100 protein-coding genes and 2 tRNA genes (1 of these 102 only partly in view) are annotated in these 113,647 nt (G+C 70.9%); 54 read left to right on the top strand and 48 right to left on the bottom strand.

Going from position 1 to position 113,647, the window contains the following annotated elements; genetic code table 11:
- The 7 genes from ACFQ7C_RS03420 to ACFQ7C_RS03390 all read left to right on the top strand — a co-directional run.
- Positions 1-917: the 3' portion of an ROK family transcriptional regulator gene (locus tag ACFQ7C_RS03420; RefSeq protein WP_378897926.1), read on the top strand. 286 nt of this gene lie to the left of the window's left edge; only the last 917 of its 1,203 coding nucleotides appear in the window; the start codon falls outside the window, past its left edge; the stop codon is at positions 915-917.
- Between the two features lie 9 nt (positions 918-926).
- On the top strand, positions 927-2,024 hold the full coding sequence (locus tag ACFQ7C_RS03415; RefSeq protein ID WP_378897923.1) for a sugar ABC transporter substrate-binding protein: 1,098 nt from the start codon (positions 927-929) through the stop codon (positions 2,022-2,024).
- 50 nt (positions 2,025-2,074) lie between these two features.
- Complete coding sequence (locus tag ACFQ7C_RS03410; protein WP_378897921.1) at positions 2,075-3,010, top strand: ATP-binding cassette domain-containing protein; 936 nt, start codon at positions 2,075-2,077, stop codon at positions 3,008-3,010.
- On the top strand, positions 3,007-4,254 hold the full coding sequence (locus ACFQ7C_RS03405) for a sugar ABC transporter permease (RefSeq protein ID WP_378897919.1): 1,248 nt from the start codon (positions 3,007-3,009) through the stop codon (positions 4,252-4,254). Before ACFQ7C_RS03410 ends, ACFQ7C_RS03405 begins: the two co-directional genes overlap by 4 nt.
- Positions 4,255-4,550: 296 nt before the next feature.
- Positions 4,551-5,666: a sugar ABC transporter substrate-binding protein gene (locus ACFQ7C_RS03400; protein WP_378897916.1), complete on the top strand. Its 1,116-nt coding sequence runs from the start codon at positions 4,551-4,553 to the stop codon at positions 5,664-5,666.
- An 82-nt stretch (positions 5,667-5,748) separates the two neighbouring features.
- A complete protein-coding gene (locus tag ACFQ7C_RS03395) occupies positions 5,749-6,558 on the top strand; it encodes an ATP-binding cassette domain-containing protein (protein WP_378897913.1) in 810 nt (269 codons plus the stop codon).
- Positions 6,555-7,826: a sugar ABC transporter permease gene (locus ACFQ7C_RS03390; RefSeq protein WP_378897910.1), complete on the top strand. Its 1,272-nt coding sequence runs from the start codon at positions 6,555-6,557 to the stop codon at positions 7,824-7,826. The genes ACFQ7C_RS03395 and ACFQ7C_RS03390 overlap by 4 nt, the downstream gene beginning before the upstream one ends.
- A gap of 57 nt (positions 7,827-7,883) precedes the next feature.
- On the opposite strand, the gene ACFQ7C_RS03385 is transcribed toward ACFQ7C_RS03390, so the two are convergent.
- From ACFQ7C_RS03385 to ACFQ7C_RS03375, 3 genes are all read right to left on the bottom strand, one after another.
- Positions 7,884-8,591 (bottom strand): NAD-dependent deacylase, encoded by a 708-nt coding sequence (locus tag ACFQ7C_RS03385; protein ID WP_378897908.1) that lies wholly within the window; start codon positions 8,589-8,591, stop codon positions 7,884-7,886.
- Positions 8,588-9,208 carry a hypothetical protein gene (locus ACFQ7C_RS03380; RefSeq protein WP_378897906.1) on the bottom strand — a complete coding sequence of 207 codons (621 nt, stop codon included), beginning with the start codon at positions 9,206-9,208 and terminating at the stop codon, positions 8,588-8,590. The genes ACFQ7C_RS03385 and ACFQ7C_RS03380 overlap by 4 nt, the downstream gene beginning before the upstream one ends.
- A gap of 122 nt (positions 9,209-9,330) precedes the next feature.
- On the bottom strand, positions 9,331-10,863 hold the full coding sequence (locus ACFQ7C_RS03375) for a CitMHS family transporter (protein WP_378897903.1): 1,533 nt from the start codon (positions 10,861-10,863) through the stop codon (positions 9,331-9,333).
- A 180-nt stretch (positions 10,864-11,043) separates the two neighbouring features.
- Between ACFQ7C_RS03375 and ACFQ7C_RS03370 the strand changes: the two genes are divergently transcribed.
- Positions 11,044-12,690 carry an ATP-binding protein gene (locus tag ACFQ7C_RS03370; protein ID WP_378897901.1) on the top strand — a complete coding sequence of 549 codons (1,647 nt, stop codon included), beginning with the start codon at positions 11,044-11,046 and terminating at the stop codon, positions 12,688-12,690.
- The gene (locus ACFQ7C_RS03365) at positions 12,687-13,343 is read left to right on the top strand and encodes a response regulator (protein ID WP_378897898.1); all 657 of its coding nucleotides are present in this window, start codon (positions 12,687-12,689) and stop codon (positions 13,341-13,343) included. The genes ACFQ7C_RS03370 and ACFQ7C_RS03365 overlap by 4 nt, the downstream gene beginning before the upstream one ends.
- Before the next feature lie 68 nt (positions 13,344-13,411).
- Here the strand turns inward: ACFQ7C_RS03365 and ACFQ7C_RS03360 are convergent, their stop codons facing one another.
- The 4 genes from ACFQ7C_RS03360 to ACFQ7C_RS03345 are packed head-to-tail and all read right to left on the bottom strand — an operon-like array spanning position 13,412 to position 17,702.
- Positions 13,412-14,944 carry an ATP-dependent DNA ligase gene (locus ACFQ7C_RS03360; protein WP_378897896.1) on the bottom strand — a complete coding sequence of 511 codons (1,533 nt, stop codon included), beginning with the start codon at positions 14,942-14,944 and terminating at the stop codon, positions 13,412-13,414.
- Positions 14,945-15,001: 57 nt separating this feature from the next.
- Positions 15,002-16,006: an epimerase gene (locus ACFQ7C_RS03355; protein WP_378897893.1), complete on the bottom strand. Its 1,005-nt coding sequence runs from the start codon at positions 16,004-16,006 to the stop codon at positions 15,002-15,004.
- Between the two features lie 53 nt (positions 16,007-16,059).
- Entirely contained in the window at positions 16,060-16,830 is a 771-nt protein-coding gene (locus ACFQ7C_RS03350) for an LLM class flavin-dependent oxidoreductase (protein ID WP_378897890.1), read from the bottom strand.
- Entirely contained in the window at positions 16,830-17,702 is an 873-nt protein-coding gene (locus ACFQ7C_RS03345) for an LLM class flavin-dependent oxidoreductase (RefSeq protein ID WP_378897887.1), read from the bottom strand. Before ACFQ7C_RS03345 ends, ACFQ7C_RS03350 begins: the two co-directional genes overlap by 1 nt.
- 113 nt (positions 17,703-17,815) lie before the next feature.
- Between ACFQ7C_RS03345 and ACFQ7C_RS03340 the strand changes: the two genes are divergently transcribed.
- Positions 17,816-18,535, top strand: a complete 720-nt coding sequence (locus ACFQ7C_RS03340; RefSeq protein ID WP_378897884.1) for a DUF72 domain-containing protein — start codon at positions 17,816-17,818, stop codon at positions 18,533-18,535.
- Positions 18,536-18,734: 199 nt separating this feature from the next.
- Here ACFQ7C_RS03340 and ACFQ7C_RS03335 read toward each other — a convergent pair whose 3' ends face one another.
- Positions 18,735-21,293, bottom strand: a complete 2,559-nt coding sequence (locus ACFQ7C_RS03335) for an ATP-dependent Clp protease ATP-binding subunit (protein ID WP_378897881.1) — start codon at positions 21,291-21,293, stop codon at positions 18,735-18,737.
- Between the two features lie 168 nt (positions 21,294-21,461).
- Here ACFQ7C_RS03335 and ACFQ7C_RS03330 point away from each other — a divergent pair, with 168 nt between their 5' ends.
- Positions 21,462-21,833, top strand: a complete 372-nt coding sequence (locus tag ACFQ7C_RS03330; RefSeq protein WP_378897879.1) for a GNAT family N-acetyltransferase — start codon at positions 21,462-21,464, stop codon at positions 21,831-21,833.
- Positions 21,834-21,916: 83 nt separating this feature from the next.
- Here ACFQ7C_RS03330 and ACFQ7C_RS03325 read toward each other — a convergent pair whose 3' ends face one another.
- Together ACFQ7C_RS03325 and ACFQ7C_RS03320 are read right to left on the bottom strand one after the other, a co-directional pair.
- Positions 21,917-22,381 (bottom strand): DUF3817 domain-containing protein, encoded by a 465-nt coding sequence (locus ACFQ7C_RS03325; RefSeq protein WP_378897876.1) that lies wholly within the window; start codon positions 22,379-22,381, stop codon positions 21,917-21,919.
- Positions 22,382-22,440: 59 nt separating this feature from the next.
- On the bottom strand, positions 22,441-22,860 hold the full coding sequence (locus tag ACFQ7C_RS03320; RefSeq protein WP_378897873.1) for a MarR family winged helix-turn-helix transcriptional regulator: 420 nt from the start codon (positions 22,858-22,860) through the stop codon (positions 22,441-22,443).
- Positions 22,861-22,949: 89 nt separating this feature from the next.
- On the opposite strand from ACFQ7C_RS03320, the gene ACFQ7C_RS03315 reads away from it, so the two are divergent.
- Positions 22,950-24,056 (top strand): class I SAM-dependent methyltransferase, encoded by a 1,107-nt coding sequence (locus ACFQ7C_RS03315; RefSeq protein WP_378897870.1) that lies wholly within the window; start codon positions 22,950-22,952, stop codon positions 24,054-24,056.
- A 3-nt stretch (positions 24,057-24,059) separates the two neighbouring features.
- On the opposite strand, the gene ACFQ7C_RS03310 is transcribed toward ACFQ7C_RS03315, so the two are convergent.
- The 6 genes from ACFQ7C_RS03310 to nrdH form a co-directional block, all read right to left on the bottom strand.
- Positions 24,060-24,740: a hypothetical protein gene (locus ACFQ7C_RS03310; RefSeq protein WP_378897867.1), complete on the bottom strand. Its 681-nt coding sequence runs from the start codon at positions 24,738-24,740 to the stop codon at positions 24,060-24,062.
- Between the two features lie 168 nt (positions 24,741-24,908).
- The gene (locus tag ACFQ7C_RS03305; protein ID WP_378897865.1) at positions 24,909-26,972 is read right to left on the bottom strand and encodes an elongation factor G; all 2,064 of its coding nucleotides are present in this window, start codon (positions 26,970-26,972) and stop codon (positions 24,909-24,911) included.
- 393 nt (positions 26,973-27,365) lie between these two features.
- Entirely contained in the window at positions 27,366-28,340 is a 975-nt protein-coding gene (gene nrdF, locus ACFQ7C_RS03300) for a class 1b ribonucleoside-diphosphate reductase subunit beta (protein ID WP_045299980.1), read from the bottom strand.
- Positions 28,341-28,375: 35 nt separating this feature from the next.
- Positions 28,376-30,529 carry a class 1b ribonucleoside-diphosphate reductase subunit alpha gene (nrdE, locus tag ACFQ7C_RS03295; RefSeq protein ID WP_378897862.1) on the bottom strand — a complete coding sequence of 718 codons (2,154 nt, stop codon included), beginning with the start codon at positions 30,527-30,529 and terminating at the stop codon, positions 28,376-28,378.
- Positions 30,514-30,960 carry a class Ib ribonucleoside-diphosphate reductase assembly flavoprotein NrdI gene (nrdI, locus tag ACFQ7C_RS03290; RefSeq protein WP_378897859.1) on the bottom strand — a complete coding sequence of 149 codons (447 nt, stop codon included), beginning with the start codon at positions 30,958-30,960 and terminating at the stop codon, positions 30,514-30,516. The genes nrdE and nrdI overlap by 16 nt, the downstream gene beginning before the upstream one ends.
- Positions 30,961-30,962: 2 nt before the next feature.
- Entirely contained in the window at positions 30,963-31,196 is a 234-nt protein-coding gene (gene nrdH / locus ACFQ7C_RS03285) for a glutaredoxin-like protein NrdH (RefSeq protein ID WP_045299982.1), read from the bottom strand.
- A 402-nt stretch (positions 31,197-31,598) separates the two neighbouring features.
- Between nrdH and ACFQ7C_RS03280 the strand changes: the two genes are divergently transcribed.
- Together ACFQ7C_RS03280 and ACFQ7C_RS03275 are read left to right on the top strand one after the other, a co-directional pair.
- Positions 31,599-32,807 (top strand): MFS transporter, encoded by a 1,209-nt coding sequence (locus ACFQ7C_RS03280; protein WP_378897855.1) that lies wholly within the window; start codon positions 31,599-31,601, stop codon positions 32,805-32,807.
- A 66-nt stretch (positions 32,808-32,873) separates the two neighbouring features.
- Positions 32,874-33,782 (top strand): intradiol ring-cleavage dioxygenase, encoded by a 909-nt coding sequence (locus ACFQ7C_RS03275; protein WP_378897853.1) that lies wholly within the window; start codon positions 32,874-32,876, stop codon positions 33,780-33,782.
- Between the two features lie 6 nt (positions 33,783-33,788).
- Here ACFQ7C_RS03275 and ACFQ7C_RS03270 read toward each other — a convergent pair whose 3' ends face one another.
- Positions 33,789-34,193 carry a pilus assembly protein CpaE gene (locus tag ACFQ7C_RS03270; RefSeq protein ID WP_378897850.1) on the bottom strand — a complete coding sequence of 135 codons (405 nt, stop codon included), beginning with the start codon at positions 34,191-34,193 and terminating at the stop codon, positions 33,789-33,791.
- Positions 34,194-34,219: 26 nt separating this feature from the next.
- Positions 34,220-34,570: a hypothetical protein gene (locus ACFQ7C_RS03265; RefSeq protein WP_378897847.1), complete on the bottom strand. Its 351-nt coding sequence runs from the start codon at positions 34,568-34,570 to the stop codon at positions 34,220-34,222.
- A gap of 121 nt (positions 34,571-34,691) precedes the next feature.
- Between ACFQ7C_RS03265 and ACFQ7C_RS03260 the strand changes: the two genes are divergently transcribed.
- The 8 genes from ACFQ7C_RS03260 to ACFQ7C_RS03225 all read left to right on the top strand — a co-directional run bounded on the left by ACFQ7C_RS03260 (position 34,692) and on the right by ACFQ7C_RS03225 (position 42,987).
- A complete protein-coding gene (locus tag ACFQ7C_RS03260; RefSeq protein WP_378897845.1) occupies positions 34,692-35,189 on the top strand; it encodes a MarR family winged helix-turn-helix transcriptional regulator in 498 nt (165 codons plus the stop codon).
- A gap of 105 nt (positions 35,190-35,294) precedes the next feature.
- On the top strand, positions 35,295-36,050 hold the full coding sequence (locus tag ACFQ7C_RS03255) for an alpha/beta fold hydrolase (RefSeq protein ID WP_378897842.1): 756 nt from the start codon (positions 35,295-35,297) through the stop codon (positions 36,048-36,050).
- Positions 36,051-36,093: 43 nt separating this feature from the next.
- Complete coding sequence (locus tag ACFQ7C_RS03250; RefSeq protein ID WP_378897839.1) at positions 36,094-37,266, top strand: acyl-CoA dehydrogenase family protein; 1,173 nt, start codon at positions 36,094-36,096, stop codon at positions 37,264-37,266.
- Between the two features lie 4 nt (positions 37,267-37,270).
- A complete protein-coding gene (locus ACFQ7C_RS03245; RefSeq protein WP_378897837.1) occupies positions 37,271-38,542 on the top strand; it encodes a DUF445 domain-containing protein in 1,272 nt (423 codons plus the stop codon).
- Between the two features lie 158 nt (positions 38,543-38,700).
- On the top strand, positions 38,701-39,051 hold the full coding sequence (locus ACFQ7C_RS03240) for a gamma-glutamylcyclotransferase family protein (RefSeq protein WP_378897835.1): 351 nt from the start codon (positions 38,701-38,703) through the stop codon (positions 39,049-39,051).
- Positions 39,052-39,071: 20 nt separating this feature from the next.
- The gene (locus tag ACFQ7C_RS03235) at positions 39,072-39,968 is read left to right on the top strand and encodes an agmatinase family protein (protein ID WP_378897833.1); all 897 of its coding nucleotides are present in this window, start codon (positions 39,072-39,074) and stop codon (positions 39,966-39,968) included.
- Positions 39,965-40,435: a SixA phosphatase family protein gene (locus tag ACFQ7C_RS03230; RefSeq protein ID WP_378897831.1), complete on the top strand. Its 471-nt coding sequence runs from the start codon at positions 39,965-39,967 to the stop codon at positions 40,433-40,435. Before ACFQ7C_RS03235 ends, ACFQ7C_RS03230 begins: the two co-directional genes overlap by 4 nt.
- Before the next feature lie 173 nt (positions 40,436-40,608).
- On the top strand, positions 40,609-42,987 hold the full coding sequence (locus tag ACFQ7C_RS03225) for a LamG-like jellyroll fold domain-containing protein (protein WP_378897828.1): 2,379 nt from the start codon (positions 40,609-40,611) through the stop codon (positions 42,985-42,987).
- A 47-nt stretch (positions 42,988-43,034) separates the two neighbouring features.
- On the opposite strand, the gene hutI is transcribed toward ACFQ7C_RS03225, so the two are convergent.
- Genes hutI through hutH form a run of 3 tightly spaced genes read right to left on the bottom strand, consistent with a single transcriptional unit; the run spans position 43,035 to position 47,635 of the window.
- A complete protein-coding gene (gene hutI / locus ACFQ7C_RS03220; RefSeq protein WP_378897825.1) occupies positions 43,035-44,330 on the bottom strand; it encodes an imidazolonepropionase in 1,296 nt (431 codons plus the stop codon).
- Positions 44,331-44,342: 12 nt separating this feature from the next.
- Positions 44,343-46,055 (bottom strand): urocanate hydratase, encoded by a 1,713-nt coding sequence (gene hutU, locus ACFQ7C_RS03215; RefSeq protein WP_378897823.1) that lies wholly within the window; start codon positions 46,053-46,055, stop codon positions 44,343-44,345.
- An 8-nt stretch (positions 46,056-46,063) separates the two neighbouring features.
- Positions 46,064-47,635: a histidine ammonia-lyase gene (gene hutH, locus ACFQ7C_RS03210; protein WP_378897820.1), complete on the bottom strand. Its 1,572-nt coding sequence runs from the start codon at positions 47,633-47,635 to the stop codon at positions 46,064-46,066.
- Between the two features lie 22 nt (positions 47,636-47,657).
- Between hutH and ACFQ7C_RS03205 the strand changes: the two genes are divergently transcribed.
- The gene (locus ACFQ7C_RS03205) at positions 47,658-48,482 is read left to right on the top strand and encodes an IclR family transcriptional regulator (RefSeq protein WP_378898273.1); all 825 of its coding nucleotides are present in this window, start codon (positions 47,658-47,660) and stop codon (positions 48,480-48,482) included.
- 131 nt (positions 48,483-48,613) lie between these two features.
- On the opposite strand, the gene ACFQ7C_RS03200 is transcribed toward ACFQ7C_RS03205, so the two are convergent.
- Positions 48,614-49,633, bottom strand: coding sequence for a LacI family DNA-binding transcriptional regulator (locus tag ACFQ7C_RS03200; RefSeq protein ID WP_378897817.1), 1,020 nt, complete (start codon positions 49,631-49,633; stop codon positions 48,614-48,616).
- Positions 49,634-49,813: 180 nt separating this feature from the next.
- Between ACFQ7C_RS03200 and ACFQ7C_RS03195 the strand changes: the two genes are divergently transcribed.
- The 4 genes from ACFQ7C_RS03195 to ACFQ7C_RS03180 all read left to right on the top strand — a co-directional run bounded on the left by ACFQ7C_RS03195 (position 49,814) and on the right by ACFQ7C_RS03180 (position 55,075).
- The gene (locus tag ACFQ7C_RS03195) at positions 49,814-51,067 is read left to right on the top strand and encodes an extracellular solute-binding protein (RefSeq protein WP_378897814.1); all 1,254 of its coding nucleotides are present in this window, start codon (positions 49,814-49,816) and stop codon (positions 51,065-51,067) included.
- A gap of 11 nt (positions 51,068-51,078) precedes the next feature.
- Positions 51,079-52,284 (top strand): carbohydrate ABC transporter permease, encoded by a 1,206-nt coding sequence (locus tag ACFQ7C_RS03190; RefSeq protein ID WP_378897812.1) that lies wholly within the window; start codon positions 51,079-51,081, stop codon positions 52,282-52,284.
- A gap of 89 nt (positions 52,285-52,373) precedes the next feature.
- Positions 52,374-53,192 carry a carbohydrate ABC transporter permease gene (locus tag ACFQ7C_RS03185; protein WP_378898272.1) on the top strand — a complete coding sequence of 273 codons (819 nt, stop codon included), beginning with the start codon at positions 52,374-52,376 and terminating at the stop codon, positions 53,190-53,192.
- The gene (locus ACFQ7C_RS03180; RefSeq protein ID WP_378897809.1) at positions 53,189-55,075 is read left to right on the top strand and encodes a glycogen debranching N-terminal domain-containing protein; all 1,887 of its coding nucleotides are present in this window, start codon (positions 53,189-53,191) and stop codon (positions 55,073-55,075) included. The genes ACFQ7C_RS03185 and ACFQ7C_RS03180 overlap by 4 nt, the downstream gene beginning before the upstream one ends.
- Positions 55,076-55,139: 64 nt before the next feature.
- Here the strand turns inward: ACFQ7C_RS03180 and ACFQ7C_RS03175 are convergent, their stop codons facing one another.
- The 3 genes from ACFQ7C_RS03175 to ACFQ7C_RS03165 all read right to left on the bottom strand — a co-directional run bounded on the left by ACFQ7C_RS03175 (position 55,140) and on the right by ACFQ7C_RS03165 (position 59,771).
- On the bottom strand, positions 55,140-58,292 hold the full coding sequence (locus ACFQ7C_RS03175; RefSeq protein WP_378897806.1) for a M14 family zinc carboxypeptidase: 3,153 nt from the start codon (positions 58,290-58,292) through the stop codon (positions 55,140-55,142).
- Positions 58,293-58,483: 191 nt separating this feature from the next.
- Positions 58,484-58,960, bottom strand: coding sequence for a YbaK/EbsC family protein (locus tag ACFQ7C_RS03170; RefSeq protein WP_378898271.1), 477 nt, complete (start codon positions 58,958-58,960; stop codon positions 58,484-58,486).
- Between the two features lie 10 nt (positions 58,961-58,970).
- The gene (locus ACFQ7C_RS03165; RefSeq protein ID WP_378897804.1) at positions 58,971-59,771 is read right to left on the bottom strand and encodes a methyltransferase domain-containing protein; all 801 of its coding nucleotides are present in this window, start codon (positions 59,769-59,771) and stop codon (positions 58,971-58,973) included.
- A 192-nt stretch (positions 59,772-59,963) separates the two neighbouring features.
- Between ACFQ7C_RS03165 and ACFQ7C_RS03160 the strand changes: the two genes are divergently transcribed.
- The 3 genes from ACFQ7C_RS03160 (at position 59,964) to ACFQ7C_RS03150 (ending at position 63,709) form a co-directional block, all read left to right on the top strand.
- Positions 59,964-61,040, top strand: a complete 1,077-nt coding sequence (locus ACFQ7C_RS03160) for a Glu/Leu/Phe/Val dehydrogenase dimerization domain-containing protein (RefSeq protein ID WP_378897802.1) — start codon at positions 59,964-59,966, stop codon at positions 61,038-61,040.
- A gap of 178 nt (positions 61,041-61,218) precedes the next feature.
- On the top strand, positions 61,219-62,811 hold the full coding sequence (locus ACFQ7C_RS03155; protein ID WP_378897799.1) for an AMP-binding protein: 1,593 nt from the start codon (positions 61,219-61,221) through the stop codon (positions 62,809-62,811).
- 85 nt (positions 62,812-62,896) lie between these two features.
- Positions 62,897-63,709 (top strand): ZIP family metal transporter, encoded by an 813-nt coding sequence (locus tag ACFQ7C_RS03150; RefSeq protein WP_378897796.1) that lies wholly within the window; start codon positions 62,897-62,899, stop codon positions 63,707-63,709.
- Between the two features lie 24 nt (positions 63,710-63,733).
- Here the strand turns inward: ACFQ7C_RS03150 and ACFQ7C_RS03145 are convergent, their stop codons facing one another.
- Positions 63,734-64,981 (bottom strand): glutamyl-tRNA reductase, encoded by a 1,248-nt coding sequence (locus ACFQ7C_RS03145; protein WP_378897793.1) that lies wholly within the window; start codon positions 64,979-64,981, stop codon positions 63,734-63,736.
- Between the two features lie 17 nt (positions 64,982-64,998).
- Here ACFQ7C_RS03145 and hemE point away from each other — a divergent pair, with 17 nt between their 5' ends.
- Genes hemE through hemL form a run of 6 tightly spaced genes read left to right on the top strand, consistent with a single transcriptional unit; the run spans position 64,999 to position 71,200 of the window.
- On the top strand, positions 64,999-66,057 hold the full coding sequence (gene hemE, locus ACFQ7C_RS03140) for a uroporphyrinogen decarboxylase (RefSeq protein WP_378897790.1): 1,059 nt from the start codon (positions 64,999-65,001) through the stop codon (positions 66,055-66,057).
- Positions 66,050-67,255, top strand: a complete 1,206-nt coding sequence (locus ACFQ7C_RS03135) for a protoporphyrinogen/coproporphyrinogen oxidase (protein WP_378897787.1) — start codon at positions 66,050-66,052, stop codon at positions 67,253-67,255. Before hemE ends, ACFQ7C_RS03135 begins: the two co-directional genes overlap by 8 nt.
- 60 nt (positions 67,256-67,315) lie before the next feature.
- Positions 67,316-67,999 (top strand): hydrogen peroxide-dependent heme synthase, encoded by a 684-nt coding sequence (gene hemQ / locus ACFQ7C_RS03130; protein ID WP_378897785.1) that lies wholly within the window; start codon positions 67,316-67,318, stop codon positions 67,997-67,999.
- A complete protein-coding gene (gene hemC / locus ACFQ7C_RS03125; RefSeq protein WP_378897782.1) occupies positions 67,996-68,913 on the top strand; it encodes a hydroxymethylbilane synthase in 918 nt (305 codons plus the stop codon). The genes hemQ and hemC overlap by 4 nt, the downstream gene beginning before the upstream one ends.
- Positions 68,910-69,890, top strand: a complete 981-nt coding sequence (hemB, locus tag ACFQ7C_RS03120; protein WP_378897779.1) for a porphobilinogen synthase — start codon at positions 68,910-68,912, stop codon at positions 69,888-69,890. Before hemC ends, hemB begins: the two co-directional genes overlap by 4 nt.
- Entirely contained in the window at positions 69,887-71,200 is a 1,314-nt protein-coding gene (gene hemL, locus ACFQ7C_RS03115) for a glutamate-1-semialdehyde 2,1-aminomutase (protein WP_378897776.1), read from the top strand. The genes hemB and hemL overlap by 4 nt, the downstream gene beginning before the upstream one ends.
- Positions 71,201-71,205: 5 nt before the next feature.
- Here the strand turns inward: hemL and ACFQ7C_RS03110 are convergent, their stop codons facing one another.
- Entirely contained in the window at positions 71,206-72,462 is a 1,257-nt protein-coding gene (locus ACFQ7C_RS03110) for a serine hydrolase domain-containing protein (RefSeq protein ID WP_378897773.1), read from the bottom strand.
- A gap of 131 nt (positions 72,463-72,593) precedes the next feature.
- On the opposite strand from ACFQ7C_RS03110, the gene ACFQ7C_RS03105 reads away from it, so the two are divergent.
- The gene (locus ACFQ7C_RS03105; protein WP_378897770.1) at positions 72,594-73,508 is read left to right on the top strand and encodes an O-acetyl-ADP-ribose deacetylase; all 915 of its coding nucleotides are present in this window, start codon (positions 72,594-72,596) and stop codon (positions 73,506-73,508) included.
- Positions 73,509-73,555: 47 nt separating this feature from the next.
- On the opposite strand, the gene ACFQ7C_RS03100 is transcribed toward ACFQ7C_RS03105, so the two are convergent.
- The 4 genes from ACFQ7C_RS03100 to galU all read right to left on the bottom strand — a co-directional run bounded on the left by ACFQ7C_RS03100 (position 73,556) and on the right by galU (position 76,398).
- Positions 73,556-73,628, bottom strand: a tRNA-Ala gene (locus tag ACFQ7C_RS03100).
- A gap of 66 nt (positions 73,629-73,694) precedes the next feature.
- Positions 73,695-74,720 (bottom strand): large exoprotein, encoded by a 1,026-nt coding sequence (locus ACFQ7C_RS03095; protein ID WP_378897767.1) that lies wholly within the window; start codon positions 74,718-74,720, stop codon positions 73,695-73,697.
- Positions 74,721-74,857: 137 nt separating this feature from the next.
- Positions 74,858-75,487 (bottom strand): GNAT family N-acetyltransferase, encoded by a 630-nt coding sequence (locus tag ACFQ7C_RS03090; protein ID WP_378897765.1) that lies wholly within the window; start codon positions 75,485-75,487, stop codon positions 74,858-74,860.
- A 23-nt stretch (positions 75,488-75,510) separates the two neighbouring features.
- The gene (gene galU / locus ACFQ7C_RS03085) at positions 75,511-76,398 is read right to left on the bottom strand and encodes a UTP--glucose-1-phosphate uridylyltransferase GalU (protein ID WP_378897762.1); all 888 of its coding nucleotides are present in this window, start codon (positions 76,396-76,398) and stop codon (positions 75,511-75,513) included.
- A gap of 93 nt (positions 76,399-76,491) precedes the next feature.
- Between galU and ACFQ7C_RS03080 the strand changes: the two genes are divergently transcribed.
- The 3 genes from ACFQ7C_RS03080 to mscL are packed head-to-tail and all read left to right on the top strand — an operon-like array spanning position 76,492 to position 77,894.
- Positions 76,492-77,088, top strand: coding sequence for a 5-formyltetrahydrofolate cyclo-ligase (locus ACFQ7C_RS03080; protein WP_378897759.1), 597 nt, complete (start codon positions 76,492-76,494; stop codon positions 77,086-77,088).
- A 22-nt stretch (positions 77,089-77,110) separates the two neighbouring features.
- Positions 77,111-77,413, top strand: coding sequence for an FmdB family zinc ribbon protein (locus ACFQ7C_RS03075; RefSeq protein WP_378897757.1), 303 nt, complete (start codon positions 77,111-77,113; stop codon positions 77,411-77,413).
- A 43-nt stretch (positions 77,414-77,456) separates the two neighbouring features.
- Entirely contained in the window at positions 77,457-77,894 is a 438-nt protein-coding gene (gene mscL, locus ACFQ7C_RS03070; RefSeq protein ID WP_378897754.1) for a large conductance mechanosensitive channel protein MscL, read from the top strand.
- A 6-nt stretch (positions 77,895-77,900) separates the two neighbouring features.
- Here mscL and ACFQ7C_RS03065 read toward each other — a convergent pair whose 3' ends face one another.
- Positions 77,901-78,119: a hypothetical protein gene (locus tag ACFQ7C_RS03065; RefSeq protein WP_378897752.1), complete on the bottom strand. Its 219-nt coding sequence runs from the start codon at positions 78,117-78,119 to the stop codon at positions 77,901-77,903.
- Positions 78,106-81,855 carry an AAA family ATPase gene (locus tag ACFQ7C_RS03060; RefSeq protein WP_378898270.1) on the bottom strand — a complete coding sequence of 1,250 codons (3,750 nt, stop codon included), beginning with the start codon at positions 81,853-81,855 and terminating at the stop codon, positions 78,106-78,108. Before ACFQ7C_RS03060 ends, ACFQ7C_RS03065 begins: the two co-directional genes overlap by 14 nt.
- 210 nt (positions 81,856-82,065) lie before the next feature.
- Between ACFQ7C_RS03060 and ACFQ7C_RS03055 the strand changes: the two genes are divergently transcribed.
- From ACFQ7C_RS03055 to ACFQ7C_RS03045, 3 genes are all read left to right on the top strand, one after another.
- Positions 82,066-82,644 carry a methylated-DNA--[protein]-cysteine S-methyltransferase gene (locus tag ACFQ7C_RS03055; protein ID WP_378897749.1) on the top strand — a complete coding sequence of 193 codons (579 nt, stop codon included), beginning with the start codon at positions 82,066-82,068 and terminating at the stop codon, positions 82,642-82,644.
- Between the two features lie 259 nt (positions 82,645-82,903).
- Complete coding sequence (locus ACFQ7C_RS03050) at positions 82,904-83,761, top strand: LuxR C-terminal-related transcriptional regulator (protein WP_378898269.1); 858 nt, start codon at positions 82,904-82,906, stop codon at positions 83,759-83,761.
- 163 nt (positions 83,762-83,924) lie between these two features.
- Positions 83,925-84,278: an Lsr2 family protein gene (locus ACFQ7C_RS03045; protein ID WP_378897746.1), complete on the top strand. Its 354-nt coding sequence runs from the start codon at positions 83,925-83,927 to the stop codon at positions 84,276-84,278.
- Between the two features lie 45 nt (positions 84,279-84,323).
- On the opposite strand, the gene pntB is transcribed toward ACFQ7C_RS03045, so the two are convergent.
- Together pntB and ACFQ7C_RS03035 are read right to left on the bottom strand one after the other, a co-directional pair.
- A complete protein-coding gene (pntB, locus tag ACFQ7C_RS03040; RefSeq protein WP_378897745.1) occupies positions 84,324-85,739 on the bottom strand; it encodes a Re/Si-specific NAD(P)(+) transhydrogenase subunit beta in 1,416 nt (471 codons plus the stop codon).
- A complete protein-coding gene (locus ACFQ7C_RS03035; RefSeq protein WP_378897742.1) occupies positions 85,736-87,286 on the bottom strand; it encodes a Re/Si-specific NAD(P)(+) transhydrogenase subunit alpha in 1,551 nt (516 codons plus the stop codon). Before ACFQ7C_RS03035 ends, pntB begins: the two co-directional genes overlap by 4 nt.
- A 290-nt stretch (positions 87,287-87,576) precedes the next feature.
- Here ACFQ7C_RS03035 and ACFQ7C_RS03030 point away from each other — a divergent pair, with 290 nt between their 5' ends.
- The 6 genes from ACFQ7C_RS03030 (at position 87,577) to ACFQ7C_RS03005 (ending at position 93,366) form a co-directional block, all read left to right on the top strand.
- Complete coding sequence (locus tag ACFQ7C_RS03030) at positions 87,577-88,569, top strand: phosphodiester glycosidase family protein (protein WP_378897739.1); 993 nt, start codon at positions 87,577-87,579, stop codon at positions 88,567-88,569.
- 4 nt (positions 88,570-88,573) lie between these two features.
- Positions 88,574-89,728 (top strand): glycosyltransferase, encoded by a 1,155-nt coding sequence (locus tag ACFQ7C_RS03025; protein WP_378897736.1) that lies wholly within the window; start codon positions 88,574-88,576, stop codon positions 89,726-89,728.
- Positions 89,725-90,360 (top strand): DUF4956 domain-containing protein, encoded by a 636-nt coding sequence (locus ACFQ7C_RS03020; RefSeq protein WP_378897733.1) that lies wholly within the window; start codon positions 89,725-89,727, stop codon positions 90,358-90,360. Before ACFQ7C_RS03025 ends, ACFQ7C_RS03020 begins: the two co-directional genes overlap by 4 nt.
- On the top strand, positions 90,357-91,199 hold the full coding sequence (locus ACFQ7C_RS03015) for a polyphosphate polymerase domain-containing protein (RefSeq protein WP_378897730.1): 843 nt from the start codon (positions 90,357-90,359) through the stop codon (positions 91,197-91,199). The genes ACFQ7C_RS03020 and ACFQ7C_RS03015 overlap by 4 nt, the downstream gene beginning before the upstream one ends.
- A complete protein-coding gene (locus tag ACFQ7C_RS03010; RefSeq protein WP_378897727.1) occupies positions 91,166-92,929 on the top strand; it encodes a carbohydrate-binding domain-containing protein in 1,764 nt (587 codons plus the stop codon). Before ACFQ7C_RS03015 ends, ACFQ7C_RS03010 begins: the two co-directional genes overlap by 34 nt.
- A 155-nt stretch (positions 92,930-93,084) precedes the next feature.
- A complete protein-coding gene (locus ACFQ7C_RS03005) occupies positions 93,085-93,366 on the top strand; it encodes a Fe-S cluster assembly protein HesB (RefSeq protein WP_378897724.1) in 282 nt (93 codons plus the stop codon).
- A gap of 67 nt (positions 93,367-93,433) precedes the next feature.
- Here the strand turns inward: ACFQ7C_RS03005 and ACFQ7C_RS03000 are convergent, their stop codons facing one another.
- From ACFQ7C_RS03000 to ACFQ7C_RS02990, 3 genes are all read right to left on the bottom strand, one after another.
- A complete protein-coding gene (locus ACFQ7C_RS03000; RefSeq protein WP_378897721.1) occupies positions 93,434-94,477 on the bottom strand; it encodes a glutathione synthetase in 1,044 nt (347 codons plus the stop codon).
- Positions 94,478-94,561: 84 nt separating this feature from the next.
- The gene (locus ACFQ7C_RS02995) at positions 94,562-95,776 is read right to left on the bottom strand and encodes a flavohemoglobin expression-modulating QEGLA motif protein (protein ID WP_378897718.1); all 1,215 of its coding nucleotides are present in this window, start codon (positions 95,774-95,776) and stop codon (positions 94,562-94,564) included.
- Positions 95,773-96,576: an N-formylglutamate amidohydrolase gene (locus ACFQ7C_RS02990; protein WP_378897715.1), complete on the bottom strand. Its 804-nt coding sequence runs from the start codon at positions 96,574-96,576 to the stop codon at positions 95,773-95,775. Before ACFQ7C_RS02990 ends, ACFQ7C_RS02995 begins: the two co-directional genes overlap by 4 nt.
- Before the next feature lie 127 nt (positions 96,577-96,703).
- Here ACFQ7C_RS02990 and ACFQ7C_RS02985 point away from each other — a divergent pair.
- Positions 96,704-96,778: transfer RNA gene (locus ACFQ7C_RS02985), tRNA-Arg, on the top strand.
- 26 nt (positions 96,779-96,804) lie between these two features.
- Here the strand turns inward: ACFQ7C_RS02985 and ACFQ7C_RS02980 are convergent.
- On the bottom strand, positions 96,805-97,269 hold the full coding sequence (locus ACFQ7C_RS02980; RefSeq protein ID WP_378897712.1) for a DUF4916 domain-containing protein: 465 nt from the start codon (positions 97,267-97,269) through the stop codon (positions 96,805-96,807).
- Positions 97,270-97,605: 336 nt separating this feature from the next.
- On the opposite strand from ACFQ7C_RS02980, the gene ACFQ7C_RS02975 reads away from it, so the two are divergent.
- Complete coding sequence (locus tag ACFQ7C_RS02975; protein WP_378897709.1) at positions 97,606-98,181, top strand: hypothetical protein; 576 nt, start codon at positions 97,606-97,608, stop codon at positions 98,179-98,181.
- Between the two features lie 74 nt (positions 98,182-98,255).
- Here the strand turns inward: ACFQ7C_RS02975 and ACFQ7C_RS02970 are convergent, their stop codons facing one another.
- Complete coding sequence (locus ACFQ7C_RS02970; RefSeq protein ID WP_378897706.1) at positions 98,256-99,185, bottom strand: LysR family transcriptional regulator; 930 nt, start codon at positions 99,183-99,185, stop codon at positions 98,256-98,258.
- Positions 99,186-99,256: 71 nt separating this feature from the next.
- On the opposite strand from ACFQ7C_RS02970, the gene ACFQ7C_RS02965 reads away from it, so the two are divergent.
- Both ACFQ7C_RS02965 and ACFQ7C_RS02960 read left to right on the top strand, forming a co-directional pair.
- Positions 99,257-100,990, top strand: coding sequence for an L-aspartate oxidase (locus ACFQ7C_RS02965; protein WP_378897703.1), 1,734 nt, complete (start codon positions 99,257-99,259; stop codon positions 100,988-100,990).
- An 84-nt stretch (positions 100,991-101,074) separates the two neighbouring features.
- Positions 101,075-101,404, top strand: a complete 330-nt coding sequence (locus ACFQ7C_RS02960; RefSeq protein ID WP_378897700.1) for a hypothetical protein — start codon at positions 101,075-101,077, stop codon at positions 101,402-101,404.
- A gap of 10 nt (positions 101,405-101,414) precedes the next feature.
- Here ACFQ7C_RS02960 and ACFQ7C_RS02955 read toward each other — a convergent pair whose 3' ends face one another.
- The 4 genes from ACFQ7C_RS02955 to ACFQ7C_RS02940 all read right to left on the bottom strand — a co-directional run bounded on the left by ACFQ7C_RS02955 (position 101,415) and on the right by ACFQ7C_RS02940 (position 108,420).
- Positions 101,415-104,831 (bottom strand): error-prone DNA polymerase, encoded by a 3,417-nt coding sequence (locus ACFQ7C_RS02955; RefSeq protein ID WP_378897697.1) that lies wholly within the window; start codon positions 104,829-104,831, stop codon positions 101,415-101,417.
- A gap of 83 nt (positions 104,832-104,914) precedes the next feature.
- Positions 104,915-106,642, bottom strand: coding sequence for a DNA polymerase Y family protein (locus ACFQ7C_RS02950; RefSeq protein WP_378897694.1), 1,728 nt, complete (start codon positions 106,640-106,642; stop codon positions 104,915-104,917).
- Position 106,643: 1 nt separating this feature from the next.
- Positions 106,644-107,447 (bottom strand): hypothetical protein, encoded by an 804-nt coding sequence (locus ACFQ7C_RS02945; RefSeq protein WP_378897691.1) that lies wholly within the window; start codon positions 107,445-107,447, stop codon positions 106,644-106,646.
- Between the two features lie 70 nt (positions 107,448-107,517).
- Entirely contained in the window at positions 107,518-108,420 is a 903-nt protein-coding gene (locus ACFQ7C_RS02940; RefSeq protein ID WP_378897688.1) for an EamA family transporter, read from the bottom strand.
- A gap of 40 nt (positions 108,421-108,460) precedes the next feature.
- On the opposite strand from ACFQ7C_RS02940, the gene ACFQ7C_RS02935 reads away from it, so the two are divergent.
- The gene (locus tag ACFQ7C_RS02935) at positions 108,461-108,985 is read left to right on the top strand and encodes a MarR family winged helix-turn-helix transcriptional regulator (protein WP_378897685.1); all 525 of its coding nucleotides are present in this window, start codon (positions 108,461-108,463) and stop codon (positions 108,983-108,985) included.
- A 30-nt stretch (positions 108,986-109,015) separates the two neighbouring features.
- On the opposite strand, the gene ACFQ7C_RS02930 is transcribed toward ACFQ7C_RS02935, so the two are convergent.
- From ACFQ7C_RS02930 to ACFQ7C_RS02915, 4 genes are all read right to left on the bottom strand, one after another.
- A complete protein-coding gene (locus ACFQ7C_RS02930) occupies positions 109,016-109,513 on the bottom strand; it encodes an HNH endonuclease (RefSeq protein ID WP_378897682.1) in 498 nt (165 codons plus the stop codon).
- A gap of 369 nt (positions 109,514-109,882) precedes the next feature.
- On the bottom strand, positions 109,883-110,815 hold the full coding sequence (locus ACFQ7C_RS02925; protein WP_378897679.1) for a M23 family metallopeptidase: 933 nt from the start codon (positions 110,813-110,815) through the stop codon (positions 109,883-109,885).
- Positions 110,816-111,127: 312 nt separating this feature from the next.
- Positions 111,128-111,829, bottom strand: coding sequence for a metal-dependent transcriptional regulator (locus tag ACFQ7C_RS02920; RefSeq protein ID WP_378897676.1), 702 nt, complete (start codon positions 111,827-111,829; stop codon positions 111,128-111,130).
- A gap of 408 nt (positions 111,830-112,237) precedes the next feature.
- The gene (locus ACFQ7C_RS02915; protein WP_378897673.1) at positions 112,238-113,059 is read right to left on the bottom strand and encodes an endonuclease domain-containing protein; all 822 of its coding nucleotides are present in this window, start codon (positions 113,057-113,059) and stop codon (positions 112,238-112,240) included.
- Positions 113,060-113,647: the final 588 nt, after the last annotated feature.

The following is a 113,647-nucleotide window of genomic DNA, read 5'->3' as shown; positions in this document are numbered from 1 at the left end:
ACATCGCGATCGCCGACACCGCGCGCACGATCGTGACGCAGTCGTCGCTGCCGCTCCCCCTCGACCACCGCCACGACTCCGAGCTCGATCGTCTCGCGCTGCTCCTCGGCGACATGATGGAGTCGCTCGGCGGATCCATCGCCGACCTCCTCGGCGTCGGGCTCGCGCTCCCGGCGCCGATCGACCCCCGCACCGGCATGGTGTCGACCCCCGGGCTGCTGCGCGGCTGGGAGAACGTCGACGTCGCCGAGAGCCTCGCGATCCGCATCGGGCGCCCGGTGCACGTCGACAGCGAGGCGAACCTCGGCGGACTCGCCGAAGCGCGCGAGGGCAACGGCCGCTCGGCCGCGTCGTCGGTGTTCATCCGCGTCGGGCACACCATCAGCGCGGGGCTCGTCGTGAACGGCGACCTGTTCCGCGGCGTCAACGGCAAGGCGGGCCAGATCGGCCACGTCACGCTCGACGAGAACGGCCCCATCTGCCGCTGCAGCAACCGCGGATGCCTCGAGACCTACGCCGGCGGACCCGCCCTGCTGTCCCTCTTCCCGCCGAGCGAGGGCATGCACCGCCTCGGCGACCTGCTGCACGCGGCCGAGGCCGGCGACGGCGCAGCCCGACGGGTGATCGCCGACGCCGGACGCCACATCGGCATCGCCGCCGCAAGCCTGTGCAACCTCTTCGACCCCGAGCTCATCGTCGTCGGGGGCGAGCTCGGCCAGGCCGGCGAGATCCTCATGGCTCCGATGCGGCATTCCCTCGAGCGCACCGCGCTCGCGTCGGCCGACGGCCTGCCCGAGATCGTGGGCGCCTCGTTCGGCGAGTGGGCCGAGACGCGCGGCGCCATCGCGATCGCCCTCGACCATGTCACGGTCGACGCCCAGCTTCCGACGGCTCCTTCGCTGCCCATCACCGCATAGGCTCGTCCGATGCCCCGTACGCGCCCCGATCGGCCGCGACGGCGCCCGAGTCGGCGTCGCGCGGTGGCGGCGGCATCGGTTCTCCTCGCCGCCGGTGCGCTGCTGTCGGCCTGCTCCGGCACAGCCGGCCCGGGCGGCACCCCGTCCGACGACACGATCGCCCTGCTGCTGCCCGATGCGAAGACCGCGCGCTACGAGACGTTCGACCGGCCGATGTTCGAGGCGCGGGTCGACGAGCTCGGCGACTACCGGGTGCTCTACGCCAACGCCGATCAGGACGCCGCCAAGCAGCAGCAGCAGGCCGAGTCGGCGCTCGCCGCCGGCGCCGGCGTGCTCGTGCTCGACCCCGTGGACGCGAACGCCGCCGTCAGCATCGTGACCTCGGCGAACGCGAAGGGCGTGCCGGTCATCTCGTACGACCGGCTCATCGCCGGCGGCGACCTGGCGTACTACATCTCCTTCGACAACGAGAAGGTCGGCATGCTGCAGGCCACGGCGTTCGTAGAGGGTGTGCAGGCGGCGGACGAGGGCAGCGGCATCCTGCTGGTGAACGGCTCCCCCACCGACAGCAACGCCGCCCTGTTCAAGCGGGGCGCCCACAGCATCATCGACGACAGCGGCCTGCGCGTGCTCGCCGAATACGACACCCCCGGCTGGAACCCGGAGAAGGCGCAGGAATGGGTGTCGGGCCAGATCGCGCAGCACGGCGACGCGATCGCGGGCGTCTACGCCGCCAACGACGCGACGGCGGGCGGCGCGATCGCGGCGCTGCGCGTGGCGAACGTGGATCCGCTCCCGATCGTGACGGGACAGGATGCCGAGCTCTCGGCGATCCAGCGGATCCTCACCGGTGACCAGTACATGACCGTCTACAAGGCGATCAAGCCGCAAGCAGAGCTCGCGGCGGAGGTCGCGGTCACGCTCCTGCGCGGCGAGGAGGTCACCGCTCCCCTCGAGATCGAGGGGACGCCGGCTACGCTCCTCGATCCGGTGGCCGTGACGATCGACGACATCATGGACACCGTCGTCGCCGACGGGTTCTGGACTGTCGAAGACATCTGCACCCCCGCGTACGCGGATGCGTGCGACGCGGCGGGCATCAGGTAGGGTCCTGACTCTGACAGGGGTCGGCGGGGATCGATGAAGACGAGGCGAGGATGTCGATGACGCACCCGCGGGCGGGACGCCCGCGCGAACGCGTGCTGACGATGCGCGGCATCGGCAAGCGCTTCGGCGCCGTCAAGGCGCTGACAGACGTCGACTTCTGGGTCAACGAGGGCGAGGTCGTCGCCCTCGTCGGCGACAACGGCGCCGGCAAGTCGACCCTCGTCAAGGTGCTCGCCGGCGTGCATCCGCCCGACAGCGGATCCATCGAGTTCGACGGCGAGCCGGTGGGGATCGACTCCCCCGCCGACGCGCAGGAGCTCGGGATCGAGACGATCTTCCAGGACCTCGCCCTGTGCGACAACCTCGACGTGGTGGCGAACCTCTGGCTCGGGCGGGAGCTCCGCGACGGCGCAACGCTCGACGAGGTCGACATGGAGCAGCGCACATGGACCCTGCTGCGCGAGCTGTCGGCGAAGATCCCGTCGGTGCGCGTTCCGGTCGCCTCGCTCTCGGGCGGACAGCGCCAGACCGTGGCGATCGCCCGCTCCCTCATCGGCGAGCCGCGGGTCGTGATCCTCGACGAGCCGACCGCGGCGCTGGGCGTGGCGCAGACCGCCGAGGTGCTCAACCTCATCGAGCGCCTGCGCGAGCGCGGTCACGGCGTCATCCTCATCAGCCACAACATGGCCGACGTGATGGCAGTCGCCGACCGCGTCGTCGTGCTGCGACTGGGCCGCAACAACGGCATCTACAACGTCGCCGACGTGACCAGCGAGACGCTCATCGCCGCCATCACCGGTGCGGTCGACCACTCGCCTGCGCGACGCGCACCGGAGCGGGCGGATGCTGCGCCCCCGCCGTCGCCGGTCGGCCCACCGCTCGACGAGCCGCCGCTCGACGAACACACCGCAGGCGGAACGGTCATCCGCATGCCCCGCGCCGGCTCTCGCCGCACGCCCCGTCCCCGCGGGGACGGGACCCGATGAGCCTCCCCGGGGACGAGCGGCTCGCCGACACCGCCGCGGAGGAGCGGCTCCTGAGCGGCAGCGGCATCCGTCACGCGCTCGAGGCGTTCGTGACGCGCGTGCGCGGGGGCGATCTGGGGGCACTCCCCGTCGTGCTGGGCATCGCGGTCATCTGGACGGTGTTCCAGCTGCTGAACCCTGTGTTCCTGTCGAGTGAGAACCTCGTCAACCTCACGATGCAGTGTGCGGCCATCGGCACCATCGCGCTCGGCGTCGTGCTTGTGCTCCTGGTGGGCGAGATCGACCTCTCCGTCGGCTCGGTGTCGGGCCTCGCGGCGGCCGTGCTGGCCGTGACCTTCGTGCAGCTGCAGTGGAACGTCGTGCTGTCGCTGATCGCGGCCATCACGATCGGCTGCCTCGTCGGACTGCTCTACGGCTTCCTCTACACGAGGTTCGGGCTGCCGAGCTTCGTCATCACACTCGCGGGTCTGCTCGGCTTCCTCGGGCTGCAGCTGTGGGTGCTCGGTGAGACCGGGTCGATCGCGATCCCGTTCGACTCGTGGCTCGTGCAGTTCGCGCAGCAGATGTTCCTCCCCGCGTGGGCTTCCTACGTGGTGGCGGTGCTCGCCGTGGGCGCGTTCGCGTGGTCGCTCGTCCGACGGGCGCGACGGCGCGCGGCGGCGAACCTGGTGAGTCAGGGCTACGCCGAGATCGCGGTCCGGAGCTCGGTGCTGCTCGTATTCCTGCTCGTCGCGACGTGGTACCTGAATCTGTACCGGGGCGTCGGCGTGATGTTCCTGTTCTTCCTCGCCCTCGTGGTCGCGATGAACTTCGCCCTCACGCGCACCCGGTGGGGCCGCTCGGTCTACGCGGTCGGCGGGTCCGTCGAGGCGGCCCGGCGCGCGGGCATCCGGGTGGATCGCATCTACCTCTCCGTCTTCGCGATGTGCTCCACGCTCGCCGCGGTGGGCGGCATCCTCGCTGCCGCCCGGCTGGCATCCGCGAACCAGAGCTCGGGAACCGGGGACGTGAATCTCAACGCGATCGCCGCCGCCGTGATCGGCGGGACGAGCCTGTTCGGCGGGCGCGGATCGGCCTTCTCGGCCCTGATCGGCATCGTGGTCATCCAGTCGATCTCGTCGGGTCTGACGCTTCTCGCCCTCGACTCGTATGTGCAGTTCATGGTCACCGGCGTCGTGCTCGTGCTCGCGGTGATCGTCGACTCGCTGTCGCGCCGCACGCGCGCGGCGACCGGTCGCGCCTGACGCCGCCGATCCCCGCCTGGCTTCACTTGGCGAACACTCACAGCGAGCGCCCAGGCTGACAGTATGCGAGGCCTTGGCGAATTGCCCGTTCTTGCCCTGCCGGACCGGCACTCTGCACGGTAAGCGCTGTCTCGAACCGCGAAGCGACAGCATCCGTCGCCAGCAGTCCCCGGCGTTGCCAAAGCGTTACGTTCAAGACTTGACGATAAGAATCTGTGTCGTCGATGATCGCTTCAGCGCGATGAACGCCAGGGACGATCCTGGGACTCGCTCGCTTCAACGACGAAAGGCGAATGATGAAGAAGTCTTCGATCCTTGCCGCGGTCGCCCTCTCGGGCGCCGCCGCGGTGATGCTGGCCGGCTGTGCCGGCGGCGGGGGCGACAACGGTGGCTCCACCGAAGGCGGCGGCGACGCAGCCAGCCGCGCCTGCGTGATCCTGCCCGACGCGGCCTCGTCGCCGCGCTGGGAGAACCTGGACCGCCCGTTCCTGCAGGAGGGTCTGGAGGCCGCCGGCTTCGAGGCCGACATCCAGAACGCTCAGAACGACAAAGAGAAGTACGCGACGATCGCCGACCAGCAGCTCACCCAGGGCTGCGGTGTGATGCTGCTCGTCGATCTGCAGGGTGCTGCGGTCGCAGTCGGCGAGAAGGCCAAGGCTGAGGGGATCCCGGTCATCGCGTACGACCGTCCGTTCGACGGCGCCGACTACTACGTCTCGTTCGACAACGAGGAGGTCGGTCGCCTGCAGGGGCAGACCGTGCTCGACGGGCTCGAGGCAGCGGGCGTCGCGCCCGCTGACGCGACGGTCGTCTACATCGGCGGCGACCCGGCAGACGGCAACGCCAAGATGTTCCATGACGGCGCCGATGAGGTGTTGTCGGAGGCGGGAGTCACCCCGGCGGCCGAGCCCGACGGCGCGTGGGACCAGGACATCTCGCAGACCAACTTCGAGAACGCTCTGACCAGCCTCAGCGGCCAGGTCGACGGTGTGTGGGCGGCCAACGACACCAACGCGGCCGGCGTCATCACGGTCCTGCAGGACAACAGTCTGACGGGCGTGGCCGTCTCCGGCCAGGACGCCAACGTGGCGGGTCTGCAGAACATCCTCGGCGGTTGGCAGACCGCGACGGTGTGGAAGCCGGTGAAGGACGAGGCGGACGCCGCGGTCGAGCTCGCCGTCGCCCTCCTCAACGGTGAGACCCCGTCGGCCGACGCGGAGCTGGAGGACGGAACCCCGTACATCCAGGTCACGCCGCAGCTGGTCGGACCCGACAAGGTCAAGGACGTCGTCGCCGCCGGCGGCTACGCGACGTTCGACGAGCTGTGCACCGGCACCATCCCGAGCATCACGGACCCGTCGACCGAGGTGAACCTCGCCGACCTGTGCGCGGAATACGGCGTCACGGAGTAAACCATCTGATGAGGGGCGCCACGTTCACGTGACGTGGCGCCCCGATTCATCCCGTGTGCGGACCAATCGCAAGGAAGCGAAGATGCCAGAAATGACCACCGCCGCCGAGCCGATCATCGAGCTCGTCGGCGTCAAGAAGTCCTTCGGCCCCGTGAGCGTGCTCAAGGGCGTCGACCTCAAGGTGCGGCCCGGCAAGGTCACCGCGCTGGTCGGCGACAACGGCGCCGGCAAGTCCACCCTCATCAAGGGGCTGGCCGGAGTGCAGCCCTACGACGAGGGCGAAGTCCTCATCGACGGCACCCACCGCGACCTGCACGCCCCGCGCGACGCGTCGGGGCTGGGCATCGAGGTCGTCTACCAGGACCTCGCCCTGTGCGACAACCTCGACATCGTCCAGAACATGTTCCTCGGCCGCGAGGAACTGTCGTTCGGCACGTTCGACGAGGGCCTGATGGAGAGGGAGGCCTCCGACACCCTCCGCTCCCTGTCGGTGCGCACCGTGAAGTCGGTGCGCCAGAAGGTCTCCTCCCTGTCCGGTGGCCAGCGGCAGACCGTCGCCATCGCGCGCGCAGTGCTGAAGAAGGCCCGAGTGGTCATCCTCGACGAGCCGACTGCGGCGCTGGGCGTCGCCCAGACCGAGCAGGTGCTCAATCTCGTGCGCCGCCTCGCCGACCAGGGCGTCGCCGTGATCCTCATCAGCCACAACCTCGCCGACGTCTTCGCCGTCGCGGACGACATCGCCGTCCTCTACCTCGGCCAGATGGTCGCGCAGATCGACGCGAAGGACACGACCCGCGACGACGTCGTGGGCTACATCACGGGCACGAAGACGCTCGGCGGAGTGGAGATCATCGGCACGAACACCATCGCCATCGAGGGAGACCTGTCATGACCATCAACGCCCCTCGCACCGAGGCCTCACCGGACCCGGTTGCCAGCGACCTCATCGGCAGTGGCGTCGAGGGCGGGCTCGGCGACCAGATCACCGCGTGGTGGCAGCGCATCCGGGGCGGCGACATGGGCGCACTCCCCGCAGTCGGCGGCCTCGTCGTGCTGGTGGTGCTGTTCAGCATCCTCAGCCCGTTCTTCCTCACCGAGCGCAACTTCGCGAACCTGCTGAACCAGGCCGCCTCGCTCGTCGTGCTGGGCATGGCGCTCGTCTTCGTACTGCTGCTCGGCGAGATCGACCTGTCCGCGGGCGTGACCGGCGGTGTCGGCATGGCGCTGTTCGTCGTGCTCAACGCGGTGTGGGGGCTTCCCTGGCCTCTCGCTCTGCTGATCGGATTCGGCTTCGGCTTCCTCACCGGCGCGACCATCGGCTTCTTCGTCGCGAGGGTCGGAATCCCATCGTTCGTCGTGACGTTGGGCTTGTTCCTCGGATTCCAGGGCCTCGCCCTGGTCATCATCGGGCCCGGCGGCCTCTACCGCCTTCAGATCCCCGAGCTGCGGGCGATCCAGAGCGAGAACCTGCCCGTGTGGGGCGGCTGGGCGATGCTCGCGATCATGCTGCTGATCTCGGCCGGCACGTCGTTCTGGGATCGGCGGCGTCGCTCGCGGGCCGGCGTCCCCAACCGCGCGATCTCGCTGGTGTTCATCAAGCTGGCGGTCATCGCGGTCCTCGGCGGTGGCGCGGTGTACGTCCTCAACCAGAACCGCGGCCAGTCCGTGGTCGAGGTGAGCGGCGTGCCCATCGTGGTCCCGCTGGTCCTCCTCATCCTGTGGATCGGCACTTTCGTTCTCGACCGCTCGCGGTTCGGCCGCTACATCTACGCGATCGGCGGCAATGCCGAGGCCGCTCGCCGTTCGGGCGTCAAGGTGCGCTGGATCAAGTGGTGGGCGTTCGTCGTCTGTTCGAGTCTCGCCGTGCTCGCCGCCCTGCTGAGCGTCTCGCGGGTCGGCTCGGTGGACGCGACCGTCGGCCGTGACATCGTCCTGAGTGGAGTAGCCGCAGCCGTCGTCGGCGGCGTCAGCCTCTTCGGCGGACGAGGCCGGCTCATGCACGCCGCCATCGGTGCGCTGGTCATCGCGGTGATCACGAACGGACTCGGTCTGCTCAAGCTCCCCGCGGGATTCAACCTGCTCATCACAGGTGGTGTGCTGATCCTCGCTGCGACCGTGGACGCCCTCTCGCGACTGCGCTCCGGCGGAGGCAGGGTCTAGCGGCATCCAGCAGCGCGAAGGCGCCGGGCGGCAGCATCCGTCCGGCGCCTTCGTCTGTCATCCCCGTGGCGCACGCAGCGCGATCGTCTCCTCCACCCACGCCGGCACGAGCTCGCCCGCGCGGCCGGCGCGTGCGTCGTCGAACGGAACGGGCGGGTCGCTGGGCTCGAGGTTGAGCTCCACGGTGCGGGCGCCGAAGGCGGCGGCGAGCGCGACGTAGCCCGCGGCCGGGTGCACCTCCCCCGACGTGCCGATCGAGACGAACACGTCGCACGCGACGACCGCCTGCTCGATGCGGTCGAGCTCGTACGGCATCTCGCCGAACCAGACCACGTCGGGGCGCAGCATCCGTTCTCCGCATTCCGGGCATGCGGGGCGGTCGATGAGGTCGGCGTCCCAATCCGGCCGGGATCCGCACGCGAGGCAGAGCGCGCGCCGCAGCTCGCCGTGCATGTGCACGAGGTTGCGGCTGCCGGCACGCTCGTGCAGGTCGTCGACGTTCTGCGTGACGACGAGCAGGTCGTCGCCGATCGCGCCCTCGAGGCGGGCGAGCGCGCGGTGGGCAGCGTTCGGAGACACGGATGCCACGGCCCGGCGTCGCGCGTCATAGAACGCCTGAACGAGGTCGGGGTCGCGCTCGAATCCCTCCGGCGTCGCGACGTCGTCGATGTCGTGCCCCTCCCAGAGACCGTCGGCGCCGCGGAACGTGGGCACACCGCTCTCGGCCGAGATGCCGGCCCCGGTGAGCACGACGATGCGGTTCATCGCACGGTGCCGGGCGCGACGTGCGACAGCACGCGCTCCCACACGTCCGCGAGGATCAGCCGCGCCTCGAGGGCGTCCGTCTTCGGCACCATCTCGACCCGGGCCGACGCCAGGTGATCCTTGAACCAGCGGGCGGCGCCGGAGGCGGCCATCGGGTCTGCCTGGCCGTTCATGAGGAGCGTCTTCGCAGCGATGCGGTCGAGGACCTCGGCGACCTCGCTCGCGCCGAGCTCGGACTCCGGCCGGGGAACGGCGACGAGCGCCAGCCGGTCGACGCCCTCGCCGAGGTGCGCCGCGATCATGATCGCGAGCTCCCCGGCCTCGCCCACTCCCACGAGGCCCACCGGGCGCCCGTGTGCTTCCTCGGCGATGAATCGTGCGATGACGGTCGCGGTCGCCTCCGCCGGGGTCGCGCCCCGGTACGCCGCGGGATCGTCGATGTCGTCGACCGTGAGCCCCACCGCGACGATCCTCGCGTCGCGCCGCGCGGTGACGTCGGGCCGCGGATCCGAGAGCGTCGAGACCCCCGAGCGGAGCAGGACGACGGTGCGGTCCGCGCCGGGCGCCCCGAAGCTGCGGTTCTCGTAGGAGGCGTCGGGCGCCGGTCCCTTGGTCATGGCGAAATCCTACGTTCGGCCCCGAACGACCGCGAGACGTCATCGGAGCGCCGAGACTGCAGGCGCTGCCTGCAGTCTCGGCGCTCCGTTGGAGTCTCGCGGAGAGGGAGTGTGGGCTCAGGTCACGCCATGAGCGGGATCGCGCCGACCAGCACTCCCACCGCGAGCATCGCGAGCGACACGATGGTGGCCCGCCACAGCACCTTCTTGTGGTGGTCGCCCAGATTGACGCTTGCGAGCGACACCAGCAGCAGGATCGCGGGCACGAGCGGGCTCTGCAGGTGCACCGGCTGGCCGGTGATCGAGGCGCGCGCCATCTCTACCGGGGCGATGCCGAAGTGCTCGGCGCTCTGCGCGAGCACCGGGAGGATGCCGTAGTAGAACGCGTCGTTCGACATGAAGAAGGTGAACGGGATCGACAGGATGCCCGTGATGACGGCGAGGAACGGGCCGAGCGAGGCGGGGATCACCGTCGTGATCCAGGTGGCCATGGCATCGACCATGCCGGTGCCGTTCAGCACGCCGACGAGCACACCGGCCGCGAGGACCATCGACACGACGCCGACGATGCTCGGGGCGTGGGCGACGATCTCGTCGGCCTGGCTCTTGAGCTTCGGGAAATTGACCACCAGCGCGATCGCGGCGCCCACCATGAAGACGTACGCGAGCGGGAAGATGTCGAGCACGAGCAGCACCATGACCGCGAGCGTGAGCACCAGGTTGAACCAGATCAGCTTCGGCCGCAGCGTCGCACGGTTCGGGTCGAGCATGGTGTCGGCCATCGCCGTGTCCTCGCGGTCGACGACCGCCGTCGCCGCGGGCACGCCGCCGTGTCCGCCGGCGAGCGTCACGATGTTGCCGGTGCGCAGCGTCGCACGGGCGCCGGGCTTCGAGTCGGAGCCGCGGAAGATGCGGGGACCGGCGAGCGAGCCGTCGTCGCCGAGCCGCGAAGTGTCGACGTTGCCGATGCGCTTGCGCTCGGAGAGGCCGAGGAACCAGGCGAAGGTCAGCGCGATGACGATGCCGGCCGCGAGGGACGGGAGCATCGGCACGAAGATGTCGGTGGGCTGCAGGCCGAGCGCGGTGGCGGCGCGCACGGTCGGGCCGCCCCACGGCACGATGTTGAGCGTGCCGTTCATGAGGCCCGCGACGCACGTGAGCACGACGGGGCTCATGCCCAGGCGAAGGTAGATCGGGAGCATGGCGGACGTCGTGATGATGAACGTCGTCGACCCGTCGCCGTCGAGCGAGACCGCTCCGGCGAGGATCGCGGTGCCGAGCACGACCTTCGCGGGGTCGTCGCCGAGCAGTCGCGTGATCGCGCGGATGAGCGGGTCGAACAGGCCGACGTCGATCATGATGCCGAAGTACATGATCGCGAACATGAGCAGCGCGGCCGTCGGCGCCATGCTGCCGATGGCGTCGATGATCATGTCGCCGAGGCCGAGCCCCGCGCCGGCGAAGAGCCCGAAGACGGTGGGCACGATGATGAGCGCGACCATCGGTGTGAGCCTTCGCGTCATGATGAGCGCCATGAAGACGAGGACCATCGTGAAGCCGAGGGCCACCAGCACCCATTCGGGCGGGACGAAGGCCGTCGCGTAGCCGTCGTCGGCCTCGGCGGCCTGGAGGAGGAACGGTGCTGCCGCGTTCATGTCGACTCCTTCGTCGTAAGGTGCGTCAGGTCTCGCGCACCGATCGCGGTGCGTTCGAGAGAGGCTAGGGCGCGGCGGGGCCCCGGCGCGCGGTAAGTCGCATTCCCTCACGTTGTGCGCGTAGCGTGTGTTCTGCGCATTATGCTCACGCGCACCCGCTCACACGCCCCGGGAGGTGGCATGCGCTTCGCGACACGGCTGCTGCTGGTGCAGCTCGCGACGGTCACCGCCGTCGTGGCCGTGTGCGCGCTGGTGTTCGGGTGGCTGGGTGTGCGCCAGCTGCGGGCCGAATCCGAGGCTGCCGCGCTCAACATCGCCCGCACCGTCGCCGAGGACCCCGACGTGAAGTCGCTCGTCGCGGAATTCTCGGCGGATCCCGGAACGCCGGACGCCGCGGACCTCCGCGACGGTCCCCTGCAGCAGATCGCGACGGATGTCGCCGACCGGACCGACGCACTGTTCGTCGTGGTCACCGATGATCACGGCATCCGTCTCGCCCACCCGAATCAGGACCTCCTCGGGCAGGTGGTCTCGACACCCTTCGCCGAGGTCCTCGAGGGCAACGAGGTCGTCGACTGGGAGGTCGGCACGCTCGGCGAGTCGGCGCGGGCGAAGGTGCCGATCTATGCCGAGGCCGGGGGCGAGCCGGTCGGCGAGGTCAGCGTCGGCTTCGAGCGCGCGAGCGTGTTCGACGACCTCCCCGCTCTCCTCACGACGATCGCAGTCGCCGCGCTCGGCGGGGTCGCCCTGGCCACGCTCGCGACCCTGCTGCTGCGACGGCGCTTCGAGCGGCTGACGCTGGGACTTCAGCCCGAGGAGCTCGTGGCGCTCGTGCAGAACCAGGCCGCGGTGCTCGAGGGCGTCGGCGACGGCGTCGTCGCGCTGGATCCCGACGGCGTCGTCCGTGTGTGCAACGAGGCGGCGGAACGGATGCTGCGGCTCGTAGATCCCGTCGGTCGCCGGTTCGACGATGTGGGGCTGCCGGACGAGGTGATCCGCGCGGTGCGAGAGGGCGCGACGGCCGCGGAGGCGGTGGTCGGGGACCGCGTGCTGTACCTCGACACCCGGCCGGTCCGCCGCGACGACCGTGCGCTGGGTGAGATCGTTGTCGTGCGCGATCGCACCGACGTCGAGGCCCTCGCCGGGCGCCTCGAGACGGTGCGCGCCATGACCGAGGCGCTGCGCGTGCAGCGGCACGAGTTCGCCAATCGCCTGCACGTCGCGTCAGGGCTGATCGACGCCGACCGCGTCGAGGAGGCACGTGCGTTCCTCGGCGATCTGACGGAGCGCGGCGCAATCGACTTCGCGGTCGCGGGCCTCGAGCGGGTGCCCGACACGTTCCTCCAGTCGATCCTCGGCGCGACGGGTGCGGCGGCCCGCGAGCGCGGGGTGACGCTGCGCATCTCGGACGACACGCTGCTGCTGAGCGAGGTGGCGCTCCCGGAGGATGTCGCCGCGATCCTCGGCAACCTCGTCGGCAACGCGGTCACCGCGGCCGTCTCCGGCGACGAACCCCGATGGGTCGAGATCGCGCTGCTCGGCGACGGCGGCGAGCTCGTGGTCACGGTCGCCGACTCCGGCCCCGGCGTGCGCCCCGCCGGAGCCGACCCGTTCGGTCGCGGCACCCGCGGAGCCGACGCGAGCGACCGGGACGACGTCCACGGCCACGGCTTCGGCCTGCCGCTGTCGCGCGACCTCGCACGCCGGCATGGCGGTGACGTCTGGCTGATCGATGCCGGCGGTGACGGCTCCGGCGCCGTGTTCGGCGCGCGACTGCCAGGCGCCCTGCGCCGCGACGCGGCGCACTCTGGGGAGGAGACCCCATGACCCAGCCCATCCGCGTGCTCGTCGTCGACGACGACTTCCGCGTCGCCGGTCTGCACCGCGACGTCGTCGCCTCCCGCCCGGGTTTCACCGCGCTCGACGCCGTGCACTCGCTCGGCGTCGCCCGGCAGGCCGTGCGCACCCAGGCTCCCGACCTGCTGCTCGTCGACGCGTTCCTCCCCGACGGCGACGGGGTCGAGTTCGTCGCGGGGACCGACGTCGACGCGTTCCTGCTGTCGGCCGCGACGGATGCGGCGACCGTGCGTCGCGCGCTGCGCGCCGGCGCGCTCGCCTACCTGACCAAGCCGTTCGACGCCCGCGTGCTCGCCGAGCGCCTCGATCGCTATGCCCGCATGCGCAACCTGCTCACGACCGATCGTCCGCTCGAGCAGGAGCAGATCGACCGAGCGCTGACAATCCTGCACGGTGCCGCCGAGCCCGCGACCGTGGCCCGCTCGGCGACGGAGCAGCTGATCCTCGAGGGCCTCGGCGACGACGAGGCCTCCGCGGCCGAGGTCGCCGACCGCGTGGGCATCTCGCGGGCGACGGCGCAGCGTCATCTCGCGACACTCGCCGCCCGGGGCCAGGTCGAGGTGCGTCTTCGTTACGGCACGACGGGCAGACCCGAGCACCGGTACGTCGCCGCCCGCCGCTGAGCTGCGCGGCCGGGCGCCCACACCCCTGCGCGCTCCACGTCACGTGCAGGCTCGGGTCGCAGCATCCGTCACCCGCGCAGCAGCGTGCGCAGCGACTCGATCGTGTCGGCCTCGCCGGGGCGCTTGTCGGGCCGGTAGCCCTTCACCCGCGCGAAGCGCAACGCGACGCCGCCGGGATACCGCGTCGAGCGCTGCACGCCGTCGATCGCGATCTCGACGACCGTCTCGGGTCGCACGTGCACCGCATACGCGGAGCGATGCGTCTCGATGGTCGGGAAGAACTCGGTCTGCCAGCGCAGCGTCGCATCGGTGAGACCTTTGAAGGTCTTGCCGACCATCACGAAGCCGCCAGGCTCGCCGAAGGCGCCCTCGGGATCGCGTGCGCCCAGGTGCAGGTTCGAGAGCTGCCCCGCGCGCCGGCCCGATCCCCACTCGACGGCGAGCACGACGAGGTCGTAGGTGAGCACCGGCTTCACCTTGAGCCAGCTCTTGCCGCGCCGCCCCGCGGCGTAGGGCGCGTCGAGCGCCTTCACCATGACTCCCTCGTGACCCGCCGCCAGCGCCTGGCGCGAGAAGTCCTCGGCCGCCGCGGGGTCGTCGGTGACGATGCCGGGCATGCGGGCATCGCCGACGGCCCGGTCGAGCAGCTCGAGGCGGGTGGCCAGCGGCTCGTCGATGAGGTCGCGGCCGTCGAGATGCAGGATGTCGAAGAACCACGGCCGCAGCACGGCGTCCGCCCCCTCGTCGCCCATCGACCCGAATCGCGACATCGTGTCTTGGAACGGTCGCGGACCGCCGTCCTCGTCGAGCGACAGCGTCTCGCCGTCGAGGATGACGCGCTCGGCCGGAAGCCCACGCACCGCCTCCACCAGCTCGGGCACCCGGTGCGTGATGTCGGCGAGGCTGCGCGTGAAGACGCGCACGTCCTCGCCGTCGCGATGCACCTGGATTCGGGCGCCGTCGAGCTTGTATTCGACGGATGCTGCGCCCCCGAGGGTCTCGAGGGCCTCTGTCGTCGACCCCGCCGTCGCCGCGAGCATGGGCAGCACACCGCGCCCGACTTCGAGCCCGACCGCCGCGAGCTCGTCGGCAGTGCCGGTGAGCGCGATCAGGGCCGTCGCGCCGAGGTCGCCCGACAGCATCGCGGCGCGCCGCACGACCGGCGCCTCCCGCGCGGAGCCCTTCGCGAGGGCGTCGAGGAGGACGCCCTCCAGAGCTCCCGTCCGCAGTTCGCCCATCATGACGCGCGCCAGGAAGTCCCACTCGTCCGCCGTCGCGGCACCGGCGAGTGCGTCGAGCTCGGCGCGTCGTGCCAGCACCGAGCCCGCGCCATCGGCGGCCGCCAGACGGCTGAGCGACGCATCGACCTCGAGCACTGTCAGCGTCGAGTCGTCGGCATGGGCGACGTCGAGGCCGGCCAGGCTCCGCCAGCCGACTCCGAGTCGACCCTGTCGCGGGTTCGCGGTGAGGAATCCGATCGCGGGGGCGATCTCGTCGGCGTCGAGCTCGCGCAGCAGCGCGGCGAGCACGGCGACCTTGGCCAGTCGCGACGACGTCGCCGCGACCTCGCCCGTCGCGGTCACCAGCTCGTTCAGCAGCACATCGGCATTCTGGCACCCGCCTCCGACACCTGTCCCCTGCTCGACCTGCGCCCGACCTCAGCGCGCGACCGTGCGCAGCGCGGCTTCCAAGTCGGGGTACGCGAAGTCGTATCCCGCCGACAGCAGCACCTCCGGCGAGACCCACCGGCTCTTGAGCACGAGCTCGGGCTCGGTGCGCAGCACCGCCATCGCCGGCTCGAGCATGAACCGGTAGGCGGGAAGGCCGATCGGCTGCCCGACCACCCTGCGCAGCGTCGCCATCAGGGTCCGGTTGTCGCTCGCGCGGGGCGCGACGAGGTTCACCGGCCCTTCGATCTCCGGCCGGTCGCGCACGACGCGCACCGCGCCGACGACGTCGTCGATGTGGATCCAGCTGAAGCGCTGGCGCCCGCCCGACCGATGCCGGCTCGGGCGTCCGTTCCCCGTCGGGTGCGGCCCGATCCCCCGGTAGCGGCGGTGCGCCCACCACCAGCCGTCGTGCTGCGGGCCGCCCAGGCCCAGTCGCGCAAGACGCAGCAGCATGTGCGAGGCAGGCCCGTCGCCGATGACGATCGCCATGCGCAGCGCGACTCGGCGTGTCGCCGGCAGGTCGCCGGCGAAGAACTCGTCCTCCCAGTTCCGCGCGACGTCGACGGAGAACCCGTCGCCCAGCTCACCGTCGGCTTCGGTCTGCGGGCGGTCCATCGCGTAGCGGTAGATCGTGGCGGTGCTGGCGTTGAGCCATACGCGGGGCGGGGTCGCAGCATCCGTCACCGCCTGGCGCAGGGTCCTCGTCGTCTCGACCCGCGATCGCAGGATCTCGTCGCGATTCGCATCGGTGTACCGGCAGTTCACGGACTTGCCCGCGAGGTTCACGAGTACGGAAGCGCCGTCGACGAGCGCACGGATGCCGCCGCCGTCGTCCCACGTCGCGTCGGCGTGCGACCGGCCGATGGTGCGGACCTCGTACCCGTCCTCGGCGAAGGCCTGGACGAGCGCCGCGCCGACGAAACCGGACGCACCGGCGATCACCGCGACCGGGCGGGAGGACGTCGGGTGGGACGGAGAGGGCTGTGAGGTCATCGATCCCAGTCTGCCGTGGAGCCGCCACGTAACAGGTCGATGAGGCGACACGGTCAGCCGGCGACCGCCTCCGCGACGGTGTCGATGAAGCGGAGATGCTCGTCGACGGTTCCCGAAGCCGTGATCGCCCGCAGCACGACCTCGTCCACGCTGTCGCGATACGCCGCGATCCGGTCGGGCAGCTCGCCACCCGGCCGGATCACCGTGTCCGCGGCGTCGATGTCGAGCCGGGCGAAGTTCGCGGCGTACGCCGGGTAGCCGGCATAGCGGGCCGTCTCCTGCTCGAGCACCGCGACCGCGGCGGGGTCGACGGCGGTGCGCACGTAGAGCGCCACGTGCGTCTCGGGTGTGATCCCGCGCGCCCGCGCCGCCTGCTCGGCGGCGACACCGGGCGTGAGCCAGCTGAGCAGCAGTCCGTCGGATGCCTCTGCACCCGCGCGCCGCATCCGCGGTCCGAGTGCGCCGACCACCACGCGGGCGCCGGTGCGATCGCGGAGGGCGGTGGCGGCATCCGTCACGCCCCCGACGGCCCCCGTGCGCAGCTGCCCCGAGCCGATGCCGAGCACCAGCCGGTCGGCGGGCAGTCCCGCGGATGCTGACACGATGTCGTCGGGGGTGCGACGGTCGATCGGCAGCACGCCGGTGGCGAGCACGAGCCGCTCCGTCGCGCGGGCGGCGGCGCCGAGGACCTCCAGCGCGTCATGCCCCGGGGTGTCGTTGACCCACAGGGCGTGCAGCCCCGCGGCCTCCGCCGCCGCCGCGACGCGTGCGCCGAGCTCGGGGCCGGCCGCCGCCGCGATCCCGATCGAGAGCGCCGCGGTCATCAGGCGCTCGCGTCGACGATCCGTGCGACCTCGGCGGCCGCCCGGTAGAACTCGGCGATGTCGCCGCGCGACGAGGGCAGCAGCACGACGTCGTCGACGCCCGTGTCGAAGAAGCGCTGCGCACCCGCCGCGACCTGCGTCGGGTCGCCCCACAGCGCGCGCTCCGCCGGGTCGGGCTTGTCGCCGACATCGGCGATGGCGCGGGCCTCCGCGTCCGGACCGAACGCGGTGATGACGTAGGCGACCACGTCGTGACCGTCGCCGCGGCCCGCGGCGGCACGCGCCTCACGGATGGCGGCCGTCGCGGTCGCGTACTCGGCTGCGGTGTGCCCGCTGTCGAGCACCGTGCCGTCGGCGACCTCGCCGCTCAGCCGCAGCGTCTTCGGCCCCTCGGCCGCCGCGTACACGAGGGGCGGCGTCGTCGGCGGGTAGTCCAGGCGCACGTCACGGAGCGTGACGTATCGGCCGTCGACGGTCACCTCGTCACCCGCGAGCAGGCCCCGCAATGCGGGAACGTACTCGCGCATCAGGGTCAGCGGAGAGGCGACGCGCGCGCCGACCTGCCCCATCCAGTCGAGCACGCCGTGACCGACGCCCGTAAGCAGGCGCCCTGGGAAGAGCCGCTCGACGGTGGCGATCTCCATCGCGGTCGCCGCCACGTTGCGCAGCGGCATGGGTGCGATCCCGATGCCGATGCGCAGCGCCTCCGTCCATGCGAGGGCCGCGCCCACGGTCGCGAACGAGGACTGCCGGAAGCAGTCCTCCCAGATCCACAGTTCGGGCAGTCCCGCCGATTCGGCGGCGAGAACGGCGTCGCGGAACTCGTCGGGGCTGTGCGTGTACGGGTTGAAGATCGCGCCGATGCGGGTCATGCACCCACTCTGTCAGCGCCCGGCGACACGCGCACGCCGCCATCCGCTAACGCGCGCGTCGCGCAGGCGCAACCCCGTGGCCGCGGCCGATGCGGGTCGATCACGCTGGAGGCATGGCGCGCATCGGCACCTCCGGCTGGGTCTACCCGCACTGGCGAGGCGTGCTGTACCACGGCCCGCAGAGCCGCTGGCTGGATGAGTACATCGCCGAGTTCGACGTCGTCGAGCTCAATGGCAGCTTCTACCGCTGGCCGGCGGACGCGCGCTTCGCCGCCTGGCGCGACCGCCTGCCGGAGGGCTTCGAGATGGCGGTGAAGGCCCCGCGCGGGCTCACGCACGCGCGGCGGCTGCTCGAGCCGGAGGTCTGGATCGAGCGCGTGACCCGCGGGCTCCACGAGCTCCGCGGCCGCCGTGGACCTCTCATCGTGCAGCTGCATCCGGGCATGGAGCGCGACGACGCACGCCTCGACCACTTCCTCACGGCGCTGCCGCGGTGGACGCGGCCGGCCGTGGAGTTCCGGCATCCGTCCTGGACCGCCGAGGCGGTCTTCGCGATCCTCGAACGCCACGGCGCCGCGTACTGCGTCATGAGCGGCGCCCGTCTGCCCTGCATCCTGCGCGCCACCGCCGACCTCGTCTACGTGCGGTTGCACGGTCCCGACCCCGAGAATCTGTACGGAGGCTCGTACTCCGACGACGATCTCGCATGGTGGGCCGAGCGCATCCGCGAGTGGGAGCGCGCCGGCCACGAGGTCCACGCGTACTTCAACAACGATGGCGGCGGCAACGCCGTGCACAACGCGCGGACCCTGAAACGGATGCTGCAGCCATGACGCGCGTGAAGGGCGCCGTGCCCGGAGCACGTCGCCCTTCCGCTCACCTGTCACGAAGCGCCGGCGTGACCGGCACATCATGACAGGTGAGCAGGGGTCGATGGCGCTGTGCCCGGAGCACGTCGCCCTTCCGCTCACCTGTCACGAAGCGCCGGCGTGACCGGCAGATCGTGACAGGTGAGCAGGGGTCGAGACTCGATCAGGCGGCCGCGGCGAACGGCGAACCGGCGACGACCGAGAGCGCCGGGCCGGCAGCATCCACCGTCACCGTCCCGCCGTCGACGAGCGCACCCGTCACGAACAGGTCGGCGATGCGGTCGTCCACCTCGCGCTGGATGAGGCGGCGCAGCGGCCGGGCGCCGTACTCGGGCTCGTACCCGTTGTCGGCGAGCCACGCGACCGCGGAGTCCGTCACCACCAGCGACACCTCGCGCTTCGCGAGCCGCGCGTCGGATGCACCCAGCAGCAGGCGCACGATGCTCTGCAGCTGCGGCTTCTCGAGCTTGCGGAACAGCACGATCTCGTCGATGCGATTGAGGAACTCGGGCCGCATCGCCTCGCGCAGCTTGCCGAAGACGCGGTCGCGCAGATCCTTCTCCGAGCCGAAGCCGGTGGCCCCTCCCCCGTCGGCGAGGAACCCGATGGCACCGCCACGCGACGCGAGGAACTCGGAGCCGAGGTTCGACGTCATCACGACCACCGTGTTGCGGAAGTCGACCGTGCGGCCCTGGCCGTCGGTGAGGCGACCGTCGTCGAGCACCTGCAGCAGCAGGTTGAACACGTCGGGGTGCGCCTTCTCGATCTCGTCGAACAGCACGATCGAGTACGGGTTTCGCCGCACGCGCTCGGTGAGCTGGCCCGCCTCGTCGTACCCGACGTATCCGGGAGGGGCGCCGACGAGGCGCGACACGGTGTGCCGCTCGCCGAACTCGCTCATGTCGAAGCGGATCACCGCCGTGTCGTCGTCGAAGAGCGACCCGGCGAGCGCCTTGGCCAGCTCCGTCTTGCCGACACCCGTCGGGCCGAGGAAGAGGAACGATCCCACCGGGCGCCGGGCATCGCCCATGCCGGTGCGGTTGCGGCGCACGGCCTTGGCGACCGCGGTCACCGCGTCGTCCTGCCCGATCACGCGGTCGTGCAGCTCGTCCTCGAGGGCGGCCAGGCGCTCGCGCTCGGTCTCGGTGAGGCGGTTCACCGGGATGCCGGTGGCCCGGCTGATCACCGCGGCGATCTCGGGCTCGTCCACGATCGCCTCGGTGCGCACCGCGGCGCCGGCAGCCGTGGCCCGCTCGAGGCGGTCCTGCACCTCGGCGATCTGGTCGCGGATCTGCGACGCCTCTTCGTAGTGCTCGGCCGACACCGCGGCGTTCTTGTCGGCCTCGAGGGTCGCGAGGCGCTCGATGAGCCCGCTCACGTCGACCTTCGAGCCGAGCCGCAGCCGCAGCCGAGCACCTGCCTGGTCGATCAGGTCGATCGCCTTGTCGGGCAGCACGCGCTCGGTGAGGTACCGGTCGCTGAGCTCGACGGCGGCACGCAGGGCCTCGTCGGTGTAGACGATGCCGTGGTGCTCCTCGTACGCGGACTTGAGGCCGCGGAGGATGAGCACGGCGTCCTCGATCGAGGGCTCGCCGACGCGTACCGGCTGGAACCGGCGCTCGAGCGCCGGGTCCTTCTCGATGACGCGGTACTCCTTGAGCGTCGTCGCGCCCACGAGGTGGAGCTCGCCGCGCGCGAGGCGGGGCTTGAGGATGTTGCCCGCGTCCATGCCGCCGTCACCGGCGCCGCCCGCGCCGACGACGGTGTGCACCTCGTCGATGAACACGATGAGCTCGCCCTTGTGCTCGGCGATCTCGTCCATCGTCTTGGTGAGGCGCTCCTCGAAGTCGCCGCGGTAGCGGGTGCCCGCGAGCATCGCCGGCAGGTCGAGCGCGACGACGCGCTTGCCCAGGAGCTGCTCGGGCACGGAGCCGTCGACGATCGCCTGAGCGAGTCCCTCGACGATCGCGGTCTTGCCGACGCCGGCCTCGCCGACGAGCACCGGGTTGTTCTTGGTGCGACGGCTGAGGATCTCGATCGTCTGCTCGATCTCGTCGGCGCGCCCGACGACCGGGTCGAGTTCACCGGCGACGGCGCGCGCCGTCAGGTCGGTGCCGTAGGTGTCGAGCATGGGGGTGACGGATGCTGCGCCCTCCGCGCTCGCGGCGCCCTGGGCGGTCTCGCCCGGTGTCACGGTCTCACGGGCACCCTGCATGAGCGCCTCGGCGGTCACACCGGCGCGCGCCAGGACCTGGCCCGCGGGGGTGTCCTGCGCGAGCACGAGCGCGAAGAAGAGGTGCTCCGGGTCGACGTACGTCGAACCCGAGGATCGGGCGACCTGGAAGGCGTGGAACAGCGCCCGCTGCACCGACGAGGTCACGACCGCCCCGTCCACGTCGGCGGCTGCCGTGGCGGCGGGAAGGCGCTCCTCGGTGGCGCGTGCGATCGCGTCGGCGTCCGCGCCGATGCGCCGGACGGCATCGCGCGCCGGTGCCTCGGCGACGAGGATCCGCAGCACGTGCAGGGCGTCGAGCTCCTGCTGGCCGCGGTCCAGCGCATACTTGCCGGCACGCTGCAGCAGCTCCTGGGTGCGGGCACCGAGGTAGCGGCTCAGGTCGATCGAGCGCTCGGCACGCGCGCGCTCGCCCGCGAGGTAGCGCGCCAGGAACTCGTCGAACGAGCTCGCGTCGTCGCCGGCCTGGGGGGTGAAGTCTTCGGGCATTCCATCTCTCCTGAAACTTGAGTGGAGGAGTGTCAAGTCTTGAACTTGACACAAGCATTGTCAAGTTCAACCCTTCTCACCCGCAGGTATTCCCCCGCGGCGGATGTCGCATCCCCGGCGTAACGTCGTCAGCCAGGGGGACCCGCTTCAACGACGAGAGGGAACACGATGGACTGGAAGATCGAGCTCATCTACGTGCCGGTGACGGACGTCGATCGCGCGAAGGAGTTCTACGAGAGGATCGGCTTCAACGCCGACCACGATCAGACGCCTTTCGACGGACTCCGGTTCGTGCAGATGACCCCACCTGGGTCCGCGTGCTCCATCGCCTTCGGCACCGGCCTCGGCAACGACCTCGAGCCCGGCCGTCAGGACACCATCCAGGTGGTGGTACCGGACGCCGACGAGGCGCTGGCGCACCTGCGCGCCAACGGCGTCGAGGGACGCGGCGTCGACGAGCAGGACTGGGGTCGATTCGTGCAGTTCGACGACCCCGACGGCAACACCTGGACGCTTCAGCAGCTGCCCGCCTGGCGCTGAGACCGCATCCGTCATCGACGGCACCGGCACGCGACTCGGCCGCTCCGCTCGCGAACGAGTGGGGCGGCCGAAAGCGGAGGTCGTCAGTCGCGTCCGCCGGGCGGGCCCAGGATGAGGAGCACGACGAACAGCAGCACGACGGCGAACGCGATCAGGGCGCCGAGCACCCAGGGGCGTCGCAGGAACCAGCGCATGAGCCGGTCGTACCAGGTGCCGTCGCGCGGGTCGTCGGTGGCCTCGAGCCGCCACTCTCCGGCGAGGCGACCGCTGCGCTGGAGCCACAGCTCGGCGGGGATCGTGGCGTAGGGGATGACGGCGCTCACGAGCGCGAGCACCGTGGGGCCGGCGTGCCACCGGTTGTTGAGAGCGACGAGGATGACGGTCGCGCCGTACGACAGGAAGATGAAGCCGTGGATGCCGCCGCCGATCGTGACGCCGAGCGCCCAGTCGGTGGTGGCGCGGATGATGAGGCCGGCGATGAGCAGCGTCCATGAGATCGCCTCGAGGATAGCGAGCGCGCGGAACAGGGTGTGGGGGTTGCGGAACACACCTTCAGCCTAACTGAAAGTGTTTCAGGCTTTCTGAAGGTTTTCTGGGCAGCCTCGGCCTACTCGGGCGCCAGCCCGAACGGCTGCTCGTGCAGGCCTTCCAGCGCTGTCGCGAGCCCCGGAGCCCCCGCGGCGAGTCCGGCGTCGAGCGCCGCCAGCCGTTGCTCGGCCGCGTGCAGCACCTCGCTCCCCCGCTCCGTCACGCGCAGATCAGACGCTGCGCCCGCATGCTTGGTCGCGTCTGCCACGAGCCCGTCGGCGACCAGGGTCTGAACCGCGGTGTGCGCGGACTGCACGGTGATCTGCGACCGCCGCGCGAGCTCGCTGAAAGAGATGCCCGGCGTCGCCTCGATGTGGGCGAGCAGTCCGTATTTGCGCGTCGTGAGCCCGAGATCGCGCAGCTGCGCGCCGAGGTGCGCGTCCCACACGGCCGCCACGGTCAGCAGCGAGATGACGGGACTGAACGCACGGTCTGGCACCGTTGAATGCTAGTCCCGCTGCCGCGGGACGGCACGCATTCCCCCGCAGTTCCCGGAACCGGACCCGCCCGCCCGGCTACCGTGGGACGGTGACCTTCTCGCTCGACGCCCTGCGCCGATGGCCCGACGTCGAGGCTCCCGACCTCGTGGCGACGGATGGTGCGGACCGGCTGCTCCTCGACGAGTCCGCCGCCGCGCGCGCCGGCGCCGGCGACAGCGGGCTCGTGGTCATCGGCGACGCCTACGGCGGGCTGACGCTGAGCGCCGCCGCGGACGGCGGTCGCAGCATCCGTGTCCATCAGGATCCCCTCACGGGCGAGCGCGCCCTCGCCGCCAACGCCGAGCGGTTCGGCCTCGTCGACACCTTCTCGTCGCTGCCGCTGTCGACAGACCTGGTGCGGGGCGCGCGCGTCGTGCTGCTGCGGCTGCCGCGCTCGCTCGACGCGCTGCGCGACATCGCGGGGCTGATCGCCGCGCACGCGGCTCCCGACGTCGTCGTGTTCGCCGGCGGTCGCGTCAAGCACATGACCCTCGCGATGAACGACGTGCTGCGCGAGAGGTTCGCGCAGCTCGACGTCACCCACGCGCGCCAGAAGTCCCGCGTGCTCGTCGCCCGTGAGCCCCACGACGGGGCGGATCCTGTGCCGACCCGCGCGACGCACGACGGGATCGTCGTGTGCGCATACGGCGGGGCGTTCGCGGGCGCGACGATCGACATCGGCACGCGGTTCCTGCTCGAGCACCTGCCTCCGCTCGCCTGCGACACCGTGCCCATCGACTTCGCAAGCGGGACCGGCGTGGTGGCGACGGCGCTGGCGCTGCGGCATCCCGATCTCCGCGTGCTCGCGTGCGACCAGTCGGCAGCCGCCGTCGCGTCCGCGCGCGCGACGGCGGAGGCCAACGGCGTCGGCGAACGCGTCGACGTCATCCGCGACGACATGCTGAGGGCCCAGCCCGACGGGACCGCGACGTTCATCGCGCTGAACCCGCCCTTCCACTCCGGCTCCGCGGTGCACGAGGGCATCGCGCCACGCATGTTCGCGGACGCGGCGCGGGTCCTCCGACCGGGCGGCGAGCTGTGGACGGTGTGGAACTCGGGGCTGCGCTACCGGCCCGCGCTGGAGCGGGCGGTCGGGCCGACGCGGCAGATCGCGCGCAACGCCAAGTTCACCGTGACGGCGTCGACCCGCCGCTGACGCCTACTCGCTCGCGTCGGGGGTCGGCTCCGGCGTGGGCCCGAACAGCACCCAGGCGCCGTCCTGGCACTCATAGAACTCCACGGCCGCCGTGTCGATGAAGACATCGCCGTCTGCGGTGCAGGTGTCGTTCTGGGGTGCCGACGTTCCGAGCATCACCTGCGTGCCGGGGGCTCCCGGCGCACCGCTCGGGCCTTGAGCGCCTTCGGCGCCCTGCTCACCCTGCTCACCCTGCTCACCCTGGGGCCCCTGCGCGCCGGCCGGGCCCTGCTCCCCCGTGAGGTTCTCGGCCGCGGCAGCCCGGATGTTCCCCACGATGGTCCACTCCCCGTCCTGGAAGAGGTACACGTCGGAGGTTTCGATGTCGATGTAGACGTCGCCCTCGTATCCCTTGCCGGCCTCGGGCACCCCGGTACCCGCTCGCACGGCGGAGCCTGCGGGGAGGATCTCGGCGAGGACGTCCTCGTACTCCGGCGATGCCGTCGCGGACGCCGACGGCTGGGGCGCGGGCTCGGCCGTGTCGACGGACCGCGCGAGCCACGAGCCCATGAACGCGGCGAAGAACGACAGCAGCACGAAACCGAGGCCGAACCACACCAGCGTCCCGCGCGTCACCGGCGGAGCGGGCTGCGCGCCTCCACTGGCGGGGGCGGCAGCCCCTGCCGAACCCGCCTCTTCGTCCACGGCCAGATCCCCTTCCCAGCACGTCCCCGCAGCACCCGGCTCCCACAGCCGGGTGTCGTTGTGACCACTGTAGGAACGCGGGCGCGCCGTGTCACGTGTTCCGCGGAATTCGGCGCCGCGACGGGCACAGATCGCGCGACGACGACGGGGCGTCACCCGGCGGCGGGGTCACCGGGCGCTGCCCGTCGGCTCGTATCGCTCGGGGACGATCTCGAGCTCGCCGTGACCCGCGGTGAGCGAGCGCAGGTCGAGCACATAGCGCGTGAGCTCCGCATCCGGCACCGTCGCCCTGATCCGCGCACGGCCGTCGTCGCTGCGCTCCGTCGACCCGACCCGGGCGCGGCGGCTGGCGAGGTCGGTGAGCACCGGGCCCTGCAGGTCGGAGGGGACGGTCACCGTCACGCTCGACACCGGCTCGAGCAGGACCGTTCCCGCCTCGGCGAGCGCGGCCTTCACCCCCAGCGAGGCGGCCGTGCGGAACGCCATCTCCGACGAGTCGACCGAGTGCGCCTTTCCGTCATAGAGCTCCACGCGGACGTCGACCACGGGATGCCCCTGCGGCCCGCCCGTCGCCAGCGCGTCGCGGGCACCCTTCTCGACCGCGGGGATGTACGAGCGCGGCACCGCACCGCCCACGACGGAGTCCTGGAACTCGAATCCGCCGCCGGGGGCCAGTGGCGAGACCCGCAGCTGCACGACGGCGAACTGCCCGTGGCCGCCCGATTGCTTCTTGAGCTTCCCCTCGGCACTCGCGGTGCCCGCGATCGTCTCGCGATACGCGACAGGCGCCGGCGACGTCACGACGTGGACGCCGAGCACCCGAGCCAGGCGGTCGACGGCGACCGCGACGTGCGTGTCGCCGAGGCCGCGGAGGATCGTCGCGCCACCGGTGCGGTCGACGATCAAGGTCGGGTCGTCCGAGACGAGCCGCGTGAGCGCGGTCGAAAGCTTGGCGTCATCGGACTGCGACACGGGTTCCAGGCTCACCGCATACACGGCAGGCCGATCGGGCAGGCGTGCGGGCCGCGCACCGGTGCGCGGCCTCGTCCAGAGCAGCGAGCCGGAGGGCGTCCCGGCGAGCTTGGCGACCGCGCCCACCTCGCCGGCGCGCAGCGCGTCGACGGAGAGGTGCTCCGCACCGCGCAGCCGGAAGAGCGCCGGCATCCGCTCATCGACGCCGGTCGTCGCGTTGTGCAGGCGGTCGCTCGGGCGCAGGACGCCGGAGAGGACCTTCAGCATCGCGACCTGACCGACGAAAGGATCCGCGAGGGTGCGGAACACGTGCACGAGCGTCTCCCCGGATGCGTCGATCGCCACCGGCTGCAGTGTGCCGCCTTCGCCCGCCTCGTCGACGCCGATGCGGATGACGCCGTCGCGCGATCCGGGCGGCGGCGCGAGCTCGCACACCAGATCGGCGACCCGGTCGATGCCCGTCCCCGTGACGGCGGAGCACAGCAGCACCGGGACAGCCTCGCCTGCCGCCACTTCCTTGGCCAGCGTGCGGCCGAGTTCGCGCGGTGACGGCTCGTCCCCCTCGAGGTAGGCCTCGAGCTGCGCGTCGTCGTGCGACACGATCTCCTCGGTCGCATCCTGGTGGAGCCGGTGCTCCTCGTCGGCGATCTCGCTCGGGATCGGCTCCGCGTGATGGCGGCCCTTCTCGTCGTACACGAGCATGTGCTCACCGAGCACGTCGGCGATCGCGTGGAATCCCTGCTCCTCGGCGATGGGAAGCTCCAACGGCACGAGTCGCGGGCCGAATGCGGCGCGCAGGTCGGCGAGCACGCGCCGGAAGTCGGCTCGTGCGCGGTCCTCCTGCGTCACCACCACGAGGCGCGGCACGCCGGCGGCATCGGCGGCGGCCCACACGACCCGCGTTCCCGCCGTCACGCCGTCCACGGCGCTCACGACGAGGATCGCCACGTCGCACACCGCCAGAGCCGCGTCGACCGCCCCGATGAAGTCCGGGTGCCCCGGGGTGTCGGCGAGCGTCAAAGCGGTGCTCGTGCCGTCCTCGCCCGACCAGACCAGGTACGCGAGCGAGAGACCGAGTGACACTCCTCTCGCGGCTTCCTCGGGCTCGAAGTCGCACACGGTGGTGCCGTGCTCGACGCTCCCCATCCGCGGGATCGCCCCGGCACGGTGCAGCAGCGCTTCGGCGAGCGTCGTCTTGCCGGAGCCGCCGCCTCCGACGAGCGCGACCGTTCGATGTGTGGGTGAGGACGCGGCTTCCACGAAGACCTCCCGCGACGATGCGGACTCAGGATCGTACGTCCATCGTGGCGGTGATGCCGCGGCGGCACCAGGGCAACGTCGTGCGAGACGGCGGGGATTGACCGGGGGGCCGACGCGAGAATGCCGGCGCCCCCGGTAGCCGCGAGCTCGGGACCCACGGCCGGGGTGCCGGACCGGGGCTCCGGCGCTATCCCCCACTCAAGAGACACACTCCCTAGGGATCTATTACGCGAGTTCTCCGGGCTTTCTCGTGCGAGGGCACGAGGTGGGGATCACGACGACGGCGATCGTCACGCGAAGGCCTGATCCGGGCCGGTTTCGGCGCACGAAGAGGAGGACGGATGCTGCGGCCCGCAGCATCCGTCCTCCATCTCACTCCGTGTCGAGCGGGCGTCAGAAGTCCCAGTCCTCGTCTTCCGTCGCCTCGGCCTTGCCGATGACGTACGACGAGCCGGACCCCGAGAAGAAGTCGTGGTTCTCGTCGGCGTTCGGCGACAGAGCCGACAGGATCGCCGGGTTCACGTTCGTGACCGTCGAGGGGAACATCGCCTCGTAGCCCAGGTTCATGAGGGCCTTGTTGGCGTTGTAGTGCAGGAACTTCTTGACGTCCTCGGTGAGGCCGACGCCGTCGTAGAGGTCCTGCGTGTACTGCACCTCGTTGTCGTAGAGCTCGTAGAGCAGCGAGAACGTGTAGTCCTTGATCTCGTCGCGCTTGGCCTGGTCGACGGTCTCGAGTCCGCGCTGGAACTTGTAGCCGATGTAGTACCCGTGCACGGCCTCGTCGCGGATGATGAGGCGGATCAGGTCGGCCGTGTTGGTGAGCTTGGCGCGGCTCGACCAGTGCATCGGCAGGTAGAAGCCCGAGTAGAAGAGGAACGACTCGAGCAGGGTCGAGGCGACCTTGCGCTTGAGGGGCTCGTCGCCGCGGTAGTACTCCATGACGATCTGAGCCTTCTTCTGAAGGTTCTCGTTCTCGACCGACCAGCGGAACGCCTCGTCGATCTCCTTCGTCGAGCACAGCGTCGAGAAGATCGACGAGTACGACTTCGCGTGCACGGACTCCATGAACGCGATGTTCGTGTAGACCGCCTCTTCGTGCGGCGTGATCGCATCGGGGATGAGCGATACCGCGCCCACCGTGCCCTGGATCGTGTCGAGGAGCGTCAGCCCCGTGAACACGCGCATCGTGAGGGTCTGCTCCTCGGGGGTCAGCGTGTTCCACGACTGGATGTCGTTCGACAGCGGCACCTTCTCGGGCAGCCAGAAGTTGTTCACGAGGCGGTTCCACACCTCGAGGTCCTTGTCGTCCTGGATGCGGTTCCAGTTGATGGCCTGGACGTGGTCCAGGAGCTGGAGCTTCTCGCTCATCTTTCCTTCTTCTCCGAAAATCCCAGATCAGACCGTCACAGGGTGCAGCTGACGCACTCGCTCATGTCGGTGCCCTCCAGCGCCATCTGGCGGAGGCGGATGTAGTAGATCGTCTTGATGCCCTTGCGCCAGGCGTAGATCTGGGCCTTGTTGATGTCGCGCGTGGTCGCGGTGTCCTTGAAGAACAGCGTGAGCGACAGGCCCTGGTCGACGTGCTGCGTCGCGGCGGCGTACGTGTCGATGACCTTCTCGTAGCCGATCTCGTACGCGTCCTGGTAGTACTCCAGGTTGTCGTTCGTCATGAACGCCGCCGGGTAGTAGACGCGACCGAGCTTGCCTTCCTTGCGGATCTCGATCTTCGCCGCGATCGGGTGGATCGACGACGTCGAGTTGTTGATGTACGAGATCGAGCCGGTCGGCGGCACCGCCTGCAGGTTCTGGTTGTAGATGCCGTGCTGCTGGATCGACGCCTTCAGCGCGCGCCAGTCGTCCTGCGTGGGGATGTGGTGGCCGGCGAACATCTCGGCGACCTTGGCCGTCGCGGGCACCCACTCCTGGTCGATGTACTTGTCGAAGAACTCGCCCGATGCGTAGGTCGAGTCCGCGAACCCGTCGAAGGTCTCGCCGCGCTCGATGGCGATCTTGTTCGACGCGGTGAGGGCGTGGAACAGCACCGAGTAGAAGTAGATGTTCGTGAAGTCGACACCCTCTTCCGACCCGTAGTAGACGTGCTCGCGGGCGAGGTAGCCGTGCAGGTTCATCTGGCCCAGACCGATCGCGTGCGAGCGGTCGTTGCCGTCCTCGATGGAGCGGACCGAGCGGATGTGGCTCTGGTCGCTCACCGCGGTGAGGGCGCGGATGCTGGTGTCCACCGTCTTCGCCAGGTCGCCGCCGTCCATCGCCAGGGCGATGTTGAGCGAGCCGAGGTTGCACGAGATGTCCTTGCCGATCTGGTCGTACGACAGGTCCTCGTTGAACGTGGTGGGCGTGTTGACCTGCAGGATCTCGGAGCACAGGTTGGACATGTTGATCCGGCCCTTGATCGGGTTGGCCTTGTTCACCGTGTCCTCGAACATGATGTACGGGTAGCCCGACTCGAACTGGATCTCGGCGAGGGTCTGGAAGAACTCGCGCGCGTTGATCTTCGTCTTCTTGATGCGCGGGTCGTCGACCATCTCGCGGTACTTCTCGGTGACCGAGACGTCGCCGAACGGCACCCCGTACACGCGCTCGACATCGTACGGCGAGAAGAGGTACATGTCCTCGCCGTTCTTGGCGAGCTCGAACGTGATGTCGGGGACGACGACGCCCAGCGACAGCGTCTTGATGCGGATCTTCTCGTCGGCGTTCTCACGCTTGGTGTCGAGGAACCGCATGATGTCGGGGTGGTGCGCGTTGAGGTACACCGCACCGGCGCCCTGGCGCGCGCCGAGCTGGTTGGCGTACGAGAAGGAGTCTTCGAGGAGCTTCATCACGGGGATGATGCCGCTGGACTGGTTCTCGATCTGCTTGATCGGCGCACCCGACTCGCGGATGTTCGACAGCAGCAGCGCGACGCCGCCGCCGCGCTTGGACAGCTGCAGCGCCGAGTTGATGCCGCGGGCGATCGACTCCATGTTGTCTTCGATGCGCAGCAGGAAGCACGAGACGAGCTCGCCGCGCTGCGCCTTGCCGGCGTTGAGGAACGTGGGGGTCGCGGGCTGGAACCGGCCCGAGATGATCTCTTCCACGAGCGCGGTCGCGAGCTTCTCGTCGCCGTCGGCGAGCGCGAGCGCGGTCATCACGACGCGGTCCTCGAAGCGCTCGAGGTAGCGCTTGCCGTCGAAGGTCTTCAGCGTGTAGCTCGTGTAGTACTTGAACGCGCCGAGGAACGTCTCGAAACGGAACTTCTTCGAGTAGGCGAGGTCGTTGAGCTTCTGGATGTACTCGAACGAGTACTTCTCGAGCACGGCGCCCTCGTAGTACTCCTTCTCGACCAGGTAGTCGAGGCGCTCCTTGAGGGAGTGGAAGAACACCGTGTTCTGGTTCACGTGCTGCAGGAAGTACTCCCGCGCCGCGCGCTTGTCGGCGTCGAACTGGATCTTGCCGTCGGCGTCGTACAGGTTGAGCATCGCGTTGAGGGCGTGGTAATCCATGCCCTCGAAGCGTGCCTGTGTCTTGAAGTCGGTCTGCGTCAGAGTTCCCACCATCGTTCCAATCCCGCGTTCACGCGTTCCACATCTTCAGGCGTGCCGAATACCTCTAGCCGGTACAAGTGCGGCACGTGACACTTACGGCTGATGATGTCGCCGGCGAGGCAGAAGTGCTCGCCGAAGTTGGTGTTCCCCGCGGAGATGACTCCGCGGATGAGGCTGCGGTTGCGCTCGTCGTTGAGGAACCGGATGACCTGCTTCGGAACGGCGCCCTTCTCGACTCCCCTGCCCTGGCCTCCGCCATAGGTGGGTGTCACGAGGACGTACGGCTCGTCGACCACGAGCGCCGGATCCGTGGAATGCAGTGGGATCCGGACCGCTCGCGCTCCGAGCTTCTCGATGAAACGTGCGGTGTTGCCCGACACGCTCGAGAAGTAGACCAGCAGTGGCGCGTCCGTCGCGACGCGCTGCGTCACGACCGCCGACATGCTCAGGCCAGACGCGAGGCGAGCTCGTCGATCTTGTCGGGACGGAAGCCCGACCAGTGGTCCTCATCGGTGATGACGACCGGCGCCTGGAGGTAGCCCAGGGCCTTCACCTGCTCGAGGGCCGTGGGGTCCTCCGAGAGGTCGTGGATCTCGTACTCGATCCCCTTGGAGTCGAGTGCTCGATACGTCGCCGTGCACTGCACGCACGCGGGCTTCGTGTAAACCGTGATCGCCATGTCGATTCCGTCTCCTCAGTGCTTCCCCCGGTGGCATCCGGTGCTCGTTCCCGGTAGTCCCCCCACCGGGAGTCCAATACTACATATGGGTACCGACATTCGATAGCACCACAAGGGCTAGTAGTTACATCGGTGTGATTTTCCACCGTTCTCCCCATGTACAACACAGGTTGTCCACGGATTCATCCACAGCCGCGAGGGTCTCGAAAAGGCCAGGATCACGGGGCTTTCGGACGCCACGGCCGCATCCGTCCACAGGCGAGAAGCTAGTCGCGGGGTGCGACATCCGACTCGCCTGTGGACAACACGCTCGGCGTGTCGCGGGCGTGTCGCCCACGGTCGGGCGCCGGCGTGCGCGCCGGGGCCGTGCCGGGACATCCCCGCGTACCGTAACGTTGTCGGGTGGCCGGCTACCGGGAACTTCTGCGCACCCCCGGGGTGGCCCGCATCATCGCGGCGCAGCTGACCGCGCGCTTCCCCAACGGCATGATCAGCCTCGTGATCCTCCTGCACATCGAGGGGATCACCGGCTCCTACGGCGCCGCCGGCGTCGTGCTCGCGGCGGTGTCCATCGGCCAGGCGCTCGCGGGCCCGGTCACCAGCCGCTGGATGGGCCGCTGGGGCATGCGCAGGGTGCTGACCCTCACGACGGTCGTGGCCGCAGCATCCCTCACCGCCATCGCCCTGCTCGTCGCCCCCGTGCCCGTGTACATCGTCCTCGGGTTCATCGCAGGCGCCGCCACCCCGCCGATCGTCGCCGCGGTGCGCACGATCTACGCGAAGATGGTCAACTCCACGCAGCTGACCGCGCTCTATTCACTGGATGCCTCGCTGCAGGAGTTCATCTGGATCCTCGCACCCGTGCTCATCACCTTCGTCGCGACGCAGGCGGGCACCATCGTCGGCCTCATGCTGGTCGTGGCGATCCTGGTGGCCGGCGGCGCCTGGTTCATCCTCTCCCCCGAGGTCGGCCGCGTGCGCATCCCGCGCAGCAAGCGCTCCTTCGGCACCGTGCTGACGCGTCCGCCGATCCTGCTGGCGACGGTGATCGGATTCCTCCTCATCGGGTCGTTCGCGGCCGTCGAGGCGAGCGTCGTGGCGACGTTCGACCACGGCGGACTCGAGGCGGGACTCGTGCTCGCCGTGTTCTCGATCGGCAGCCTCGCGGGCGGACTCACCTTCGGGCATCTGCCGATGGGCCGGTGGGCCATGGCTCGACGACTGACCGTGGTAGCCATCGGGCTCGCCCTCACCGCGCTGTGGGTCAACGTGTGGTGGATCGGCGCCATGCTGTTCCTCGCCGGCATCGGCATCGCGCCGGCGCTGGCCGTGCTGTCGGCGGTCACGACCGCGAGCGTGAAGTTCAGCGACACCGCCGAGGCGTTCGGGTGGGTCGGCACGGGTCAGCTCATCGGCGCCGCGGCCGGCTCGGCCGTCGCCGGCATCCTCATCGACGGCCCGGGCGGCGTCACGGCCGCGTACACCGCCGCCGCCGCGTTCTGTGCGCTGGGACTCCTCGTCGCCATCGTGTTCGCACGAGGCCTGCCCGACCTGCGCGTGCGCGGCGCGAGCCCGATCCCCGACACCGAGCCGGTGACGACCATCGGCTGAGCCGCCGATCTCGTACGCATAGCCGCGTCATAGACGGGGCATAGCCGCGCGCGCTCTACTCGAGGCATGAACCTCGACGACTCCACCCGCCGACGCGATCGCGACTGGCTCGACGCCGACGGCGACCCGATCGACGAGGACCACCGCGGCCTCGTCTACGACATCCGCACGCTGGTCGACCGGCGCCGCGCGCTCGGCATCTTCGGCGGCGTCGCGCTGACCAGCCTGCTCGCCGCCTGCGGCGTCACGGACGACACGGATGCTGCCGCCACGCCCTCGTCGACGGCCTCCGCGACGCCGGGCGCGACGCCGTCGGCATCCGCGACCACCGAGGCTGCGGCATCCGTCCCCCTGGAGGAGGTGCCCGACGAGACGGGCGGTCCCTACCCGGCCGACGGGTCGAACGGGGTCAACGTGCTCGACGAATCGGGGATCGTGCGCGGCGACATCCGCTCGAGCTTCGGCTCGTCCTCGACCGTCGCCGAGGGCGTGCCGCTGACGATCGCACTGACGGTGAGGGATGCCGCCACCGGCGCGGCGCTCGTGGGCCGCGGGGTGTACCTCTGGCATTGCGACCGCGAGGGGAACTACTCGCTGTACAGCCAGGGCGCCGAGAACGAGAACTACCTGCGCGGGGTGCAGGAGACCGACGCGAACGGCACCGTCGCCTTCACCTCGATCTATCCGGCGTGCTACTCGGGGCGCTGGCCGCACATCCACTTCGAGGTGTACGACGACATCGCCACCGCGGTCTCGAGCGGTCCGATCGTGAAGACGAGCCAGATCGCGCTGCCGCCGGAGACCAACGACGCCGTCTACGCGACGAGCGGGTACGAGCAGAGTGTGCGCAACGCGTCGCAGGTGTCTCTGCAGAACGACAACGTCTTCCGCGACGACGGCGCGATCCATCAGCTCGCCACGATGTCGGGCTCGGTCTCCGCGGGCTACACCGCCGCCCTCACGATCGGCGTGTAGCGGCCGTCACGCGAGACGCCGAAGCATCTCCAGGAGAGCGAGCGCGTAGGCGTCGGCGGGCTCCGGGTGCTCGAACACGCGGCGCTCGCCGCCCAGCACGATCTCGACCTCGTGCGTGTCGGTCAGGCGTCGCAGCGTCCGGAAGGCGCCGCGCAGCATCTCGCGCAGCTGGTGCTCGTAGGGCAGCCACAGCGCGTCCTCGAGGGCGACGGAGTCGAGCGCCCACTCGGTCGTGCCGTTGAAGGCGAGGATGCGGCCGGTCGGGTACTCCCGCGGCTCGATGGTCATCTCGCTGACGGTGAAGACGTCGGCCTCGAACTCCGGCTCGTCCAGCTGGAAGCGGTCGCCCGAGCGCGGGTGCCACACGAGGCCCGCCTCGCGCAGCGCCAGTGCCAGGTCGGTCGAGATCACCACACCATTCTGTCGCGCGCCGCGGGTCACGCGGCGATGGCCTCCAAAGGCGGCGCCTCGCCCGAGTGCGCCTCGACGACGTCGTCGGGCCAATCGAGGACGATCCCGCGGCTCGATGCGGCCTCGTTGGCCAGCGTGCGCAGGTACTCGGCGTCCAGGGTCTCGGGCTCCGGGGTGTCGAACACGAACCGCAGCGGAATGGAGGGCTGCATCCACAGGGAGGTGCGCCCCTCCGCCTCCTCGCCGCCGTGACGCCAGGTGAGCAGGAAGCTCTCGCCGCGGCGCAGCTTCGTCGCGGCGACGACCTTCACGTGTGCCAGCACATGGTCGGGAATCTCGGCGGGACGGGCATCCGCTCCGTAGTACAGGTGAGCCATCTCTCTTTCCTCCTCGTGTGTGGCGGTGGCGTACCACCATCTGTCGATCCAGAGAATATGTATCACAGAAGATGTGTAAGTCACTAGATGTCACAATAGGTGGTGGAGTATGGTACAACGTATGCCTCAGAACGTCGTGCGCCACGAGGGCGAGCACCTGTACGCCACGCAGCCGCAGTCCGAGGCCGGCAGGCGCCTGAGCGAGGCCATCCTCCACCTGAGGAGCGCGGAGCGACGCCAGTCCGAACGTGCGCTGCGCGCGTCGGGACTGTCCAACATGGACCTCACGGCGCTCCGCTACCTCGTCCAGGGCATGCGCGACCACCGCGACCTGGGCCCCAAGGACCTGATCGTGATGCTCGATACCTCGAGCGCGACGGTCACCAATGTGGTGGAGCGTCTGGTCTCCCGCGACTACATCCGGCGCGTGCAGCACCCCACCGACCGGCGCGCGCACTTCCTCGTGCCCACCGACGAGGCCGTCCAGCGCGTCGACGAGGCGTTCGCCGCTCACCACTCCACGATCGTCGACGTCATCGACCAGCTCCCCGACGACGAGGCCGAGGTCGCCGCCGGCGTGCTGGCGAAGATCGCCGACGCGCTCGACACCGTCTCCTGACGCGCTCTTCGGCTCGGTGTGCGCGGCCGTCACAACCGCGCCGACCTGCGCAGCCCCGCCGCCGCGCGGATCGGCGGCGCCCGCGACGCCCCTAGGCTGAGGCGCATGCCCACGCCCGTCACCCTCCCCCTCGCGTCGTGGGGCGCTTCCACGGCGGACCGCCGCGCGCTCCTCATCCACGGTCTCGGCTCGAACGGAGCGCTGATGTGGCGCTACGGCACAGCCCTCGCGGAGACCGGCTGGCGCGCGGATGCCGTGGACCTGCGCGGGCACGGCACAGCACCTCGCGCGCTCGACTACACGCTGGCGGCCTATGCAGCGGATGTCGCGGCGACGCGATCCGGCGACGGCCCGTGGGACCTGGTGATCGGCCATTCGCTCGGGGGCGCAGCATCCGTTCTCGCCGCCGCGGGCGACCCCTCGTGGACCCGCCGTCTCGTCCTCGTCGACCCCGCGATCTCCCTCACCGAGCGTGACCGCGACATCGTGCGCGACAGCCAGACCCGGTCGTTCGACGATCCGTCGCAGGCGGCCGTTCGGGCCGAGCACCCGCACTGGCACCCGCAGGACATCGAGCTGAAGGCGCTGTCGGCGCAGCAGGCGAGCCGCTGGGCGGTCGAGCAGACGAGCGCGCAGAATCCGGAGTGGGACGTGACGGATGCCGCGCTCCGCATCGCCGTGCCGACCCACGTCATCGCGTCCGACCCGGGCGTGTACTCGATCTTCCGCGGCAAGCCCGCCGAGGCGGGGGTCGCGGCGAACCCGCACTTCTCGGTCTCGGTGGTCGCCGAGGCCGGACACTCCCCGCACCGCGACAGGCCGGAGGCGACGATCGAGGCGCTGTTCGCCGCACTCGCCTGACGGCGTCCATCCCGCTCGGCCCGACCGGGGTGAGAATGGCGGGGTGACCCCCTTCGATCCGAGCGAGATCCTGACCGACGAGCTGCTGGACCGCTTCCGCGCCCGCGCGGCGGTCCACGACCGGGAGAACACGTTCCCCGACGACGACCTCGCCGACCTGAAGGACGCGGGCTACCTCGCGGTCCTGGTGCCGGAAGAGCTCGGCGGATCCGGCCTCGGGCTGGCCGAGGCATCCGTCCTCCAGCAGCGCCTCGCGGGTGCGGCCCCGGCGACCGCCCTCGCGATCAACATGCATCTGGTGTGGACCGGCGTCGCGAAGGTGCTCGCCGACCGCGGGATCGACGCGCTGCGGTTCGTGCAGGAGGGCGCGGCGGCCGGCGAGGTGTTCGCGTTCGGGATCAGCGAGGCCGGCAACGACCTCGTGCTCTTCGGGAGCGGGACGGATGCTGCGCCCCTCCCCGACGGCGGATACTCGTTCACCGGCACCAAGATCTTCACGTCGCTCGCGCCCGTCTGGACGCAGCTGGGGCTGCACGGCCTCGACACCTCGTCGGAGGACGCGCCGCGGATGGTCTACGCGTTCGTGCCGCGCTCCGAGGTGCAGGCCGGCCGGGTCGTCGTGCGGGACGACTGGGACACGCTCGGCATGCGGGGCACGCAGTCGCGCACCACCGTGCTGCGCGACGCCGTGGCGCCCGCGGATCGGGTGGTCCGCAGGCTCGCCCCGGGCCCGAACCCCGACCCCCTGGTGTTCGGCATCTTCAATGTCTTCGAGATCCTCCTCGCGTCGGTGTACACCGGCATAGCACGCCGCGCGCTCGACCTCGCGGTCGGCGCCGCCGGCACGCGCACCTCGAAGCGCACAGGGAAGGCGTACAGCCAGGATCCCGACATCCGGTGGCGCATCGCCGACATGGCACTCGCCTACGACGCCCTTCCGCCGCAGATCGACGCGCTCGCCCACGACGTCGACGCGCTCGCCGATCACGGGCCGCGGTGGTTCTCGCTGCTCGCGGGGGTCAAGCACCGGGCGGTGACCGCGGCGAAGCAGATCGTCGACGAGGCGGTGCTCGTGGCCGGCGGATCGTCCTACTTCTCGGCCAGCGAGCTGAGCCGCCTGTACCGCGACGTGCTGGCCGGTCTGTTCCACCCCTCCGATCCGGAATCCGCCCACTCGACGGTCGCGACCGCCTGGCTCGGGCCGCTCGAGGACTGACACCATGTCACTCACGCCGACCCGGCTCCTGAGCCCCGCCGACCAGGAGCGCCGCCGAGGCCTCCGCACGATGAAGGGCGTCGCCCTCGGCGCGCTCGTCTTCATGGCCGTGCTCTTCGCCTTCTCGTTCGCGTTCCAGCAGGACGTGCCGGCGCTCGCCTACGTGCGCGCCGCCGCCGAGGGAGGAATGGTCGGTGCGCTCGCCGACTGGTTCGCCGTCACCGCGCTGTTCCGGCACCCGCTGGGGATCCCGATCCCGCACACCGCGATCATCCCGAGCCGCAAGGACGAGATCGGCCGCACCCTGGGCGAGTTCGTCGAGACCGAGTTCCTGCGCGCCGACGTCGTGCGCGCCAAGCTCGACCAGACCGCGATCGCCGCCCGCCTCGGCGAATGGCTGAGCGCGCCGGTGCATGCCGAGCGGGTCGCGGCCGAGGCATCCGTGATGGCGGGGAGCGTCCTGCGGGCGCTCAGCGACGACGACGTCCGCGACGTCATCGAGGAGCTCGCGCGCGAGCACCTCATCGCGCCGGAGTGGGGACCACCGCTCGGCGAGTGGCTCGAGCGCATCATCGACGCCGGCGCGCACCACGGGGCGGTCGACCTCGCCGCCGACACCGTCGCGGCCTGGCTCGCCGCCAACAAGGTCGCGTTCACGGGCGTCGTCTCGCGCCGCCTGCCCCCGTGGGTGCCGTCGGTCGCACATCGCTTCGTCGACGACACCGTCTACAACGAGGCCGTCAAGTTCGTCGCCGCCGTGCAGGCCGATCCGAAGCATCCGGCCCGCGTCGCCATCGACGGCTACCTCGGACGCCTCGCCGGCAACCTGCAGCACGACCCGGCGACCATCGGGCGCTTCGAGGACGCGAAGCTCGCCGTGTTCGACAGCCCCCGCGTGCGCGAGCTGGCCGGCGAGGCCTGGACGACCGCGAAGACGGGGCTCCTGCGCTCCCTCGCCGACCCGGAGAGCGGACTGCGGCGACGCGGGGTCGAGGCGCTGGTCGAGATCGGCGAGCGTTTGACGACGGATGCTGCGCTCCAGCGCCGCGTCGACACCTGGGTGACCGACGCCGCGGTGTTCCTCGTCGACCGCTACCGGCACGACATCGCATCGATCATCACCGACACCGTGGAGCGATGGGACCCCGCCGAGACGACGGAGAAGATCGAGCTCATGGTCGGGCGCGACCTGCAGTACATCCGTCTCAACGGCACGATCGTCGGCGCGCTCGCGGGCCTCGCGATCTTCTCGATCGCGCACGCGCTGCTCGGCTGACGCGTCCAGCCCCCGCCTTCTGTGTTCGTTCGTCACAGATGTACGCCGATCCGCACTGAGGACGTACATCTGTGGCGAACGAACGGGGAGGGGCGGGGCCGTGTTAAGAGTGCGTGAAGGTCCGGGCGGCTGGGGCGCCTCGGGGTTAGCCTGATGCCGTGTCCGCGGATGAGCCCACCCAGTACCTCTTCAGCTACGGCACGCTGCAGAGCGCCGACGTGCAGCTCGACACCTTCGGGCGCCTGGTCGAGAGCGAGCCCGACGCGCTGCCCGGCTACACGGTCGACTACGCCGAGATCGAGGACACGCGGGTCGTCGACCTGTCTGGCCTCACCGTGCACCCCATCGTCCGCGCGACCGGGAACCCCCTCGACAAGGTCGTGGGCAAGGCCCTGCTGGTGACCGAGGACGAGCTCGACGCCGCCGACGAGTACGAGGTGGCGCTGTACCGGCGCTGCGCCGTGGTGCTGGCGAGCGGTCGCGCCGCGTGGGTCTACGTCGCGGCGTGACCGCCCGGTAGCGTCGACACGTGACGCTTTCCCACGATCCGCTCTGGCCGCGCGCAGGTGCGTGGCCGCCCATCGAAGACGGGGGGTGGGATGCTGCGATCCTGGGCGTTCCCGCGTTCCGCACGTCCCTGTCCCCCACGGGTGCCCACGCCACCCCCGCGGCGATCCGCGAGGCGCTGCGCCGCTACAGCCCGACGCTGCTCGGACCGCCGCCGGTCGATCTGAACGAGGTGCTGCGCATCGCCGATGCGGGCGACGTCGACGAGCCGGACGGGCCCGAGGGCGAGGCATCCGTCCGCTCCGCGGTGGCAGAGCTGCGAGAGCGCGCGTCGCTCGTCGTCGCGCTCGGCGGCGACAACTCGCTCACGTACGCGGTCGCGCAGGGTGCCGGCGCGACCGGACTGATCACCATCGACGCGCACTTCGACCTGCGCGACGGCGTCTCCAACGGGTCTCCGGTGCGCCGCCTGGTCGAGGAGGGCCTCGACGGGCGCCGGGTCGTGCAGCTCGGCATCGCCGACTTCGCCAACTCGGTCGCGTACGCCAGGCGGGCCGCCGACCTCGGCATCACCGTGGTGACGATGGACGAGCTGCGTCGGCGCGGCGCCGCCGACGTCGCAGCGGAAGCCCTCGAGATCGCCGGCGCCGGCGGCGGGCCGGTGCACCTCGACATCGATGTCGACGTGTGCGATCGCTCCGTCGCGCCGGGGTGCCCGGCATCCGTGCCCGGCGGCCTCGCGGCGTGGGAGCTGCGCGCACTCGTGCGCGCGATCGCCGCGGACACTCGGGTGCGCAGCGCCGACATCGCCGAGGTGGACGCGACGGCGGACGCCCCGGACGGTCGCACCGTGCGCGTGGCCGCGCTGTGCGCGCTCGAGCTCCTCGCCGCGAAGGCCTCAGGAAAGGTGACCCCATGATCCGTCTCGCACTGGTGCGGCACGCCAAGTCCGACTGGGGCGACCCCGGCCTCGACGACCACGACAGGCCGCTCAACGATCGCGGCCGGCGCGACGCGCCGCGCATGGCCGCGCGACTCGCAGCGACGGGGTTCCGGCCCGAGGTGATCCTGTCGAGCACCGCCCTGCGCGCCAGGACGACAGCCGAGGCCTTCGCCGCCGAGCTCGGCGTCGCCGTCTCGCTCGACCCCGAGCTGTACGGCGCGCCGGCACGGACGCTGCTCGCGGCGGCCGCGGCGACGCGCGCGGCGACGGTCATGGTGGTCGCACACGACCCCGGCATGAGCTCCCTGGCCGCGAGCCTGTCGGACGATGACATCGGCCACATGCCGACGTGCGCGGTGGCGACGTTCATCTGGGCGCAGGACGACTGGGACGTCGCCACCGCCGTCGACCCCGACAACTGGACGTTCGACACGCCCCGCTGACGCGCCCGGGCGCGCCCGACACCGCTGCGTGCACTCCGCAGCCTCCGTCGATATCTCCGTCTACATCGTTGTACTTGAACTCTACATCGTTGTAGATTGCGATCGGCGGGCCACCGACTCGGCGCCGAGTCGCGGCATCCGTCCATCCCGTCCACTGTCGAACTGGAGTCCCCATGACGCGCCGCGCACGTCCTCGTACCGCGCTCGCCCTGACCACTGCCGGATTGCTCGTCGCGGGTGCGCTCAGCGCGAGCCCCGCCTGGGCGAAGCCCGACCCCGTCCCGCCCGCCCCCGTGTTCGACGACGTCACCGTGCACGATCCGTCGATCGTCACGTCGGGCGACGACATCTGGGCGTTCGGCTCGCACGGCGCCTCGGCGCACACGACCGACCTCATGTCGTGGCAGCAGAACACGATCGATCTGTCGCAGAACCCCGACAACGCGCTGTTCGACGACATCTACACGGAACTCGCCGAGACCTTCGAGTGGGCCCAGACCTCGACCCTCTGGGCCGCGGACGTCGTCCAGCTGCCCGACGGCCGCTACGCGATGTACTACAACGCGTGCGAGGGGTCGTCACCGCGGTCGGCGCTCGGGCTCGCGACCTCCGACACCGTCGACGGTCCGTACGAGAACCAGGGCATCCTGCTCAAGAGCGGCATGCAGGGCGAGTCCGAGAATCCCGGCGAGGTGTACGACGCGCGCCGGCATCCCAACACGGTCGACCCGGATGCGTTCTACGACGCCGACGGCGCGCTGTGGATGGTCTACGGCTCGTACTCGGGCGGCATCTTCCTGCTCGAGATGGATGCTGCGACCGGCGAGCCGCTTCCCGGTCAGGGTTACGGCACGCACCTCGTCGGCGGTAACCACAGCCGCATCGAGGCGCCGACCATCCAGTACGACGCCGAGACCGGCTACTACTACCTCTACCTGTCGTTCGGCGGCCTGGGCGTGACCGGCGGGTACGACGTGCGCGTGGCGCGCTCGAAGACGGTGGCCGGTCCGTACCTCGATGCGCAGGGCAACGACATGCGCGAGGTGAAGGCCGACCCGTCGCTGCCGCTGTTCGACGACGTGACGATCCAGCCGTACGGCGTCAAGCTCATGGGCGGCCACCTCTTCGGCCGCGAACTCGGCGACCCCGGCGCCGGCGTCGGCACCGGCTACGTCTCGCCCGGTCATACCTCCTGGTACCAGGACCCCGACACGGGGCGCATGTTCATGGTGTTCCACGCGCGCTTCCCCGGCACGGGAGAGCTGCACGAGGTGCGCGTGCACCAGATGTGGATGAACGCCGACGGCTGGCCGGTGGTCTCGCCGCTGCGCTACGCGGGCGAGACGGCCGGCAAGGTGAAGCGTGACGACGTAATCGGCACGTGGCAGCTGGTCGACATGGGCAAGGACATCACCGCGACGGCGGCCGAGGCATCCGATGCGTCGTTCGGCAAGACCGGCCGCATCACCGGTGCCGTCGACGGAGGCTGGAAGCTCACCGGGCAGCACACCGCGACGCTCACGGTCGACGGCGTGGTCTACGAGGGCGTCTTCGCGCCCGTCTGGGATCCCGACCTCGCGGCATGGTCGACGGGCTTCACCGCGGTCTCGGAGGCCGGCGTGACGCTGTGGGGGCGCAAGTCCGTCGAGCTGGCCGGCGCCGCCGCGGTGGACGCCGTCGCCGCCGATCTGTCGCTCGGCGACACGTCGGGCGTGACGGTCGACCTCGAGCTGCCGACGTCGGGCACGGGCGGCACGACGATCGCGTGGGCGACCTCCGACGCGGGCATCGTCGACGTCGACGGGACGGTGACGCGGCCCGGCATCGGCGAGCCCGACGCCCACGCGACGCTCACCGCGACCATCGCGAACGGCGGGGCCGAGGCATCCGTCGCCTTCGACGTCGTCGTCCTCGCACGCACCCCCGGCGTGCTCGCGGGCGCCTGGGCGTTCGACGGCTCGCTGGCGGACGCGACCGGCGCGGTCGCCGACGCGGCTCCCACCGGGGCACGCATCGACGCGCCCGCGGCCGGCCCGGCGTCGTTCGTCGCCGACGGCGTCGACGGCGGCGCGCTGCACCTCGACGGCACCGCCGGTGTACGACTTCCCGATGGCCTCGTACAGGGCTCGTCGTACTCGGTGAGCATGTGGCTGCGGCCCGAGGCGCTCACGGCGTACACGACCGCGTTCTTCGGGGCGGCGAGCCCGACGTCGTGGGTGAGCCTCGTCCCGCGCGGCCACGACGGCGTGGGCGGTTCGACCATGCTGTGGTCGGGCGCGCAGTGGTACGACGCGGGGACCGGGCGCAGCCTGCCGCTCGGCGAATGGTCGCACGTCGCCTTCGTCGTCGACGCGGGCGCGGCAACCGTGTACGTCGACGGAGACCTGCGCTTCCATGGCACCGGCTTCCCCGACGTGCTCTCGGGACCGGGCAACGTCTTCGCCCTCGGCGTCAACTGGTGGGACACGCCGTTCCGCGGCGACGTCGACGAGCTGACCGTGTGGAGCTCGGCGCTCGCGCCCGACGACATCGTGGAGCTCGCGGCGCGCTGACGCGGCCGTCGATAGGAGCCGCCCGGCGTCGTGCCGGGCGGCTCCCGTCATGCCGTGGCTGCGCCGCCGATCCACACCGTGTGCACGAGAGGCACGCCGGGCCGGTAAGCCAGGTGCACACGGGTCGGCGCGTCGAGCATCACGAGGTCGGCGCGCATCCCCGGAGCGAGCGCACCCACGTCGTCACGGCGCAGCGCCTTCGCTCCGCCGGCGGTCGCCGCCCACACCGCCTCGGCGGGCGTCATGCCCATCTCGCGCACCGCGAGCGCGATCATGAGCGGCATCGAGCTCGTGAAGCTCGACCCCGGGTTGCAGTCGCTCGCGAGGGCGACGGTCGCGCCTGCGTCGATGAGCCGCCGCGCGTCGGGATACGGCTGCCGCGTCGAGAACTCGACGCCCGGCAGCAGGGTGGCGACGGTGGACGATCCGGCGAGTGCTTGGACATCGTCGTCGCTGAGGTACGTGCAGTGGTCGACGGATGCTGCGCCCAGCTCCACGGCGAGACGCACACCCTCGCCCGGCCCGAGCTGGTTGCCGTGCGCACGCGGCTCGAGGCCGTGCGCGACACCGGCGGCGAGGATGGTCCGTGATTCCTCGGGAGTGAAGGCACCGCGCTCGCAGAACACGTCGATCCACCGGCTGTGCGGCGCGCAGGCGCGCAGCATCCCGTCGCAGACGAGGTCGACGTACTCCGCGCGCCGCTCGCTGTACTCGGCGGGCACGACGTGGGCGCCGAGGAACGTGACCTCGGGCGTGACCTCGGCCGCGAGGCGCGCGAGCCGCTCCTCGTCGGCGACGGTGAGCCCGTAGCCCGTCTTGATCTCGAACGTCGTCGTGCCCTGACGGTGGAGCTCGGCCACGAAGGCCGCGAGGCGCGCACGCAGCTCGTCGTCGCTCGCGGCCCGTGTCGCCGCGACGGTACGCCGTATGCCCCCTGCGGCATACGGCGTACCGGTCATGCGCGCCTCGAACTCGTCGGCGCGGTCGCCCCCGAACACGAGGTGGGTGTGGCTGTCGACGAAGCCCGGGATGACCGCGCGGCCCCCGGCGTCGACGACCTCGAGCCCCTCAGATTCCCGCGAGAGTGCAACGGGTGGACGAGATGCGGGTTGGTTCCCGACCTCTCGGCGACCAGGAGCACTCTCGCGGTCGAGAGCGGCGGTGGCGGGCGCGGCGGCGGCGGGGGCGGAGGCGGCGGGCGGCGCGGCGGACGCCGGGCCGACCCAGGCGATCCGGTCCCCCTCGATCAGGACGGCCGCGTCGTGCAGCGTGCCCAGGGGATCGCCGTCGGCGGCGACGTTGGTCGTCAGCTCGCCGATGTTCGTGAGGAGCGTCGTGGTCACGGCATCCGTCCGTCACTCACCGAGCATCGGCACGTTCAGGCCTCGCTCGCGCGCGACCTCCTTGGCCCGGTCGTAGCCGGCGTCGACATGGCGCATGACGCCGGTGCCGGGGTCGTTCGTCAGCACGCGCGCGAGCTTCTCGGCCGCCAGCGGCGTGCCGTCGGCCACGGTCACCTGCCCGGCATGGATGCTGCGGCCGATGCCGACGCCGCCGCCGTGGTGGATCGAGACCCAGGCCGCGCCCGACGCCGTGTTGAGCAGCGCGTTGAGCAGCGGCCAGTCGGCGATCGCGTCGGAGCCGTCGGCCATGGACTCGGTCTCGCGGTACGGCGAGGCGACGGATCCGGCGTCGAGGTGGTCGCGGCCGATCACGATCGGACCCGACAGCTCGCCCGAGGCGACCATCTCGTTGAACTTCAGTCCGGCGAGGTGGCGCTCCTGGTACCCGAGCCAGCAGATGCGGGCGGGCAGGCCCTCGAAATGCACGGCGTCGCCGGCCTTGTCGAGCCAGCGCACCAGGCCGGCGTTGTCGGGGAACAGCGCCTTGACGGCCTCATCGGTCTTGCGGATGTCCTCCGGGTCTCCCGAGAGCGCGACCCAGCGGAACGGCCCGCGGCCCTCGGCGAACTGCGGCCGGATGTACGCGGGCACGAAGCCCGGGAACGCGAACGCACGGTCGAAGCCTCCCAGCTGCGCCTCGGCGCGGATCGAGTTGCCGTAGTCGAAGACCTCCGCCCCCGCATCCTGGAACCCCACCATGGCCGCGACGTGCTTCGCCATCGAACCGCGAGCGCGGGCGGTGAAGCCCTCGGGATCACGGGCCGCCTCGGCCTTCCAGTCCTCGAACGCGATCCCCACCGGGAGGTACGCCAGCGGGTCGTGCGCGCTGGTCTGGTCGGTGACGATGTCGACGGTGACCTCGCCCGCGCGGTGGCGCAGGAGCACGTCGCCGAAGACCTCGGCGGCGTTGCCGACGACGCCGACCGACAGCGCCTCGCCCGCCGCCTTCGCGGCGACCACGCGGGCGAGCGCGGCGTCGAGGTCGGTCGTGTACTCGTCGAGGTAGCCGTGCTCCACGCGTCGGGCCAGTCGCGACTCGTCGACGTCGACGATGAGCACCGCTCCCCCGTTGAGGGTCACGGCGAGCGGCTGCGCGCCGCCCATCCCGCCGGCGCCGCCGGTGAGCGTCAGTGTTCCGGCGAGGCCCGCGGTGGCAGCATCCGCCCCCCGCTTCTCGGCGAGGGAGCGCGCGACCGCGGCGAAGGTCTCGTACGTGCCCTGGAGGATGCCCTGCGTGCCGATGTAGATCCACGAGCCGGCGGTCATCTGGCCGTACATCGTGAGGCCGAGCTCCTCGAGGCGGCGGAACTCGGGCCACGTCGCCCAGTCCCCCACGAGGTTCGAGTTCGCGATGAGCACGCGGGGCGCCCACTCGTGCGTGCGGAAGACGCCGACGGGCTTGCCCGACTGCACGAGCAGCGTCTCGTCGGGCTCGAGCTCGTCGAGGGTGCGCACGATGGCGTCGAAAGCCTCCCAGCTGCGCGCGGCGCGCCCGGTGCCGCCGTAGACGACGAGGTCTTCGGGGTGCTCGGCGACCTCGGGGTCGAGGTTGTTCATCAGCATGCGCTTGGCGGCCTCGGCACCCCAGCTCTTGGCGGTGCGCTCGGGGCCGCGCGGGGCGCGCACGGCGCTTTCGCCCACGCCTCGGGCGGTGGTCTCGGTCATCGACATCGTCACTCCTTCGTGGTGTTCTGGTACGCGGCCGCCGCGACGGCGCCGGACTGCACGAGCGCGGTCACGGCCTCCATCTCGGGCGACAGGAAGCGGTCGGGTCCGGGGCCGCCGGCCACGGTGCGCACGAGGTCGCGCACCGCGCCGGTGGCGGCAGCCGGCTCGAGCGGCGCCCGCAGGTCGAGCGCGCGCGAGGCCGTCAGCACCTCGATCGCGAGCACGCGCGAGAGACCGTCGATCGCACGACGGAGCTTGCGGGCCGCGGCCCAGCCCATCGACACGTGGTCCTCCTGCATCGCCGACGACGGGATCGAGTCGACGGACGCGGGCACGGCCAGCCTCTTGAGCTCCGACACGATCCCCGCCGCGGCGTACTGCGCGATCATGAACCCCGAGTCGACGCCGACCTCGTCGGCGAGGAACGGCGGCAGGCCGTTGCTGCGCGCGCGGTCGAGGGCGCGGTCGGTGCGCCGCTCCGAGATCGAGGCGACGTCGGCGACCGCGATCGCGAGGAAGTCGAGCACGTACGCGACCGGTGCGCCGTGGAAGTTGCCGTTGGACTCGACGCGCCCGTCGTCGGTGATGACGGGGTTGTCGACGGCCGCGGCGAGCTCGCGCGAGGCGATGAGCAGCGCGTGGTCGGCGGTGTCGCGCGCGGCGCCGTGCACCTGCGGGGAGCACCGCAGCGAGTACGCGTCCTGCACGCGGGTGCAGACGGCGGGGTCGCGGTGCGACGCCATGATCCCCGAGCCCGCGAGCACCGCGCGCAGGTTCGAGGCCGACACCGCCTGGCCCACCTGGGGCCGCAGCGCCTGCAGGTCGGCGGCGAACACGGCGTCGGTGCCGAGCTGCGACTCCACCGACATGCCCGCGGCGACGTCCGCCGTGTCGAGCAGCACCGAGAGGTCGTGCAGCGCGAGCAGCAGCATCCCGAGCATGCCGTCGGTTCCGTTGATGAGCGCGAGTCCCTCCTTCTCGCGCAGCACGAGAGGGGACACGGATGCTGCCGCCAGCGCGTCGGCGGCGTCGGCCTCGTCGCCGGTCGCGGTGCGCACGCGCCCCTCGCCCATGGCGGCGAGCGCCACGTGCGACAGTGGCGCCAGGTCGCCGGAGCAGCCCAGCGAGCCGTACTCGCGGACGATGGGGGTGATGCCGGCGTTGAGCATCGCTGCGTACGTCTCGACCACGACCGGGCGAACGCCGGTGTGGCCGGTCGCCAGGGTCTGCAGGCGCAGGAGCATGAGGGCGCGGACGACCTCGCGCTCGACCTCGGGACCGGTGCCGGCGGCGTGCGAGCGGATGAGGCTGGCCTGCAGCTGCAGTCGCCGCTCGGGGGCGATGAACGTCGTGGCGAGGGCGCCGAACCCGGTGGAGATCCCGTAGTGCGGCTCGGGGTCGTCGGCGAGGCCTTCGACGAGGGCGCGGGTCGCCGCGACGCGGGCGAGGGCCTCGGGGGCGAGCTCGACGGGGGCGCCGTGACGAGCGACGGCGACGACCTCGTCGGGACGCAGCGGCGCCGCGCCGACGGTGACGACGGCGACGTCGCTGGCAGAGGTGGGCGTGACGATGGTCATGCTCCGATTCCACACCGCGGCCATGGCGTGCGACAGCAGGTCATGGCATCCTCTGTCTGTGATACCAGACGCACGACCGCAGGTGCCCGCCGCCGACCAGACGCTGCGCATCCTGTCCTACCTCGCGCGACAGCGGGGGCCGGTGCCGGCGCGCACGGTCGCGACGGCGCTCGGCATCCCCCGCTCGACGGCGTACCACCTCCTCGCGGCGCTGCACGAGCACCACTTCGTCGTGCACCTCCCCGAAGAGCGGCGCTGGGGGCTCGGCATCGCCGCGTTCGAGCTCGCGGGCGGCTACTCGCGCCAGCAGCCGCTCGCCCGGCTCGGGCGCCCGGTGCTCGCGGACCTCGTCGACCGCACCGGCGAGAGCGCGCACCTCGCCGTCATGCACGGCCGCGACGTGCTCTACATCGTCGAGGAGCGCGCACCGCGGCGGCCCGCCCTCGTGACCGACGTCGGGGTGCGCCTCCCGTCGCACCTCACTGCGACGGGCCGGGCGATGCTCGCGGCACTGCCTCGCGAGCAGGTGCGGGCGCTGTTCCCGGATGCTGCGGCCTTCGCGGACCGCACCGGCCGAGGCCCCCAGCGGCCCGGAGAGCTACGGGAGCTGCTCCGCGGGGTGCGGGAGCGGGGGTGGGCGTCCGAGGACGGCGAGGTGACGCTCGGACTGGGATCGGTGGGGGTCGCCGTGCTCGACCACGTGGGATGGCCGATCGCGGCGATCGCGGTGACCTTCCCCGCCGACAGCGCGCGCGATGCCGAGGAGGTCGCCGAACTCGTCACGCCTGTCGCGGCCGAACTGGGCCGCCGCATCGGCGGTGCGCGACCGCCGTCTGCAAGAAGCTGAAAGGCTCTTGCGCGTTTTCATGGATCGACTCGCGGCAGCGCGGGCCGTCTTCGCCGCCGTCGGTCCGGTCATCGCGCTCGGCCAGGCGATCGGCATCCTCCTCGGCACCCTGTCCGACAGGCCGATCGGAGCTACGACGTGTGCTCGCGGGTGCGCACGACCAGTTCCGGCTCGATCAGCCGGTGCCATGCTCCGGCGTGGGTCTCGGTCTCAGCGACCAGAAGGTCGAGCACAGCCTCGGCGACCCGCTCGGGCCGCTGCTCGACGCTCGACAGCTCCAGCGCCTCCGCGACAGGGGTGTTGTCGAATCCCACGACCAGCATGTCGGGGTGGCCGCCGTGCGAGGCGGCGAGGTGGGCGCCGACCGCCAGGGTGTCGCTCGCGCAGATGATGGCATCGACGCCACCCGTGGCGAGCTCCTGCTCCACCACCGCACGCGCGGCCGACACGGTGTCCACCGCAGTCCAGCGCAACTCCCGGGGCGGGGCGGCTCCGAAGCCCATCGCTTCGCGCCAGCCCCGCTCGCGGTCGTCCCCCGTCCCCGAGCCTTCCGGCCACCCGAGGAAGGCCACGCGCGCGCCGTATGTCAGCGCGTGCGCTGTCGCGGCGCGGGTGCCGGCGGCGCCGTCGACGTCGACCCACGGCCGCTCGGGATTCCCCATCGCCGAGCCCACCCCTGGCTCGCCCCACGGCCGACCGAACGCCACGAACGGTATGCGGTGCTCGGCGAGCCAGTCGGCTCGGGGATCGCCCGCGTAGGTGCCGGTCAGCACGATGCGGTCGATCTCTCCGCCTTCGCGCAGCTGCCGAACCCGGCGCAGCTCCTCCTCCGCGTCGTTCGCGGCGTACACGAGGATCCGAAGCCCCCGGGGTGTCGCCCGATCGGTGAGGGCGTGGATGAATCGGTCGAGCACGATGCCCGAGATGCCCCCGGCGTAAGGATCGAGGTGGATGCCGATCGTCGCGCTGCGCTGCGTGCGAAGCCGTCGCGCCGCCATCGAGGGCGCGTAGCCGAGCTGCATGATGGCCGCACGGACGCGCTCCCGAGTGGCCTCTCTCACGATCTCCGGGCTGTTGATCACGTTCGACACGGTCTGTCGCGACACTCCCGCCGCACGGGCGACGTCTTCGACCGTCGGCGACTTCGCCATGGGACCTCCCGCACCGCAGTTGAGCGTTCAAATCGTTATCCTACGGGCCTGTCAAACGGGTTGACAGCCGGAACCGGCCGCTTTACCTTGACCGTTGACGGCGGACTTTGATCGTTCAAATCGATCGAGCGGAGTCGCCCCTCACCGGCCGTCACGCCTGACTCATCAAAGGAGAGAGACATGACACGGCACATCGCTCGCGCCGCCCTCGCGGCCGGGGCACTCCTGGTCACCGGGGCACTGACCCTCGCGGGCTGCGGTTCGGGTTTCAACGAGGACACCGGCGGCGGGGCCGCTGACGGCGAACTCACCAGCTCCGACGAGGGCCTGACGATCCTCTTCGGATCCAGCGGCGACGCGGAGACGGATGCCGTGACGGAGGCGGCCGCCGCGTGGTCGGAGGAATCGGGCATCGACGTCGAGGTGAAGGTGGCCGCCGACCAGGCGCAGGAGCTGTCGCAGGGATTCGCCGCGGGCGACCCGCCGGACCTCTTCTACTTGGCCCCCGAGTTTCTGGCGGGCTACGCCGACAACGGCTCGCTCAAGGCCTACGGCGACCTGCTCGAGAACAAGGACGACTTCTACCCCTCGCTCATCGAGAACTTCACCTACGACGATCAGTTCTACTGCGCGCCGAAGGACTTCTCGACCCTCGCCCTCATCATCAACAAGGGACTGTGGGACGCCGCAGGCCTGACCGAGGACGACATCCCGACCACGTGGGACGAACTGACGACCGTGGCGCAGACGCTCACGAAGGACGGCGTCGTGGGCCTCGGCTTCGGATGGGAGTGGCAGCGGATCGGGACTTTCATGGCCCAGGCCGGTGGCGGGCTCATCGATGACGGTGAGGTGATCGCGAACAGCCAGGAGAACGTCGACGCCCTCACCTACGTCAAGGAGCAGATGGCCGCGGGCACCTTCGCGTACGCGCAGGATCTCGGCGCGGGCTGGGGCGGTGAGGCGTTCGGCAAGCAGCTGAGCGCGATGACGATCGAAGGCAACTGGATCACGGGCGCCATGACCAACGACTTCCCCGACGTGGAGTACATCGTCGCCGAGCTGCCGGAGGGACCGGCCGGCAAGGGCACCCTGCAGTTCACGAACTGCTGGGGCATGGCCGCCGACAGCCCGAATCAGGAGGCCGCTCTCGACCTCGTCGAGTACATGACGAGCGCCGACCAGCAGCTCGCCTTCTCGGAGGCATTCGGCCCCATGCCGTCGGCGAAGTCGGCCGCGGACCAGTGGACGAGCGACAACCCTGAGCTTGCGGCCTTCCTCGCCGGCGCCGACTACGCGCAGGGATTCCCGACGTATGACGGGAGTTCCGACGTGATCACCGACTTCAACTCCGAGCTCCAGGGGCTGAAGGACGGCGACCCGCAGCAGATCCTCGACACGGTGCAGTCGAACTTCGAGGCGATCGTCGGCTGAGGCGCGTCCCGATGACTGCCACCACCACGGCGTCTCGCCGCGCACGGAATCCCCGCTCGGGGATCCGTCGCGGCGAGACGCTGGCGGGCTGGGTGTTCACTCTGCCCGTCATCGTCATCCTCGGAGTCTTCCTCCTCGTCCCGGTGCTCATGGCGCTGTGGGTGAGCGTCTCCGACTGGGGCGGGCGGGGAAGCCCGTTCTCGAGCAGCGTGAGCTTCGTCGGCCTGCAGAACTATGCCAGCGTCACGACCGGCGACGGCCTCGCTGCGCGGGATTTCGGAATCGCGATGCGCAACAACGCCTGGTACGTCCTCCTCGTCGTGCCGATCCAGACGGCGCTGTCGCTGTTCCTCGCGCTGCTCGTCAACGGCGCGGTGCTCCGCGGCCGCGGAATCTTCCGCACCGCCTTCTACTTCCCCTCGGTGACGGCGACCGTCGCGATCACCGTGCTGTGGCTGTTCCTCTTCAACCCGGTGGGCGTCGTCAACGCGTTCCTCGCCGTGGTGGGCATCGACGGGCCCAACTGGTTCGTCGACCCGCGGGGCATCTTCCACGTGCTCCTCTCGGGTCTCGGGGTCGGGGAGGGACCCTCGCTGCTGACCGATAACGGGTTCATCGCCGTCTCGTGGTGGAACTGGATGGCCGGACCTTCGGTGGCGATGTCGGCGTACATCATGATGGGGATCTTCACGACGAGCGGCACCTTCATGCTGCTCTTCCTGGCTGCGCTCCAGAACATCGGCCCCGAGATCCAGGAAGCCGCCATGGTCGACGGCGCGAACGCGTGGCAGCGGTTCTGGCGCGTCACGCTCCCGCAGTTGCGGCCCGCGCTGTTCACGGTGCTCACTCTGGGTCTGATCGGCTGCTGGCAGGTGTTCGACCAGATCTACACGGGCACGCGGGGAACACCGGCCAAGACGACACTGACGCCTGCCTACCTGTCCTATGACGCGAGCTTCCTCGACCAGGACTGGGGTCAGGGCGCGGCGATCGCGTTCATCCTCTTCGCGATCATCGTCCTCTTCACCGTCTTCCAGCGCTGGGCGCTCCGCGAGCGTCCCGTGTCGCGGCGTCGCGCGCGCCAGTACGAGCTGCCGACGCGTCCCGCGACCGCGACACCCGCGACCGTCGCCGCAGGCCAGGTTCCCAGCCCTCCGGACCCCTCCGCCGAGCCTGGTGCCGGCGACCACGACCCGCAGAACGGAGGCCGGCGATGACCGACACGACCGTCGGCAAGGCCCCGACGACCGCGCCGCAGCGCCCCGCGCGCCAGGCGGCATCACAGAAGCGAGGGCGCACCTCGCGGATGGGATGGCAGATCGCGCTGTACGCCCTTCTCATCGTCATCTCGCTCATCTACATCTACCCCTTCCTCGTTCAGCTCGGGACGTCCTTCAAGACGGATGCCGAAGCCGCCAGCAATCCCGTATCGCTCATTCCGCAGGTGTGGTCGACCGCGGCCTACGAGCGCCTGTTCCTGCGCAGCGATTTCCCCGTGTGGTTCCGCAACTCGGCGATCGTGACGATCAGCGTCACGATCCTGCGGGTGTTCTTCGTGTCGCTCGCGGGCTACGCCCTGGCGCGGCTGAACTTCCGCGGACGGGGCGTCGTGTTCGCCGCGGTCATCGCCGTGATGGCCGTCCCGAGCGTCGTGCTCCTCATCCCGCGGTTCCTCGTGATCAACCAGCTCGGCATCTACGACTCCTATGCGGGAATGATCCTGCCGCTGCTCGTCGACGCCGCGGGGGTGTTCATCATGAAGAACTTCTTCGAATCGATCCCCGTGTCGGTCGAGGAGCAGGCGCGGATCGACGGCGCGGGAACCTTCCGCATCTTCTGGTCCGTCGTCCTCCCGATGGCGCGGCCCGCGCTGATCACGATCATCATCCTGTCCTTCCAGGGATCGTGGAACGAGCTGTCGCACTTCATCGTCTCGACGCAGTCGCCCGAGCTGACGACCCTCACGAAAGGGGTCGCCGGGCTCGCCTCCGGTCAGCTGAGCCAGGGGACGCAGTATCCGCTGAAGCTGGCCGCGGCACTCATCATGACGATCCCGGTCGCCGTGCTCTTCTTCATCTTCCAGCGGAGGATCATGAACGCGAGCCAAGGGGCGGTGAAAGAGTGAGCGCCGGACTGCAGCCGTTCCTCTCGGACGCCGTCGTGGCGCTGCGCGCGCCCACCCAGGTGTGGTCAGGGCGCGACGGCGGCCTCGGCGCGCAGCCGATCGACGGCATCTACCACGGCGACACCCGCTTCGTGCGCGAAGCGCTGCTGACCTATTCGACCGCGGGCGGGGCATCCGTTCCCGAGGCCATCTCCGTCGGCGAGGTGTCGGCCTCGACGGTCTCGTTCACGGCGCTCCTCCGCGGCATCGACGACGACTGGCCCGACCCGAAGGTGCGCCTCGAGCGGGTCCGCACCGTCGAGCCCGGGGTCGTCCGCGAGCGGCTCACGGTGCGCTCGCATCTGACGGCTCCCGTGTCGACGAACCTGCGGCTGCGACTCGTGCCCGATTTCGCACCTCTCCAGGAGGTGAAGGCGGGGGTTCCGGGATCGGGGACGTGGACCGCGCACGGCGACGATCAGACGCTCCGTCTCGAGAGCGACGCGACGACGATGGTGCTCTCGGCGCCCGCCGCGCACCTGTCGTCGGAGGGCGAGGCCGTCGTCATCGAGTGGACGGTCGAGTGCCCTCCGCGCGGCGAGTGGTCGGCCGAGTGGACCGTCGAGCTCGACGACCCGGGTCTCATCGTCGCCCCCGCCGCGACAGAGCCGCGCTGGCGCGCAACAGGGGCCCCCGCCGCGAGCGACTCCCGGCTGCGCCGCTGGGTGGATCGCGCCCTCTCCGACCTCGACGCGCTGCGCCTCACGCTCCCCGGGTCACCTGATGAGTTCCTCGCGGCCGGCGCGCCGTGGTTCTTCACCCTCTTCGGACGCGACTCGCTGTGGGCCGCGCGGCTGCTGCTTCCCGTCGACCCGGGGATCGCGGCATCCACTCTCCGCGTGCTCGCACGGATGCAGGGGACGAAGGTCGATCGGACGACCGCGGAGGAGCCCGGCAAGATCCTTCACGAGCTGCGGGCGGGCGAACTCGCGATGCCGGGCGAGGGCATCGTGCTGCCGCCGGTGTACTACGGGACGGTGGACGCCACCCCCCTGTGGGTGTGTCTGCTGACCGAGGCCGCCGAAGCGGGCATGCCCGAGCCCGATGTGCGAGCCCTCGTGCCCGCGCTGCGCGCCGCGCTGGACTGGATCGTCTCGTCGGCGGGCGACGACGGGTTCCTCGACTACGTCGACGAGACGGGGCGAGGGCTGTCGAACCAGGGCTGGAAGGACTCCGGCGACTCCATCCAGTGGCGCGACGGAGCGCTCGCCCGGGGGCCCATCGCGCTCTGCGAGGTGCAGGGTTACGCCTACGAGGCCGCCGTCACGGGCGCACGGCTGCTGGAATCGCTCGGCGAGGACGGCGCGAGGCCCCTGCGCGAATGGGCGGCGGGTCTGCGCCGCCGGTTCGCCGAGCGCTTCTGGGTGACGACGTCCGAGGGCCGGTATCCGGCGATCGCCCTCGATCGCGACGGCCGCCCGGTCGACACCCTGACCTCGAACATCGGGCACCTTCTCGGCACCGGCATCCTCGATCCCGACGAGGCGCGCGAGGTCGCCCGCCTGCTGACGGGCGCGTCGATGACCTCCGGTTTCGGGATTCGGACGATGTCGACGGATGCCGCGGGCTTCTGGCCGCTCAGCTACCACGGCGGAAGCGTGTGGCCGCATGACACGGCCATCGCCGCTCACGGCATGGCACGCGAGGGGCTGCGTCACGAAGCCCTCGCCGTCGTCGACGGTCTCCTCGCCGCGGCCGAGACCTTCGCCTTCCGCGTGCCCGAGCTCTACTCGGGCGATGATCGCTCGACGACCCCGGCTCCCGCCCCGTACCCGGCCGCGTGCCGACCGCAGGCGTGGTCGGCCGCGGCCGCGATCACCTGCCGCGAGATCCTCGGCGTCTGATCGTGCTCAGGGATCCCGCCGGCCCCGAGGCTCGTCGCCACCTGTTCGGCCCCGGGGCACGGCCTCACCCCTCGAAGTGCGTCAGGATCCTCCCGACCACCTCCGCGCGTTCGTCGTCGGTCGCCAGCTGCTCGAGACCGAAGCCGAGCAGCAGTGTGTCGGGCGTCGCCGTCACACTGTAGAACGGACCCTCGGCGTCATAGCGAACGAAGTCGCTCGCGTTTCCGGCGCTGCCCTCCGGCGCCCCCAGCACCTGCCAGGCTCCAGTGCTCGTCTCGAAGCCCTCCGTCTCGGTGGCGGTGCCGTCGATGACGAGCATCGTGTCGTCGACCATGAGTCCCACCTCGCCGGTGAACGGGTCGGTCACGTAGCTGATCACGATCTCGACATCCTGGCCGGCGTACGCCGACAGGTCGAACGAGACCGGGATCCAGCCTCCCGAGTTCCCGGTGAAGGAGTTCCAGGCTCCGGTGTCACCGGTCGAGGCACACGGATTGCCGAGCGTCAGATAGTGGGTCAGCCACGGGTGCTCCTCGAGCAGGAAGCCGACCTCGCATTCCGCCGGTGCCGCGCTCGTCGTGCCGCCGTTCTCATCCACGAGCGTCGTCCACTCCGATGCGCCCGCGACGCGCGCCTCGACGATCACGTGGTCGTAGCCCAACTCGGTCGAGTACGAGAACTGCGCGTCGAACGTCGCCGTCTGCCCGGGCTCGAGCGCGGGAACCGTGTACGTGCGCGAGAGCCGCTGGTATGCGTCATCGACGTGCGATGCGAACATCGCCCATTCGCCGCCGACCGGGATGAACGGTCCGGACGGGCTCTGGTACTCGGCGGCCGCCCAGCTCTCGAACTGCGGGAACTGCTCGACCGGGAGGACCTCGCTCGTGGGTGTGAGCTGCCCGGCCTCGTCGATCGGGTTGTCCTCGACCGCGGGTCCGCCGAACAGCGCGTCGACACCGTCCAGCGGGTCGGCGATCCCGGTGATCCCGTCGCCGGCGACCGGTGTGCGGTCGTACGTGCCGAGCCAGTACTGGGTGAAGTCGTCGGCGAGGAGCAGGCAGTCCGAGAAGAAGTCCGACGTCACGACGCAGTCCTCCTCCGGCGCGCCGTCGAGGCCGTAGTAGATGCCGCCCAGCGCCGCCCCCAACTGGCCGTAGTAGGCGATGGTCTCGCCCGCGAGCGCGAGCTTGCCGCCTTCGTTGAGGAAGTCGCGGACCGCCATCGTGAGGTACTGCTGGCGCTCGGCGACCGACAGGTCGGTCACCTCGCCGAACAGGTACGTGTCGGTGAGCAGGTCTTCTTCGTCCTGCGTCAGCCGGTTGTCGCCGATGTACCAGACCACGGCGTCGTAGTGACTCAGGACCCCGAGGTCGTGCGGCACTCCGTCGACGTCGACGTCCCACACGTCCGGGGTCACGCCGTTGGCCACGAGGGCGTCGACGTGCTCGTCGAGGTACTTCGGTCCGTCGGCGTGGGGCGGCTCACCGTCGTTCACCGCGCCGGTGTAGTCCTCGTTCGCGATCACGAGCACCGAGTTGCCGGTGTCCTGAGCCACCTCGTAGGTGAAGTGGACGCTCTCCACTCGCTTGCCGGCGCTCGGGCCCTTGATGTCACGCGAGGACGGTTTCGCCGAGAACCACACCTCGACGCTGTCGCCCGGCTCAGCGCCGGCCACCGCACCGCGGTACTCGGCGTAGTAGTCGGTGTTCTCGTCGCCGTAGCGTTCTCCGCCTTGCCATTCCTCGACGGGGACGGAGACCGTGCTGCCGCCGTCGATGCGGTAGTTCATCTCCATCTTCGTCAGGTCGCGCTTGGCCCAGACGGCGACCGTCTGCGGGTCGCCGTACGACACCGAGAAGGTGTCGACGCGGAAGTCCTCGGCGTCGCGTCCGACCACCGAGACCGGGTCGTTCGGGTCCTTCGCCGACTCGGCGACGGCGAGCGCGAACGGGATGTTCTTCTCGAACTCGGTCTGGATCAGCTCTTCGTCGTCGGGGAAGTTGAATCCGCTCTCGCAGTCCTCGGCCTCCCACTCGTCGTCGGGCACCGAGTTCGATGCCGACTCGCACGTGGCCATCTCGGGGGTGAAGCCGAGCGTGCCGTAGGCCTCCTGCGCGTGGGAGTCGGTGTCGCCGTTGGTGGTGTAGAGCTCGGCCGAGATGTCGGGGTCGTAGCCGGGGACGGCGGGGTTCTCGTCGTCGCCGACCATCGCCTCGTAGATGACGTCATCGGGCGACGGCGTGGCGACCTGCCAGCCGATGCCGTGCAGCAGCAGTTCGGCGGCGGAGTGGTAGTTCACGAGGAACTCCGGCGTGACGCTCGCGAACAGTCCGTCCAGAGCCTGCGTCTCGGGCTCGGAGGCCGGTGCGGGGCCGCGATACGTCTCGGATCCGGGGCTGGGGGACGATCCCTCGTTGTCGTAGCCCCAGCGCGTCGGGAAGTTGCGGTTGAGGTCGACGCCGTCGCCGGGCGCGATCTGGCCGTCGCCGTTGTTGTCACGCACGTTCTTCCGCCAGAGCCGGAAGCCCTCCTGGAAGGTGAGGTCGTAGCCGTCAGGGTTCGCCACGGGCACGAACCAGAGCTCCGTCTTGTTGATGAGGTCGGTGATCTGCTTGTCGGTGCCGTACGAGGTGACGTAGTGGTCGAGGAGGCGCCGCACCATCTCGGGAGTGATCCACTCGCGCGCGTGCTGGGCGCCGACGTAGACGGTCGTGGGACGCTTGCCGTCCTTCTGGCTCTGGGCGTTGACCGTGAGCCGCACGGCACCGATGGGCTTGCCCTGCGTCGTCTGTCCGATGACACGGAACTCGGCGAACTTCGGGTGCGCCGCGGCGACGCTCTGCAGTTCCTCCAGCAGGCCTCCCTCGCCGCTGTACATGCGGAAGACGCCGTCTCCTGCGGCGAGCGCACGGCGCTGCGCACCGGGCTGCTTCTGCTCGAGCGCTGTTCCGCTCTTGGCCAGCTCCGCCGCCTGGTCGGGGCTCAGGATCACCTGCACACCGACTTCGCCGGGTGTGTCGCTCGCCGTGGTGACGATCTCGTGCCGATCGACACCGAGGTCGACGATCGCACCCAGGCTTGCGGCATCCACCGTCCCGCTGTAGACCGCGAGCGCGTCCGCCGGGGGCGGCGGCTCCGGACTCGCGACGGCAGGTGTCACAGCCAGACCTGTCACGATCAATGCTGCGGTGGTGGCGATGGCGAGCTGTCGGATCATGCGTAACCCCTTTGTACACGCGAGCTCAAGCCCGTGGTGACGCCGTCCCCCATAACCGCGCCGATACGGACCGACATCTGTCTACCCCCGCTGTCGGTGCGCGTCAAGCGCTCGCGGCGAGTGCGCTCGTGCGACTTCCTGGTTCGACGGATGCCGTGGGCAGGGCGCCTGCGGCTCGCAGACCGTCGCGGTCAATCGACCTTGGCCACGGTTCCGCCGGTGAGGCGCACCAGCTCGTCATAGGTCATCGGGAAAACCGTGTGCGGCGTGCCGCCCGCCGCCCAGATCTCCGGGTAGCGGGCGAGGTCTTCGTCGACGATCGTGCGCAGCGGCGACGGATGCCCGGTGGGGGCGACCCCGCCGATCGCCTGACCGGTCGCCTCGCGCACCTGCTCGGGCGTCGCGCGCTGGATCCTGCCGTGACCGAGGCGCGCGGCGAGCGCCGACGTGTCGACGCGGTGCGCCCCGCTCGTCATCACGAGCAGTGGCGCGCCGTCGCTGTAGAAGACCAGGCTGTTGGCGATCGCGCCGACCTCGACCCCGAGCGCCTCGGCGGCGAGGACCGCGGTGGACGCGGCATCCGGAAGCACCACGATGTCGCCCGGGATCCCGGCCGCGCGGATGGCGTCATGGACGAGGCGGCTGCGGGCGGGAAGCGAGGCGGGGATGGTCACCGCATCAGCCTAACGACGCCCCGCGCGCGAGGATCTCGCCGTGGGGCATGAGCAGCCAGCCGTCTTCGGCCGCCGCCCACTCGCGCCAGCCGTCCGAGATCCGCTGCAGCAGCGCATCGTCGGCACCCGTCGCGCGCGCCGAGTCCGCGAACGCCGAATGCAGGACGCGGTCGGCCCACGCGCCGCCCCACCATTCGCGATCGGCCGCGTTCTCGAAGAGCCAGAGCGACGCGGTGGGACGGATGTCGGCCAGGCCCGCCTCCTGTGCCCACGCCTTGAGCCGGCGGCCCGCCGCGGGCTCGCCCGCGACGCTGCGGTGGGTGGCGAGATACAGCTCGCGCCATTCGTCGAGTGCGGGGATCAGCGGGTACCAGATCACGCCGGCGTAGTCGACGTCGCGCGCGGCGACCAGGCCGTCCGGGCCGGCGACGCGCCCGAGCTCGCGCAGCATGTCGACCGGCCGGGCGACATGCTGCAGCACCTGGTGGGCGTGCACGACGTCGAACTCCCCGTCGTCGTGCGGGAGTGCGTACGCATCACCCGCTTCGAACGAGAGGTTGGCCGCGACGTGGTCGGCTGCGGCCTGCGCAACGACGTCGGCGGAGGCATCCATCCCGACGACACGACCGGGCGCGACACGCGCCGCGAGGTCCGCCGTGATCGTGCCCGGACCGCTCCCCACGTCGAGGATCGAGACGCCCGGCCGCAGATATGGCAGCAGGTAGGCCGCGGAGTTCTCCGCCGTGCGCCAGCGGTGCGTCCGCAGAACGCTCTCGTGGTGACCGTGCGTGTACGCGTCTGGCATTCGTCGATGGTACCGACGGCACGCACACTGATGAAGCCTGCGCAGACCCGCGGTGTCGGAGAATGCAATCTGCCCACCCGCCGCCGACACGGTTGAACAATTCGCAGAAGCAGTGTGCAATGGAGATGGATGCCGCAACGCCGCGGCGTCCGCAGCGCACTGCCCACGAGGCCCGCCGAAGGAAGTATCGCGATGACGCACACCCTGCCCCTGCCCGATTTCGCACACGAGCGGGTGGAGGTGATCACCGGCCGCCGCAGCGGCCTGTTCATCGCCGTCGCGCTGCACTCGTCCGTGCTCGGCTCCGCACTCGGCGGCGCGCGCCTGTGGACGTACCCGCACTGGAGCGACGCCCTGGGCGACGCGCTGCGGCTGTCGGCGGCCATGACCCTCAAGAACGCCGCGGCCGGCCTCGACGCCGGCGGCGGGAAGTCCGTCATCGCCCTGCCTACCGGCACCACGCTCGACACCGATCGTCGCCGGGCAGCCTTCCTCGACCTCGGCGACGCCGTCGAGTCGCTGCACGGCCTGTACCGCACCGCCGAGGACGTCGGCTCGACGACCGAGGACATGCTCGTCGTCAGCGAGCGCACCGAGCACGTCGTCGGGCTGCCCGACGCCGTCGGCGGCTCGGGCGAGCCCGCCGGGCCGACGAGCCTCGGCGTGTACGAGTCGCTCCGCGCGACGCTCGAGCGTGTGGCCGGCACGGCCGACGTGGACGGCCGGCGCATCACGATCTCGGGCCTCGGCCAGGTCGGCAGCCGCCTCGCGGTGCGCCTGTCGGCCGAGGGCGCGCGCCTCACGGTGACCGACGTCAATCCGGCCAAGCGCGACCTCGCCATCGAGCTCGGCGCCGACTGGATCGCGCCGGGCGAAGAGCACCTGGTCCCCGCCGACGTCTTCGTGCCGGCCGGCATCGGCGGGATCCTCACCGACGAGGTCATCGACGCGCTCGATGCCAAGGCCGTCTGCGGTCCCGCGAACAACCCGCTCGCCGACCACAGCGGCGCCGGCCGACTCGCCGGCCGCGGCATCCTGTACGCGCCCGACTTCGTCGTGAACGCGGGCGGTGTGATCTATCTCGACCTCGAGGCGAAGCGCCTCGGCACGCGCGCCGAGATCATGGAGCGCGTCGGGCAGATCGGCGACACCGTGCGCCGCATCTTCGACGAGGCGGAGGCCCGCGGCGTCACGCCGCTCGAAGCCGCCGAGGGCCTCGCCGCCGAGCGCCTGGCGGCCGGCGGCCGTCAGCCCGCACTGGCGCACTGATACGGCCCGCGCCCGGCCATGGAGGGGGTGGCCGGGCGCGGTGCGTCGGTCGGTGGCACTGCGTTCCACGATTCGCGGAATCGCGTTCCACAATCCTCGATGCGGATGGCATGATGGTCGCACGCCGGGCCGTGCCCGCCGATGATGACCGTCATGCCGCCCGATCGAAGGAGATCCGGTGTTCACCAGTCCCGAAGCCGATGTCGAGATTCCCGAACTCGACGTCTACGACTACCTGTTCGCAAGCCTGACCGACGAGGAGCTGGGGCGCGTCGCGCTCATCGATCCCGCGACCGGCGCCGAGACCACCTATGGGGCGCTGCGCACGCAGATCGACCTCTTCGCGGGCGCGCTCGCGGCCCGCGGTGTCGGCGTCGACACCGTCCTCGGCCTGCTGTGCCCGAACGTCCCCGCGTTCGCCACCGTGTTCCACGGCATCCTCCGCGCGGGTGCCACGGTCACCACGGTCAACTCGCTGTACACGGCGGGTGAGATCGAGAAGCAGCTGCGGGATGCCGGGGCGACCTGGCTCGTCACGGTGAGCCCGCTGCTCCCCCAGGCGTCCGCCGCCGCCGAGGCCGTCGGCATCCCTCACGAACGCGTCATCGTGCTCGACGGCGCATCGGGCCACCCGAATCTCCGGGAGCTGCTCACCGAGGGGGCTCCCGCATCCGACGTCTCGTTCGACCCCGCGACGCACATCGCGGTGCTCCCGTACTCCTCGGGCACGACCGGCGTCCCCAAGGGCGTCATGCTGACGCACCGCAACCTCGTGGCGAACGTCGCGCAGTGCCGCGTCGCGCTCGACCTCGCCGAGACCGACCGCGTGCTCGCCGTGCTGCCCTTCTTCCACATCTACGGCATGACGGTGCTGCTGAACCTCGCGCTGCGTCAGCGCGCGAGCCTCGTGACGATGCCGAAGTTCGACCTCGTCGAGTTCCTCACGAACATCCAGAAGTTCCAGTGCACGTACCTGTACATCGCGCCGCCGATCGCGGTCGCGCTGGCCAAGCACCCGATCGTCGACCAGTTCGACATCTCGAGCGTGCGCACGGTCTTCTCGGGGGCGGCTCCGCTCGACGGCGAGACCGCCGAGACCGCGGGGCGCCGCATCAACGCGCGCATGATGCAGGGCTACGGCATGAGCGAGCTGAGCCCCGTGTCGCACGCGATGCCGGTCGACCGCCACGACATCCCGGTGAGCTCCGTCGGCGTCATGCTGCCCAACACGCTCAACAAGCTCATCGACACCGAGACAGGTGAGGAGATCACCGAGCTCGGCCCGGACGGCGTCACGAAGGCGGGCGAGCTGTGGGTCAAGGGGCCCAACGTCATGCTCGGCTACCTGAACCAGCCGCAGGCGACGGCCGAGACGCTCGACGCCGACGGGTTCCTCCACACCGGCGACATCGCCGTCTACCACGAGGGCGGCTACTTCTCGATCGTCGACCGCGTGAAGGAGCTCATCAAGTACAAGGGCTACCAGATCGCTCCGGCAGAGCTCGAGGCACTCCTCCTCGGCCACCCGAAGGTGATGGATGCTGCGGTCATCGGCGTGCTCGACGACGATCGGCAGGAGATCCCCAAGGCCTTCATCGTCGCCGCCCCCGACTCCGGGCTCACCGAGGACGAGGTCATGGCGTTCGTTGCCGAGCAGGTCGCGCCGCACAAGAAGGTGCGCCGCGTCGAGTTCATCGGGGCGATCCCGAAGTCCAGCGCGGGCAAGATCCTCCGCAAGGACCTCCGCTCCCGCGAGGCCGCCACGGTCTGACGCCGCACCGTTTCCGGTGCGAACGGATGCCTCGGCGAACGCGTTTCGCCGAGGCATCCGTGCGTGCGGCCGCTAGTTTGGCGCCATGGAAGGACTCTGGCTCGCGGCGCTGAGCGGCCTCATCGGCGGCGGCACGCTGCTCGTCGGTGCGGCGGTCGCCTGGTACGTGAACATCCCGCAGCGCGTCGTCGCCGCGATCATGGCCGTCGGCGCGGGCGTGCTGATCTCGACGCTCGCCTTCGAGCTCGTGGAGGAGGCCGCGGCCGACGGCGGCCTCGTGCCGACCACGATCGGCTTCCTCGGCGGCGCAGTCCTCTATATCGTCGCCGACCAGCTGATCTCCCGGCGCAGCAAGCAGCCGGCCGCCGGCTCCACTCAGATCGACGCCGCCTCGGTCACCGAGTACTCCGACGGCGACGCGGTCTCCGCGAACATCGTGGCGCGCCGTGCCGGGGCGCAGGCGGTGAGCGGGGCCGGACTCGTGATCGCGGTCGGCGCGCTGATCGACGGCATCCCGGAATCCATCGTCATGGGACTGTCGGTGCTGCAGGGCGGCATCAGCATCCCGATCGTAGCGGCGATCGCGATCAGCAACTTCCCCGAGGGACTCGGCTCGACCGCCGCCCTCAAGCGCGGCGGCTCGAGTGGGCGGTACGTCGCCCTGCTGTGGAGCGGGATCGCACTGGTCACGGTGGTCGCCTCGGTGCTGGGCTACGTCGCGTTCCAGTCGGCGTCTCCGAGCCTCATCGCCCTCATCACGACGATTGCCGCCGGCGGCCTCCTCGCGATGGTGTGCAACACGATGATCCCCGAGGCGTTCGACGAGCAGCACGCCCTCACCGGCCTGTGGGCGACGATCGGCTTCCTCGCTGCGTTCCTGCTGCACGAGCTCGCCTGAGCCCGGCGGAGCGGGAACGTCGTCCTACGCGGTGGCCCAGAGGTCGTCGTCGTCAGCGGCGCCGGGTGCCTCGACCGACAGGCCGTGCAGCAGCTCGAGCGCGGCGCGGGCCTCGTCGATGCGACCCTCGACGGCGAGCTGGCGGATGCGCACCGACGGGCGGTGCAGAAGCACGCCCGCGAGATGGCGCAGGGCGGCCTCGACGTCGTCGCCGGCGCCGCGCGAGCGGGCCCGGGCGATCTCGTCGTCGACGATCTTCAGCACGTCAGCGCGCAGAGCCGTGATCGCGGGGCCCGCCTCACGGTCGGCGTGGAACTCGGTGGCCGCATCGCCCACGATCGCCCGCGCGTCGGCGTGCGCGCTGAACTCCTGCAGCGGAGCGTGCAGGCGGATGGTCTCGAGGTCGAGCAGCTCGACCCCCTCGACCGCGCCGACGGCGGGATCGACGTTGCGCGGAAGCCCGAGGTCGATGACGAGCACGCGGCGCCCCGGGGTGAACGCGTCGGCGTGCACGACGGCGTCGGCCGTGCAGGTGATGACGACGTCGGCGGTGGCGACCTCGGCTGCGAAGTCCGACACGGGGATCAGCCCGTGCTGCGCGGCGAACGCCTCGGCGCGACCGGAGGGCGAGAAGACGTGGATGTCGCCGGCACCGCGGGCGCGCAGCGCCTCGACGGTGCGGACGGCGTACTTGCCGGTTCCGACGAGAACGATCTTCGCGGCCGCCCACTCCGCGACGCGGCTCGACGCCAGCTCGAGAGCGAGACGGACGAGCGAACGGTGCGCTCCGCGCAGCTGGGTGCGGTTGCGCACGCCGCGGCTGGTGTGGGTCGCCTTCTGGAACAGACGCTCCAGCTCGCTCGAGGTCATGCCGTCGGCGCGGGCGGCGTCGAGAGCGCGACGCACCTGACCCGAGATCTCGTCTTCGCCCACCGACATCGACTCGAGACCGCTGGTGACGGCGAAGAGGTGGGCCGCAGCATCCGCCCCCTGGTGAACCGCGACCGACGCGCGCAGCAGGTCGACGTCGACGCCGGACGCGTCGGCCATCGCCTCGATGACCGACTCGGCCGCGACCGCCTCGCCGCCCGTGAGCGGCTCGTCGATGTCGAGATAGGCCTCGAACCGGTTGCAGGTGGCGAGCACGACGGCGCCCGAGACGAAGATCTCGTCGTCCACGAGGGCACGCGTCGCCGTGGGCGCCCCCACAGAGAGACGCTCCAGGATGTCGAGGCTCGCGTTCCGATGGTTCGCGGTCAGACAGAGGAGCACAGACCTAATCTTAACGTGTGTCGTTGCATGACTCCCACCCTTCCGTCCTTCAGAGAAACGATCCCCCCGCGCTGATACGCGCGTATCGCGGCGAACGGCCGGCTCGCACGCCGGTCTGGTTCATGCGTCAGGCGGGTCGATCGCTGCCCGAGTACCGTGAGCTGCGGGTGGGCACCGACATGCTCGACGCGTGCCTCGACCCCGAGCTCGCCAGCGAGATCACGCTGCAGCCGGTGCGCCGGCACGGCGTCGACGCCGGCATCTTCTTCAGCGACATCGTGATCCCGGTGCGCCTGTCGGGCGTCGACGTGCGCATCGTCGCGGGGCGCGGACCGGTGCTCGAGAACCCCGTCCGGACGGCGGCGGATGTCGCGTCCCTGCCTCCGCTCGACCCCGAAGCGCTCGCTCCCATCCGCGACGCCGTCGCACTCACGGTCGCCGAGCTCGGCACGACCCCGCTCATCGGCTTCGCGGGCGCTCCGTACACGCTGGCGTCGTACCTCGTCGAGGGCGGCCCGTCGAAGGAGCAGCTCAAGACGCGCGCGCTCATGCACTCCGACCCCGAGACGTGGGCCGCGCTGCTGACGTGGTGTGCGGGGATCACCGGCCAGTTCCTGGCCGCCCAGATCGAGGCGGGCGCGTCGGCGGGGCAGCTGTTCGACTCGTGGGCGGGCTCGCTCAGCCTCGCGGACTACACACAGCACGTCGCGCCGTTCTCCGCCCTCGCGCTCGACGCCGTGCGGCACCTGGACGTGCCGCTCGTGCACTTCGGCGTCGGCACCGGGGAGCTCCTCGCCGCGATGCGGGACGTCGGCGTCGACACGGTCGGCGTGGACTGGCGCCTCCCGCTCGACGAGGCCGTCCGCCGGCTCGGACCCGACGTCTCGGTGCAGGGCAACATCGACCCGGCCCTTCTGCGCGCACCGTGGCCGGTGCTCGAGGCGCACATCGTCGACGTGCTCGAGCGGGGCCGCGCCGCGCGCGGGCACGTGGTCAACCTCGGCCACGGCGTCCCGCCCGACACCGACCCGACCGTGCTCACGCGCATCGTGGAGTTCGTGCACGCGCATGGCTGACTTCTCCGTCGTCGGCGGCGGGGTGGCGGGGCTCGTCGTCGCGCGCCGGCTCGCCGCCTCGGGCGCCTCCGTGGCGGTGTTCGAGGCATCCGACCATCTCGGCGGCACGGTCGCGCGGCACGAGGTCGGCGGGCTCGGCCTCGACGCCGGCGCCGAGAGCTTCGCGGTGCGCGGCGGCGCGGTCGAGGCGCTGCTGGCCGAGCTCGGCCTCGTCGGCGACATCGTTGCCCCGGCCCCGGGACCGGCGTGGCTGCAGCCCGTGACAGGCGACGCCGTCCCGTTGCCGGCGACCGCGCTGCTCGGCATCCCGGCGGATCCGCTCGCCGCCGACGTCGTGCGCGTCGTCGGACTCGCCGCCGCCGAGCGTGCGGCCGAGCTCGACGCCCGGCCGGTCGGCGAGGTGCCGGCGACCCTCGACGCCCTCGTGCGCGAGCGCCACGGCGCCGAGATGCTCGACCGGCTCGTCGCCCCGGTCGTGCACGGCGTGCACTCGCAGCACCCCGACGAGCTCCCGGTCGCGCGCGCCCATCCCGGGCTCGCCGACGCCGTCGTGAGTGCCGGGTCGCTCAGCGGCGCGGTCGCACGCCTGCGCGCGGCCGCTCCCCCGGGCGCCGCGGTCGCGGGGATCCGCGGCGGCATCCATCGGCTCGTGCCGGCGCTTGCCGACGACGTCGCGCGGCGGGGCGGCGACCTCCGCCTCGAGACGCGCGTCGGCGACCTCGCCGCGCTCGACGGCACCGTGATCGCCGCGGCCCCGGGTGTGGCCGCCCCCGCCGCGGCGGGTCGCCGCATCGACCTCGTGACCCTCGTCGTCGAGCAGGAGGAGTTGGATGCCGCGCCCCGCGGCACCGGACTGCTCGTCGCCGCGGGGGCACCGGTGGGCGCCCGCGCGCTCACCCACGCGACCGCGAAGTGGGAGTGGCTCCGCGCAACCGCCGCCGGACGCCATGTGGTCCGCCTTTCGTACGACGAGACGCCTGCCGACCCGGTCGCCGCGGCCGTCGCCGACGCGGAGACGCTGCTCGGCGTGCGCCTGCCCGTCGTGGCCGACGCCGCCCACGTGTTCTGGGTGCGGCCGGCCGCAGCATCCTCCGTCCCGTCCGACGTGACGGTCGTCGGCGAGACGGTGGCGGGCTCCGGCCTCGCCAGCATCGTCGCCCACGCCGAGCGCACCGCCGCCGCGCTCCTCGCCCGCTGACGCGTGGATGGAAACGGCCTTCCGGGAAACGTTGGACGGACGGGGTGAAAAGATAGAGCTATGACCGACGTCGCGGCGAACTCCCCCACTGAAACCCTCGGCTACACCCTGTGGGCGGTCTTCCGCCGCGACGCCGCCCAGCCCGCTCCCGCCGGCGACCTGACGGCCGCGGTCGCCGAGGTCGAGGCATCCGGAGTCGTCGTCCGCGGGTTCTACGACGTGTCGGGCCTGCGCGCCGACGCCGACCTCATGATCTGGCTCACGGGTGTCGGCATCGCCCCCGAGGTGCTGCAGTCCGCGCTGCGCACGCTCCGCCGCGCCGAGCCGCTCGCCTCGCTCGTGCCGGTCTGGAACGCGATGGGCGTGCATCGCGACGCCGAGTTCACCGCCAGCCACCTGCCCGCGTTCATGCGCGACAAGGACCCGGAGGCGTGGCTCACGGTCTACCCGTTCGTCCGCTCGTACGACTGGTACATCCTGCCCGACGACGAGCGCCGTCAGATGCTCGCCGACCACGGCCGCAAGGGCGCCGCGCACCGCAGCGTGCTCAGCAACACCGTGGCCAGCTTCGCGCTCGGCGACTACGAGTGGATCCTGGCCCTCGAGGCGCCCGAGCTCGTCGAGCTCGTCGACCTCATGCGCGATCTCCGTCAGACCGAGGCCCGTCGCCACGTCCGCGAGGAGGTGCCGTTCTACACCGGACGCCGCATCAGCCCTGACGAGATCGCAGAGGTGCTGGCGTGACCACCCTCCGCATCGGCACGCGCGGGAGCACGCTCGCGCTGACGCAGACCGGCATGGTCGCCGACGACCTCGCCGACGCGTACGGCGTGACGACCGAGCTCGTCACGATCACCACCGACGGCGACCGCTCGAACGAGCCGCTGTCGCGCGCCGGCGGCACGGGTCTGTTCACCGGCGCCCTCCGCGACGCGCTGCTCGCCGGCGAGTGCGACGTCATCGTCCACTCGCTCAAGGACCTCCCCACGGCACCACACGATCAGCTCGTCGTCGCCGCGATGCCCGCGCGCGAGGATCCGCGCGACGCCCTCATCGCGCGCGACGGCCTCACTCTCGACGAGCTCCCCGCAGGCGCCCGCGTCGGCACGGGGTCGCCTCGCCGCATGGCGCAGCTGCGCGCGCGACGCCCCGACCTCGAGGTGGTCGACATCCGCGGCAACGTCGACACGCGCCTCGGCAAGGTGACGAGCGGGGAGCTGGATGCCGTGATCCTCGCCGCGGCCGGCCTCACCCGCATCGGCCGCACCGACGTCGTGACCGAGTTCCTCGACGCCGACCGGTGGCCGACCGCTCCCGGGCAGGGCGCGCTCGCGGTCGAGGTGCGCCGCGGCGAGGAGCACCTCGTCGACCGGCTCGACCATGCCGAGACCCGTGCGGCCGTCGAGGCCGAGCGCGAGGTGCTCGCCCTCCTCGAGGCCGGCTGCTCCGCCCCCGTCGGTGCGCGCGCCGTCGTCGACGCCGGGCTCCTCCTGCTCTCCGCGAGCGTCTACAGCCTCGACGGAACGACGATCCTCACGTCGTCGCACGCCACCGTATGGCCCGAGGACGAGGGCGATCCGTCGCGCGAGGTCGCAGCATCCGTCGCCCGTGAACTGCTCGATGCCGGCGCCGCCGGCCTGACGGGAGAACGCCCGTGACCGGATACTCCCCCGTAGACCGGCCCCGCCGCCTGCGCCAGACCCCCGCGATGCGGCGCCTCGTGTCGGAGACGCGGCTGCACCCTGCCGAGCTGATCCTGCCGATGTTCGTGCGCGAGGGCATCACCGAGCCGATGCCGATCTCCTCCATGCCCGGTGTCGTGCAGCATTCGACCGAGAGCCTCAAGAAGGCGGTGACGGATGCTGCCACCGCCGGCATCGGCGGCATCATGCTGTTCGGCGTGCCCGAGCACAAGGACGCCGTCGGCTCCGGGGCGACCGATCCCGACGGCATCCTCAACGCCGCGACCCGCATCGCCGTCGCCGAGGCGGGCGACGCGCTCGTCGTGCAGACCGACCTGTGCCTCGACGAGTTCACCGACCACGGCCACTGCGGCGTGCTCGACGCGCGCGGCCGCATCGACAACGACGCCACGCTCGAGCGCTACCGCGACATGGGCGTCGCGCAGGCCGAGGCCGGCTCCCAGCTGCTGGGGCTGTCGGGCATGATGGACGGCCAGGTCGCCGCGGTGCGCGACGCGCTCGACGACACGGGCTTCGAGGACACCCCGATCCTGGCATACGCCGCCAAGTACGCCTCGGCGTTCTACGGTCCCTTCCGCGAGGCCGTGCAGTCCTCGCTCGAGGGCGACCGCCGCGCGTACCAGCAGGATCCCGCCAACCGCCGCGAGGGCGCCCGCGAGCTCGACCTCGACCTCGCGGAGGGCGCCGACATCGTGATGGTCAAGCCGGCGATGAGCTACCTCGACGTGCTCGCGGACGCCGCCGCCGTCAGTCCCGTGCCCGTCTGGGCCTACCAGGTGTCGGGCGAGTACGCGATGATCGAGGCGGCTGCCGCCCACGGCTGGATCGACCGCCGCCGCGCGGTCGAGGAGTCGGTGATCAGCATCCGCCGCGCCGGTGCCGATGCCGTGCTGACCTACTGGGCGCTGGAGCTTGCGAGGTGGATCCGATGACGACCAACGCACAGGAGTTCGCCCGCGCCCGCGGAGCGATGCCCGGTGGAGTCAACTCGCCGGTGCGCGCGTTCGGCTCGGTGCACGAGACGCCGCGCTTCTTCGTGGCGGCGTCCGGACCGTACGTCACCGACGTCGAGGGTCGCGAATACGTCGACCTCGTCGGCTCGTGGGGTCCCGCGATCCTCGGGCACGCCCACCCCGCCGTCGTGCAGGCGGTTCAGGATGCCGCGGCCCACGGCCTCGGCTTCGGCGCGAGCACGCCGGGCGAGACGGAGCTGGCGGAGCTCATCGCCTCGCGTGTGACACGCGACGGCGCGCACCCCGTCGAGCGCGTGCGCCTGGTGTCCACCGGCACCGAGGCCACGATGACCGCGATCCGCCTCGCGCGCGGAGCCACGGGTCGCGACCTCATCGTGAAGTTCGCGGGGCACTACCACGGTCACTCGGACGGCTTGCTGGCCGAGGCGGGGTCGGGCGTGGCGACGCTCGCGATGCCGGGCTCGGCAGGCGTTCCCGCGCCGATCGCCGCGCAGACGCTGGTCATCCGCTACAACGACCTCGACGCGGTGCGCGAGGTCTTCGAAGCCCGCGGCGGCGACATCGCGGCCGTCATCGTCGAGGCGGCCCCCGCGAACATGGGCATCGTGCCTCCGGCGCACGGCTTCAACGCCGCCCTCGCCGACATCGCCCACGAGCATGGTGCCCTGCTCATCCTCGATGAGGTGCTCACCGGCTTCCGGGTGGGTCCCGCCGGATGGTACGGCATCGACCCGGTGCCGTTCTCGCCCGATCTCATCACGTTCGGCAAGGTCGTCGGCGGAGGGCTGCCTCTCGCCGCGCTGGGCGGCTCCGCCGCCCTGATGGAGCTGCTCGCGCCGCTCGGTCCGGTGTACCAGGCCGGCACGCTGAGCGGGAATCCGCTCGCGGTCGCGGCCGGCCGCACGACTCTCGACCACCTGGATGCCGACGCCTATGCCCGCATCGACGCCGCGTCGTCGACGATCGCCGAGGCGGCGGCATCCGCCCTCTCCGACGCCGGCGTCACGCACGTCGTGCAGCGCGCGGGCAACCTGTTCTCGATCCAGTTCTCGGCCGAACCCCCCGTCGACTACGACACGGTGAAGGCGCAGGAGGCGTTCCGCTACCCGCCGTTCTTCCGCGCGATGCTCGCCCAGGGCGTCTCGCTGCCGCCGTCGGTGTTCGAGGCCTGGTTCGTGTCAGCCGCGCACGACGACACCGCCGTGGGCCGCATCGTCGACACCCTGCCCGCTGCCGCACGGGCCGCTGCGGAGGCCGTCCCCGACTGACGGGGTCAGTCGCCGGACTCGACCAGCGGGTGGCCCGCGGCGGCGGCGAGCGCGTCGGCGATATGCACCGCCGGGTCCTCGCAGGGGCCGGTCGTGCGCCCACCGGGTGTGGTCGGCGCCTCTGCCGGGCACTCTCCCGACTTGATGTCGCTGTCGACCATCACGATGAGCGTGGTCCCCGACTCGGCGTGATGCTGCACCACGGTGTTGTATCCCGGCAGCTCGCCGGTGTGGCCGTACCATCCGAGCGCGAGGCCGAGCCCGAGCCCGTACGCCCGCGCCTCGGACTGCGGGGCTTCCTCGCCGGGCGCGAGGTACACGGGGATGTCGAAGTCGAACGAGTCGAGTCGTGTCGCCTGCCACTCCGGCGACAGGATGCCCTCACCCGTGGCCAGGGCCTCGCCCCACGCCAGCAGGTCGTCGAGGTCGGAGATCATCGCCCCCGCCGACCAGCCCCACGACGGGTTCCAGTCCGTGGCCTCGACGGGAAGGTGGTCGTCGGTCCCCTGGGTCGTGTAGCCGTGCGCGTGCGGGTCGGGGAACGACGCATCCGTCGGGAAGAAGGTCGCTGACAACCCGAGCGGCTCGGTGATCTGCTCGCGCATGACGTCCTCGATGGGCGTGCCGGCAACCTGCTCGATGACCATGCCGAGGAGCACGGTGTTCGTGTTCGAGTAGAACGTCATCGTCCCCGGCGGGTACATCGGCTCGGTGCCCTTGACGAGATCGACCAGCTCCTGCGGGGTCCACACATGGTTCGGGTCGCTGAACAGCGTGTCCTGGAACGACTGATCGAAGGTGTACGACGGGATGCCGCTGCGCATCGCGGCGAGGTCGTACAGCGTCGCGTCGCCGTTGGGCATGCCGGGGATGTACATCTCGATCGGATCGGCGAGCGAGAGCGCGCCCTGCTCGGCGAGCTGCAGGAGGGCGGTGATCGTGAAGGTCTTTGTGACGCTGCCGACCCGCTGGTTGACGTCCGCGGCCATGGGGACGGTCTCGTCCCAGTCCTGGTAGCCGATCGTCGCCGCCCACGTCCCCTCGGGAGTGCGGATCGCCATGACCGCGCCCGGGGCGCTGACGCCGCCGAAGGCCTCGGTGGCGGCCGCGCCGAGCGCGTCGCCCAGGTCGCCGCCGAGCCCGTCCTCGACGACGGCGAGGGCGCCGCCTGTGGGAGTCGCCGACGGAGCCGCATCAGGCTCAGGGCTCGCGCATGCGGTCAGCGCGGCGGTGACGGCGACCACGAGAGACAGCGCGAACATGGTCGGGAGAGCAGCGGATCTCGGCACGGTATGGCCCCCATCGGTCGAGCATCGAGCGCCCTCCCCCAGGTGGGCGCTCCACCATCCTTAGCGCAGCTCACGCACGTGCGCAACGGGCGCATGATGGACACATGACCACGCTCGTCGCCGTCCAGGGCGACATCACCGCTCAGACCAGCGACGCGATCGTCAATGCCGCCAACAACGCCATGCGCGGCGGGGGCGGCGTCGACGGCGCGATCCACCGGGCCGGCGGTCCGGAGATCCTCCGGGAGTGCATCGCACGCTTCCCGAACGGCCTCGCGACCGGCGACGCGGGCTGGACCACCGGTGGCCGGCTGCCGGCGCGCTGGATCGTGCACACCGTCGGCCCGAACCATGGCGCCGGACAGCGCGACCGTGCCCTTCTCGAGTCGTGTTACCGGCGCTCCCTCGAGGTCGCCGACGAGCTGGGCGCGCGCAGCGTCGCGTTCCCGCTCATCAGCGCCGGCGTGTACGCCTGGCCCCGGCGGGAAGCCATCAGCGCGGCCATCGACACGATCGCGTCGACACCCACCTCCATCGAGGAGGTGCTCCTCGTCGCGTACGACGCGAAGGCGCACCAGGAGATCTCGTCGGCTCTCGCCATGGCGACCTCGGTGCGCATCCTGCAGGGCGCACGCGAGCTGCATCGCCGTGGCTACCACGGGCTCCGCGTGCGGCCGGCGGTCGCACCCTCGGGAATGTATTGGCGGGTCGTTCTGTACGATCCCGCCGAACCCGATTCGGGAATCCACTACACGTCGGGCGCCGGGACGGAGTTCGCCGGCGGCCACGTCGATGCGATGTCCGCGCCCGGCGATGTCGCCGACCTCATCCTCCGCGCCCTACCCGGCCTGCAAGCGACGAACGACGCACCCGCCTACGCCGCGTGGTTCGCCGGCCTGGTGGCGGCCGCCGAGCCGCAGCACGCTCTCCCCGTCGCGTCGGCCGACTACTTCGACGACACCGACGGCTGGGAGATCGGCTGGTGCAGCGGCCTGCGCTACCCGAAGCCGCCCGAATGAGGAGCCGGAAAGCAGAAGGCTCCCACGCTGTGGGGGCCTTCTCGGGGTGGACCTGAGGGGAATCGAACCCCTGACCTCCTCGATGCGAACGAGGCGCGCTACCAACTGCGCTACAGGCCCGTGAACCTCGAAAACACTATCACGGTTCCACAGTCGCTCCGAATCGAGCGGGGCGCCGTGACGGGCCTATTCTCCGGCTGCGCGACGGGTCAGCAGCTGCCGCACATGCGCCTCGATCTCGGCGTCGTCGACGTATCCCATGCGGGCGTACTCGGACTCCGCAGCGGCCGTGCGGGCCGTGCGCGCGACGTCGATCGAGGGCGGCTGCGACGCGGCCGCGCGAGCGGCCATCGCCTCCTCGAGGGCTGCCTGCCGCAGCGCTGCGCGGGCGGCTTCGGCGTCCAGCATCGCCGCGGCGCGGGAGCCCGCCGACGCCGTGAGCGGCCGCGGAAGGTCCCGGGGAGCCCACTCGCGCTGCTCGCGCTCGAGGGCGACGTCCTGCACTTCCGCGAAGCGGCGGGGCGCAGCATCCGTCGCCCGCGACACTGCACGCGCGGCGACACGGGAGAGGCGATGGAGGATGAGACCGGATGCTGCCACGAGGCCGACGCCGACCCACATGAGCGCCTGCGCACCGACGGTGATCGTCTCGTACACGCCCCAGGCGGCGACGCCGAGGCCGATGACCCCGGCGAAGGTGGCGGCGAGGCGGAACCGGCGCCGGGCACGGGCCCGGCGCGCCGCCGGAAGCGAACGGACCGCGGCGAGGTCGGAGCGCGCGGCTGCGGCCGCCTGCGCCCGCTCGGCACGCACACGCTCCAGGTCGACCCGCGCGGCAGCCTCCGCGGCGACGCGGTCGGTGCGGGCGCGCTCGACACCGAGACGGGCGGCGGCCTCCGCCGCCTCCCGCTCGCCGCGGGCGATCTCGAGGTCGACGCGGGCGTCCTCGAGCGCGGCGTGCTCCCGTTCGGCGAGCGCGCGCTTGGCGAGCTTCTGCTGGGCGGCCGCGGTGCGGGCGTTGAGCTCGAGTCGCACCTCTTCGGGGGTCTCGCTCGTCTCGGCGAGCACGCGCAGGGCCTGGTTCAGGCGGACGGCGTTGCGCTCGGCCGCATCGAACTGGCGGCGGCTGTGCCATGACGGAAGCAGGTACACCAGCCACAGCGCGACGGCGACGAGAACGACGACTCCCCCACCCCACACCTGCCCACCCATGGTCACCACGGTAAGCGACCGGACGGCGGTGTCCCCGGCATCCGTCCGCGTGTCACGCAAGACGGATTTCGCCCGTGGTCAGGCACGGCGCTGCGCGGCCGCCGGACGGCGGGCGTGGAGATCGGCAACCGGACGACCTACGCGTGCAGGCGATCGGCGGGCGGAACGGTCGCCGCGTCCTGAGGCGCCCGGCCCGAGATCCAGCGCTGCAGCACGCCCTCGGGGACGTCCTCCCGGACGAGGGCGAAGGCGTAGTGGTCGCGCCAGTCCCCGTCGATGTGGATGAAGCGGCGGCGCAGGCCCTCGTAGCGGAAGCCGAGCTTCTCGACCACGCGCAGGCTGGCCCGGTTCTCGGGGCGGATGCAGATCTCCATGCGGTGCAGCCGCAGCTCGGAGAAGCAGATGTCGGTAGCCAGCGCCACCGCGGTCGGCGTGATCCCGCGCCCGGCGAACCGCTCGCTCACCCAGTACCCGATGGTCGCGGACGCGAGCGAGCCGCGGGCGATCCCCCACACGTTCAGCTGGCCCGCGATGTCGCCGTCGGACTCCATCACGAACGGCACGCCGACGCCGTCACGGTACTGCAGGAGGAGCCGGCGCACCCCCACCCGCATGTCGAACGACACCGGGCCGTCGGGACTCGTCGCCTCCCACGGCCGCAGCCAGCCGCGGTTGGAGAGGAGCTCGTTCTGCAGCACGCGCGCATCGCGCTGACGCACGAGGCGGATCGCCACCGAACCGTGCCTGCGAGGAGCCGACAGATCCACGAGACTCCCTCGAACGGGCGGCGTCAGAGATTCGCCGCGAACTCCTTGAACCAGGGACGCAGATCCGGACCGAGATCCTCGCGATCGACGGCGAGCTGCACGATGGCCTTGATGTAGTCCACCCTATCGCCGGTGTCGTAACGGCGGCCACGGAAAACCACGCCGAGGACGCCGGGACCGTCGGGGTCGGCCGCGAGCTCCTGCAGCGCGTCCGTGAGCTGGATCTCGCCGCCCTTGCCGGGCTCCGTGCGCTCGAGGATGTCGAACACGTCGGGCGAGAGCACGTACCGGCCGATCACGGCGTAGTTCGACGGAGCGTCCTCCTTGGCCGGCTTCTCGACGAGGCCGGTCACCTTGACGACGTCGTCGACCTCGGTCGCCTGCACCGCAGCCGCACCGTACAGGTGGATGGAGTCCTCGGGGACCTCGAGCAGGGCGACGATCGCCGCCCCGGTGCGCTCGTACTGCGCGAGCATGGTGGTCAGCAGCTGATCGCGCTCGTCGATGAGGTCATCGCCCAGCAGCACCGCGAAAGGATGGTCGCCGACGTGGGCCTTGGCACGCAGGACCGCGTGGCCGAGACCGCGAGGCTCGCCCTGCCGCACGAAGTGGATGTCGGCGAGGTCGCTCGACCGCTGCACCTTCGCGAGCTTCTCCTGGTCGCCCTTCTTCTCGAGGTTGCTCTCGAGCTCGGGCACCGAGTCGAAGTGGTTCGAGAGGTTGTTCTTGTTGCGCCCGATGATGATCAGCACGTCGTCGATGCCGGCCTGCGTGGCCTCTTCGACCACGTACTGGATGGCGGGCTTGTCGACGACGGGGAGCATCTCCTTCGGCATCGCCTTCGTCGCAGGGAGGAAGCGCGTGCCGAGTCCGGCAGCGGGGATCACGGCCTTGAAGGGCTTGTGGGTCATGCATGACACTCTAGTCAGCGCCCGGGTGCCCCTCTGTGCCGACCCGGTCGCCCATCGACCGCCGGTGCGGCTCCACGACCTACAATCGACAGCATGTCCGACGCCATCGCCGATGCGAAGCGCGCCCTGCGCGCAGAGCTCCGCGAGCGACGCCAGCTCATCTCGCCGCAAGCCCGCGAGGCCGCCGAGGCAGGCGTCCACGCGCAGCTCGACGCCCTCGTCGCCGAGCACGGCGCCCGCTCGATCTCGTGCTTCCTGTCGACCACGGCCGAGCCGGGCACGCGCTCCTTCGTGGCGGATGCCGTAGCCCGCGGCATCCGTGTCCTCCTTCCCGTGACCCGCGCCGACGGCCTCCTCGACTGGGCGGTCGCCACACCCGAGGGCGACATCGCCGAGGGCCTGTACGGCCTGCCCGAGCCCGTCGGCGAACTGCTCGGCCCGATCGCGGTCAACGACGTCGACCTGCTCGTCATCCCGGCCGCGTCGGTCGATCGCACCGGGATGCGACTCGGCTGGGGGCGGGGCTTCTACGACAAGACCCTCGGGTCGATGGAGCGGTGCCCTCCCGTCTACGCGGTCGTCTTCGACTCGGAGTTCGTCGACGAGCTGCCGAGCGACGAACTCGACGAACGCGTCACCGGCGTCGTCACACCCACGCGCACCATCACCCTCGCGCCCACGCGGCGCTGACAGCCGAAACCGGGAGAACCCCATGCCCACCTACGCGTACGCCTGCAAGCAGTGCGGCCATCGCTTCGACGCCGTGCAGTCCTTCGCCGACCCGACCCTGACCGAGTGCCCCGAATGCGGCGGAGCGCTCCGCAAGGAGTACGGCTCGATCGGCGTGACGTTCAACGGCTCCGGCTTCTACCGCACCGATTCCCGCGCAGGCGCGAAGGCCCCCGGCGGCTCGGGATCGAGCGGCGGGTCGGAGTCCTCGGGTGGCGCGTCCTCGCCGACTTCGACATCATCGAAGTCCGAGGCGAAGGCCTCTCCCGCGTCGTCCGGAGCCTGACGCTCCGGCGCCCCAGACGCGGGACGACACCCAGGGGGTACACGTGATCAAGGGCTTCAAGGAATTCATACTCCGCGGCAACGTCATCGACCTGGCGGTCGCGGTCGTCATCGGCGCCGCGTTCACGGCGATCGTCAACGCCATCGTCGCCGGCCTCATCAATCCCCTCATCGCGCTGGTGTTCAACGCCAGCAGCCTCGACAGCGTCGGCTGGACCATCACCAACTACAACGGTGACGAGGTCTTCTTCGGATTCGGCATGATCCTCGGCGCGATCATCAACTTCCTCGCCGTCGCGATCGTCGTGTACTTCGTGTTCGTCTACCCGATGAACCACGTCAAGGAGCGCGCGGCCGCGCGCGCCGGCGTCACCCCTGCCGACGAGGAGCCGAAGCTTCCGACCGAGCAGGAACTGCTGGTGCAGATCCGCGACCTGCTCGACAAGCAGGGGAACCAGCCTCAGGCGACCGCGCGTTCCTGAACCGCGTCAATAGTGCGGCGGAACGTCGCGCCGCAGGCGCTCGTCGTTCGGACCGGCTGACTCGGATGCCGCGTTCCCCTGTCCTTCGGGGCCGCCCGGGGGCGCGGCATCCGCCGTCTTCTCATCGGCGGGGATCGGCTCGGCTGTGGTGCCGGGCGCGGGCGTCAGCTTCGCGCGACGGGAGCCCTTGACCCGCTCGATCCGCTGGCGATCACTCGATGACATCGATGGGCTGGGTCTCGTCGTCGACCCGCGGAGCGTCGGGCGGCACGCCCAGCATGGCCGCGATGCGCTGGGCGACCTCCGCGGGGTCGCGGTAGAGGTCGAACGAGTGCACGCGCACGTAGTGCCAGCCGAGGCGCCGCAGGATCTGCGGGCGAAGCCGCAGCGACTCGCGCAGCGACTCGCCGATCGTCTCGGGGTCGCTCTCGACGACGACCGCCTTGCCGTCGTACTGGGCGACGAGGGGCAGGAGTCCGCGGTAGTGCACGTCGACCGAGAGGCCCGCACGGCGCAGCTCTCGGGCGAGCGCGCGGGTGAGCGGATCGGCGAGGTCCTCGAGGCGCGCTTCGCGCGATCGGGCGGCGATGCCCCCGAGGATCGACATGAGGGTCGCGGCGCCGTACTCGAGGCGGCCGTCGTCGAAAGCCGACGGGCGGATCGACGACACGATCACCATCGACCGCCGGGCGCGCGTCATTCCGACGGTGAGCAGCCGCTCGCCGTCCGGCGACGACAGATCGCCGAAGTCGCTGAGCACGCGGCCGTGCTTGGTGAGGCCGAAGCCGAGGGAGAAGATCACGCGGTCGCGGCTCTCGGCCACCGACTCCTCGAGGGTCAGCACCGCGAACGGCTCGGCCGTGTCGCGTGAGACGAAGTCCGCCACGTCCGACCGGCCGGCGAAGGCCGCCTCGACGGCGGCACGGATGCGTTCGGCGTGCCGCACGCTCGCGGTCACGACCATGAGGGACTCGGTGCCGCGGTTGACGGCGTGCTCGACGACCAGCGTCACCACGCGGGCGACCTCGGAGTCGGGGCTCTCGACCGCCCCGGTGACGGGATCGGGGGTGCCGTGGCCGCCCTCGACGTAGTCGACCGCGAGGCTGCCGCGGCCGAGGTACGACCCCGCCCACGGCAGTGACACGAGCTCGCCGCCGTAGAACGCGTCGTTCACGAGCGCCGCGAGGTCCTCGCCGCCGGCGCGGTAGCTGCGGGTGAGTGTCTCGACAGGCAGCAGTTCGGCCAGGCGCTCGAACACGCTCGTCCCGTCGAACGGCACCTCGTCGTCCGTGTCGGTCTCGGCGGGCGGTGCCGAGCCGTTGGCCGAGGGCGGCGCGACGGCGGCCGACATGGCCGAGCCCGCGGCGACGCGGAACGGCGTCGGCTTCTGCGTCACCGGATCGCCGAACGCCACGACCTGGGCGGCGCGGCGGAGCGCGGGCGAGGCCTCAGCGAGGCACAGGGCTCCGGCATCCGCCAGCACGACGACGTCGAACGTGACCGCCTCCGGGATGCGAGGCACCTCGTAGGGCGAGGCGAGCCACACCGGTGCGAGGGTGCGCGAGAGCGTGGGCGCGACGGCGGCAAGCTCAGCAGGCGTGATCGCGCCTCGCTTGAGCGCCTGCTTCAGCCCATCGGCCTCCTCGCGGTGGTCGACGATGCCGATGCGCCACTGCGTCGCCAGATGGGCGGCGAGAAGGGGACCGGATGCTGCGGCATGGGCTTCGTCGACGAGCCGGAAGTCGCGCTCCAGGCGGTCGACGACGGCCGTGTTCGCGCCGAGCACCGCCCGGTCGGTGCGCAGCAGCAGCTCGAGCGCCGACTGCCACCACGCGTACTCGAGCTCGGCCGCCACCTGATCCTCGGGCACGTGGCGCACCGACAGCTCGAGCAGGAGGGGCTCCAGGCCCATCGCCGCGAGCTCGGAGCGCAGCGTCGCCCGTTCCTTGAGGTTGTCGAACACGTCGGAGTCGGCCGCGAGGCCGGCGAGCGTGCGCACGAGCTGCTTCACCGGCAGCGTCGCGAGGCGGTCGGCGCCGCTGCGCCCGAGCACGGCGTCGACCTCGCCGAGCTCGGCGTCCACGCGCTGCCACGCGACCTGGACGTCGCCGAGACCGAGCGGCACCTCGGGCGTGACGCCGGGGTCGACGTAGCGCTGCCACTCCGTGCGCTGCTGCTGGATGCGCACGAGCGCCTCGTACATGTCGGGCACGTGCACGCCGGGGCGCAGGTACTCGCGCGACAGGCGACGCAGGCGGCGCCGGTTCGCGCCGTTCATGTCGGGGGCGTCGCGACGTGGCGCGTGCGCCTGGATGAGTTCGGCGAGCGGGCGCTCGAAGACCGTGAGGCTGAACTTGTCGAGCGAGTCGCGGATGCCGCGCAGCAGGCGCAGGTAGACGCCGAGCTCGGCGACGGTCTGGAACGGACGCATGCGCGTCTGCGCGATGAGCTCGTAGCCGCGCTCCAGCAGCGTCGGCACGTCGCTGCGGTGCAGCTTGCCGGCGAGCGCATGCGCGGCCCGTGCCTCCTCCACGGTCGCGAACGACACGCCGTACCACGGCGAGTCGTCGGGCCCGAAGCGGAACTCGCCCAGGCGTGCGGCGGCCGACAGTTTGGCGGCGGCATCCTTCCGCGTCTTCGCGAGGCTCGCGAGGGCGTCCGCCTCGAAGCGGGCCTCGGTCGCCGGAGCGACGCCCCGCTCGGCGAGTTCGGCGAGCTCGCGGAGGATGTCGAGCACCGACACCTGGAAATCGGGATGCTGCGCCGTCACGGCACCGCGATAGTCGCGGAGCACCCCCCGCAGGCGCACGAGCGCGTCGTCGATGTCGGAGACCTTGGGAGCCTCGGCCTTCTCGTTGCGGCCGATCGCGCGGATGAGATCGCGCTGCAGGCGGTCGGGCGAGACCGCCAGCCCGGGAAGGCCGATGCCGGCGAGACGGTGTCGCACGCCGTCGAGCGTCGAGCGCCGCGCGCTCACCACCAGCACCCGCTTGCCGTCGCGCACGAGCGCGCCCACGGCGTTGATGACGGTCTGCGTGCCCCCGGTGCCGGGCAGCGTGTGGATGACGAGCGACTGACCGTCAGCGATCCGCGCCAGGACGCGCTCCTGCTCGGAGTCGGCGTCGAGCAGCAGCATGTCGGCGGCCGGCGCCCGGTCGTCGGGGCTGGTCGGCGCCGGTCCGTCGCGGCGGATCGTGAAGGACTCCCGGTCGGCGACGTGACCGGCGAGCGCGTTCAGCACGCGGTGATCGAGGTCGGCGGCGTCGAGAGCCATGTCGCCGCCCACGTCGGCGAACGTCGACACGAGCAGCCGCGGCTTGACCGCGAAGCTGTCGATCGACGCGGTCAGCGCGCGGAGGTGGTCGATCACCGGCTGCGGCTTGAAGACGCCGCCTTCGTAGGCGAGTGCGGCGAGACCGCCGGCGTCGATCATGATGCCGAAGTGCGTGCGCAACGCCCGGATGAGCTCCGGGTTGACCGAGAACGCTCCGTGGAGCTTGAGCTCGAAGTCGCCGTGGTGGCGGCGGATGGCGAGCGGCCGCAGCAGCACCGGCGCACTCCACGCGATCCCCGCGATGCGCCAGTTGGCGAGGCCGACGGCGAGGCGCACGGCGTCCAGGCCGCGCGTCGTGCGCAGTTCCTGGTCCTTCGCGGTGATGCGCTGGGCGGCGAGCCGCGCGTTGCGCAGCGCGACCTCGTCGCGGAACAGGTTCGACAGCAGCGTCGAGCGTCCGGTGATGAACTGCGGCAGGCTGCCGGGGTGCGCCTTCGTGATCTCGATCGAGGCGTCCTGCCCGTCGGAGAAGTGCAGCAGGGTCGACCGGCCGCCGAGGGCGGCGGACTGCATCCGCAGCCGGTCGCGCTCGGACTCGGCGACGTGCACGACGGTGACGTCGGGTTCGGCGAGACCGAGGTCACCCGGGGTCACGTCGTACCCGCGCTCGGCGTCTCCTGAGCCCAACACGGCGCTGCGTTCTGCTCGCCACACACGTGCCACCCTAAAGGCGCCGCGTGTCCGGCTCTTGCAATGGACCTGAGTTTCGCGGTATTGGACGGGTCGCAGACAGCGCCGGCAACGCCCCCTCCTCCCCCGCCGGGATCCTGCACGCATTCCTCACAGATCCCGACCTCGAGCCGCCGGCGGGTCGGGGCCCGGGGCGAGGATGGTCGCATGAACCCCGAGGATCCGCCCCGCTACCGCGTCCATCCGTCGCCCATCGGCGACATCCTGATCGTGACGACCGCCGACGGCATCGTCACCCTGCACCCCTTCGACGGCCCCCTGCACGCCGAGATCGAGCGCGTCGCGCTGCAGCTGCGCGCCCTCCCCGTCCCCGCTGAGGCCGGCGATGGCGGCGGCGAAGCGTTCGAGGCCGCGGCCGCACAGCTCGACGAGTACTTCGACGGCGACCGCGAGCGGTTCGACCTGCCGCTCGACTGGCGTCTCGTGCGCGGCTTCACGCGAGCTGCCCTCGAGGCCGTGTGCGACATCCCGTACGGCGAGACCGCGAGCTACGGCGAGGTGGCCATCGCGGCCGGCATCCCCCGCGCCGCACGCGCCGTCGGCACGGCGTGCGCCACGACGCCCTTCTCGGTCGTGGTCCCGGTGCATCGGGTGGTGCGAGCCGACGGCTCGCTCGGCGAGTACGGCGGGCGCCCGGAGGTGAAGCGATTCCTGATCGACCTCGAACAGGGTCCCGAGATCCCGGCGGCACCGCACCCGGCGGACGAGGTCACGGCTCCGCAGTGACGCGCGGCCGATCCGGACAGGCGGCGGGCGAGTAGGCCGCCCGCACGCCGCGAGGCCCGCGTGCGGAGCGTCCGCCCGGGCCTCGCACTCCCGCGTCGGAGGCGTGCGACCCGATCGGGGCGATACCCCCGAATGGTAAGGTCGACGCTACGAAAAGGCGGCGAGGACGCCGTCACGCCGGAAGCAGGTAGCCGTGGGCGCGTCCCTCCCGCATCGCGCACCGGCCCCCGACCGCACGGGCGCGGGGGTCCGTCTCGTCGTGGGCGGGATCGACGTCGATCCGGGTGACACGCAGGCGCTCGATCACGCGGTCGCGGAGCTCGTACGGCGCACCCGCTTCCCGGTCGCCTTCGGCGGGCTCGCCCTCGGCGACGCGATCCACGTGACGTCCATCCACGGTGCGCGCACGCGAAATCTCGAAGGCCTCGTGGTGGAGGCCTCGCGCGGCCTCGGCGGACGCGCGCTCGTCGAGAAGCGCCCTCGCCTCGCGCTCGACTACGGCACATCCCGCAGCATCACGCACGACTACGACCGCGCCGTCCTCGGTGAGGGCATCGCCACGTTGTTCGCGGTGCCGGTGATGGTGGGCGGGCGCGCGCGCGGCGTCATCTACTGCGGATCGTGGGCCGAGTCGCCCGTCGGCGACGTCGTGGCCCGTCCGGCGTTCGCCGTCGCGGAGGAGCTCTCCAGCGAACTGCGCATCCGCGACGAGGTGCAGCGGCGCCTGACCCTCTCCCCGGCCCGCACGGCGCCCGCCGCGATGCCCGCGGCCACGCGCGAGGAACTGCGCGAGACCTACGCCGAGCTGCGCAGCATCGCCGCGATCATCGACGACCCCGCATTGCGGGCACGGCTGGACCGCCTCGAACAGCGGCTGGCCGCTCTCTCCCACGACGCGTCGGAGCCCACGCTCGAGCTCGACGTGCGGCTGTCGCCGCGCGAGACCGACGTGCTGGCGTGCGCGGCGCTCGGATCCACCAACGCCGAGATCGCCGCCACGCTCGACCTCAAAGAGGGCACCGTCAAGTCCTACCTGCAGTCGGCGATGGCGAAGCTGGACGCCTCCACCCGGCACGCCGCGGTCGTCACCGCACGTCGCGCGGGCCTCCTCCCCTGACGCTCGCGCCACGCGGAAACGCGAATCGGCCGAGCCTCCGGACAATCCGGACAGCCGCGTCCGAATTCCCCCCTCTACGAATTCTCCTGCACCCGCCGCATTTATCCACCGCCAAGTAATCGCGCGATAGTCAGCGGCGACAATCGAGCGTATTGTTCCCTTTATGGCTCGTAGAATCGTTCACCAGCTCGTCGATGACATCGACGGAACCCTTTTGGAAGCCGGAGACGGCGAGACGGTGCTGTTCTCGCTCGACGGCGTCGCGTACGAGATCGACCTCACCGACGAGAACGCCGCCGCGCTGCGCGGCGCTCTCGAGCGCTACACCAAGGCGGCGCGCACCGTGGCGTCCGGCCGCACGACGTCCAACACCGCCTCCACGGGCCGCAAACGCCGCCGCAGCGGACAGCAGGATTACAGCGGCGTGCGGGAGTGGGCCAAGCAGAACGGCTATCAGGTCTCGGAACGGGGCCGGGTTCCGGCATCCGTTCTCGAAGCCTACGAGGCGGCGCACTGACGCACGCCGCCTCGCGGTCTTTCATCGGCGATTCTCTTCCAGCTTTCACCCGCGTGAAAGCTGGAAGAGAATCTCGTCGACTTTCTCTTTGGCGTCGCCGAAGAGCATCTGTGCGTTGTCACGGTAGAAGAGCGGATTCTGCACGCCGGCATATCCGGATGCCATCGAACGCTTGAAGACGATGACGTTATCGGCTTCCCACACGCGGAGCACCGGCATGCCGGCGATCGGGCTGCCCGGATCCTCCGCCGCCGCCGGGTTGACGGTGTCGTTCGCGCCGATGACGAGCACGACGTCGACGCTCGACAGGTCGTCGTTGATCTCGTCCATCTCGAGCACGATGTCGTAGGGCACCTTCGCCTCGGCGAGGAGCACGTTCATGTGGCCGGGAAGGCGTCCGGCGACCGGGTGGATGCCGAACCGCACGTCGACGCCGCGGTCGCGCAGCTTCTGCACGAGGTCGGCGACGCCGTGCTGGGCCTGCGCGACGGCCATGCCGTAGCCGGGTGTGATGACGACGGTGGAGGCGTTCGCGAGCAGGTCGGCCGCGGCCTCGGCGTCGATCTCGCGGTGCTCGCCGTGCTCCTCGTCGTCGCCCTTCGGCGCCTCGATGCCGAAGCCGCCGGCGATCACCGACAGGAACGAACGGTTCATGGCCTTGCACATGATGTAGCTGAGGTACGCACCCGACGAGCCGACGAGCGCGCCGGTGACGATGAGCAGGTCGTTGTTGAGCAGGAAGCCCGCCGCGGCGGCGGCCCAGCCTGAGTAGCTGTTGAGCATCGACACGACGACGGGCATGTCGCCGCCGCCGATGGAGGCGACGAGGTGCCAGCCGAGGGCGAGCGCGAGCAGCGTGACGGCGATCAGGAGCCACAGCTCCGGCGTGATCACGTACCAGACCGTGAGGGCCAGGAACGCCACGAGGGCGCCGATGTTGAGGGCGTTCTTGCCGGGCAGCATGAGCGGGCGCGACGAGATCCGCGCCGACAGCTTCAGGAACGCGACGATCGAGCCGGTGAAGGTCACCCCGCCGATGAAGACGCCGATGAACACCTCGGCGTGGTGGATGTCGGCGAGCGCCCCGGTCAGCCCGGTGTCGTACAGCGCACCGTTCCAGCCGACCAGCACCGCGGCCAGACCCACGAACGAGTGCAGCAGCGCGATGAGCTCCGGCATCCCCGTCATCTGCACGATCCGTGCGCGCCACAATCCGATCGCGGCGCCGACGAGCACGGCGACGACGAGCAGCGTCAGCCCCAGCGCACCCGATGGCTGACCCCAGGCGCCCGCCGCCACCAGGACGACCGTCGCGACCAGCGCGATCGCCATGCCGACGATGCCGAACACGACGCCGCGGCGACTGGTCTCGTGCTTGCTGAGCCCCGCGAGGCTGAGGATGAACAGGAGCGCCGCGACGATGTAGGCGGCGCCCGCGACCTGACCGGCGACCGCGATCATCGCGTCTCGCCCTTCTGGAACATCGCGAGCATGCGCCGCGTGACGGCGAAGCCGCCGAAGATGTTGATCGACGCCAGCAGCACTGCGACGGCGGCGAGGATCTGCACGGTGAGGTCGGGCACGGTGATCTGCACCATGGCGCCGACCACGATGATCCCCGAGATCGCGTTGGTCACGCTCATCAGCGGGGTGTGCAGTGCGTGCGCCACGTGGCCGATGACGTAGAAGCCGACCACGATCGCGAGCGTCAGCACGAGGAAGTGCTGCGGCAGCGGCGGCGGCGCGAACGCGCACACCGCGAACAGCGCGGCGATCCCGGCGATGATGAGGCCTGTCCGGGCCGCAGCCGACATCGGCTTCTTCGGGGGCACCGTCGGCGCAGCATCCGTCGTCTTCGTCGGCGCGGGCGCGGCGGAGACCTGCACCGGCGGCGGCGGCCACGTGACCGCCCCGTCCTGCACGACCGTCACGGTGCGCTGCACGATGTCGTCGAAGTCGAGCTGCAGCTCGCCGTCCTTGCCGGGTGTGAGCAGCTTCAGCAGGTTGACGAGGTTGGTCGCGAACAGCTGCGACGCCTGCTGCGGCAGGCGACCGGGAAGGTCGGTGTAGCCGAGGATCACGACGCCGTTGTCGGTCACGACCTTCTCCCCCGCGACCGAGCCCTCGACGTTGCCGCCCTGCCCCGCCGCCATGTCGACGATCACGCTCCCCGAGCGCATCGAGGCGACATCCGCCGCCGTGATGAGGCGCGGCGCCGCGCGGCCGGGGATGAGCGCCGTCGTGATGATGATGTCGACGTCGGCTGCCTGCTCGGAGTAGATCTCGGCCGCACGCCGGTCGTACGCCTCGCTCGTGGCCTTCGCGTAGCCGTCGGACGAGACCTGCTTCGCCTCCTCGGGGACGACGACCTCGAGATACTCGCCGCCGATCGACGCGACCTGGTCGGCGACCTCGGGCCGCGGGTCGGTCGCCCGCACGATCGCGCCGAGGCTCGACGCCGCGCCGATCGCCGCGAGACCCGCGACGCCCGCACCGGCCACCAGCACCTTCGCCGGCGGCACCTTGCCCGCAGCCGTGACCTGGCCCGTGAAGAACCGCCCGAACTCGTGCGCCGCCTCGACGACGGCGCGGTAGCCGGCGATGTTCGCCATCGAACTCAGCACGTCCATCGACTGCGCACGCGAGATGCGCGGCACCGCGTCGAGCGCGATCGCGGTGATGCCCCGCGTCGCAAGCGCCTCGACCAGGTCGGGCCGCAACGCGGGGCTGAGCGTCGCCACGATCGTCGCACCATCGGCGAGCCGGTCGATCTCGGCCGGCGTCGGCGCGTTCACCTTGAGCACGATCGGCGACGCCCACGCGGTCGCGCCATCGACGACGGCGGCACCGGCCTGCGCGAACGCGGTGTCGGGGAACGACGAGGCGGCACCCGCCCCGGCCTCCACGACGACGTCGTAGCCGAGGGCGATGAGTTTCGGGACGGTGGTCGGAGTCGCGGCCACCCGGGTCTCTCCGGGCGCTTCGGCGACGATGCCAATGCGGGTCATGCGTTCCTCTGGATCGAGTGCGACAGCGTCGGGCTGCGGCGTCAGGGACGTCGGAGGCGAGCCCCTGACAGGGCCCGCGACGATGCCTCCACGATGTCAGACCCCGATGCGGGCGCAGCGCGCATTGCGGTCCGACACGATGACAAGAATCACAGAATTTGCTCCCCACGCACCACAATCCCCGTTCTTCTGCCGTCGCACCGCGGTCTGGTGAAACGCAGATGCTCGCTCCAGGCGCTTCATAGCGCACGGCGAAGGTCGTCGTAGGTGCGACGCATATCCATGGAGGCATGAACAAGAAGAGCAACGCGAACAACGGCACCCGCAAGCGCCGGGTACGCAACGCGGTCATCGCCTGCGGTCTCGTCGTCGCGCTCTCGGGCGGTGCCGGAGCGGTGTGGGCGACCGACCGCTTCCTGGTCGAGCACGTCGAGATCGCCGACGTGTCGAAGTACGAGGCACAGAATTCTGCGGTCGACTCCACGACGGATTCCACGACGGATGCCGCCACCGACGCCACGGTCACCGACACGTCCTATTCGGACGGCGCCACGTCGATCACGATCTCCACCGTCACCGAGGGCTCGGGCTCGGATACCGTGACGTACTACGTCGCGGACGTGACGCTGTCGGGCGCGACCGCGCTCGCGAGCGCCTTCGCGAAGGACCAGTTCGGGGAGAACATCACCGAGCTCACCAGCCGGATCGCCGCCGACAACGGCGCGATCTTCGCGATCAACGGCGACTACTACGGGTTCCGCGACACCGGCACCGTGATCCGCAACGGTGTGGTGTTCCGCGACGAGCCGGCCCGCGAAGGACTCGTGTTCTACACCGACGGCCGTGTCGAGGTGTACGACGAGACGACGACGTCCGCGGAGGAACTGCTCGCCGACGGTGCGTGGAACACCCTGAGCTTCGGCCCTGCGATCGTGGAAGACGGCGCCGTCGTCGACGGCATCGAAAACGTCGAGATCGACACGAACTTCGGCAACCACTCCATCCAGGGCGACCAGCCGCGCACCGCCGTCGGCGTCATCGACGAGAACCACCTCGTCTTCGTCGTCGTCGACGGCCGCCAGTCCGGCTACAGCGAAGGCGTCACCCTCACCGAGCTCGCCGACATCATGCTCGACCTCGGCGCGACCACCGCGTACAACCTCGACGGCGGCGGCTCGTCGACGATGTACTTCGACGGCGAGGTGATCAACTCGCCCTCCAACGGCGGCGAGCGCGGCACGAGCGACATCCTCTACATCGCCGACGGCTCCGCCGCGGAGTGACGCCATGATCGTCCTCATCCCCGCCTACGAGCCGGGCTCGCGCCTCGAACCCATGGTCGCCGGCCTGTTCGCCGCGGACCCCGATGTCGAGGTGGTCGTCGTCGACGACGGGAGCGGCCCAGCCTTCGCCGCGACGTTCGATGAGGTCGAGGCGCTCGGCGCAACCGTGTGGCATCACGACACCAACCTCGGCAAGGCGGCGGCTCTGCGCACGGGGTTCGACCACGCGCTCACCGCTCATCCCGGCGACGACGTCATCACCGCCGATGCCGACGGGCAGCACACCGTGCACGACATCCTCCGCGTCGCCGACGCGCTCCGCGAGGACGCGGCCGACGGCGCCCCGACCCTCATCCTGGGCTGCCGGGCGTTCACCGGGAAAGTTCCGCTGCGGTCGCGCGCCGGCAACGCCGTGGCGCGCGGGGTCTTCCGGCTCGCGGCCGGATGGGCGTTGAGCGACACGCAGACCGGGCTGCGCGGCATCCCTTCGGGACTGCTCGCGTGGGTGCGCGACCAACCCGGCGAACGATTCGCATACGAGCAGAACGTGCTGCTGCGGTGCCGCCGCGACGGCGTCGCGACCCGCCAGATGCCGATCGAGACCGTGTACCTCGACGACAACGCGTCCAGTCACTTCCGTCCTGTCGTCGACTCGCTGCGCGTCATGCTGCCACTGGTGCTGTTCGCGGGTTCGTCGCTGCTGGCGTTCGCCGTCGACACCGTCATGCTCCTCGCACTCAACGCGCTCACCGGCCTGCTCGTGCCGTCGATCGTGGCGGCGCGCGTCGTGAGCGCCTCGGTGAACTTCGCCGTCAACCGTCGCGTCGTCTTCCGTGCCGGCTCGACAGGCTCACCCACAGAGCGGGGACGGATGCTGCGCCAAGCCGCCCGCTACGCCCTGCTGGCGGTCGCGCTCCTGGCGTCGAACATCGTGTGGCTCGACGCGCTCACCCGCTACGGCATGCCGCTCGTCGTGGCCAAGATCGCGACCGAGGCGGTGCTGTTCGTGACGAGCTACGGCGTGCAGCGCACCTTCGTCTTCGGCACTCAGCAGGCCCGGGCCGAACTCGTAAGCCGCCCTGACGCCCGTCATAGAAACCCCATAGCGACCGCGGCTCGAATGGATTCGAACGAACACCCCATCGGGAGGAACCCATGACCACCAGCGCGCTGATCCTGATCGGCATCGATCTCGCTGCCGCCCTCGTCCTGAGCCTCGGCTTGTACTACCGCCGTCACCACCGCCGCGACCTCGTCGTCGCCTTCCTGGGGGTGAACGTCGGGGTGATGTCCGTCGCCGCCGTGCTCGGCACCGCCGAAGTCGCGCTGGGGCTCGGTCTCGGCCTGTTCGGGGTGCTGTCGATCATCCGGCTGCGCTCGTCCGAGATCTCGCAGCGCGAGGTCGCGTACTACTTCGCGGCGCTCGCGATCGGGCTCGTGACCGGCCTCCCCCAGACCGACCCGTGGCCGGTCGCGGCGCTCGTCGCCCTGATCCTCGCGGTGCTGTGGGGTGCCGATCACCCCGCACTGCTCTCGCGGTCGCGCCACCAGGTCGTGCGTCTCGACCGCGCCGTCGGCGACGAGCACGAGCTGCGGGCCGAGCTCGAGGAGCGACTCGGCGGCACGGTCGCCTCGACCACTGTGCAGGAGCTCGACCTCGTCAACGACACGACGCTCGTCGACGTCCGCTACCGGGTCGCGCGGGGAGCGGCTCCCCGGGCCGCGCGCCGCGGCACCGCCGCCAGCGTGCCCGCGGCGAACGCGCCCACGTTCGAGGGAGCGGCGCGATGACGACCTTCGACCGCTTCGACCCGGTGTCGCTCGAGGCGCTCGTGGCCGAGGCATCCCTCCTCACCCGCGTCGACAGGAAGTACGTCGTGCCGCGCGAACGCCTCGAGCCGGTGCTCGCCACGCTCGACCCCGGCATCCGCGTGCTCGAGATGGACGGCGCCCGCGACTTCGCATACGAGTCGGTGTACTTCGACACCCCCGACCTGCTGAGCTTCCGGATGGCGGCCCAGCCCCGGCGGCGGCGCTTCAAGCTGCGCACGCGCAACTACCTCGACACCGGCACGTCCTATCTCGAGATCAAGACGCGCGGCGCACGAGGTACGTCCGTCAAGGACCGCGACGAGTACGACCCGCGCGACCGCGATCGGCTCACCGACGACGCACGTGGCGACGTCGCGGACGCGTTCGCGACGATCGGGGTCGCCTCGGAGAGGGCCGAGGAGCTCGACGCGACGCTGCTGACCCGCTACCGAAGGGCCACCCTGCTCGCCGCTGACGGCGCCGGACGCGCCACCGTCGACACCGCGCTCGAATGGATCGAGCCCGACGGACACGGCTTCGCCCTTCCCGACCTCGCGATCGTCGAGACGAAGTCGGGCGCCCGCCCGTCCGACGTCGATCGCGCACTCTGGCGCACCGGTCATCGGCCCACGACGGTCAGCAAGTATGCCACCGGCCTCGCGGCGCTGCACCCGGCACTCCCCCGCAACCGCTGGGCGCGGCTGCTGCGCGGCCCGTTCGACCCGTCGCACCGCGCCACGCCCGCGACCCACCCGGTCATCGCCACCCACAAGGAGGACGCCTCATGCCCCGTCAGCCCCATCCCCGCCGCCGCGTGATCCTCGCCGCCACGCCACTGGCCCTCGCCGCGCTCGTGCTCGCCGGCTGCGCGACGCAGACCGCCGCCTCGACGACCACCTCGACCACCGACACGTCGAGCGCCGAGACCGCAGCCGTGGTCGACTCGGACCTCAGCGTGCCGGCCGTGCTCGCCGCCAACTCCGACGTCACCGTCGTGAAGGACGACGAATGGAGCGAAACGGATGCTGAGGACATCAGCCTCTCTGGCAGCACGGCGTCGAGCGACTCCGACGCCGTGACCGTCGACGGCTCCACCGTCACCGTCACGGACGGCGGCGTGTTCCGGCTCTCCGGCGCGCTCGACGGCCAGGTGGTCGTCGCCGCCCCCGAGGACGCGCAGGTCGTGCTGATCCTCGACGACGCCGAGATCGCAGCATCCGGTTCCCCTGCCATCACCGTGACCAGCGCGGATGACGTCGCCCTCTCCCTCGCGGCGGGGAGCGACAACAGCGTCTCGGACGCGTCGTCGTACGCCGACGACGCCGACGCGAACGCTGCCGTCTACGCCGACGCCGACCTCACGATCTCGGGCACCGGGGCGCTGACGGTGTCGGGCAACGGCAACGACGGCATCGCGAGCACCGACGACCTGGTGATCCTGTCGGGCGAGATCACGGTCGAGGCGGCCGACGACGCGCTGCGGGGCAAGGACTCGCTCACCGTCGAAGGCGGCACGCTCGAGCTCACCGCCGGCGGCGATGCGCTGAGGAGCGACCAGACCGACGACGCGACGCAGGGCTTCGTCGTCCTCGCCGGGGGCACCGTAGCGGCCGAGGGCGGAGACGACGCGATCGCGGCGGCGACCGATGCGGTCATCACGGGCGGCACGGCCTCGCTGACGGCGGGGACGGATGCCGCGACCTCGGACGACTCACCCAAGGGGGTCACGGCGGGCGTCGTCGTCGCGATCGACGGCGGCGAGGTCACGATCGAGGCCGTGGACGACGCCGTGCACTCCGACGGATCGATCGGGATCGGCGGGGGCATCGTGTCGGTGACGGCCGGCGACGACGGCATCCACGCCGAGCAGCGCCTCGAGATCGGCGACGGCAGTGTGACGGTCGCCGAGTCGTACGAGGGCCTGGAGGCGGCGGATGTCGCGATCTCGGGCGGGACCGTCGTCATCACGTCGAGCGACGACGGCGTCAACGCCGCGAGCGGAACCGCGTCCGACACCCAGGGCGGCGGCATGGGCGGAGGCGGTGGCGAGCAGGACACCGGTGAGACTCTCACGATCTCGGGCGGCAGTGTGCGCGTCGCGGCGGTCGGCGACGGCCTCGACTCGAACGGCACGGTCTCGATCACCGGCGGCACCACCGTCGTCAGCGGGCCGAGCTCGGCGGGCGGGCAGGGCGCCCTCGACGCCAATGGCGAGATCGCGATCGACGGCGGCGAGCTGTTCGTCGCCGGATCGGTGCTGGTCACCCCCACCGGCTCGCAGCCGTGGGTCGCGGCGACCGTCAGCGGTTCGGGGGGTGACACCGTGGAGGTGACAGATGCTTCGGGCGCGGTGATTGCCAGCTTCGAGGCCGACCAGGGCTTCAGCGCCATGTTCTACAGCGGCCCGGTGGTCGCCGATGGCGGGTCGTACACGATCATCGTGAACGGCGTCACTGCGGCGACGGTGGCGGAGGGCGTCAACGTCTCCGGCGGCGGGATGGGCGGCGGTATGGGCGGCGGTATGGGCGGCGGCGGCCGTCGGCCGTGATCCCGGAGTTCCGGTCGCCGCTGGTGCGCCCTCGCGAGCGGCGGCCGAACGTGGGAACTCCCTCCGAATGCGGCCGAGGCGGCGCGTAGGGGTTGCATCGCGCAGCCGATCTCGGAATCGTGGCCGGTCCGGAACCGCAAACGGAAAGGAAAAGCATGCTCACGCTGACCCAGACCGCCGCCGAGGCCGTCAAGGAGATCGTCGCCCGAGTGCCCCTCGCCGAAGACGGAGGTGTGCGTATCCGCGACGCGGGTGGCTCCGCCGGATTCGAATTGAGCGTCGCGCCCGATCCCGGGCCCCACGACACCGTCGTGATCGAAAGCGGGGCTCGCGTGTTCCTCGACGAGACCGCTGCGATCGCGCTCGAGGACCGTGTCCTCGACGCCGAGCTCGCGAACGACGGATCCGTCCGGTTCGCTCTCGGGAACCAAGGCTGACCGCAGCGCTTCGGGCCCCGGCATCCGTCATCGGATGTCGGGGCTTTTCTTCGTTTGCGTCGCGCGACTACGCGGTCGCGAGCTGGACGTTGGGGAATTCGCTGCCGTAGTGCCGGCGCATCTGCGTCTTGCGCTCGAGGTCGTCGATGACTGCCGAGGCGAAGTCGACGCCGTACAGTGCGGCACAGGATCCGAGGCCGCCGGGCGAGAACACGTTGACCTCCATCAGCTTGTCGCCCGCGATATCGAGCCCGACGAGGAACATGCCGTCGGAGAGGAGTTTCGGGCGGACGGCGTCCACGAGGTGGAGCATCTCGTCGGTGACCTTCACCGCCTCCGCTTTCCCGCCGGCGGACATGTTCGACCGCACGTCCGTCTCCCCCGGCCGTCTGCGGAATGCCGCGTAGACACCGTCGATCTCGAGCGCTCGGCCGTTCATGACGAACATCCGCACGTCGCCCTCCTTGGCCGCGGGCAGGTACTCCTGAGCCACCACGTAGCCGTCGCGGGCGATCGCCTCCACGATCTGGGCGATGTTCGGCTCCCGCTTCAGATCGACGAGGAACACGCCCGAACCGCCCGAGCCCTGAAGCGGCTTCAGCACGGCGCGGCCACCGAGCTCGTCGATGAACTCACGCACCCGCTCCTCGTCTCGCGAGATCAGCGTGCGCGGGCGCACCACCTCCGGGAAGTGCTGGAAGTAGGCCTTCGACATCGCGTCGGCCAGGGAGCGCGGATCGTTGACGACGAGGACGCCGGTCTCCGCGACCATTCGCCCGAACGCGAGTCCGGCTGTGCTCGCCCACGCCGTGTCTGCTGCTTCGGCCGCCGGGTCGGCACGGAGCATCAGCACATCGAAGTCGTCGAGCTGCGTCCGCTCACGTGTGGCGGACTGCACATCTTCCAGGTAGCGCTCGAGCGACCGGTACCGCTTGCCGACGGTCGCTGTCGCAGCGATCGCCGAGAGCGATCCGTCGGGTTCGTAGCCGAAATCCCGAAGACCCATGAGGTGCACGTCGTGCCCTCGTGCGGCAGCGCTCATCGCCAGGCGCGTCGTCGAGTAGATGGACTGCTCCGTGGCGATGTCGTTGACGACGAAACCGATTCTCATCTGTGCTCCTCGGGGATGGGGTGGACATGGACCGGCACTGTCTGTGCGTGCCGCGCGTGAGGGGGCTTCATCAGCGAGCAGAGCCTACGCATTGACCAGCGACACCAGGTCGTCGACCCGGGCGGCATCGCGCAGCCGGTCGGCGGATTCGGCCTCCGACAGGTACCGCGGCATGATGCGGGCGGGCGTGAGGAGGCCTCGCTCCGCGAGCTCCTGAACAAGGGGAAGATCCTCGAGGGAGAACTTCCCGAGGAAGAGCAGGTCGAGCGCACCGCCATGTGCCACGTGCTGCAGGAGTGCCAGCAGACCGCGCAGATAGATGGCGTCCTTGGTGAAGCCGCCGGCGCGGTGGACCCGCATGGCGACGCTGTAGGCGCTCCCAGCAGGCAGACCGTGACCGGTGAGCAGACGGTGGGTCTCGACGAATGTCGCTCCGCCCACGAGCGCGTGGACGGCGACGACCCGTGCCGCGAGTTGGCGCAGCCGGGACGCTGTCAGCCCGCCGCACGCGATCTCCGCGAGCACGGCGAGACCCTCTTGCGTCTCGTCGTAGTGAGCGAGCCCGGCACCGAGCATGCGGATGGGTTGCGCGAGGCCGTTCACCTGCGTCACGAGGTGCGTGCCCACCTCATGCTGCAGGAGCGCGTTGACGCGGGCGCCGGCGACCGCCGCATTCTGCGAGATGAGGAGCGTGTTGCCCTCGACCAGCACGCCCGAGACGTCGTCACGGATCTCTGCGTGCAACTCCGCGTCCGGATCGATCGATCGATAGTGCGCGATCTCCGCCTTCGCCGCCGCAAGGAACTCCTCCGCGCCCACGGAGTCCCGCTCCAGCTTCCCGTGCGGAAGCCGGCTGAGCAGGTCGTCGGCGGTGTCCACGAGCGCGGGCAGCACCGGCCCGTACTGCGCGATCGACAGCTGCAGGAACTCCGGCGTGTTGCGGGCGCGCAGCATCTCCACCCGCAGCGTCATCTCCCGCTGGCGGTTGCGCAGCAGCGCGGCGAGGGTGGTATCCGTCACGGCGTCGAGCGGCAGGGCGTCCACCTGGGCTTCCAGCACGTCGGGATCCACGTCGAGTGTCCGGTACTCGAACACCGGGTCGACTTCGGGGTCGGCGAGGAACTGCGCCCGGATCTCATCCGCGTTGACGGGCGTCATCTCGAGAAGGAATCGCACGCTTCCGGCCAGCGCAGCCATGGCGTGGTCCGCCGCCAGGTCTGCGGGCGAGAACGCGCCGGTGTCGATGACGTCGGTCTCCGGACCGACGGCATCGCGAGGATGGGTCGAGTCGGCGGTCATGTCGTCGCCACTTCGCTCAGCGCCTCTTCGAGAGCAGGGATGGTGGATGCCAGGGCCCGGGCGAGTTCGTCGATGCGAGCACGATCGGCCTCCCCCGTCCACTCGTCCATGAAGGTCTTCTTGAACTCGAGCGCGAGCACGACGCCTCGGCCCGGGTAGCGGGCATGCGTCCAGGCGGCGAGCTGTCGCCCTCGGAAGCGGATGTTCTCGCGCACGTCGAGCGGTCCCGCCGACGTGCCGGTCGTCGCGAGCGATTCGATGAAGGCATCCACCACGGGTCCGAAGCGGTCGCGGTCCAGCGAGCCCGTTCCGACATTCACCTCGGGGTTCTCGGCTTCGGGCGCCTCCTCGCCATCGGCGCCGTCGCGTCGGTGGTTGTAGGAGTGGACGTCGAACATCACGAAGGGGCCGCGTTCGGCGACGGCGTCGAGTCGACGACCGAGCTCTGCATAGAACGCGTCGTAGACCGCGAGGGATCCGGCGACGATGTCCTCGTCGAGGGGAGGATCGCGGACGATCTCCAGGCCCCATGCCTCGTCTGCCGACCGGTAGACGGCCTCCTCGCGCGCACGATTGAGATCGACCTCGAAGCGGGACCGGTTCACGACGACCCGAGCCGGGACCAGCGCGCCGATCTCATCGGTGCACGGGTCCTCCTCCCGGAGCCGATCCGCCTCGGGCAGGACCAGTTCGGCCGCGAGTTCCGACCGGACATCGTGCCCGTTGTGGATCGCGGTGGCGATGAACTGTTCGTTCCAGTCGCCGTGGAATTCGAACGCAGGGCGCTCCGTGGTGACCATCAGCCCATTGTTTTCCGGGGCGGAGCAAGGCCTCAAGGGGTTGACACCGCCCGACCGCCCCCGTACTCGCCGCGGCGCGCACCTGGCGACGTGCGGCCGCCTTCCCGTCATAGACTGGATGCCGCCAGCCTCTGTAGCTCAATGGAAGAGCAGTTCCGTCCTAAGGAAACGGTTGGGGGTTCGAGTCCCTCCAGGGGCACCAGACCACGGTGACGAGCACGTCGCGCGTCAGAGCAGTCGGCGAAGCAGCTCGGCCGAACCCGGCCACAGGGGCGCGGGGAGGGCACCCGGCTGGAACCAACCGAAGTCGAGCGCTTCGTTCTGCGCCACGGGAGTCCCCGTGATCTCGACGGCGAACGACAGTCCGACCGCCTGTTTGCGCGGGTCGCTGCCGTAGGCGACCCCGTCCTGCGGCATGATCTCGGGCGGGAACCACTGGTACACGTAAGCCGGCTGCGGATCGTCCGGCAGGACGAGATCGACAGCCAGTGTGTCGTGCGCATGACGACGCAATGCCTGGGCCATCGTCTCGCCCCGAAGGATCCGCCCGCCGAGGTGACACCACACCTGGCCGAACGGCGACGCGCGCCGGATCAGACCCACACGGTCCTCCTGCACGGGCACGAAGTCGACACACGCAAGGGGGACGGACTGCTCGATCTGGGCGTAGAGGTCTGCAGGAAGGAAGCTCACCGTCCCATTGTGTGCGGTCGCGCGCGGGACACGATGAGGTCCCTCGGACGCCACAGGCTCTCGCTGCAACGTCCGAGGAACCGTCCTTGCGCGGGGGGAGCGCAGGGGAAATCAGAAGCCCAGCCCCAGAGATCCCCAGTACGGGAACCCGCGTTGTGATCAGTTCCCAGGATCACGGTGAGCCGCCCGTGGGCTCACCCTATCGTCTGCCGGGACCTGCCCAACAGCGTCGAGGGACGTCGTGTCGCGACGCGCCTGCGTGGCCGCCGTGCGCCGCCACTGTGGAGGCATGCACTACTCTGCACGTCACACGGACCACCTCCGGAGGGGACCGGAATGACCGCGACACCCGCGCCCGACGCGACCTCGAAGGCGCCTGCGCGCTACCGGGGAATCGGCATCGTCCTCATTGGCATGAGCGGCGCGATCTGGTGGCCGGCGTTCACCCTCGGGGCATGGCACACCCTGTTCTTCGACCAGCTCCTGACGGTGTGGGTGGTCGCCACCGCCGGCTTCGTCGTGGTGCTGATCCAGCCCGCGCGGATCCGCGTGAAGGTGGGCCGCGCGATCGCGCTCCTCATCCCGTCGCTGTGGCTCGCCCTGTCGTTCACGGAGGCTCCCGCCGCGGACGACCTCTGGGGCAACCTGTTCGACCTGCTCGCCATCGTCGTGGGGCTCGCCGGCATCCCGTTCACACTCTGGGTGGTCGTGCGCACCGTGTGGCCCGACGTGATCGCCGACTACTCCCTCGGTGCGAGGATCGGCATCTTCGCGATCGTCGCAGCCATCGCCGTCGCCTCGTTCTTGCTGGGCCTCAATCAGAGCAGCTTCCTGACCTGCGAGGACTTCACCCTCAGCGGCAACTCCGAGCCTCCCGGCTGCGTCCACACCGACGACTCGCCGACGCCTTGAGGCACCGATGGGCGAACCATTCGGATGACGGATGCTGCGGCCCACAGCATCCGTTCCCCTCAGCTCTCCTGCGACTACGCGAGCCGCATCGTCGCCTGCTGCCCGGCGGCGAGCGCGGCGGCGGTGCGGACGATCGTCTGCTGCATGACGGTGACGGCGGTCGTCGGCGAGATGTCCGCGGCCCGGGCGATGCTGATCGTGCGGGTCAGCGTCGGATCGGCCAGGCGCACCGACCGCAGCCCCGCGCGCTCGATGAGCACCATCGCCGGCACGATCGCCACCCCGATGCCGCGCTCGACGAACCGCAGCACGGCATCCATCTCGGCACCCTCGATCACCGTGTGGGGCGAGAGGCCCACCGCCACGAAGGCGGCGCCGGTCGTGGCGCGCAGGTCGTACGTCGAGCTGAAGACGACCTGCGGCAGCGTGGCCACCTCGGCGAGGCCGATGCTCTCGCGTCCGGTGAGCGGCGGGGCGCTGCTCGACGAGATGACGACCAGCTCCTCGACGAGGAGCGGGGTGACGGTGAATCGCTCGGCCGAGGCCGCATCCGACGTCGTGATCAGCGCGAGGTCCAGCTCCCCGGCGCCCAGGTCTTCGAGCAGGCCGCGCGAGCCGCGCTCCGTGATGTGGAGCTCGATCCCGGGGTACGTGCCGTGGAAGGCGCTCAGCGCCTCAGCGACGAGACTGACGCAGAGCGTGGGCGTGGCCCCGAGGCGCACGCGTCCGCGCCGGAGTCCCGCCAGCTCGTCCAGTTCGCGGCGAACGGATGCCTCGTCGGCGAGCATCCGACGGGCGAGAGGCAGCAGCGTCTCCCCCGCGACCGTGAGCGTGCTGCCAGCGCGGGCGCGGTGGAAGAGCTCCGTGCCAAGGCTCTGCTCGAGTGACGAGATCTGCCGGCTCAGGGAGGGCTGAGCGAGGTGGAGGTGCTCAGCGGCGCGGGTGAAGTTGCCGAGCTGGGCGACCATGGCGAACGACCGGAGCTGTTCGAGATTCACCTGCATAGCGTATCGCTATCATGTCAACGTGAAAGATGCATTGGAGTAATGGAGCGCGAGTGCTTAGCGTGTCTGACGTGATCCCTGCAGAACGCCAGCTTTCCACCACCGTCCTCGTGATCGGCACCGGCGGTTCCGGTCTTCGCGCGGCCATAGAACTCGCCGAAGCCGGCGTCGATGTCATCGCGCTGGGCAAGCGTCCGAAGTCCGACGCCCACACCTCCCTCGCGGCCGGCGGCATCAACGCCGCGCTCGGCACCATGGATGCCGACGACAGCTGGCAGCAGCACACCGCCGACACCCTCAAGGAGAGCTACCTGCTCGCGAACCCGCACACGGTCGAGATCGTCACCTCAGGAGCCGCGCGCGGCATCGAAGACCTCGAGCGGTACGGCATGCCCTTCGCACGCGAGGAGGACGGCCGCATCTCGCAGCGGTTCTTCGGCGCCCATACGTACCGCCGCACGGCGTTCGCCGGCGACTACACGGGGCTCGAGATCCAGCGCACGCTCATCAACCGGGCGGCGCAGCTGCAGGTGCCCATCCTCGACACCGTCTACGTCACCCGCATCCTGGTGAACGACGACGGCGCGGTCTTCGGCGCGTACGGCTTCGACCTCGAAGGCGGCACGCGGTACCTGATTCACGCCGACGCCGTCATCCTCGCGGCGGGCGGGCACAACCGCATCTGGCGGCGCACGTCCTCGCGCCGTGACGAGAACACCGGAGATTCGTTCCGCCTCGCCGTGGAGGCCGGCGGCCGGCTGCGGGATCCCGAGCTCGTGCAGTTCCACCCGAGCGGGATCATCGAGCCCGAGAGCGCGGCCGGCACCCTCGTCTCGGAGGCGGCGCGCGGCGAGGGCGGCATCCTGCGCAACGGCCTCGGCGAGCGGTTCATGCACACCTACGATCCCGAGCGACTCGAACTCTCCACCCGCGACCGGGTCGCCCTGGCCTGCTACACCGAGATCAAGGAGGGTCGCGGCACGCCGAACGGCGGAGTGTGGCTGGATGTCTCGCACCTCCCGCGCGAGACGATCATGACGCGCCTCCCCCGCGTCTACCAGACGATGCTCGAGCTGCAGATGCTCGACATCACCCAGGAGCCGATCGAGATCGCGCCCACCGCGCACTACTCGATGGGCGGCGTCTGGGTGCGCTCGGCGGACCACTCGACCGACGTGCCCGGGCTCTACGCGATCGGCGAGGCGTCCTCGGGACTCCATGGCGCGAACCGGCTCGGGGGAAACTCGCTCATCGAGCTCCTGGTGTTCGGGCGGATCGTCGGACAGGCCGCCGCCGCGTACTCGGCGGCACTCCCGGCGCAGACGCGTTCGGCGTCGGCCGTCGCCACCGCCCGCGCGGAGATCGACGATCTGCTCGCGGCATCCGGAACCGAGAACGTGCGGGCGCTCCAGAGGGCCATCCGCGACACGATGACCGAGCACGCCGGCGTCGTCCGCGACGAGCAGGGGCTGCTCACCGGCCTCGCCGAACTCGACGCGATCGAGGCGCGGATGGCCGATATCGGCGTCCACCCCGATATCGCGGGCTACCACGACCTCGCGCACGCGTTCGACCTGAAGTCGGCGGCGCTCGCCGCGCGCGCAACCCTCGAGGCCGCGCTCGAGCGCCGCGAGACCCGGGGCTGCCACAACCGCAGCGACTATCCCGACATCGACCCCGATCTGCAGGTCAACCTGGTGTGGTCCCCGACGACCGGTGTCGTGCGGGAGCCGATCCCGCCGATCCCCGCCGAGATCGCCGACCTCATGCGCGACGTGTCGGTCGTGGGAAAGCTCGTCGAGTAGACCCCCGGCCGGAGGCGTAGCCCGTTCGGCGGCAGGCTGCAACCCCCGCGAGCGAACCGGCGTCCTGCGGGTAGAACAGACCACGTGAAGAGGGTGATCTACGCGGGAAGCGAGTTCGTGACGGGAGACGACATCGCGGCGGCCCTGCTCGACTGCGGTCGGGCGCTGGCCGAGGCCGGCGAGGCGGAGGCGGTGACGGTGCCGACCAGGGAACTGGACGGATCCGTGGGCGAGGTGACCGTGCTCATCGGTCCCGCGAGCCAGATGGTCGCCCGCGATGCGCCCAGCGACGATGGCGAGCTCGTCGACGAGTTCGCCATCGCGCGCCTGAACATGATCCAACGTCGCCTGCGCCCCGTGGCGGCCGTCGACCCCACCCTGCCGAACGACACGGATTGGGACGACGAGATCTGAGCGGTGCCCGTCACCGGAAGTCCCTCGCGCGGTGCTGCACGCCGACGCGGAGGTCTTCGAACGCATCGGCGATGAGGTTCGTCACGCCCTCGGCGGATCGTTCGAGGATGCCCCGCGCGATGAGCGCGGGCGAATCGCGCACGATGCGGCGATAGCGGTTCCAGACGCCGAGCGAGCACACGATGTTGACGAGACCGTGCTCGTCTTCGAGGTTGAGGAACGTGATTCCGGATGCTGTGGCCGGGCGCTGCCGGTGGGTCACCAGACCGGCGACCTCGACGCGGCGGCCGACCTCGTGGCTGCGCAGTTCGCGGGAGGTCAGGACGCCACGCGCGTCGAGCCCGGAGCGGTAGTGGGTGATCGGGTGGTCGTCGGTCGAGATGCCCGTCGCCCACAGGTCGGCGGCGAGGCGCTCGTAGCTGGTGGGGTCGGCGAACAGCGGGGGCTGCACCGCGATGAGCGAGTCCGGCAGGAACTCGGGGCGGTCCTGCGCCGCCGACCCGGCGAGCCAGATCGCCTCGCGCCGGCTGAGCCCGAGGCATTCGAACGCTCCCGCGGTGGCGAGCGCCTCGACCTGTGCCGCAGTGATGCTGGTGCGCCGCACGAGATCGCGGAGGTCTCGGAACAGGCCGCCGGACTCGCGCGCCGCGACGATGCGCTGCGCGACCGTCGCACCGATGCCCTTCACTCCGGCGAGCCCCAGCCGCACCGCGAACCTCCCGTCGCGGCGGTGCGCGGCGGAGTCGTCGGGTGCGTCGATGTCGAAGAGCCCGACCGGCGGCTGGTTGCGATCGGCGCACGAGTCGAGGCCGGTGGGGCCTTGAGCCTCGGTCGCTGAGCCAGTCGAAGCGTCCGTGACGGCCTCGAGCACCGCCTCGCTGCCGGAGAGGTGGAGGTCGGGGCGGCGCACCTCGACGCCGTGGTGGCGCGCATCGCCCACGAGTGTCGCGGGCGAGTAGAAGCCCATCGGCTGCGCCCGCAGCAGTCCCGCGAGGAACGCCGCCGGGTAGTGCAGCTTGATCCACGAGCTGGCGTACACGAGCAGCGCGAACGACAGCGAGTGCGACTCGGCGAAGCCGAAGTTCGCGAACGCCTGGATCTTGGCGTAGATCGCGTCGGCCTCCTCGCCCACGAGGTTGTTCTCGGCCATGCCGGCGTACAGCTTCTTCTTCAGCGAGTCGATGCGCTCGATCCCGCGCTTGGAGCCCATGGCACGGCGCAGCAGATCGGCGTCCTCGCCGGTGAGCCCGCCGACGGCCATGCCCATCTGCATGAGCTGCTCCTGGAACACGGGGATGCCGAGCGTCCGCTCCAGCACCGACACGAGCTTGGGGTGGGGGTAGGTCACCTCCTCCTGCCCAAGCTTGCGCTTGACGAACGGATGCACCGCCCCGCCCTGGATCGGCCCGGGGCGGATGAGCGCGATCTCGATCACGAGGTCGTAGAACCGGCGCGGCTGCAAGCGCGGGAGAAGGCCCATCTGCGCTCGGGATTCGACCTGGAACACCCCGATCGAGTCGGCACGGCACAGCATGTCGTAGACCGCCTTCTCCTCCTTCGGGAGGGTCGACAGTTCCCAGTCCTCCCCGGTCGAGGCGCGGATCATGTCGAAGCAGTACTGCAGGGCCGCCAGCATCCCGAGGCCCAGCAGGTCGAACTTCACGAGGCCCATCCAGGCGGCGTCGTCCTTGTCCCACTGGATCACCGTGCGGTTCTCCATGCGGGCGTGCTCGATCGGCACGACCTCGCCCACCGGTCGGTCGGTGAGCACCATGCCGCCGGAGTGGATGCCGAGGTGCCGCGGCGCCTTGAGCAGCTCGGAGGCGAACTCCAGCACCTGGTCGGGGATGTCGTGGCCGGCGCCCGTCTCGAGAAGGGCTCCCCAGCCCTCGATCTGCTTCGACCAGGCGTCCTGCTGGCCCGGCGAATGCCCCAGTGCCTTCGCCATGTCGCGCACGGCGTTCTTGGGCCGGTACTGGATGACGTTCGCGACCTGTGCCGCGCGGTCGCGGCCGTACTCCCGGTACACCCACTGGATGACCTCTTCCCGGCGATCCGAGTCGAAGTCGACGTCGATGTCGGGCTCCTCCTCGCGCAGGCTCGACAGGAACCGCTCGAACGGCAGGTCGTACCCGATCGCGTCGACGGCGGTGATGTCGAGCAGGTAGCAGATGGCGCTGTTGGCGGCGGACCCGCGCCCCTGACAGAGGATGCCCTGGCTCCGGGCGAACTGCACGATGCCGTGGACGATCAGGAAGTAGCCGGGGAAGTCCTTCATCTCGATGACCTCGAGCTCCTTCTCGATGCGCGCCCGGTCCGCCTCCGTCAGGTCGGGGTACTTGCGCGGCACCGCCTCCCACACCAGGTGCCGCAGCCACGACATCGGCGTGTGTCCCTCGGGCACCTTCTGCTTCGGGAGCGCGGGCTTCGCCTTCCGCAGCGGGAAGGCGAGCTCGTCGGCGAGCGTCACGGTGCGGGCGACGGCATCCGGGAACCGTACGAAGCGCTCCGCCATCTCGGCCCCCGAGCGCAGGTGGGCGCCGGCGTGGGCGGGCAGCCAGCCGTCGAGCTCGTCCAGGCCGCGGTTCGCGCGGACGGCCGCGACGGCCGCGGCGAGCAGCTGCCGCTTCGGCACGGCGTAGTGCACGTTGTTCGTGGCGAGGAGCGGAAGGCCCCGCTCCCGTGCGAGCCCGGCCAGCACGTCGTTGTCGCGGGTGTCGAGCGGATTGCCGTGGTCGATGAGCTCGACGTGCACGCTGTCTTTCCCGAACAGGGTCACGAGGCGATCGAGTTCACGTGCCGCCGCATCGGGACTCTCGGCGAGCGCTCGGCGCACGGCGCCTTTGCGGCATCCCGTGAGCACAGCCCACTCCCCCGCCGCCTGCGCGGCGAGCTCGTCGAGGTCGTAGACGGGCCGGCCCTTCTCGGCGCCCTGCAGCTGCGCGTGGGTGATCGCACCCGCCAGCCGGTGATATCCCTCCTCGCCGCGGGCGAGCACCAGCAGATGCGCGCCGACCGGATCGGCCTCGCCGTTCTGCGGCTCGGGCAGCTCGAGCGACAGCTCGGCGCCGAACACGGTCTTGAGCCGCAGTGCCTCGGCGGCCTCGGCGAACCGCACGATGCCGTAGAACCCGTCGTGGTCGGTGACCGCGAGGGCGTGCAGACCCAGGCGCTCGGCCTCCTCGGCGAGCTCCTCGGGCGACGAGGCGCCGTCGAGGAACGAGTACGACGAATGCGCGTGCAGCTCGGCATAGGGGATCGCGTCGGCCGGACGCTCGATCTCGGGCGCGACGTACGGCCCCCGCTTGCGCGACCAGGCGGGGCTGTCGCCGCCGTCCGCGCCGACCGGCGGCGCGTCGGGCCTGCGACGACCGCTCAGCACGCGCTCCATCTCGGACCACGGCACGCCCGGATTGTTGAAGCCCATCAGCCCATCACCCGCCGCTGCCCCGTATGCCCGAGGCGTTTCGACTCGTCGTTCCTCGCTCGCTCAACGACCGGTGGTACGTGTCAGTCATAGGTGGCCTCCGCCGTCCAGGCGTCGCCGTCGCACACCAGCAGCCAGGCTGCCCCGTCGGCGTCGACGACCTGGAACCGGTGCGCACGGCGCGAGCGTGCGGCATCCCATCCGCGCTCGACCACGGGCCACGGCCCCGCCCACGCTTCGATGGCGCGCCGGCGACCGCTCTCGATGAAGAGCGCGGGCACGGCCGAGACGTTCCCCCGCTCGTCGACGTCGACGAGTTCGCCGCCGAGCGCCCGCACGTCGACCGGCACCGGATCGGCGAACACCGTCGTCGGCAGCGGGTCGGGCAGACTCCCCGGCCACGGTCGCGCGCGCTGCGCCGCGAGGCCCCCGACGGAGTCCGCCGCTCGGCCGCCGGCCTTCCGGTCGCGTTCGTCCTTGTCGCCCCATGGCACGAGCACCTGGCGCTCGGCCAGCCACCTCCCGCCGCCGATGGCCGGCGTCAGGACTCCGCGGTGCCCGAGCATCGCCTGCACGCGCGACAGCGCATGGTGCACCCGCTCCTCGGGGCCGCCGCCGAACAGCGCGGGGGCGTGATGGGATGCCGCATCCACCGCCTCCGGCGAGATCCGCACGAGCGCGACCCCGCTGCGCAGCCCGCGCCCCGCCGCGTCGCCGGCGCCGACATCTTCCGCGAGCTGCCACCGCACCCGGTCGACGACCGCCGCGGCGTCGAAGGATCCGGGATGCAGCCACACCCTCTCGCTGCGCTCCCCGCGGTCTCCGACGAGCTCGACCCGCAGCTCGGTGCAGACGAGGTCCACCGCGCCTAGACCCGCGACGAAGTCGTCGGCGGTGACGCGCATGGCGAAGGCCACCTGATCGGCGATCTCGAGGGGCGGCTCGAACGCGACCTCGCGCTGCAGCTCGGGCGGCGGCGTGCGCGGCTGCACGGGTCGCGAGTCGCACCCCGCGGCGAGCGCGTGGAGTCGGATGCCCCGCTCCCCGAACCGTTCGCGCACGCGATCGGGCTCCATCTCGGCGAACCCCCCGAGGGTCTGCACGCCCAGCCGGGCGAGCAGGCCCACGAGGTCGGTCGCCTCTTTCGCGCCCGCCGTGCCGGTGCCGAGCAGCGCCGAGGCGTCGAGCACCGCGATCGGCAGCGGCGCGAGGAAGCCGGCCGCACCGCCCGCGGGCACGACGAAGACCGGATCGGCGGCGCTCGTGCCGCCCCGCGCCGCCTGCTCCGCCGTGAACGGCCCGTCGGCGATGCCCACCCGCACCCCGTCGAGACCCGCTTCACGGAGGATGCCGATCAGCATGCGAGCGGCCTCGGCCTCGCCGCCGTAGTACCGCGCCGGACCGCGGGCGCGCAGCGCGCAGAGTCCGGGCCGCACCAGCTGCACGCCGGGCGCCTTGTCTTCGATCAGCGACACGATCGGGGCGAACGCCCGATGATCACGCGCGGCGTCCGCGGTCACCAGCGTCAGCCCGGGGCACCGTGCCTGAGCATCGCGCCGGCGCTGCCCCCGGCGCACCCCCTCGGCACGCGCAGACGCGGAGCACGCGACCACGAGGTTGCGCTCCACGACGGCGACCGGGGCCTTCGGGGTGGGCTTCTCCTGCGCCGCATCCGTCCGAGAGCCCGGCCGCTCCCCGACGGCGTCCTTCATCGACTCCGCCGCGACAGCGCCCGCCTCCCGTTCGAGAGCCGTGACCGGCCAGTCGGGGAACCACAGCACGAGGCTCCGCACCGGCGTGCCCGATGACATGTCACCCCACCGCCCTGATCAGCTGCGGGAAGGACTCCGCAGATTCCGCAGGCAGCGCCTCGACGGGGCGCACCCGCTCGGGCGCGGCGGAGACGTGCCCCGCAGCATCCGGAAGCATCACGCGAGCCCGTCGCGGACGCGGCCATCGCCGGCTGGACGAGGTGAGCGTCACTTCCCTGCCGGAGAGGTAGCCGTGCCCGCGGCCGACGCCTTTCCACGTCGGCTCGCCCACGTCGATCACGGCCTCCGCCTGGGGCCACGGCCCCTGCACCAGCAGCACCGCGCCGCGGTCGCGCAGCCGTGCCGCCAGGCGGGAGATCTCGCCGTCGGCCGCCCGCCCCGACGGGCGCACCGCGACCACCGGCAGCACCTCTGCCACGGTCGAGGTGACCGCGAGCCAGCGAGCACCAGGGTCGGGGATGAGCACGAGCCGCGACAGATCTACCCCGAGACCCTCGGCTGCCTCGGCGCCGAGCTGCGGCATGCCGATCGCACCGCACCATGACCCTGCCTGCGACGGCTGGGCCAGCAGCGCCAGCAGCACCGACGTCGAGCGCGGCAGGGAGTAGGCGGAACCAGGACGCAGACCGCCCCCGGGAAGCAACGAGGCGAGCGCGGGATGCACCGGAAGCACCGGCGCATCGAGCCGTCGGCCCTGCACCCGCTCGACCTGGGCCCGCAGCTGGGCGACCGTGCCGGCGGACGATGCGCCCACCGCGCCGAGGGCGGCAGGCTCCGTGCCCGTCGGCGCCTGGCCGACGGCCTCGTGCACGTGCTGTGCCGTGAGCTGCACGATCGCCCTCATTCCCACATGCTAGAACAGATGTTCTAGTCCTTCAACCGCTGGGAACGAGCGTAGTCCTGGGTTCCGACAGTTATGTTCGAGACTGCAGGACGAGCGGCACCGCACCCGGGTGCGGAACCCGCCGCCTGGCCGGCGCGGCGCCCAGTACGATCCCGACGAGCACGAGGCCGACCCCCACGACCTGCGGCACCCCGAACGCCTCCCCCGCGACAGCCACGCCGAGCACGACTCCGGTGACCGGATTGAGCAGCCCGACCACGCCGACCACCCCGGGAGAGAGCCGCCGCAGACCCGCGAACCACGCGACGTATGCGAGCGCCGTCGCGATGAGCGTGAGGTACGCGAACCCGAGCCCCGAAGAAACTGTGAGCGCCGGCGGCGCACCTTCGACGAGCACCGCGGCCGGCAGCAGCACGATCGAGCCGGCGACGAGCTGCCACGCCGTCATCGGCAGCGCCGGAACATCCGAGCCCCACCTCGACGTGAGCACGAAGCCGATCGACGAGGCCACCATCGCGCCGAGCGACGCGGCGACACCCCACGGATCGGCGCCGTCCGCATCGAAGCCCAGCATCACCGCCACACCGATCAGGCCCACGGCCGCGCCCACCACGGCGGCGAGCCGAGGCCTGCGATGGAGCAGCAGCCACGCGAACAGCAGCATGCACGCGGCGGATGCCGACATCAGCGTCGCGGCGAGACTCGACGGCAGCCGCTGCCCGGCGACGTACACGAGCACGAAGAAGCCGCCGACGTTCAGCGTGCCGAGCACGAGAGAGCGCCACCACCACGACCCGCGCGGCAGCTGGCGCGCGAGGAGCAGCACGATGAGTCCGGCCGGCAGCGCTCGCAGCACGCCACCCCACAGCGGCGCGTCCGCCGGCAGCAGGCTGTGCGTGACGACGTAGCCGCTCCCCCACGCGATCGGGGCGATCGCCGTCACCAGGATCCACATCCACCGCTTATCTTCCATGGAAGATACTTTATCTTACCGGGAAGATAAGATGGGTCGCATGGCCGACGACGACCGCTCCGCGCACGATGAACCGCTCGACCGGGTCGCGGAGATCCAGCAGGAGTGGCGCCGCGAGCGCCCCGACCTCGACCCCTCGCCCCAGGGCGTGATCGGCCGCCTTCACCTCGTCGCGCTCACCCTCACCGAGCGGCTCGTCGCCGTCTACGGCGAGTTCGGCCTGAGCGAGGGCGAGTTCGACGTGCTCGCCACGCTCCGCCGCGCGGGCGCGCCGTACGAGCGCGCTGCCGGCGAACTCGCCGACCACACCCTCGTCACGACCGGCGGACTCACCAAGCGCGTCGACCGCCTCGCAGCCCGCGGGCTCGTCGAGCGGCGGGTCGAGGCATCCGACGCCCGAAAGCGCCTGGTGCGACTCACCCCGGCGGGCCGGGATCTCATCGATCGCGCGATCGCCGCGCATCTCTCGAACGAACGCCGCATCCTCGACGAGCTCGGGACGACGGATGCTGCGACCCTCGAGCCGATCCTCGCCCGCTGGCTGCGCCTGCTCGACGAGCGCTGACCCGCACTCAGTCAGCGCACGACCGCGATCTCACGCCGCGAGGGCGAGGTACGGCTCCCACCGCGGGTCGCTGCGCTCGGTGCCGCGGACGGTCCACTGCGCGCCGCGCGGCGGACGGGGCAGGAAGCGCAGCTCCCAGTCCATCTCCTGCGGCGTGCGGTCGCCCTTCACGTTGTTGCAGCGCAGGCAGCACGCGACGAGGTTCTCCCACGAGTCGGCGCCGCCGCGCGAGCGCGGCAGCACGTGGTCGATCGTCGACGCCGCCTTGCCGCAGTACGCGCAGCGGTGGTTGTCGCGCCGCAGCACGCCCCGCCGGGTCACCGGCACATGGCGACCGCCCGGCACCCGCACGTAGCGGGTCAGGATGATCACGGCCGGGCGTTCGTACGAGCGTCTGGTGCCCCACACCGGATCGGTCTCGGTGTGTTCCACCACGGTGGCCTTCTCGTTCATCACGAGCACGAGCGCCCGCTTGAACGACACGACGGCGAGGGGCTCATACCCCGCGTTCAGCACCAGAGTGCGCATTGATCATCCTCTCGAATGGCCGGGACGGCTTCTCGGTTATTCGACTTGCGCGACGATCAAGGGCGCAGGGGCATGAAAAAAGGCGCTGTCTACAGACAGCGCCCTGGCGCCACGGCAGTGCCGCGGCATCCGCTCGTGCAATGCCGAAGGACGAGGCGTCCAAGCGCATCCATGGTTCGGATGCGTGGTGTGCAGCCCATCGGCTCCCTCCGCTCTCTCAGCGTCGAGTCCCAGGGTAACCCACGCCGACACGCCCGGGGCGCGGCGTCACCTGAACGACACATGGCGTGTCGGTGACTAAAGCAGAGAACGGATGCCTCGGCCGAGGCATCCGTTCTCTTCTGTGATTGCAGAGGGTCTTCGTGTATGTCAGCCGGCGTTGGCCTGCAGCCACGCCCACGGGTCGACGACACCGCCGTTGATGTGGACCTCGAAGTGCAGGTGGCAGGCGGTCGAGCTGCCCGTGCTGCCGACGAGGCCGATAAGCTGACCGGCCTCGACGGACTGGCCCACCGAGACCTGGCGGCTGCCGTACGTCATGTGACCGTAGAGCGTGTTGACCCGCTGGCCGCCGATCACGTGGTCGATCGAGACGCCGACGCCGTAGCCGCCGTAGCTCTCCTGCGACACCTTGACCACGCCCGCAGCCGCGGCATAGAGCGGCGTGCCGCACGAAGACAGCAGGTCGACGCCCTGGTGGTAGCCCGAGTCCCAGAGGCCGCGGCCCTTGGTGAAGTTGAGGATCGGCCAGCGCACTTCGCCGGTTCCGGGCGACGTGAGGGCGATATTGACGGGCACCGACGTGCGCGAAGACGCCGCCGCTGCGGCAGCAGCCGCCGCGACCTGACGGGCGCGCTCGGCAGCGGCCGCCTCGGCCTTCTTCTTCTCGATCTCTTCCGCGGTGGTGGCCGCGTAGCCCTCACGCGACAGCTCGGCGGCGTTCGCGTCGGATGCGGCGACGAAGGTCTGCGCATCGTCGACGGCCATCTGCTGAAGGGTGCGGGACTCTTCGGTGACCGCACCGGCGCCGGCGGCGAAGGCCGGGATCGCGACGGTGGCGACGAGGCCGCCCACCATCGTCAGCACGACGAGGCTGCGCAGCGGCTTGACCACACGCCCCTTCTTCGACGTCGCGGCGGGCTTCGATGCGGCGGGACGGGCGTCTGCGCGGCCGGCCGTGGGCTTCGCGGGCGCGGCGGCGCGGGAGCGTCGCGCGGGGGTCTTCCGGTTGCGCGCGCGGCGGTTCTGGTCCGCCGCGGCGTGCTCGGGCACGTTCGCGTGCGACTCGATCTCGTCAGCCAAACTGTTCCTCCGGCGCCTCTGCGCCGGGGCGCCTGGCTCGTCAGCACTCGATGTCGGGGCACGATGTGCGGGCTACACCACGTGTGGACGACGAGCCGGTGAGGCAATCCACGCGGGGTCCGGTCGGCGGGCTTCTGGCCGGGTGGACTGTTCGAGGCTACCCGAAGGTCACGTTTATGTCACGCTCCGCGCCTGGCAATCTCCGCACAGTGCGTCATCGGAGGGGGTGGAATGCGGCATCCGGTGTCCTCGAATGAGATTCGCCCCACCGAATCGGCGCCGCGATCGTCCCATTCAGCGGGACGCGCCGCCTCAGCGGACGTCGTCGACGAGGAAGATGTGCGACGCGATCTCGACCGGCAGCTCGAGGCCCTCGTCGCTGCCCTGCATCTGCACGAGCACGTAGCCCTCGCTGTAGCGGTAGTCGCCGACGGCCCCCGGGACGACGCCCGCGCCCTTCAGCTGCTGAAGCAGCTCCGGGTCGACCTGCGCGGGCTCGGCGAGCCGGCGGACGGTGCCGGTGATCGGCTCGCCGGCGTCGTTGAGGCGGCGCACCAGGCCCACGACACCCTGCTCGAAGCCGTTCGTCGGCACGTCGCCGAGCTGATCGAGACCCGGGATCGGGTTGCCGTAGGGCGACTCGGTCGGGTGCCCGAGCAGTTCGACGAGACGGCGCTCGACCTGCTCGCTCATGACGTGCTCCCAGCGGCAGGCCTCTTCGTGGACGTAGGCCCAGTCCAGGCCGATGACGTCGGACAGCAGGCGCTCGGCCAGCCGGTGCTTGCGCATGACGTCGACGGCCTTCTGCCGGCCGGCGTCGGTCAGCTCGAGGGTGCGGTCCTCCGAGACGACGACGAGTCCGTCGCGCTCCATGCGGCCGATCGTCTGCGACACCGTGGGGCCCGAGTGGCCGAGGCGCTCCGAGATGCGTGCCCGCAGCGGCACGATGTTCTCCTCCTCGAGCTCGAGGATGGTGCGCAGGTACATCTCAGTGGTGTCGATCAGGTCGGTCATCGCGGTGTCCTCAGACTTCTCAAGGGGCTGAGGACAGCCTATCCTCTGTCCCCGACGCCGAGGCCGGGCCCGCCCGGGGCCGCACGGGTCCGCACACGCCGCGGCGTCTGCGGCGGATCGCTGCGGGCCCTGCGGCGGTGCGGCATGTGCGCTGCCCCACGCCGCGGCATCCGTTCGTTCCCCGCTCCCCGCTCCCTCACACTCCCCGCTCCCTCACACTCCCCGCTCCCTCACACTCCCCGCTCCTCACACTCCCCGCTCCCGCACGCTCCCCCTTCCCGCCAAGGAGCAGCTCAACAGGTCAACCGGGGTTCTACATGATCCGCAGGCGCACCTCAGTCCTGTGCAAGCCCGGTTGACCTGTCGAAGAGGGGGGACGGATGCTGCCGCCCGGCGTCCTGTGCTGCCTCAGGAAGCCCGGTCCAGACCCTGCGCCACAGCGCGCATCACCAGGTCCTGCACTTCGTGCCAGCGCTCGATCACCTGCACGTAGGTCACTCGGATGACGTGATAGCCGAGAAGCATGAGGGCCGCGTCGTGGGCCACGTCCTCGGCGCGCTGCGCGCCGACGTGGTGCCCTCCGTCGACCTGCACGACCAGACGGTCGCCGATGAGGAAGTCGGCTCGATGCCCCTGAATCCAGATCTGATACCGGATGGGAAGGGAAAGCCACCGAAGTCGCGTGCGGAAGATCGACTCGAGCCCCGAGTCCGCGAAAGGAGTCGCCTCCTCCAGCAGTCCGCGGACGGCCGGGACCAGAGGGAGCCGTGCGAGCTCTGCCTTGTCGACGAGTCGAAGGTTGAGGGCGGACTCCCACACAGCGAGTGCGGTTTCATGCGGCTGGCATCGCGCGACGATGAGGAGCGTGTTGAGGATGCTGTCCTCCAGCGTTCCCGGAGCTCGTGGCTCGACCGGCCGAGCCCAATGCACGGTCGCCTTCTGATTCTTCAGCTTCAGCCGGGATGCGCTCGGCGGTGCACCGACGTGCGGACCGTCTTCGGCGAGGACCCACAGCCCCAAGCGCTTCGCCCGCGTGATGCATGTGAGCACCACGCCCGCCCGTGCGGCTGCCATGAGGTAGGGATCGACGTCCGGATTCGCCACCCACCCCCGCCGCGGCCTGGTGACGAGGCCCGCGGCCATCGCGCACTCGATCGAGTAGCCGCTGACTCCTGCGCTCATGAGCACCGACCTGAGCGCGACGCCGCCTCGTGCCTGCAGTTCCGTCATCAGATCCGCCATCCCTGAATGGTCGCGGCTCCGCCACGCGAGGCAGCGCGATACTCGGCGCGATCACGAGAACTCGCGTGCGCAGCATCCGCCCGTCCCCCTGTGGAGGAGGCTCGACAGGTCAACCGGGGCTCTGCATGAGCCGATCCCCGGATCGCACCCTGCGCAAGCCCGGTTGACCTGTCGAAGAGGACGGATGCCCCGCACTCGGCGCCCAGCCTCAGCATCGGTGGCAGCGGCAGCAGCCGCCCACCCTCACCCCCGACTACCGCGGCTCACCGGGCTCGACAGGTCAACCGGGGTTCTACATGAGCCGATCCCCGGATCGCACCCTGCGCAAGCCCGGTTGACCTGTCGAAGAGGACGGACGCCCCGCACTCGGCGCCCAGCCTCAGGTGGCAGCGGCAGCAGCCGCCCACCCTCCAGCCCCCCCTGCTCTTCGACCCCGACAGGTCAACCAGGGTTCTACATGAGCCGATCCCCGGATCGCATCCTGCGCAAGCCCGGTTGACCTGTCGAAGAGGACGGATGCCCCGCACTCGGCGCCCAGCCTCAGCATCGGTGGCAGCGGCAGCAGCCGCCCACCCT

The organism is Microbacterium sp. NPDC056569 (assembly GCF_042793475.1).
In the GTDB taxonomy this organism is placed as follows: domain Bacteria; phylum Actinomycetota; class Actinomycetes; order Actinomycetales; family Microbacteriaceae; genus Microbacterium.
This window is presented reverse-complemented; position numbering and strand designations above follow the sequence as displayed.

Excerpts from the sequence above, each read along its gene's own strand:
- ACFQ7C_RS03415 (WP_378897923.1), top strand. The coding sequence starts at position 927 with ATGCCCCGTACGCGCCCCGATCGGCCGCGACGGCGCCCGAGTCGGCGT.
- ACFQ7C_RS03410 (WP_378897921.1), top strand. The coding sequence starts at position 2,075 with ATGTCGATGACGCACCCGCGGGCGGGACGCCCGCGCGAACGCGTGCTG.
- ACFQ7C_RS03405 (WP_378897919.1), top strand. The coding sequence starts at position 3,007 with ATGAGCCTCCCCGGGGACGAGCGGCTCGCCGACACCGCCGCGGAGGAG.
- ACFQ7C_RS03400 (WP_378897916.1), top strand. The coding sequence starts at position 4,551 with ATGAAGAAGTCTTCGATCCTTGCCGCGGTCGCCCTCTCGGGCGCCGCC.
- ACFQ7C_RS03395 (WP_378897913.1), top strand. The coding sequence starts at position 5,749 with ATGCCAGAAATGACCACCGCCGCCGAGCCGATCATCGAGCTCGTCGGC.
- ACFQ7C_RS03390 (WP_378897910.1), top strand. The coding sequence starts at position 6,555 with ATGACCATCAACGCCCCTCGCACCGAGGCCTCACCGGACCCGGTTGCC.
- ACFQ7C_RS03385 (WP_378897908.1), bottom strand. The coding sequence starts at position 8,591 with ATGAACCGCATCGTCGTGCTCACCGGGGCCGGCATCTCGGCCGAGAGC.
- ACFQ7C_RS03380 (WP_378897906.1), bottom strand. The coding sequence starts at position 9,208 with ATGACCAAGGGACCGGCGCCCGACGCCTCCTACGAGAACCGCAGCTTC.
- ACFQ7C_RS03375 (WP_378897903.1), bottom strand. The coding sequence starts at position 10,863 with ATGAACGCGGCAGCACCGTTCCTCCTCCAGGCCGCCGAGGCCGACGAC.
- ACFQ7C_RS03370 (WP_378897901.1), top strand. The coding sequence starts at position 11,044 with ATGCGCTTCGCGACACGGCTGCTGCTGGTGCAGCTCGCGACGGTCACC.
- ACFQ7C_RS03365 (WP_378897898.1), top strand. The coding sequence starts at position 12,687 with ATGACCCAGCCCATCCGCGTGCTCGTCGTCGACGACGACTTCCGCGTC.
- ACFQ7C_RS03355 (WP_378897893.1), bottom strand. The coding sequence starts at position 16,006 with ATGACCTCACAGCCCTCTCCGTCCCACCCGACGTCCTCCCGCCCGGTC.
- ACFQ7C_RS03350 (WP_378897890.1), bottom strand. The coding sequence starts at position 16,830 with ATGACCGCGGCGCTCTCGATCGGGATCGCGGCGGCGGCCGGCCCCGAG.
- ACFQ7C_RS03345 (WP_378897887.1), bottom strand. The coding sequence starts at position 17,702 with ATGACCCGCATCGGCGCGATCTTCAACCCGTACACGCACAGCCCCGAC.
- ACFQ7C_RS03340 (WP_378897884.1), top strand. The coding sequence starts at position 17,816 with ATGGCGCGCATCGGCACCTCCGGCTGGGTCTACCCGCACTGGCGAGGC.
- ACFQ7C_RS03335 (WP_378897881.1), bottom strand. The coding sequence starts at position 21,293 with ATGCCCGAAGACTTCACCCCCCAGGCCGGCGACGACGCGAGCTCGTTC.
- ACFQ7C_RS03330 (WP_378897879.1), top strand. The coding sequence starts at position 21,462 with ATGGACTGGAAGATCGAGCTCATCTACGTGCCGGTGACGGACGTCGAT.
- nrdF (WP_045299980.1), bottom strand. The coding sequence starts at position 28,340 with ATGAGCGAGAAGCTCCAGCTCCTGGACCACGTCCAGGCCATCAACTGG.
- nrdE (WP_378897862.1), bottom strand. The coding sequence starts at position 30,529 with ATGGTGGGAACTCTGACGCAGACCGACTTCAAGACACAGGCACGCTTC.
- nrdI (WP_378897859.1), bottom strand. The coding sequence starts at position 30,960 with ATGTCGGCGGTCGTGACGCAGCGCGTCGCGACGGACGCGCCACTGCTG.
- nrdH (WP_045299982.1), bottom strand. The coding sequence starts at position 31,196 with ATGGCGATCACGGTTTACACGAAGCCCGCGTGCGTGCAGTGCACGGCG.
- ACFQ7C_RS03275 (WP_378897853.1), top strand. The coding sequence starts at position 32,874 with ATGAACCTCGACGACTCCACCCGCCGACGCGATCGCGACTGGCTCGAC.
- ACFQ7C_RS03265 (WP_378897847.1), bottom strand. The coding sequence starts at position 34,570 with ATGGCTCACCTGTACTACGGAGCGGATGCCCGTCCCGCCGAGATTCCC.
- ACFQ7C_RS03260 (WP_378897845.1), top strand. The coding sequence starts at position 34,692 with ATGCCTCAGAACGTCGTGCGCCACGAGGGCGAGCACCTGTACGCCACG.
- ACFQ7C_RS03255 (WP_378897842.1), top strand. The coding sequence starts at position 35,295 with ATGCCCACGCCCGTCACCCTCCCCCTCGCGTCGTGGGGCGCTTCCACG.
- ACFQ7C_RS03245 (WP_378897837.1), top strand. The coding sequence starts at position 37,271 with ATGTCACTCACGCCGACCCGGCTCCTGAGCCCCGCCGACCAGGAGCGC.
- ACFQ7C_RS03230 (WP_378897831.1), top strand. The coding sequence starts at position 39,965 with ATGATCCGTCTCGCACTGGTGCGGCACGCCAAGTCCGACTGGGGCGAC.
- ACFQ7C_RS03225 (WP_378897828.1), top strand. The coding sequence starts at position 40,609 with ATGACGCGCCGCGCACGTCCTCGTACCGCGCTCGCCCTGACCACTGCC.
- hutU (WP_378897823.1), bottom strand. The coding sequence starts at position 46,055 with ATGACCGAGACCACCGCCCGAGGCGTGGGCGAAAGCGCCGTGCGCGCC.
- hutH (WP_378897820.1), bottom strand. The coding sequence starts at position 47,635 with ATGACCATCGTCACGCCCACCTCTGCCAGCGACGTCGCCGTCGTCACC.
- ACFQ7C_RS03205 (WP_378898273.1), top strand. The coding sequence starts at position 47,658 with ATGGCGTGCGACAGCAGGTCATGGCATCCTCTGTCTGTGATACCAGAC.
- ACFQ7C_RS03200 (WP_378897817.1), bottom strand. The coding sequence starts at position 49,633 with ATGGCGAAGTCGCCGACGGTCGAAGACGTCGCCCGTGCGGCGGGAGTG.
- ACFQ7C_RS03195 (WP_378897814.1), top strand. The coding sequence starts at position 49,814 with ATGACACGGCACATCGCTCGCGCCGCCCTCGCGGCCGGGGCACTCCTG.
- ACFQ7C_RS03190 (WP_378897812.1), top strand. The coding sequence starts at position 51,079 with ATGACTGCCACCACCACGGCGTCTCGCCGCGCACGGAATCCCCGCTCG.
- ACFQ7C_RS03185 (WP_378898272.1), top strand. The coding sequence starts at position 52,374 with ATGGGATGGCAGATCGCGCTGTACGCCCTTCTCATCGTCATCTCGCTC.
- ACFQ7C_RS03175 (WP_378897806.1), bottom strand. The coding sequence starts at position 58,292 with ATGATCCGACAGCTCGCCATCGCCACCACCGCAGCATTGATCGTGACA.
- ACFQ7C_RS03165 (WP_378897804.1), bottom strand. The coding sequence starts at position 59,771 with ATGCCAGACGCGTACACGCACGGTCACCACGAGAGCGTTCTGCGGACG.
- ACFQ7C_RS03160 (WP_378897802.1), top strand. The coding sequence starts at position 59,964 with ATGACGCACACCCTGCCCCTGCCCGATTTCGCACACGAGCGGGTGGAG.
- ACFQ7C_RS03150 (WP_378897796.1), top strand. The coding sequence starts at position 62,897 with ATGGAAGGACTCTGGCTCGCGGCGCTGAGCGGCCTCATCGGCGGCGGC.
- ACFQ7C_RS03135 (WP_378897787.1), top strand. The coding sequence starts at position 66,050 with ATGGCTGACTTCTCCGTCGTCGGCGGCGGGGTGGCGGGGCTCGTCGTC.
- hemQ (WP_378897785.1), top strand. The coding sequence starts at position 67,316 with ATGACCGACGTCGCGGCGAACTCCCCCACTGAAACCCTCGGCTACACC.
- hemL (WP_378897776.1), top strand. The coding sequence starts at position 69,887 with ATGACGACCAACGCACAGGAGTTCGCCCGCGCCCGCGGAGCGATGCCC.
- ACFQ7C_RS03110 (WP_378897773.1), bottom strand. The coding sequence starts at position 72,462 with ATGTTCGCGCTGTCTCTCGTGGTCGCCGTCACCGCCGCGCTGACCGCA.
- ACFQ7C_RS03105 (WP_378897770.1), top strand. The coding sequence starts at position 72,594 with ATGACCACGCTCGTCGCCGTCCAGGGCGACATCACCGCTCAGACCAGC.
- ACFQ7C_RS03095 (WP_378897767.1), bottom strand. The coding sequence starts at position 74,720 with ATGGGTGGGCAGGTGTGGGGTGGGGGAGTCGTCGTTCTCGTCGCCGTC.
- galU (WP_378897762.1), bottom strand. The coding sequence starts at position 76,398 with ATGACCCACAAGCCCTTCAAGGCCGTGATCCCCGCTGCCGGACTCGGC.
- ACFQ7C_RS03080 (WP_378897759.1), top strand. The coding sequence starts at position 76,492 with ATGTCCGACGCCATCGCCGATGCGAAGCGCGCCCTGCGCGCAGAGCTC.
- ACFQ7C_RS03075 (WP_378897757.1), top strand. The coding sequence starts at position 77,111 with ATGCCCACCTACGCGTACGCCTGCAAGCAGTGCGGCCATCGCTTCGAC.
- ACFQ7C_RS03065 (WP_378897752.1), bottom strand. The coding sequence starts at position 78,119 with ATGTCATCGAGTGATCGCCAGCGGATCGAGCGGGTCAAGGGCTCCCGT.
- ACFQ7C_RS03055 (WP_378897749.1), top strand. The coding sequence starts at position 82,066 with ATGAACCCCGAGGATCCGCCCCGCTACCGCGTCCATCCGTCGCCCATC.
- ACFQ7C_RS03045 (WP_378897746.1), top strand. The coding sequence starts at position 83,925 with ATGGCTCGTAGAATCGTTCACCAGCTCGTCGATGACATCGACGGAACC.
- pntB (WP_378897745.1), bottom strand. The coding sequence starts at position 85,739 with ATGATCGCGGTCGCCGGTCAGGTCGCGGGCGCCGCCTACATCGTCGCG.
- ACFQ7C_RS03035 (WP_378897742.1), bottom strand. The coding sequence starts at position 87,286 with ATGACCCGCATTGGCATCGTCGCCGAAGCGCCCGGAGAGACCCGGGTG.
- ACFQ7C_RS03030 (WP_378897739.1), top strand. The coding sequence starts at position 87,577 with ATGAACAAGAAGAGCAACGCGAACAACGGCACCCGCAAGCGCCGGGTA.
- ACFQ7C_RS03025 (WP_378897736.1), top strand. The coding sequence starts at position 88,574 with ATGATCGTCCTCATCCCCGCCTACGAGCCGGGCTCGCGCCTCGAACCC.
- ACFQ7C_RS03020 (WP_378897733.1), top strand. The coding sequence starts at position 89,725 with ATGACCACCAGCGCGCTGATCCTGATCGGCATCGATCTCGCTGCCGCC.
- ACFQ7C_RS03015 (WP_378897730.1), top strand. The coding sequence starts at position 90,357 with ATGACGACCTTCGACCGCTTCGACCCGGTGTCGCTCGAGGCGCTCGTG.
- ACFQ7C_RS03010 (WP_378897727.1), top strand. The coding sequence starts at position 91,166 with ATGCCCCGTCAGCCCCATCCCCGCCGCCGCGTGATCCTCGCCGCCACG.
- ACFQ7C_RS03005 (WP_378897724.1), top strand. The coding sequence starts at position 93,085 with ATGCTCACGCTGACCCAGACCGCCGCCGAGGCCGTCAAGGAGATCGTC.
- ACFQ7C_RS03000 (WP_378897721.1), bottom strand. The coding sequence starts at position 94,477 with ATGAGAATCGGTTTCGTCGTCAACGACATCGCCACGGAGCAGTCCATC.
- ACFQ7C_RS02995 (WP_378897718.1), bottom strand. The coding sequence starts at position 95,776 with ATGACCGCCGACTCGACCCATCCTCGCGATGCCGTCGGTCCGGAGACC.
- ACFQ7C_RS02990 (WP_378897715.1), bottom strand. The coding sequence starts at position 96,576 with ATGGTCACCACGGAGCGCCCTGCGTTCGAATTCCACGGCGACTGGAAC.
- ACFQ7C_RS02975 (WP_378897709.1), top strand. The coding sequence starts at position 97,606 with ATGACCGCGACACCCGCGCCCGACGCGACCTCGAAGGCGCCTGCGCGC.
- ACFQ7C_RS02970 (WP_378897706.1), bottom strand. The coding sequence starts at position 99,185 with ATGCAGGTGAATCTCGAACAGCTCCGGTCGTTCGCCATGGTCGCCCAG.
- ACFQ7C_RS02955 (WP_378897697.1), bottom strand. The coding sequence starts at position 104,831 with ATGGGCTTCAACAATCCGGGCGTGCCGTGGTCCGAGATGGAGCGCGTG.
- ACFQ7C_RS02950 (WP_378897694.1), bottom strand. The coding sequence starts at position 106,642 with ATGTCATCGGGCACGCCGGTGCGGAGCCTCGTGCTGTGGTTCCCCGAC.
- ACFQ7C_RS02945 (WP_378897691.1), bottom strand. The coding sequence starts at position 107,447 with ATGAGGGCGATCGTGCAGCTCACGGCACAGCACGTGCACGAGGCCGTC.
- ACFQ7C_RS02940 (WP_378897688.1), bottom strand. The coding sequence starts at position 108,420 with ATGGAAGATAAGCGGTGGATGTGGATCCTGGTGACGGCGATCGCCCCG.
- ACFQ7C_RS02935 (WP_378897685.1), top strand. The coding sequence starts at position 108,461 with ATGGCCGACGACGACCGCTCCGCGCACGATGAACCGCTCGACCGGGTC.
- ACFQ7C_RS02930 (WP_378897682.1), bottom strand. The coding sequence starts at position 109,513 with ATGCGCACTCTGGTGCTGAACGCGGGGTATGAGCCCCTCGCCGTCGTG.
- ACFQ7C_RS02920 (WP_378897676.1), bottom strand. The coding sequence starts at position 111,829 with ATGACCGACCTGATCGACACCACTGAGATGTACCTGCGCACCATCCTC.
- ACFQ7C_RS02915 (WP_378897673.1), bottom strand. The coding sequence starts at position 113,059 with ATGACGGAACTGCAGGCACGAGGCGGCGTCGCGCTCAGGTCGGTGCTC.